This is a genomic window from Nostoc sp. (assembly GCF_036917375.1).
GTDB lineage: Bacteria > Cyanobacteriota > Cyanobacteriia > Cyanobacteriales > Nostocaceae > Nostoc.
Map to the genome: position 1 here is coordinate 1 of NZ_JBALDN010000007.1, position 115343 is coordinate 115343.

Consider the following 115343-nt stretch of genomic DNA (forward strand, 5'->3'; position numbering starts at 1 on the left):
CAATAAGAAATCTTTGAGATGCACCACACGCTCATTTTCATTCTTGGACAATGCTTAATTTACACGACTTTCAGCCTTAACTGAACCGTATTGAACTATAGCGTTCGCTCATCTCCACGCTTGGCACTCATTGCGTCTAACGTAGTAAAACCATCATTTTCACTAACTGCACGGCGAAGCGCCTCTGAATCAATAGCGTCTTCTATAGCTTCAAGCAATTTCAAATCATCAAGACTGATAATCGCTACAGCAGGTTTACCATGACGCTCAATCACAATACGCTCACGCTTATACTCAGCACGACTAATAAGCTCTTGAAAATTTGCACGAGCTTCTGTTGCACTTATACGAGTCATAGTGCTTTACAAAATTAATAAATGACAGTAAAAATGTAAATTTTGTACAATTTGCTAAAAATCTACAAAATTTACGTTCTGTACTAATATTATTACACCACAATTGAAAAAAGAATGATTTTTTACCTTTTTACAAAATGACTCTTTACAAGAGAAGTAGAAGTCGGAATTGACTGCTACATCTAGTAACTTAGTTGCAAAGTCTAATCTACTTACAAAAGCTCAACTTTACCGCGATCGCACTCTCAACAAGGGCCTCGATCGCGGTAAACTTTCGGTAAAAAATTCTTTTTACCGACAAGTTTTGTATAGGGATTTTAGCCAGTTGCCCTCGCCCGACAAGCGTGCTATATCAATTCTTATAGCCACTACAGCACTCTCATAACTGGCCCTTGCCAGGACAATGGAACGACGATGAATTCACAAGGATCTAAGTCGAAGGTTGAACTACAAGATCGAGAGATGTCTCCTTTGAACAACCCCAAGGATTGGTCATGGCCATTCTGGGCTGCTGTCCCACTTTACCCCTACGGCAGGCGGCGGACACTTCGTCAGGAAATAGTTCAGGACACTATCTGGACATTCGATCAGCTTCACGGCATTCTCTACACCATCGTGCCGATTCGTATGACTATCGTCAAGCTCGCTGCCGGAGGACTTCTGGTCTATGCACCCGTTGCTCCCACAACTGAGTGTGTTCGCTTGGTTAATGAGTTGGTAGCAAAGCACGGTGAAGTTAAGTACATCATACTGCCAACCAGTTCTGGTCTGGAGCATAAAGTCTTCGTTGGCCCCTTTGCTCGTCGCTTTCCTCAAGCACAAGTCTTTGTTGCCCCGCACCAGTGGAGTTTTCCGTTCAACCTGCCGCTTAGTTGGCTAGGCTTTCCCCAAAAACGAACTCAAGAACTCCCAGAGGACTCAAGCCTTGCTCCCTTTGCTCTGGAGTTTGACTATGCAATATTGGACATCGACTTGGGACGAGGTTCTTTTGCAGAAGTTGCATTGTTTCACAAGCGATCGCACACTCTGCTTGTAACTGATTCTATCCTTTCTGTGCCATTTGACCCACCAGAAATCCTCCAATTAGATCCTTATCCTTTACTGTTTCATGCCAGGGACAATGCCTGGGAGATAATCGAGGACAATGAAGACAACCGCCGCAAGGGATGGCAACGCATTTCACTGTTTGCGCTTTACTTCCGTCCAAGTGCCTTAGAAGTTGCTTCAATCGGACAGATGTTTCGTGATGCTCTCAAAGCACCACAGCGATCGCTAAAAACGTACTTTGGTTTATTTCCTTTTCGCTGGCAAGAAAACTGGAAGCAAGCATTCGACGCTCTACGAGGTCAGGGACGACCATTTGTCGCACCGATTTTGCAAATCCTGATTTTTCCTCAAGCACCAAGACAAGTCCTCAACTGGGCTGATACAGTTGCAAGTTGGGATTTTCAGCAGATTATTTCCTGTCACTTTGAATCGCTAATTAAAGCAAATCCGCGTCAATTTCGCCAAGCATTTGCTTTTCTGGAAAAAAATCTTTCTTCTAGCGAAAGTCAGCTTTTATTGGAGGAAGACTTAAAATTCATTCAGGAACTTGAAGCGGGTCTAGTTAAACGCGGTATTGCAACGCCAGCTAAAGAGAAATTGTAATCAACTAGCTGAATTATCGCTCTTCTATTACTCTCGTTAAATAAAAATTCATAACCCTTGATTGTTAAGGCTTTGATAAATTTACGAGTAGGTTGGGTTGAGGAACGAAACCCAACACGAAAAATCTTTGGTTTTGTTGGGTTTCACTAAAGTTCAACCCAACCTACATTTTTTTCTTTCATCAGAGTCACAAAAGAGCGTTATTTAAAACCTCAGCGATCGCCTGAGAAATCGGTAAGCCAGGACAGCGTTCCAGCCAGAAGAACTCGCCAACTGGGTTAACTTCAAGGAATACATGACGACCATCAGGAGTCAAAATAATATCAAGCGCCCCATAGTTTAAACCAAATTCTGCCATGAGTTTGAGCAATTTCTCTTCGACATCTTCGGGCAAAGTGTATGATTCCCAAGCGTCGAGTAAGGCGATTCCCTGTTTGCGCCAGTCGTAACGTGCCTTATCTAAAGCTTGAGAATCAACCGCAGCCGTTAGCACGCGCTTACCTACAATTATTGTCCGCAATTCCAATGCCTTGGGAATCTTCTCCTGAAATGTCATTGGGCAGAAACGTAAGCCATCAAGGTTGTCTAGATCCTCTGATGAAATTGGATTTGTAAACACAACTTTTTCTCGCCCTCGTTCATCATAAATAGCAAAAGAAGAGAGCATTTTGGTAATCATTCCCTGCTGACACTCTTGGGCAAATTGCTTCACTGCTATGGGATTATTTGTAGTCAGAGTGCGAGGCGTATCTAGACCGATATCTCTTGCTATTTCTAATTGCAGTTGCTTATTTTCGGCTCGGCGAATATTTGGCAGAGGGTCAAGATGAAACCCCCTGATACTAGCAATCATTCCCTCAATGCTGACGCGAGATTCTTTCAGTGAGGCTTCTCTAAGTTGCCTATCCATCGAGTTGGGAATTTTTGACCCAATTGCAATGCGCCGATACCAAACTGCTGATACTTCATTTAAATCTAATGTCTGATCATCGACACTCAGAATCACTCGCTTAGTACGACCATAGTAAATATCTAACTGCATTTCTGTGGGAAATCGGTCTGTGTCAAAACGAAATGCTTTCTTTCCTTGGGCTTCAATTGCCTGAATAACTAGAGGAATACTTTCGTTATCTTGGCTGTGAGTAATGATTAAAACAGTCATTTACAAATAGGGAGAATGAAGTACGCTACAGATAAATATAGGGGTTATCAGTTGGTTGGGAATTTTTAAGTAAGAGCATTTTACTTCGGGCTTGTTGAAAGTAGTGCAGATGCGATCGCTAGAGCAATTGGATAGTCTAAATCTCTCTCCAGCATTCCCCACTCTCCTGTCGGATTAATTTCTAAAAAAACATATTCTCCTGATGGCGTTTTAATCAAATCAAATGCTCCAAAAATCAGTCCAAACTTAGCCATAAAGGCATCTAAACAACGGATTAATTTATTAGGTAATTGCTCTGGTTGCCAGGTAATAATCTTATTTGTCTCACGTCGCCAATCCTGGGTAGATGCTGCATACTCAGACGCATCTAGCGCCCCGACAAAGAGATTGCCATTCACATACACTGCTCGTAGTTCTTGCTGTTTAGGAATTTGTTCTTGAAACATAACTGGACAATAGCGCAGTGTTTCAGCATCAAGTAAGTCTTCTTCTTTAACGACGCTGGTATACATGAAAAAAGAGGAGGCTTGCATCCCAGAAGAAAGAGGTCTGAGCAGCTTGACAATCATTTTTCCCTTAACTTGGTGGAAAAATTCTCGTGCTTCTTGAGGATTGTTGGTGACGAGAGTCCGAGGTATGACAAGACCTACTTCCGATGCAATCCGCAGTTGGCGTAACTTGTTTTCAGCTGCACTTATCCGGCGTAAATCATCCACCCACTTAGCATCTCTCAGGCTGTCCCAAAAGCCATCTAAGACTGCGAGCGATTCATTAGAACAGACTGCTTGAAATTGTGGAGCCAATTCTTTACCGAGATCGGGTTGCCAAATACGCCGCATCCATACTGCTTGCACTTGCTCGGTGTTGAGGGAGCGATCGCTATATTGCAGTGTATGATTGCTACCAGAGTTACTTAAATTAGCCTGGAGTTGGAGTGCGATCGGAAACTTATCAGTATCAAGACGAAATGGCTGTGCGCCTAGTTTTGATACTGCTTCTGCAACTCTATCTATTGTAAAGTAATCACCACTATGGGTGATTAATAAAACTACATCACGATCGAGGTGCATAAAATATTTTTATTAGTTTTTGCATTTTCACTATTGTTAACTGTTGAGAAAGCAAAATTTTAAACAAGTGAACTTAATTTTAATGAGAAGCCAACCCCTAAATGAAGTTGGCACTAACTGTATTTTTATACTGACAATAGTTTTAAAACCGCATCTTTGGTGTAATCACAAGTATGCAGCTATACAGGTTTACACGGTGAACTGTCATCATCGCCATCTGAAGGATACTTCTGAGTAACAGCGTCATCACTATCAGAAGGATACTTCTTAGTTACTGCGCCATCTTCTTGATCGGATGGAAACTTCAGAGTTGTTACTACAATTTCATCCTTATTCTTGTTTGTGGCATTATTACATTTACCACCGATAATCGCTTTTGAGTCTTCATCAGAAAGGTCTTCAAGGCTTTGCCCTTCCAAGAATCGAGCAAAGAATGGTACTGCTTGTGAATTCAACTTTTCTGGTTTGTTTTCAGACACAATCTTTCTCCTATAAAAACTGAACTTAAATATCTCCTGTATTGTATGACATATTACATACTAATACTTTGCCAAAATAAGAGTTTATACATCAACTCAACCTCGGAAATTGGCGAGGTTTGACTTACCAAAATAAGTATTAATTTATTATTTAACAAATATTTACTTTTGTGTAATTATGCTTGTATAAAGTCAAAAATATAATAATTTTTCTTACAGTAAGTATGGACGGAGCGCAATTGTGAAACAGTACTAGCTATTCACTTCAAAATAATTCAAAATATTCTCTTTGCTCCCAGTTAGTCACCTGCTTTAAATAGTCTTCTGGTAGCCGATCGCCGACGGACTGCAAAAAGCGATTAATTTCACTCTGTTTCATCTTAATGATGAAATTAATGAACTGCTGCCCCATTTTTTGAGAAAAAAGTTCGCTTTGGCTCAAATATGAAATCGCCTCTGGCAAACTTTTGGGTAAGGTGGGACTTTCTGTAGCGTAAGGTTCATCTGTTGGGGAGCCAGGGTCAAGTTTACGATCTACACCATCTAGCCCAGAAATCAATTGCGATGCCATATACAGATAAGGATTGGCTGCTGGTTCTCCAACTCGGTTTTCAATGTGGGTAGTGGGGTCATCATAACCGCCTTGTAATCTAATCATTGCCCCTCGGTTTTCCAATCCCCATCCGGCACGGTCAGGTGCTAGAGAATAAGGCCTAAATCTTTTGTAGCCGTTAATTGTCGGGGTTGTGAACACAGAAGCGGGATTGGCGTGTTTCAGAAGACCACCAACGAAATGTTTACCTAAATCTGACATTAGGGTTTTAGAGTTTGCAGACATGAAAGCGTTCTCGCCTGTGGTTCGGTCTACAAGGGATTGGTGCAAATGCCAGCCATTGGAAGAAGAACCTTGCAATCCTGGACGACACATAAATGATGCGATGTAACCTTGTTGACGGCAGATTTGCTTGGTCGCCATTCGGAATATCATCATTGTATCCGCAGCTTGTGATGCCGGAATCGGGTCAAAGGTAAATTCAAATTGACCCGCACCTCCTTCGTTTTCTACACTTCTTAAAGGCAATCCCATTTCAACTAAGTTTTCTGCCAGAATACGCAGCAAGTCGTGAATTTCTGGATTGTGCGATTCTAAAAGGTATTGGAAACTATGCTCTACAGCGCTAACTTTGGCAGGTTCACCAGGTTTTCCAGAAGTACCAACATTAGCGATCGCTAACATCGGATCTTCTAACTTTGCCAGATACCACTCAACCTCTAAACCGACAATATGCTCCAATCCTCTTTGATGTAACTCTACCAATGATTGGCGCAAAATACCGCGACTGGAAAAGGGCATTACCTGACCATTTTGAAAGTACTCGTCACAGAGAATAAAGCCAGTACGTTTTGCCCAAGGCAGAATTTTGAAGGTATCAGGGTCAGGAACAGCCACAAGATTTGGCGCACCTGTCATCAAAGGCATATCTAAACTACCGCCAGGAACAAACGGGTTAAATACTATTGCACCACCAGTATCAAACAGGAATGTCCCTGTGCTGATTTGCATACCGTTTTCTAAGGCGCTGAAAAATGTCTGGGGTAAGAGCGATTTGCTGCGAACAATCCCATGCTGGTCTGACCAAGCGGTACGAATCAACAATAGATCCCGTTCTTTGACAACAGCCTCGATCTTTTCAGATGCTTCTTTTTGGATTGCTGTCCACAGGTGATGACGCTCAATAAATCCAGGTCTTTTCATTTGGATTGCCTAATCATGTTCAACTGCTTGTGCGGTGAGTTTGAAATCAGCCTTCATGAGGCGTTTCCATTCTTGGTGATAACCGCGAATTGCTAACTCATCTGTTACAGGCCCGGTGATGACACCATCAACATCAACATGATGGCGATCGCTAATGCCAAAACCGCGATTCATTGCCACCCACTCGATTTCTGGAATACTTAACCCGCGCTGACATTCAGCAAAGTTGATCGTATCGTCAGGAATGCCAAAACTGGGAAAATCTTCCTGAGTTCTCATTCGCAAAACATTTACTTCATCTGGTACTTCAGCGATGGTGGTAGCATATATTGTCAGTTGAGTGCGATCGACAGCTAGCGGTTCAATCACTTCGATTTGATTGCCAAAAACTAGCAGATTGGGAAAAATAGTTAAATTCATCTGCGAACCAATGGACAAATCTAACCAATAATCTGCCCGATCGCCCCACTTTTCTCGAATCTCGGCTTCATAAGCTTCTCGTCCTGGCTGGGGTCGTTGTTGTTGCCAGAAAGCACCAGCTCGTTTTTCGTAACTGGGGCGCTGATCGATGAACATGTGCCCATGACCAAGGTACTGCACATACATCGGCCCTTCATCAGGATTGTGGGCAAAATATTGCATGTCTTTTTCGGTTTCTAAGCGATTGGCCACAGCCAGCAGAGAACGGTGTGAAAAGGGGACATGATAACCATCAGCGGCATTATCGTAGGTAAACTTCCAGTTACCTTGATAAATCATTTTATGTGCGCTACTTTGTACGGTGATTTGAGCGTTGGGAAAACGGTCAATCCACTGATCCAATAAATCTTTGGCTCGTCCGAGATAGGTGATTAAATCTGGTGCTTCAGAATTCAAAGTCCCAAAGATAAAACCACGATAGCTTTCTACCCAAGGAATTTGTCCCAGGTTAAATTCTGGACGATGGAAGTCAGGAGCATAACCCTTTGCCCAAGGAACTCCTGTGAGTTTGCCTGTGTTGCTATAAGTCCAGCCATGATAAGGACAAGTAAAAGTTTTCGCACAACCACGAGTTTCACGGCAAACTGTCGATCCTCTATGGGTACAGCGATTGAACAAAGCGCGAATTTTATCTTGGCGATCGCGCAGGATAATAATTGGACGATGCCCCAGATTAGATGTCTTAAAATCGTTGGGGTTGGGTATTTCGCTTTCATGAGCAAGGTAAACCCAGGTTCCGCCAAAAATCCGAATCATTTCCTCCTGGAAAATTCTCACATCCGTATAAACACAACGGTGGACTCGTTCTGGCTGAATTAGATAATCCCAGTCATAGTCTTGTTTGAATTCGCTGTTTCCATGTAGCATGGTTAGCTTTTCTCAAAAGAAATTTGACAAATAGACCTGTATGATATTGCTAACTTTAAGCTAATACGTCTCTAAATTAGACATTTTTTTGTTACAGCAGTTTTCATGTATTTGAGTCGTCAGGACACAAGGTCTTGCGCCCCTACCCCGCCGGATTTCTCACAAGTTAGCGATCGCCTACGAGGGGCAAGTACGTCATCGCAATTCTTAACAATCGCTCTAATCAAAGTAAGAAACTCAAGTTTTCATGACCTCGATCTGCATCAATTAAATTCACCTGCTTGAGAGCTATTTTCCATTTGCCATACTGCTGGTGCAACCTGTGTAAGTACCAACCAGCAAAGGTTTGCGTCCGTCCTTGGCGAAATTCGTGAATGAGAAAGTTGGAACGAATTTTGACTTCTTCTTCCTTTGCACACGAAAATATTTCAATATTACTAATTATTCGGCTAGTACGCGATCGCGGTGTTTGAGCATAAGCAAAACCACACTGCAACCAAAAGACCTTATCTTCTAAGCGTCTGTGGTCATCGAAAGCAATGGATACTTCTTTTCTAGGGTCTCCACCACCTGGAATAGTAGGAATCCAATAAAGGCATTTGTTAGTAAATAACCCCAACCAATCATCAAATTTACCATCATCCAGTAACCGTGCTTCCAGAAACAGCAATGCTTTGCACTCTAACTCAATTGATTGATTAACTGCTTTTCCTTCATTTTCCCACTCTGGAAGTCTTTTAATTAATTCATAATAAAATTCCCGATCCACGTAATAGGAATCTTGTGAACTTTTGGGATTTTCTTTATTATATGAATTCATGTCAGTGTGTACGTTGTTGACAAAGCCAGAGATTGCATCATCGCCGTGCCCGTATCGATGATGTCCCCGTTCTTATTGTAGATATCGACCGGGTTGTATCCTTGGTTGGTTTCTATACAGCACTTCCGGCAGCTATGATTGAAAAGGGCAAGAAGAAAAACTGTACTGTATTGCATAATAGCTGTCAGCGCTTTAACCCAAGTTTTTCTAGTCCTCTTCTAGAGGACTTTCACCATTAGACAGGGAATTCTATTCCCTGGCGGCCTGTATTACATAATAGCTGGAAGTGCTGTATCAGTGATTGTGTAGTTGCCAGCACCAGTTTTATGGAGAGTTTGGAAAAAGCAAGTTTAGAGTCTAAAAGACTGATTTTGCAAACGATTTCGTTGAAACATACAGAAGATGTATTTCGAGAATTTACAAGCGAAATTACCATCTTTATGTATCCGAAACCAGCCCAAAGTCTCAGTCAAACCGAAAAGATAATTAGAGAGATGATTCTACAACGAGAAAATCACACTGACCTAGTGTTGGTAATTCTCAAAAAGGATAGTTTAGAGTTTTTAGGAATTTGCGAGGTTGGTGCTATTGATACTCAGACACCGGAGTTAGGAATTTGGCTCAAGAAATCCGCTCATGGTCATGGTTTTGGTAGAGAGGCAATTGATGCACTAAAAGACTGGGTGGATAAAAATTTGGAATACAATTATCTTTCCTACCCTGTTGATAAAAGAAATATCCCCAGCCAGAAAATTGCAGAAAGTCTTGAGGGTAAAGTATTTCGGGAGTTTCAACAGATTAACAAGAGTGGCGATATTTTGGATGAGGTTGAATACAGAATTTATAAATAAACGGCATCTCCTGCCAAATGCGCAAAAAATACTTTTTAAATGATTAAAATTATCGCATTTCGCCAAATTCCTTGATATCGCCCAGACTTAGAGTAATCTATACTACTCTCTAGATAAGGGATTGTACCACTGATCCTTTGGCAAGAGCAGTTTATCTGACTCAGGTGGCCCCCATGTATTTGGTTCATACTTATGAACAGGTGTGACGTTATCGAGAATTGGCTGGACAATCCGCCATTCCTCTTCTACGGTATCTTCGCGTACAAATAAGGTGGGATCGCCCCGCATAGCATCACCCAAAAGACGCTCATAGGGTTCCATCTCGTCGCCACCTCCATAGAAGGCCAGGAGTTCAACCGCAGAGCCGATCATATCTTCTCCAGGGATTTTAGTGCGAGCGCCCAATCCCACAATTACCTCTGGATCTAGTAAAAAACGAACATAATTAGCGTTTTCTTTTCCTCCCTCCTGGAACACATCTAAAGGCGGACACTTGAGCTTGACCATCACCTCAGTAGTTTTAACAGGCAATTTCTTTCCAGCCCGGATGTAGATGGGAACTCCTGACCACCGCCACGTATTAATAAATAACCGCACGGCAACAAATGTTTCTACTTGAGAGTCAGGCGAAACGCCTTCTTCGTTGCGGTAATCAGAAAATTGACCCCGAATAATATCATCGGGTTGCAGTGAAGGTATAGCTTTGAGAATACGCTCTTTTTCATCCCGGATGGAATCGGTAGCCGTACTAGCGGGAGCATCCATGCACACTGAAGCCAATACTTGCAGCATGTGGTTTTCCACCACATCCCGAATTGCACCAGTCTCCTCATAGAAGCGCCCCCTTCCTTGAATGCCAAAGTCCTCTGCCATCACAATCTGGATACTTTCAACATAATTGCGATTCCAGATAGGTTCGAGAAGAGAGTTGGCAAACCGAAAATAGAGTAAATTCAGCAGTGGTTCTTTGCCCAGGTAATGGTCGATGCGATAGATGGATGATTCGGGAAAAACTGATGCCAGAATTTGATTTAACTCACGTGCTGATTTCAAATCCCGTCCAAATGGTTTTTCAATTACCACCCGCGCATTTTTAGCACACCCTGATTCGCCCAATCCTGACACTACTTGTGCAAACAGGCTGGGTGGAATTGCCAAATAGTACAAGGGATGAGTGGCATCACCAAGGGCTTGACGTAATTTTTCGTAAGTTTCTGGTTTGTTATAGTCACCAGCAACGTATTGGAGTAGTCCAGAAAGTTTCTCAAATGCGGCTCGATCTATACCACCATGATGTTCTAGGCTATCACGGGCCCTTTCTCTAAGTTGATCCGTCGTCCAAGGTCGTCCGGCAACCCCAATCACTGGGACATTAAGATTACCCCGTCGTACCATTGCCTGAAGGCTGGGGAAGATTTTCTTGTAGGCCAAGTCACCTGTTGCCCCAAAAAATACCAGTGCGTCTGAATCAGGAGTTCCCATGACTAACCTCTTTAGGAATTAGCTTTTTTATGATGCCCGCCAAACTGATAACGTATGGCTGACAAAAATTTGTTGTCAAAGTCTGCTTCGCCGCGTAAAGCGGACAAAGAGCGCTGCACTTAACACCGCATCAATTGCTGCGATCGCACTCCAGCGACCTTCGCCAGAATTCTCTTGCTTGTATTGAAGTCTGACTGATGGATAAATGACAGGGGTTTAAGACCCTCACTACGAAAGTTGTAACTTTTGAATCGTGGCTTCTGGATTTTTTTCAATTGGTATCAGAATTATACTCAGGGATTTCCGAAAAATAAATCATACCAATTTGGGATTTTAGATGAAAAATCCTTGCAACTCTCAGATATGCATAGAATGTATACTCAAAAACCTGAAGAATAAATAAAATTCCGGTGGATAGAAGAGACAGCCAATAGAGTATGCGACATTACGATGAGAAATTTCTCAGAAAAGACAATTGATTTGATTTGGGCGATCGAAGAATTTCTAGAGCAAATGTTGTCAGAATTAATCAGATAGTAATTGATTTTTCTTAAAAATCAGAGTTGGCAGTAATTAAATAATGGATTTATTTGACCAGCATCTTGCAAAAATAACTGAAGAAGAAGCACCCCTAGCGGCTCGGATGCGTCCAAGAACACTTGATGAATTTGTTGGACAAGATCATATTATCGGACAAGGAAGGCTACTGCGGCGTGCTATTAGCTTGGATCAACTGTCTTCCTTAATCTTTTCTGGACCACCAGGAACTGGCAAGACTACTTTAGCCCGTGTTATTGCCAACACTACCCGCGCTCACTTCATCGCTATCAATGCTGTACTTTCGGGAGTCAAAGAAATTCGAGCGGCAATTGAAATAGCCCAACAACAGCGCAAGTTCCATAACCAACGAACTATTCTTTTTGTCGATGAAGTCCATCGTTTTAATAAGTCTCAGCAAGATGCTCTATTGCCTTGGGTAGAGAATGGTACAATCATTCTCATTGGTGCTACCACCGAAAATCCTTTTTTTGAAGTCAATAAAGCACTTGTCAGCCGTTCGCGGATTTTTCAACTTCAACAATTAGGTGACAAAGATTTATACAAAATTGTTGAGCAAACACTAGCTGATTCGGAACGCGGTTATGGCAACTTAACAGTACAAATTGACGCAGATGCTTTAGATCATTTAGTTAATGTTGCTAACGGTGATGCTCGTTCATTATTAAATGCTTTGCAACTGGCTGTAGAGACTACACCTCCCGATGGTACAGGTGTTATTCATATTCCCCTAGCAGTTGCAGAAGAATCAATTCAGCAGCGTGCTGTTTTATACGACAAAGAAGGGGACGCCCATTTTGATACCATCAGTGCTTTTATCAAGAGCTTACGAGGTTCTGACCCAGATGCAGCACTCTACTGGCTGGCTAAAATGGTTTATGCAGGTGAAGACCCCCGTTTTATCTTCCGTCGGATGTTAATTCTGGCCAGCGAAGATGTCGGATTAGCCGATCCACAAGCAGTTGTTGTCACCAATGCCTGTGCCGAAGCATTCGATCGCGTGGGAATGCCGGAAGGACGTTATCATTTGGCGCAGGCTGTACTTTATTTAGCGACTGCACCAAAATCCAATAGCCTTATGGGCTTTTTTGATGCTTTAGCCGCAGTAGAAAATGAAAATGTTGCAGAAGTTCCCACTCATCTTAAAGATGCCAATCGGGATAAAAAAGGTTTTGGACATGGAGCAGGTTATCTCTATCCTCACGCTTATCGAGATCATTGGGTAGCACAGCAATATTTACCCTCTAGCTTGCAAGGTCAATTGTTTTACCAACCATCAACCCAAGGTTATGAACACCAAATCGCTACACAAGTGGCACGTCGTCGGGAAGCTCAACTTGCTGCAATAGTAGAAGGTATTGGTGTTGCACCAATGGAAATCATGACTTATGGAACTGTTGACCGCGCAGATGAACGCTGGTTGCAACGCACACTTTCTCAGGTAAGTACACAATTAGCATCTGTGCGCGATCGCATTTTCACTTTCGCTCAATTACAACGTCATCATTTAGTATTAGATTTAAATGCCGCTACTGGTTTACTTACTTGGGAAGCAATCCGACAAGTTCCAGAAGGTGGGGTTTATGCCTGTGTTCGCGATCGCTCTGATGCCAATGCTTTAATTGAACAAGCTGCGGCACTTCCTGAAACAATGCGACCAATAGTTTTTACTGCATCTGTTGCACAGATACCTGCTATGCTGGCATCTCTTGCACCAAATGTACAGTTTGACTCTATTATCGGGCGCAATATACTAGCCTCAGAATCAGATAAGGGACTTGCTGCTCAAATTTTAGGTCAATTGCTCCCGCACTCAGTCAAACTTATTTTAGCTGAGACAGTACCTCGTCATACCCAAAGATTTTACCGCTTACTGCCCAGCCAAAATCTCGACGCCCAATTGTATGAGCGATTAGTTTTAGCGGAAGAAGCTATTTATACAGATACTTCTGACCCCATGCTTAACTGGGATGCTGACGATTTGCGTCAGGCTTTTGCTTCAAATAGACACTACGTACAAGTGGTTCTTGAACAGTATTTGACACCAATGCACATCTCTGACAATTTTCTCAAGCGTTTATTTACTGCTAATGTTAATCGACCAAGTTATGCCGATCGTCTGGCGGCAAATTTGACAACTGAGGAAATACACACTATTAAAAATTTGTTTATTCGTTACTTACTCAACCAAACCGTTAATTGGTCAAGCAGTGTGGCATTTTTAAATATTAGCGGATGAACATTTTCTGGCTATCAAATCACAGTTGTTGGTAGCCGCAAGTGAATTGCTTCTCTTCTCTACGAGAGGCTACGCTTAGGGCGTAGCTATGCCGCAGGCTTTACGAGACGCTCCGCAAACATTCCGCTTTGCGCAATGACATTGTGTAATTAATTCTGTCTGACTACTTATTAATTATTTTCTATTGGACAATTGATTGCTCCTTGAGGAGAATGACCTTGTAAGGCTTGTAAAATATTTTGAGATGCTTCTATAGCAATGTCATATCGTAAATCATCCACCGCAGATCCTAAATGGGGAGTAAAAAAAGTTTGGTCTTGTTTCTCTAGCAGAGATGGAGGAATTTTCGACGGGCGATCGCTACGGGCCCAATCTTCTAGTTCAAATACATCAGCGGCATAACCTGCTAAATGTCCAGAGGCTAAAGCATCGCTCACCGCTTGTTCATCAACTACTGAGCCACGACACGGATTGATTAAGAAACTCCCTGGTTTCATCCGTGCTAAAGATGTCTCATTTATCAAATGAAAGGTTTCTGGTTGCAGAGGAACCATTAGCACAACAAAATCACTGGTTGCCAATAGCGTATCTAGAGAAACCCGTGACAAGCACCAAGCTGCGGCTTTTTCCTTGGGTAAAGGCATCGCATCGGTGTAAATCAAGTTCATTTCAAAACTAGAAAGCCGTTGAGCCAGAGCTTGCCCCAGGCTCCCCATACCAACAATTCCCAATGTTCGGTTTGCTAATCCCATACCGTATAGATGCGGTCGCCAACCGGCAAACGTACCTTGACGAATCAAGCGATCGCCTGGCAACATCTGACAGGCTAACCCGATAATCAATCCAATCGTCAACTCAGCTGTTGGCACAGCCAATAAGCTAGGTACGATTGTGAACCAAATACCTTGACGAGTACAGGCATCAACATCAAAGTTATCGTAACCTTTCAATGCTCCGGCGATAATCTTCAATTTTGGACAAGCTTTCAGAAACGCCTCATCGATTCGATCTGGCATAAAAACCATCAAAGCTTCTGCATTCTGCGCCAACTTGAGAATTTCTTCACGCGGTAAAGTCTCTCTAGTTGGATTTGCAATTACCTCACAATACTGACTTAAGTTTGTAATAATTTCAGGGTGAACCCAGTGGGTAATTACAACTTTAGGTTTCATCAGCAACCTCCTAGACTAAACGTTTCCTAAGATAACTACTAAAACTATCAACCAGAATGACCATAAGCAAAATAACTAACAGCACTGCTGAAACTTCCCAGTCATCGATCGGGCGAAGTGCGCCAATTAGCTCAAATCCCATACCACCAGCCCCAACTGCTCCCATAATCGTGGAGGCACGAAAGAGTCAATATACTTCTTGGCATTTGTCGGAAAAAGGGGAAGGTGGTGTTCCCTCTGGGGATAAGGGGCGGGGGAAAAGGTTCTGCAAAAGTCCCTTCCCCTTTAACCTTTACCCTTTTCCCCCTCTTGCAAAAAGCACTTTTGCAAGAGGTCTAATATACTGGCATAACGAGATAAAATAAGTTTACTTTTGTAGAGAAGTGGACATCTGTGGAAGCTCTGGAGACTCATTTATCCCATTTACAAGCAACAGTAGCCAAGCTAGAGGGATTAGGGCGTATTTTCTCACTCTAATTGTAAGTCGGAAAATTTTATGAAACTCTACTATGTAACTTTAAACAATACAGATGAAGCACGTCAAATTGGTCGAGCATTACTGGAATGTAAGTTAGCAGTTTGTGTTAATTGGTTCCCAATTACTTGTGCTTATAGTTGGCAAGGAGAAATTACTGAAGAACCAGAAGTTGTTTTAATCATCAAAACGCAAGATGGTTATGCTTTAGAAATTGAAAAACTTATTCAAGAGCATATTACTTATACTAATTTCATCGCCGAAATTTCTCCGACAGCAGTTAATCAGGGTTTTGCCAATTGGTTGAATGCAGAAGTTTCACCGCGCTAACAATATAAATTACCTAATACCATTTCTCCCTCTGCTCCCGTTCGACTACGCTCACGGCAAGTCGGCTCTTCTGCTTACACAGCGATAGGATATTTTTTTAGTTGGAAGTCCCTTATACCTCAAAAGCCTTATTCTAACTATTTTACTGGAGGTCAAAAATGGCAGTTCTCAAACTAGAAAATGGAACTCTCTACACCGATTTAATTCACATTGCTCAGGAATTAGCGCCCCTGAATATTCAAATTAATCGTCAGACGGTAGGAGATAACCCCAGACTCCAACATTTGTTGGCACAGGATAGTCTCAACGAAGATGAAAAAGAACAAGTACTCAAAGCAATAGATAGTTACTTTGAACAACTACAACAGACAGCCGGCTATAAATCTCGTGATTTGGTTGTCCTTCATCAAGGGATTCCTAACCTTGATGAGTCAATGGCAAAGTTTGACCAAATTCATACCCATGCAGATCATGAAGTCCGCTACATCATTGATGGAGAAGCGATTTTTGGCTTTGTACGTTCTGATGGTAGTCAAGTAGAACTGACAGTACAACCAGAAGAATATATCAACATCCCAGCCGGAACCGAACATTGGTTTTATCTTACCCCAGCAAAGCGAGTGAAAGCAGTACGCTATTTCATCACTACAGAAGGTTGGATACCCCAATATACAGGCAGAGAAATTCGCACCCGCCAACCCCTAGTCAGTTGAGAAGGCAGAAGGCAGAAAGTAATCCCCATAAATAAATTTAGGGGCTTTAAACCCGCTTTACAGAGGGCAAAATATATTTTCTGCCTTCTGCCTTTCTTTGCTCAATTCTAAATTATCAAACATTACGAATTACAAATCAGTATGAAGCGGATTGTTTTTTGTGACTTTGATGGCACTATTACAGTTGACGAAACTTTTGTCGCGGTTCTGAAAAAGTTTGCACCAGTACTTTCTGCAAAACTACTGCCTGAAATGTATGCAAAAAGGCTGACACTGCGAGAGGGAGTCAAGGAAATTCTGCAATCAATTCCATCTGCAAGTTATCCAGAAATTCTGGAATTTACTAAACCTCAATTGATACGTCCTGGGTTTATAGAGTTATTGGATTTTCTGGAGTTTCAGGGAGTTTCATTAATAGTAATTTCTGGGGGACTACGGGGAATGGTAGAGGTTGTTTTAGATAAGATATTGCATAGAATAGAGAAAATTTATGCTGTAGATGTCGATATTAGCAGTGCTTATTTAAAAGTAAATTCTGAATACGAAGGAGATACAGAACTGATCGCTAAGGTGCAAGTTATGGATCGGTACTCAGCCGATGAAAAGATCGCTATTGGTGACTCCATTACCGACTTAAATATGGGATTGCAAGCTTCTGTTGTCTTTGCACGCTCTCCCTTAGCAGAATATTTAGATGAACACCAAAAACCCTATATTCCTTGGAATGATTTTTTCCAAATCCGCGATTATTTAGCCAAATCATGGAGTTAAACCCAACATTACCAGATCCTCGTTTGCAACTAATTGCCACTGCTCGGTATTTTTACCAACAAGGTTGGATGGTAGGAACTGCCGGCAACCTCTCGGCTCGATTAGCTGATGGCAGTTTTTGGATTACAGCTAGTGGTAAATCTAAGGGTGAGTTATTACTCAACGATTTTGTTCTGATTGCTCCAGATGGCAAAATAGAAGGATCAGCCACCCAGGTGATACCTTCAGCTGAAACAGCTATTCATCAACTAGTTTACCGCCTGTTTCCACAATCACTTGCTTGTTATCATATACATTCTATTGAGAGCAATTTGGTTTCTCGTTTGGTTGAAGGTGATAGTTTACTTTTACCACCCCTAGAAATGCTCAAAGGTTTGGGAGTTTGGCAAGAAAACCCCTGTTGTATGATGCCAATTTTTGCTAATCATCTCCAAGTTGCCCTGATTGTTGGTGATATTGAACAACGCTTTGCCGTCACTCCACCGCAAATATCCGCATTACTAATTCGGGATCATGGTTTGACAGTTTGGGCTTGTTCTCTTGAAGCTGCTCGTAATTATATTGAGTTATTAGACTACATTTTTCGCTACATGGTTGCCGCCGTTCGCTTAGGCATAAATATCTGAAATCCTACTTGATGGCAAAGTTAGACGGGTCTTGATCTCGTCGATGCTTAGTGGGAATGGGGGCTGGCTGCCCATCACCTGCAAGGGCTGCGGTTTTCTCCAGGGATTCCCTCAATCGCTTGGCTGCGTAGATAGACATATCTCGTGGTACATTAATGCGATCGCGCAAATATCGGAGAGCGACATCAGATCCCGATGGAGGTACACAGTCTTCCCCTGTCATCATGTGTGTTAAAGCACAACGTAACGCTTGATCGAACAATTTATCATCTAAGGGGTTGACTCGGATAATATTGATCCGGTGGTCGATAGTTCGTTTAAGAGCTTCCATGCGTGAGTTTTCCGGCTCTGGATAAGTAACATCTGGTAGCCCGAACCAGGGGCCGTTATCCACCCGCGCTTTATTGAGAAGCATCTGGGTTTCGCCGTTTTCCCAACAGCCTCCCATCTGAGGCGGTAAATCATGCGCGTGGGTATGAAAGTCACTCTGGGTACCGCAGTAGGTCGGTCGGCTTTCCATTGCCGCAAACCATGCACTCAAACGAGGGTTTTCCTCCCGCAGTGAGTAGCCTTTGTAGTAGTAAAGGCTCGCATTCATCCGTTCGAGATATGGCGTAAAAATGACATCGACGATGCCGAAGCTATCGAGAAAATAAGGGCTTGGGGTGGAACCTAGAGCTTCCTCTACCCTAGCCACCACTGCGATAAATTGTTCTCGGTTGCGTTGTTCTTGTTGAGAGGAACCGGCTTTAGAACACAGCCAAACGCACCAGGCTCTAAATAAAAGTCGTTCTAATTGACGTAGAGGAAGCACCGTGCGGTCTTCCATCCCTTGGTTCAATGGAGCAAATACCTTTTCCAAAGCGATCAAAATGTCATCGCTTTCCTTAATAATCCGTCCATCTAGTTCGATCGCGGGGAGCATTCCTGATGGTACCTTACGTTTGTACCAACTTTCTTTCTCCCCATAGCAGAACATTGTCACTTTTTCGATGCGGTAGGGGATCTGTTTTTCCTCTAGCCATAACCAAACTTTTTGACAGTAAGGACACCAAGCGTGGTTATCGCGGTACAGCGTTACCCGCACATCAGATTCCGGCTGACCAAACAAGCGCAACCTGGCTCTAGCATTGGTGAGACCATTAACGGTATCTATTTGATAGTCCGTGAGGGTTTCTAGTTCTTCCCAGCTTAAGGGTGCGGTAGTCATAGGGGGAGTTGCGTAGGGCAATACTTAGGACAATTCTATACTCTACAATATTTTCAATTACACCAAGGCTTAATTTAACCGATAGGTTCGCCCATCAATTCTTTCCATTTCTCTTTTAAGAAAAAGTTGAAGTGACGATACCACGTTCAAAGGTTCTGGCAATTTGGCATAACTTATCTCTGAATTGCCGTTTAAATGAGATATCAACAGAACAGACGCAAATCGCCAGTTGTTGACCCAACGCTGTAGACGAACTCAACAGACCACCCACAGCGCTCGGTCATCGCTTCTCTACAACTGGCTATTAATGTACTAGAAAATACATAGTAAATGTGCAATGGCAATGCCTGCGGCCGTAAACTACGTTCTTTTCCTACTTAAATTTTGCTGAATTTTTGAGAGGAAAGTTCATCAGACACTTTTTTTAGGTCTGGTTCAACTACTGTCAAATGTTGCTCCAAAATTGCCAAATTCCGAATGTTGGACTTATAGAAAGCATCAAACAAATCACCCACTAAAGGCACAGTACCAACGACTGTTTCCAAACCTACATTAAAAATCATTTTGGCTAAGTCTTGACGCGGGATGCCAAACCGAGTAGCTAAAAATATAATGTAAGCTGAAAACGCTGTACTGATTAAATCACCAGCACCTGGAACTAGACCAATGATTGGGTCTATGCCAATGCGAAAACCTGTCAAAGGGATACGTATTGATGTATCCATCAGACGGCTGAGTTTGCGGATGCGATTTAGAGTAGCAAGGCGTTTGGCAGCGTCCATAATTGACCATATTTACACTACTTTTAAATTGCACTATTTTTAGTTTTTTGTCTTGTACCGTTAGAAATAACAAGTATGAATAAAAATCCTGAATACTGCCTAAAAAAGCATTATAACTAATTAACCAGATATGATATAAGACGTTTTCTCGATAAGTTTGCATACTCTCTAATATCTCTGCCGCCCAGTCATCTTTACCCCGCGTACCAATGCATAGATATATTGCAAATCTAGGAAGGTGAGGGCGTGTTCGTGTATTCGTAGGTGCAGGTAAGCAGAAAGTTCCTGCCAGCGCAAACCGACACTTACTGCTTTGATAGCCGTTTGCAATTGAATCGAGTACAGACCTTCTTAGAGGCACGGCAATGCCGTGTTTTTACCCGCTGACTTTACTCCAAACATATTTTTGGCAGACTTCGCAAGCAGCTTTTGCTTCCTCGGTTTGCGGATTGGTGAAGATGGGATGGTAACGCAACCTGTCACAACAGACTTGCAACCATCCACGCCAACCACCCCGCCACAACCGCACCGTGCCGTCTTTACCACCACTGACAATCGTCTGCCCATCGCCGCTGATGGCGACAGAATAGACAGAACCTTCATGACCACGCAAAGGTTCAGCTAAGGACTGACCTTGCAGGTTCCACAATCTCACTGTGCTGTCTTTACCAACACTGACAATCGTCTGCCCATCGCCGCTGATGGCGACAGAATAGACATAACGTTCATGACCACGCAAAGGTTCAGCTAAGGACTGACCTTGCAGGTTCCACAACCTCACTGTGCTGTCACTACCACCACTGACAATTGTCTGCCCATCGCTGCTGATAGCGACAGAATAGACATAACGTTCATGACCACGCAAAGGTTCAGCTAAGGGAAGACCTTGCAGGTTCCACAACCGCACTGTGTTGTCACTACCGCCACTGACAATCGTCTGCCCATCGCCGCTGATTTCCACAGAATGAATAGAACCTTCATGACCACGCAAAGGTTCAACTAAGGACTGACCTTTGCGGTTCCACAACCTCACTGTGCCGTCACGACCGCCACTGACAATCGTCTGCCCGTTGCCGCTGATAGCGACAGAATGGATAGAACCTTCATGACCACGCAAAGGTTCAGCTAAGGACTGACCTTGCAAATTCCATAACTGCACTGTGCCGTCACGCCCGCCACTGACAATCGTCTGCCCATCGCTGCTAATGGCCACAGAATTGACAATACCCTGATGATCGCGCAAAGGTTCAGCTAAGGGAAGACCTTGGCGGTTCCGCAACCGCACTGTGCCGTCACGACCGCCACTGATAATCGTCTGCCCATCGCTGCTGATGGTCACAGAAGTAACCCAACCCTCATGATTACGGAATGATTCGGCTAAGGGAAGACCTTGCAGGTTCCACAACTGCACTATACCGTCACGACCACCACTGACAATCGTCTGCCCATCGCTGCTGATGGCTACAGAACTGACATCATCTTCATGACCACGCAAAGGTTCAGCTAAGGGAAGACCTTGGCGGTTCCACAATCTCACTGTGCCGTCACGACCGCCACTGACAATTGTCTGCCCATCGCCGCTGATGGCTACAGAAGTGACAAAATTGCTATGACCACGCAATGGTTCAGCTAAGGACTGACCTTGGCGGTTCCACAACCGCACTGTACCGTCACGACCGCCACTGACAATTGTCTGCCCATTGCTACTAATGGCGACAGAATAGACAACACGTTCATGATCGCCTAATGGTTCAGGTAAGGACTGACCTTGGTGGTTCCACAACCGTACTGTGCCGTCACGACCGCCACTGACAATCGTCTGCCCATCGCCGCTGATGGCTACAGAAGTGACAACACGTTCATGACCACACAATGGTTCAGGTAAGGACTGACCTTGGCGGTTCCACAATCGTACTGTCCTGTCTTCACCACCACTGACAATCGTCTGCCCATCGTCACTTATGGCCACAGAAGTGACAACATTGCTATGACCATGCAAAGGTTCAGCTAAGGGAAGACCTTGCAGGTTCCACAACCTTACTGTACCGTCACTACCGCCACTGACAATCGTCTGCCCATCGCTGCTGATGGCCACAGAACTGACATCACCTATATGACCAAGCAAAGGTTCAGCTAAAGACTGACCTTGGCGGTTCCACAACCGCACTGTGCCGTCACGACCGCCACTGACAATCGTCTGCCCATTGCTACTAATGGCGACAGACCTGACATAATACTCATGACCATGAAAGGGAATGGAGACTATTGCTTTATTTGTCACTTTATTCAAGCTGTTCTGAACTGGTGCAAGAATCTGCTGAGGTAGTTTATCCAGATTCTCACCCATAGCTTGAATTGCCAAAACTAGACTATCTAGGGGTTGGAAAGGCAATAAATTCTCTACCCCCGTAACTTTCTCTCGTAATCGTGTTTCAGTGAGGGCTTTTTCTAATGTGGCAATCTGATGCTGTTCATAAGCATCACTGCATTGATAAAAATTCTTTGCTTGAGGTGATGATAAAAACTCTAGCTTTTCCCAATTTTCGCGCACCTCTGCCAGCAATCCTCCCTGCATTAAGTATTGTATATTCTCGCCTCTGTTCACCCACTCGCGTAAAGCATCTCCTAACCTCTCACTCAACCGTCGCAAATCTCGGTCTTGTTGTCGCCATTGGGCAAACCTCTGCCAACCTTCAATTAAGGCTTCATGGGCTAAATCAATCCACGCTTTTCCTTGTTCATCTTTCCCAGCTACCAGCAAACGTCCTTTCACCAATCCTTCATCTAGCAATTCGCTTAATGCTTGCTGCTGTTCTTGGTCATTACCAGCAATGGTTAACAGTTCAGTTTTTGGTTGGCGCTGTCGTGTATCCTTTTCTTCTTCTCCCGTTCGCACTAATCGCAAGAAAATTTGCTCAATCCAGTCCTTCTCCTGTTCATTTCGTTCTTGAGTCGGGCAATCCTGCTGATAATCTTCGTAAAGATAAACATTTTCTGCATGAAAATTTAGCGCCCCTGTCAATCCTTGGAAGTTTTCATACTGTTCTAAGGTGAGTTGATGCTTTTGTTGGTCGCGTTTTTCCCAGAGTCTAGTTAAAGCAAACTCCATTAACGGCAAATATCCCGGTTCTTTACCAACATCTTCTAAAATTTTCAGTAATAGTCCTTCTTCAACACTATGACCTTGAAGTTTAGCTGGTTCGGTTATTGTCTCTTTTAAATCAACTCCAGTTATACGCGGCATCAAAACAAGCTGATTTTCAATCAATTTATTTAAAGACGGATAATCTGAACATGGTTCGAGAAAATCCGATCGTATGGTAATCACAACTTTCAACCGCGAATCGGTCATCTCTACTACCTGAGTCAGCAATTCAATAAATCTCTGCTTTTGTTCAGCAACAGAGACAGTAAATAATTCCTCAAACTGGTCTACTACCAATAAAAATTTGTCTGCACCTGTGAGATGCTTCAGAATTACAGGTAAAGGATTCGGTTCATTAGTAATCAACTGCCAAAGCAATCTTTCTTTTTTCGCCCCTGGAAAAAATACTTTTAGAACTGCTCTTAATTCCTGCAAAGGGTGAAATCCTGGTTTGATTGGCGGTAAAATTTGCCAGACTCTATCATCTAATTCTGGAATTAAACCCGCCTGAACCACAGAAGATTTACCACTCCCGGAAGCGCCAATAATCGGGACAAAGGGCTTTTGTGACAGTTTTCCCAGAATCTTCCTTACAACCTGCTTGCGCCCAAAGAAAAACTGTTTTTGTTCCGCTTCAAAGGCTTTTAAACCTTGGTAAGGACATTCTTCCTTTACCTCAAAGGTTTGAGCTTGTGTTTGAATGTTGTGGTTAATTAGAGTAATGGAACGCCCCCAACCCATGCGGATTGGTTCTTGTCCACTACCTTTGAGTTCTGTAGCAAGTATATCGAAGAGGCGATCGCCTGTCACCTGTCCGCGATCGTTAGTGTTCTCTGGTGACAAACCAGCCAGCAAAGCTGTTGTAAAAATACTGTGTTGTTCGCTTTTTTTGGCATAAGCTTGTTGAAAACCTCTGCAAGCAGCAATAAAGTAGTAATCGCGCTGTGAAATAAAGGCAGTCAAAGTTTTCTCGATGAGATTGCGTTCTAAAAATTCACCGCTATGACAGCAATCTAACAGCACTACTAGACTACTCAAGTCAGAGTCTCTAATTAAATTGTTGAGGCTTAAAAGACTAATCCCGCCTGTTTGTTCAATAATTTGCTTGCCTTGAGTGACAATTGTCAAGTCAGAAGTTGCTAGATACGCTTGTTGTGTTCCTAAGCTGTCAAAGACGGTGATGCCATGCCCTGTAAAGTAAATTAGGGCTTCGTTTTTAACTGCTTGTTGTTGCAAAAGTGTTTTTAAAGCTTCAGCCAACTTAGTTGTACTAACTTTCCCTTTGAGAACAACGATATCTTCAAAATCACCATGCGTTTTTAGTACCTGCGCGAGTGCTTCGGCATCCGTAGCTGGTTTTGTGAGATTGGAAAGCTGATTTGTATAATCTGTAATGCCAACAACAAGGGCGTAACGAGCCATCTATACGTATTTAAATTGTCTGTTACAGAATAAGATAACTTAAATACACCTAAACTCTGAGGGCTTGATGTCGAACATAGAACGTTTAGTCTTTGAAGAAGACGGGGAAATCTATACAATTCTGTTCGAGTCAAAGGAAACGCCAAATATACCAGAAGTTGTCACACCGGAGGTTGATGAGGAGAAAGAATCCTACGGCTTTCGGGAAGAGGCATTTGTCAAGATTGAGGAAGTTCACCATCAAATTCGAGCTTATACGAAATATGCCATTGGCGCTTTTAAAAATTTAGGTGCTGCTGAAGTCGAAGAGGTGACTCTGAAGTTTGGCTTAAAGATAGGCGGGAAAACTGGTATCCCCTTCGTGACTGAAGGTTCGGCGGAGAGTAATTTTGAAATTGAGGTGAAGTGTAAGTTTCCTGAAAATAAGCAAAATTCCAGCACTTAAGGTTTTGCTTTGCCAAGGATAAGCTTTATACCTTCAACTCTGCTATGAATTATGAAAGCGGTGTTTCCTGCGGGTTACGCCTACACCTTTCACTTACCATAATTCAGCCTTGAATCTCGGATGTTGCTGTTCAAAGCACGAAGTTCCGAGTTAAAAGGGAGAGCAATTGCCCTCCACTTACCATCATTCACCTTTGGATCTCGGACGTTGCTGTTCATAGCTTCAAATTTCGTGTTCTTATCTCAAACTTCCATGTTCTGAGGTTAAAACTTCGAGTTCAGAACTCGGAACGCCGAGCAATTTACTCCAACATCCGAGTTCTGAGCCTCAACATTGCAGCTTAGAAGTGCAATTGCCGAGCTATTTTCTACAACGCTGCGGCTTGAGGCTTGGATTTCCGAGATTTACGGGCGAACCTTTGCCCCATTTCCTCAACTACTCCATCTAAACCCGCGCCTTGTCCACTAGCTTTGGCATAGTTATACACCTGCAACGCGGCTGCATAAGCTTCACTACCCACTGCTATAGATGTATCATCCAGCAATTCTTGTAATTGTGACAAAGACAGCAATACTGGATACAAAGCTTCAAATAATTGTACGTCTTTTCGCATCTCATTAAGGTCAAACGATCGCGGCAAAAACTCTGGGTTCTGTGTCGCTACCTCCAATGCTTTGCTAACAAAGGCGCGGCTTTTATCTCCCATCTTGGGTAAAGCTTTCCGCTCCTCGTTACTTAAATCAATCAAAAATGGTAGTTTCTCTTTAATTGTAGCGATCGCTTGTAACACAGCATCTCTATCTGATTGCGCTAGGGTTGCACTAATTGAGGTTGTGGACATAGAAACTAGTCTCCAGTATGTTGCTTAATCTTAGAGTGCCCACATATACCAGTTAAATTTCAATAACACCAATAAAAATTCCAAAGACAAAAGGTGAGCTTTGTCAAAGTGCGGGTTACGCCTAAGGCTTTAGCTCACCATAATTTATACTAATTTGAAAAAGGAATGCGACAAATAGACCATTTGTAGAGACGCGATTCATCGCGTCTTTATCCAAAGATGTATTGCTACTGCCCTGATAGCCGTTTGCAATTGAGTTTAATACAAACCTTCTGAGAGGCACAGCAATGCCGTGTTTTTAACTGCTGACTTTACTCCATACATATTTTTGGCAGGTTTCGCAGGCGGCTTTTGCTTCCTCTGTTTGCGGATTAGTGAAGACGGGATGGTAACGTAACCTGTCACAACAAACTTGCAACCATGCACGCCAGTCACCGCGCCACAACCGTACAGTACTATCTTCACCGCCGCTAACAATCGTCTGCCCATCGGCGCTAATAGCCACAGAATAAACCCAACCCTCATGACCGCGTAAAGGTTCAGCCAAGGGAAGACCTTGCAGGTTCCACAACCGCACAGTGCCGTCATCACCGCCACTAACAATCGTTTGCCCATCGCCGCTAATGGCGACAGAATAAACCCAACCTTTATGACCGCGCAAAGGTTCAGCTAAGGCAAGACCTTGCAAATTCCACAACCGCACAGCGCCATCAGTACCACCACTAACAATCGTCTGCCCATCAGCGCTAATGGCAACAGAATTGACAAAACCCTGATGACCGCGCAAAGGTTCAGTTAAGGGAAGACCTTGGCGATTCCACAACCTTACCGTGCCGTCATCACCGCCACTAACAATCGTCTGCCCATCGGCACTGATGGCGACAGAATTGACATAACCCTCATGACCGCGCAAAGGTTCAGCTAAGGCAAGACCTTGCAGATTCCACAATCTTACAGTACCGTCACTACCACCGCTGACAATCGTTTGCCCATCGGTACTGATAGCGACAGAATAGACCCAACCCTCATGACCGCGCAAAGGTTCAGTTAAGGGAAGACCTTGGTGGTTCCACAACCGCACCATGCCGTCAGTACGGCCACTGACAATCGTCTGACCATCAGCACTGATGGCGACAGAATAAACCCAACCCTTATGACCGCGCAAAGGTTTCGCTGAGGGAAGACCTTGGTGGTTCCAAAACCGCACCGTGCCGTCAGTACTACCACTAACAATTGTCTGATCGTGAGTGCTGATAGCAACAGACCTAACATTGCCTTCATGACCACGCAAAGGTTCAGCTAAGGCAAGACCTTGGCGATTCCACAACCGCACAGTGCCGCCATCACTGCCACTGACAATCGTCTGCCCATCGGTGCTGATGGCGACAGACCTCAGATTACCCTCATGACCACGCAAAGGTTCAGCTAAGGAAAGACCTTGGCGATTCCACAACCGCACCGTACCATCAGCACCGCCACTGACAATGTTTTGTCCATTGGCGCTGATGGCTACAGACCTGATATTCCCCTCATGACCATACAAAGGTTCAGCCAAGAGAAGACCTTGGTAATTCCACAACCGCACCATACCATCGGCACCACCACTGGCAATCGTCTGCCCATCGGCACTGATAGCGACAGAAGAGACATCATTTTTATCCCCACGCAATGGTTTAGCTAAGGGAAGACCTTGGCGGTTACACAACCGCACCATACCGTCGGCACCGCCACTGACAATCGTCTGCCCATCGGCACTGATGGCGACAGAATTGACATTACCCTGATGACCACGCAAAGGTTCAACTAAGGGAAGACCTTGGCGGTTCCACAACCGCACAGTGCCGTCAGCACCGCCACTGACAATCGTCTGCCCATCAGCACTGATGGCGACAGAATTGACATTACCCTGATGACCGCGCAAAGGTTCAACTAAGGGAAAACCTTGGTAGTTCCACAACCGCACAGTGCCATCGGCACCGCCACTGACAATCGTCTGCCCATCAGCACTGATAGCAACAGAATTGACATTACCTTCATGTCCACGCAAAGGTTCAGCTAAGAGAAGACCTTGCAGGTTCCACAACCGTACAGTGCCGTCAGTACCACTACTAACAATCGTCTGCCCATCGGCGCTGATAGCGACAGAAGAGACATTACCTTCATGACCACAGAAGGGAATCGAGACTCTTGCTTTATTCACCACCCGATTCAAACTGTTCTGAACTGATGCAAGAATCTGCTGGGGTAGCTTTTCTTGATTCTCCCCCATAGCTTGAATTGCCAAAACTAGACTATCTAGGGGTTGTAAGGGCAATAAATCGTCTACTCTAGCCGCTTTTTCTCGTAACTGGGATTCAGTAAGCGCCCTTTCCATCTCGGCAATCCGGTCTTTGTCGTCGGCATCGCTGTGCTGGTAAAAATCCTCATCTTGTTGGGGTGATTGCAAATCGGGCTGCAATTGTTGCCAGCTATCTCTCACTTGGGCCAGCAATCCCTTTTGGATTAAATATTTGTCATCCGGCCTTTCATTCAACCATTCCCGTCGGGTATTTTCTAATGTCTCGCTCAACGGTCGCAAGTCTCGGTCTTGTTGTCGCCATAGGGCAAACTGCTGCCAACTTTCAATTAAAGCTTCATGGGCTAAATCAATCCAGACTTCTCCTTTTTCATCTTTCTCAGAAACTAATAAGCGTCCCTTAACCAATCCTGCTTCACCATCTAGCAACTCACTAAGTTGTTGCTGTTGATTGGCATCATTACCTGCAATATTTAATAATGTGGCTTTTGGTTGGCGCTGTCGGGCATCCTTTTCTCCCTCTCCTAGTCGCACTAACCGTAGAAAAATCTGCTTCATCCATTCCTTTTCTTGCTGACTGCGTTCTTGAATTGGGTATTCTTTCTCATAATCTTGATAGTGATAAACATTTTCCGCATGGAGATTTAACACCGCAGTTAATCCTCCCAACTTCTCATACTCTTCTTGGGTAAGTTGATGTTTCTTTTGCTCGCGTTTCTCCCAGAATTTAGTTAAGGCAAACTCTAACAATGGCAAATTCCCTGGTTCTTGTTGAAGATTTTGGAGAATTTTTAATGCTCCTGCTTCTTCAACACCATGAACCTGAAGCTGGGTAGGTTTGGCGATTGTCTCCTTGAAATCAACTCCAGTTAAAGGCGGTATAACAACTACTGGGGTTTGAATCAGGTGAGTCAGAGAAGGATTATCTAAACAGGATTCAAGAAAATCACCCCGCATAGTAATTACAACTGCTAACCGCGAATCATGAATTTCTACTACCCCAGTCAGTAGTTCAATAAATCTCTGCCGTTCTTCTTTATCTATACAAACTGTAAATACTTCCCCAAACTCATCTACCACCAGCAAAAATTTTTCTGTGCTAGTTAAAGCCTCTGCATCATCAATAGGTTTAGTCAGGCTGCCAAAACTGTTGCCATTTTGAGCAATTTCAACGACAAGGGCGTATTGTGTCATCTTGTTTTATTAAAACTATTGAGAAAATTACCTCTGTGCTTTAAAATACCCAAATTAACGAGTTATTTACCCACTAGAGTTAAAAACTCTAGATTTAAAGTTCAAGTAGCAGTTGAGTAACACGCAGTAAAAGCACAATGTTAAAGTCTTAGTGACTGGGATAAGCTCTATACCTTATAGTTCAGTAGTAATTACGGCAGCAATGTCTAAGGGCAAGCTACGACCAGTTAGAAAATTTCAGCTTAAGTTGACACCAATGCAATACTTCTCGGTTAAAGGGAAAAGGAAAAGACAAAACCTTTAACCCTTACCCCTTAACCTTTTCCCAAAACCCGATTCAGAATAAAAAATGCGCAAAGGGAGAAGTATTGGATACCAATGGGCATTACCGTGCCACTACCTTGAGAAAAATCTCACATCGCGCTAGTCTTCATTCACGTAACTGCACGCTGTAACATTAGGCGATGACAAATCAACTCTCTCTAAAAATTCCTTCTTGCACTTGGAGCCGTCCCATCGGCTTAGGTTGGGATAAACCTTATACAGTCCGCTATGCAAGTAATATTGATGATGGCCCTTGGCATGGTATGCCTTTAGGCGGCTTTGGTGCAGGTTGCATCGGTCGTTCTTCACGGGGAGACTTTAACTTGTGGCACATCGACGGCGGTGAGCATACCTTCAAAAACGTTCCCGCTTGTCAATTCAGTGTGTTTGAATCCAATAGCACATCTTCCCAAACCTACGCTTTGTCTACCCAAGCGCCCGATGATGGCACTCTCAAAGCTTGGCAATGGTATCCGACATCTCCCGACACAGAGGGAACGGGCGATTATCACGCGCTATATCCACGTAGCTGGTTTGTGTATAAAAATGTGCTTCAAGCACAGTTGACTTGTGAGCAATTTTCCCCGGTCTGGGCAGGTAATTACCAAGAAACTAGCTACCCTGTGGCAATATTCCTCTGGAATGCCCACAACCCGACAGATGCACCGATTACTCTCAGCATTATGCTCACCTGGCAAAATATGGTGGGCTGGTTTACAAACGCTCTCAAATCTCCCGAAGTGCGCGTGCGCGATGATGGGAGTCCGGTTTACGAATACCAACCACGTTGGGGCGAAAGTCAAGGAAACTACAACCAGATAGTTGAAAATACACAACAGTTTGGCTGTGTTTTAAGTCGGGTTGGTAGTGATGCTTTGCAAGAAGGTGACGGAACTTGGTGTATTGCGACGCTGAAACATCCGCAGGTGGAAGTATTTCATCATAGCCGCTGGAATCCTGAAGGAACAGGTGATGAGGTATGGGAAAGCTTTACCCAAGATGGCTCTTTGCCCAATTATGTTGATACTACTCCAGCAACAGAGAATACACAAATCGGGGCTGCAATCGCAATCCGTTTCACTCTCCAACCAGGCGAAACTCTCGAAATCCCCTTTGTCGTCGCTTGGGATTTGCCGATTACAGAATTTGCGGCTGGAGTTAACTATTACCGCAGATATACAGATTTTTTTAGTAAAAATGGAAACAACGCTTGGGCGATCGCATCTACTGCATTACAAGAATACCAAAACTGGCGATCGCAAATTCAAAGTTGGCAAAAACCCATTCTCGACCGAGAAGATTTACCCAACTGGTTTAAAATGGCTCTATTTAATGAGCTTTATGACCTCACTAGCGGCGGTACTCTTTGGAGTGCTGCATCAGAACTTGACCCCATCGGTCAGTTTGCGGTGCTAGAGTGCTTAGATTACCGTTGGTATGAAAGTCTTGATGTACGGTTGTATGGCTCTTTTGCCCTGCTGATGCTATTTCCAGAATTAGAAAAGTCGGTGATTCGGGCATTTGCACGGGCGATTCCTCAAGGTGATGATACTCCCCGAATCATTGGCTATTACATGACAATTAAGGCCGAAGGCCCGATTGCAGTTCGCAAAGTTGCAGGTGCAACACCCCACGATTTAGGCGCACCCAACGAACACGTCTGGCAGAAAACCAACTACACCAGCTATCAAGACTGTAATTTATGGAAAGATTTAGGTAGTGATTTCGTTTTGCAAGTATACCGTGATTTTTTACTCACGGGTGCTGATGATGTAGAATTCTTAGCAGATTGCTGGAATGCGATCGTTCAAACCCTCGACTACCTGAAAACTTTTGACCTCGATGGCGATGGGATTCCTGAAAATTCTGGCGCCCCCGATCAAACTTTTGATGATTGGCGATTACAAGGTGTCAGCGCCTATTGTGGTGGGTTGTGGTTGGCGGCGTTAGAAGCTGCGATCGCAATTAGCGATATTTTATTAACTTACCAGACAGGTGACACAACAGAGTTGGCAGCGCAAAAATCCACTTATGAAACTTGGTTACAACAATCTCTTCCTATTTACCAAGAAAAACTCTGGAATGGGGAATATTACCGACTGGATAGTAAAAGTGGTTCCGATGTGGTAATGGCAGATCAATTGTGCGGACAATTCTACGCTCGTCTGCTGGACTTACCTGATATTGTACCGAGCGATCGCGCCCTCTCTGCCCTGAAAACAGTTTATGAAGCTTGCTTTTTGAAATTCTGTAATGGTGAATTTGGTGCTGCTAATGGTGTTCGTCGTGATGGTTCACCAGAAAATCCCCAAGCTACTCACCCCCTAGAAGTTTGGACGGGGATAAACTTTGGGCTGGCGGCTTTTCTCGTGCAGATGGGAATGAAAGATGAAGCGTTGAGGTTGACGCAAGCTGTGGTGCAGCAAATTTATGAAAATGGTCTGCAATTTCGCACGCCAGAAGCTATCACCGCAACTGGTACTTTCCGCGCTAGCACTTACCTGCGACCAATGGCGATTTGGGGGATTTACTTAGTTATTAATTGATTGACTATCAAAGCCGTTCTCGTTCTGATACAACACACGTAGATGTCATGGGTGTCAACTTAAGCTGAAATTTTCTGACTGTATAAGTTTTGCCCCCAGTCCCTCTCCCAAAATCAGCAAAAGGAAGCAAATTCTCCAGTTCCCCTTCTCCCAATATGGGAGAAGGAGTTAGGGGATGAGGGCATAGAACCCTTACTCTTAACTAACTTCTACCTTAAGTTGACACCTATGACAGATGTGCGTCCCTACCCAATACTTGTCTGGTTTTGGGGGAAAGGGACTTATGTTAAAGGGGAAAAAACCTTAGATATCGAGCCTTCCAATCCTTTTCCCCTTACCTTTTTCCCTTTAACCGAGCATTATTGCGTCCCTACCAAATTTAACCGGGAGCAATGCGATTTTGTTAGACGACCCAAAAAAAGTGCGATCGCTAATAAACTTCTTCAGTACAAAAAGATATTGGCTACATAATAGTTAGTATTAATACTTACAATATCCGAATAATGAAGAGCGTCTGTAACATCAGTTTGGAGTGCTATTTTTTGTGGGTACAAAAAAAGGTAGAATTCCCTTTTAGCAATAGTTTTGAGATAGGAAACGCCTACCTTGATGAAAAAAGATATATATGCAACTTTAGATTTAACCAAATCCTTAGAAGATTTTAAAGTTGAGATTACGAAACTTTTAGAATTAACTAATGTTCGAGAATGGGATGGGCGAATTGTCAAAGAAAGAGAACAAAAAATTAGAGATGCAGCCCTGATTTTAGCTGGTCAATCTATCGCCTTGTTTTTATATAATCTTTCCCAATCTCAAGAAGCTCTCGATACAGCAATAACTCAAACTCAAGGCTGGTGGCATCCCCAAACGCAAAGGCATGGTTTCAGAAAAAGACAAATATTAACAGTTGGAAATGTTCTAGTGACTTTAATTTTACCTTATGTAGTAACAATCACTGAAAAAAATGATAAAAATAAATCCGAGAGCCAAGGCTTCTGTCCATTTTTAAAATGGTTGGGTATGTCAGAAGGCTTAACACCATTAGCCTGGTCAACTATTGCCCAATATGGTGCAATTGCTGGTTCCTTTGAAGCTGCATGTACAATCCTAATTGATTGGGGAATTAATATTAGTTTCAAACGAATAGAAAGACTAACATATAAATTTGGTCAAATTGGCATCAATTTACGTCAATCTAAAATATTAAATCGGCAACTGGGAAATTTACCTGAAGGTAATCTTCTCAAAGACCAGCGAGTTGTCATCGCTGTAGATGGCGGTCGGAGTAGAGTCCGAATTAATAAAAAGGGAAGAAAAAATTCCAAAACAAAGCGACATGGATTTATTGGTCAATGGATTGAGCCAAAATTGTTAACAATTTATGTTGTTGACGGGCAAGGTAAAAAAGTGAAGAACTCGGAAATTCCTATTACTAATGATGGTACTTATGATGGATACAAGGCGCTTTTACAGATTTTAGAAGTGCATTTAGTTGATTTAGGAATTAGTCAGGCAAACCAAGTCTTATTAATTGGGGACGGCGCGGAGTGGATCTGGATACATATTCCCCCACTTTTGACACGATTAGGATGCCCACCTGAAACTTATCAACTCTTCGATTTTTATCATGTTACTGAAAATTTAAAAGTATTTGCAGACGCAGCTTTTAATGAAGAATTACAGTCTAAACAATGGTTTATAAAAGCTAGAAAGAGTTTAAAAAAAGGTAATGCTAAATCTTTAATCAGCCAGATGGATGAGTTGATTGCTCTAGCTACTGGAGAACGGTGTAAGATTATGGTAGGCAAGCGTAATTATCTTTTAGATGCTTATCGGAAAGGACGTTTAAATTACGATAAAGCAATACAGAAAAAATTACCTATTGGTAGTGGTGCAATTGAGAGTTTAATCCGCCAAGTTGTCAATTTAAGAATCAAGGGTAACAGTAAATTTTGGTTGCAAAAAAATGCAGAAATTATGTTGCATCTGCGTTGTCAATGGATAGCTGGAAGTTGGGATATTTTTTGTGGCTCTATCTTTAACTCCTTTATTAAACCTCAAACTGTTTGATAAGTTTTATACTTTACTTCTCATTTTCAGGTATTAACTGCTGTAATTAATACTAAGTATAAAATACTGATTGTAGTTGGAAATAATTGTCAAATGACTTGCTAGTAGTCTTTTTGAAATATCTCAAAAAGATAAATCCTTGTGTAAAATAATATATTTTATGTAAATAAAATCACTTACCACTTAGATTTGATTTTTAGCGATCGCACTTTTTTTGAGTCGTCTAACAAAATCGCATTGCTCCCAATTTAACCTGCCTTCATCTGGAAAAGCAAAATCTAGATTTGCGATTTTATTTTCCGAGTATTTCCGGAAACGAAGGAAAATTTCAGTAATGGTAAGAGTTGAAGCATTGAGAATTTAAGACTAATGTTTCAAATAAATGCAAATATTACTAGCTTTAGCTATAAATATTGCTGATAGTCCCTAGATTACGTTCACAATCAAAAGCTAGGTTATGACGTGCCTATTACTTTACTCAACAGCAAAGTTCATCAGATTATAGCGCTTCGTGTTTGGCAATGATTAGCCAACACTGGTACATACGCTTAAACCCCTACAGCTTGCGTAACTTAACGCCACTAAATTTATTTTACAGGTGCATTTCACCAGCCTTTATTAGAAGCAGTCCAAACTTGCAGGATGTGAAGCGTTATCAGTGAGGACTAGTTTTAATTAAGGTGGACTAATACTATAACCCTTGGATAGCTCGTTGTCAAGTAATTCATTGTGTAGTTGTCTGGAGAGATAAAGGCGATCGCATATTTATTTTTGATGTACCACTATTTAGCCTAATTGCTACTACATTTGTAATCTCAATTTTTTAAATCTGTTAGATATTCAGACATTAGAGAAATTACTGCTAAATCAACTTCATAATCTTCTGTGTTAATTAGCTTTATCTCTATTCTCAAATTCTCTAATCTTGTCCAAACTTAGCCTACTAATGCTTTTGAATAAAAGTATTCATTTGCGGATATTTTTATTGACTCCGCTAACGAGTATTAGAATTATCTATATATATTATTAACCAGGACTTTTATTTAAAGCCTGGGCTATTTTATGATTACTATTCAAGCATTATAAAATATTCACTGTCGGTTTACAGCAATTTTATTTAGATACGCTAAAGCTGTAGCTTTTGCCAACCAATAAAGACAAGACTAATAAGTATTATTCTCTAATCGAACTTATTTAACAATAGGTTCAATACTATGGCTGGCAATGGTTTGATTACCGATTTACTAATATTTTTATCGAGTTGTTTTACATTCTAGTTAATGGTACTATTTTCTAGTGACTCGATAATAATAAAGGTTTTAAAATGATATCGGGTGAGGGGTATCACCCCTCAAGAATTAGCCAAAGGGGACAAAACTAAAAGCTGCACAATCCACAAGTAAGTATCTGAATAGATTCAGTAAATTTGACCTATAAATATACTAAATTAGCAGATGACATTAACGACAAAAAATAGTATAAATACGAATGGTCTAGTACCGCTCAAAGATAAATATATTTTTTCTGTTAGTCTAAAAAAATATGCAAACTTCCCGGAAATTGCCTAATTCAACAGTAGTAAGAAATATAAGCGTGTGAACCAAGAACATTTATTTACTTATGGATTTTTATCTCTTCTAAACATCTAACACCGCTCTAGTGCTGATAATTTGCCACAAGCAATTCAACCTTTTCAAAAAGGCTAGTACAGTCTGTACGCCTCAATTGAAGCACCAACAATCACAACAAAAGAAAATAGTTTACTTCATCCAGGATAACTAAACACTATGATGAATCAAGACATTGCTGGTATTAGTAGTAACTTAGATAAGACAGTGAAAGCTCAACAATTTGACAAAGTAGTTGAGGCAATTCTTGCTGGAAAGTATTCCTGGGCATGTGTTTTAATGCTGCGATTTGGTGGTTATAATCCTCTCCATTACATTCCATATCGCACCTACAATCGATTGCTCAAAGAAAACTCTCAAGCAGATAGGACAAAACAACAGCAAACTGAAAATCTAAAAATGCTGAAACACGTTCATGATTCTCGGTCTGAGAATAATGTGTCATCAAGCTGCTTAAGCAAAATTAAAGACATAGCTTATCTAGAAGTAGCTAGAAAGCAAAAAGCATAAATCCTTGGTGAGAGTTTAAACCAGAGATTGACATAGTAAATTAACGAACATCAATCAAGCAAATTGCCATTAAAACCAGAAAATGTTCAAGACGTTTCCTTGAAATCCTGTGGATTCAATTAAAAAGTATTTGGAATCAATAGATTCTGCTCTGAAGTTGATTGATTTTCTGAAAGCCTGCGATGCTAATTTAAAATTTATAGCATGGCAGGTTTACTATCGCAGTCATTAATTTTATAAATTTGGCAAAAATCTGCCAAAATGGCAAATATATACTAATGATATTGGTAAACTAATAACAACTACAACTTCAACCAAAATAGAGGTGATTTAGCAAGCAAGTTAATTTAAAAAATAAAATCAACGATTAGTTCTAACTATGAAATAAATCAAACTGATTACAAAAGTAGTCAGCATTTCATGGAGTAAATAACTCCTAGACCAAGACCAATAATTCAACCGTTGCTACTGGTGGTTCTTTTTCTGAGGAAGTTTAAGCAAAAATAATTTGAGGAGGTGGATTCCCCCAAGCCAAATTTTACACAGCTTTCACTGACTGCAGACGGTGCGAGTAATGCCGATCAAACTTTCTATCCTGTGGTTGGTGTTGCTTTAGTTAATAAAGCAAACGCTTAACATCAATTCCAGGAACGGAAATAGAAAAGTTACGGTGAAATTGTTGTCCTTGGCTGATAGAACTAGTAGCTTATACGCTTCTCTTTCGACTATTGTAATCCTAGTCCTCCCAACCGGGATTATCTTTGGTTTCTAAACTTCAATTTATATAACACTACTGGAAGCTCAAAACTTGAATAGCTTCCAGTTTTTTATCTGTATATAAAAAGAAATAAGGTAGGCAATTTGCCCACCTTATTTTTTGTGGATAATAGATATCTGGTGAAATTAATCTCGAACCCTTCTAGAGACGTAGTACCGCTACGTCTCTACATTCCTTTTCACTTCCATGTTTAATAATTGGTTAATTCAAAAAGGAATTAAACCTTAGCTAATTCTGGAGTAGGACTCTTGCTGTTGCGAATTGCTGTAATAGCCTCAGCATAATCTTTAGCATTAAACACAGCTGAACCGGCAACGATCGCATTGGCTCCCGCTTCCAAAACTTGCCAGGTATTATTTGCCTTCAGTCCCCCATCCACTTCAATCCACGGGTCAAGACCACGTTCATCACACATTTGGCGTAGCTTGCGGATTTTGGGTAATACACCAGGGATAAAGCTTTGACCACCAAAACCAGGGTTAACGCTCATAATTAGTACTAAATCGCACAAATCTAGAACATATTCAATTAGTTCTAGAGGGGTACCAGGATTAAGTACAACACCAGCTTTTTTACCAAGCTCTTTAATTTGCCCCAAGGTGCGGTGTAGGTGTGGGGAAGCGTTATGCTCGCAGTGTACGGAGATAATATCAGCACCAGCCTTAGCAAATCCTTCTACGTACTTTTCTGGCTCCACAATCATCAAATGGACATCCAGAGGCTTGGTTGTAATCGGACGAATCGCCTCGACAATCAGAGGGCCTATCGTAATATTAGGTACAAAACGACCGTCCATGACATCAACATGAATCCAATCCGCTCCAGCTGCATCTACGGCACGAATTTCGTCACCCAAGCGACTAAAATCGGCTGATAGGATAGATGGAGAAATTACAATGGGCTTTTGAGATAGGTTTTGGGTCATGGCTAGTGGGTTTTTAAGCGTCCTCGTCTGTACGCATTGTAACAAAACATTGAACAAGACTCATAATTTTGATCCCGGTCTTTTGGGGAGTGGGGAGGCAGGGGAGCATACTTCGACTACGCTCAGTAACCGGGGGAGCAGAGGAGGCAGAGGAGGCAGAGGAGGCAGGGGAGGCAGAGGAGGATGAGGGAGAAAAGGCAAATAACTAATGCCCAATGACCAATTACAAATGACTAATAACTAATGACTAAAAAACTAACCTGGATAATTTGGGGATTAACTGCTTCTTGTCTGAGTGCGCCGGTAATTGCTTCAGCTTTAGAATCTGCACTAGGAACTAATGGCATTGATGCTCTGAAGCTACACAAACCTCCTTATAATTTAATCGGTCGCAAGATTGCTATTGGTCAAGTGGAAATTGGTCGGCCGGGAATGTTTGGGTGGGATAAGGCGGTGTCTAAAAATCGTGCCATATCTTTAGCAGCGGTTTTCTTACGCAATGGCCCAGCTAAGTCTAATAGCGGTGTTGACCCCCACGCCTACAATGTTGCTGGTGTGATGGTCAGTCAAGACAAAGCTTTGCCAGGAGTTGCGCCGGGAGCGCGATTGTATTCATCGGCGGTGGGTTCGACTAAAAACATGGGTCAGCCAGAGGAGTGCTTATCGGCACAGCACATAGCGCTCCAAAATGGTGGCGATGTCCGTGCGATTAACTTTAGTTTTGGGGAACCTCTGAGCCGCGATCCTCGACCGGAAGCTACTTTAAACGGCAATGCTTTACTAACTTTATGTGTTGACTGGTCTAGTCGCGTTCATGATGTTTTGTATGCGATCGCTGGCAACCAGGGCAAAGGTGGTATTCCTATTCCTACAGATAATTTTAACGGAATAAACGTGGCTTTTTCATCCCGCCGAGGGGGAGTTTTTAACAAAGTAGACGTGGCTAATCTGGCGGGTGTTAACCAAGGGGTGAATGGAAGACTAGCTGGAAGGGAATTTGACCTTGATGGGCGTCGCGCTATCAGTTTAGTTGCTCCTGGTAATAATATTCCTTTGCTTAATCCAGATGGCAAATTGAATAAGGTTACAGGTACAAGTTTTGCAACACCTCAAGTTACAGCTACCGTTGCTCTGTTGCAGGAACTTGCAGACCGACAAATGCGGACAAAACAACCCCACTGGAGCATTGATTCTCGGCGTCATCAAGTGATGAAAGCTGTATTGCTAAATTCAGCAGACAAACTTTTAGATAGTGGCGATGGCTTAAAGTTGGGAATGACTCGGACGCTAATTGATAAGCAAAATCAAAACTGGCTAGATTCTGATGCTTATAAAGATCCAAAGATTCCCTTGGATGCCCAAATGGGAGCAGGTCATTTGAACGCATTTCGCGCTTATCAGCAATTTAGTGCTGGTCAGTGGCAAGCATCAGCTGCGGTGCCTGCTATTGGTTGGGATTATCGCACAGTTGATGTTGGAGCATCTGTTGACTATATATTAGCAAAACCCTTAAAGCAGGGAAGTTTTGTTGCTGTCACCCTGAGTTGGGATCGATTGGTAGAACTCAACGATAAAAATAAAAACCAGCAATATGATGTAGGCGAAAATTTTCGCGATCGCGGCTTAAATAATCTCGACCTATACTTAGTAAAAGCTGATGCTCAAAATTCGGAAGCTGGTGCTGTTTGCTCCTCAATCAGCCAAATTGATAGTGTAGAACATATTTTCTGCCCCGTTACTGCGACTGGCAATTACAAAATCCGCGTCCAGTTTCGTAAAAAGCTGAATGAAGCGACTCAACCCTACAGTTTAGCTTGGTGGAGTGTACCTATTAATTGAAATAGAGTAGCACAAATATCTGTGTAAAATTACAGCGTTTTTCTCGTTCCTATACAGAGCATGGGAACGAGATTTCCTGCCTCTAAGAAACGTTATTCGATCTCTAAAAACCTCACAGAAGTGGTTATTTTATGATTGCGTAGCTTACAATACGTTTATACGTAAAGATAAAAATTCTTAGAAATCAAAATTTTTATAACTCGTCTGTATAGCCGTCTCAATAAGGAATTAGCACTTCCACAAGTTGTGTTTAATTACTCTGAGCTACTAATTTGCTGTTACGAAAACTGTAACAGTCCCATTTTTCTATTGGAGTAAATGCAATAGTTAATCATTGACACAGTATCTGCGTCAACTCTGAGCACAAATCGGGAATCTTTGGCAAGTGAGGTAGCAGAATGAATCGCCATAAATTGAGTGATGCAAAAGAAAATTTCCTACAAAGACGTTACGGTGTGAGTCTAGGTAGACGTTATGCTCTGGCCGCTGCAAGTGTCGTTTTATTCAGTGTATTAGGGTGTTCTCAAGTCGATAGTAATAAAAGTGCCGTTGCCCAATCTAGTTTACCTCAGCCAGAAACTCCATTGCAAAAAAAAACAGCCAAAACTGATACAAAAATCGTTGAGTCTAGCAATAAGTTTGGCTTCAAACTATTTTCAGAAGTACTGAAAAACGATCGGGGTGAGAAGAATATTTTTATCTCACCTTCGAGTGTTGCGATCGCTCTTGCTATGACTTACAACGGCGCTAGCGGCTCGACTCAACAAGCAATGGCAAAAACCCTGGAATTACAAGGGATGAATCTACCAGAAATCAACTCTTCTTATGCGGCGGTATTAAAACAGCTTTTAGACAATTCGGATACGAAATTGCAATTGAAAATTGCTAACTCCCTTTGGGCAAATCAAGATGTTAGCTTTGCGCCAGACTTTCTCAAGAGAACCCAGGACTTCTATCAAGCCAAAGTCAGCAATTTAAACTTTCAAGATGCCGCCGCATCTAGTATTATCAATAACTGGGTCAAAGAAAATACTAACGGTAAAATCACTAAAATAGTTGAAAAAATTGAACCAAATCAGGTATTATTTCTGATTAATGCTATATATTTTAAAGGTAATTGGACTAACGAGTTTGACAAGAAAGAAACTGCTCCATACCCTTTTTACATCACATCTGGCAGGCAAAAGCAACACCCAATGATGTCACAGGAGGGTGATTATAGATACTATGAAAGTGAAAAATTTCAGGCAGTTAGTTTACCTTATGGGAAAGATGGTAAGATAAGTTTTTATATATTCTTACCCAAAAAGAATTCTAACCTCAAAGCGTTTTATCAAAACTTGAATGTTGAGAACTGGGAAAAATGGATGACTCAGTTCAACAATCAAAAAGGGTTTATTCGCCTACCCCGCTTCAAAACAGATTACGATATTACACTCAATGATGCTTTAAAAAGTTTAGGTATGGGGGAGGCTTTCAGCAACAAGGCCAATTTTTCTGGCATGGGTAAAAATTTTGCCATTAGCCAAGTTAAGCATAAAACTTTTGTCGAAGTGAACGAAGAAGGCACTGAAGCGGCTGCGGCTACTTCAGTGAGAATAGTAACAACATCTGCGAGAGAAGAACCAGAACCGTTCCGAATGATTGTCGATCGCCCCTTCTTCTGTGCCATCAGGGATAATCAGACAGGAAACATTTTGTTTATGGGTTCAATTATCGAACCACAATGAGGATGTAGGAGGAATTGAAGACTTCATCTTTTTAAAAGATAACTTCCACAAAACAAAATCTTCAGTGAATATAAATGATTAATTTACATTCACTGTATGTGCGGATAGGAATTTTTATAAATCATTATCCATAAAGGGAACTATGGATGGTGAAAATCTTTTTAGTGATGGGGAAAATTCTAACCTCGCGGCATAATCATCTATTTGTGATAGTTCCAGTTCAATTGTTTGCTGCTCTTTTTCATCAAAAAGCACCTGAATTTGATAACTTGTCCAGAATTGTTCACCTAGTTCATCTTCTAAATCAAAAGGCTGTTCTTCATCACCCCATATATTCGACCAAAGGACTATTTGATTAGCCCGAAAATGGTTTTGACCTTTTATATCTCCAACTACAAAATATACTTCGACATTTAAATCAAGTCCCAAATCATCGACTTCTGCCTCTGCTATCTGACAGCTAACCACAATTAAACTATCTGGGTTAATATCTACTACCTGCTGTTGGCGTTGTAATAATTCTTGAAATACAAAATTGGGTAATAATTTTGAACTCTCCTCAAGGAGATTTTTTTGAGTTTCTGGAGAGTAACGAGTTTTTAATTCTTGCGCGATTAAATTTAAAATATCTTCACTAGCTAAATTGACAACTATCTGTTTATTTGCAGAATTAAGGAAACATCCTTGATTAAGATTAATGTGTTTTTTAATTGGCATAGTTATTTAAAATCCTTTGAATGCGAACGGATAATTCACAAATCAAGCTCAAACAAAGATAAGGAATAAATATTACTTTAGCTTCTGTTCTATATCTTTAGCAAGACAACAAAACCATGACTAAAGTCACAGATCAAACATACACAAGATAAACAATAATTGTTAAATTAGTAATGATTTGCAATAATTGTCCAGTTAAAAGGTTCGATTTCTATCGGGGCTTGTGACTGATTTTTCTTACTCTTTCAGCAACATCGTTTTTTTATGTGTAGATTAATTGGCTATCTTGGTAACGCCATCCTCTTAGATGAGTTGCTGTATAAACAAGAGCATTCGCTCTACAAACAAAGTTACAGTCCTTTGGAATTAAAATCAGGAGTAGTTTGTGGAGACGGAGTAGGTGTAGGCTGGTACGACGAAGTGGGTAAACCCTTTATTTACCGAAATACTATCCCGCTGTGGAACGAGCCGAATCTGGAAGAGTTGAGTAACTATGTACAATCCAGTTGTACTGTAGGCTATGTCCGATTAGCTGGAACAGGTGAATCCCTCGACATTAGCAATTGTCAGCCATTTCGTAGTGGGAAACTTTTGTTTGTGCATAATGGCGAGATATCAAACTTTCAACAAACTCTTTGTAGACCAATACGCGAGAGCCTTTCTGATTCTACTTACCGCCTGATTAAAGGTACGACTGACTCTGAACACATCTTCGCCCTCCTAGTGGAAATGTGGCAGTCGTCTCCAAACAGCACTCTGTTGTCAGCATTAAACGCCACACTTAAAAAATTGACTAAGTTGGCATCAGAACACGACACCAGCTTTAGTGCCAATGTAATTGTCAGTGATGGTCAAGCAGTTGCAGCAATTCGCTATGCTTATCGCACACAAGCACCTACTCTTTATTGGTCTTACGATCAACTCAAGCAGCCAAACCAAGTTATTGTTGCTTCTGAGCCTTTATCCAATCACCAAAATTGGACTGCTTTTGATGAGCAAAGTGCGCTATTTGTTGAAGCCCAATCATTACAGCCAACAATTAGCTTGTTGGAGAGATTTGTTCCCATTGGGATTTAAATAAGCATTGCGATTTTGTGGAAATTGAGCTTTTCTCTCTAAAGTTGGTGCGATATGAGACTTGCATTGCTGTTACTTGTGCCAAAAGGCAACAGTTGCAGGCAAATCAGAGAGACAACATAAATTATCCGTCCTTTCAACTCCTTTGGGAGCTAGCGTCACCGATAGCGAACGCGAGTGCGTCTTGTAGAGAAGCGTTAGCGAGTCATCGGTGACGCAATCATTATTACTTTATGGCTTCCTTGTACTCTGTCCACCACTATACCCACGGAAGCTGGAGCGATCGCATACTTACTTATAATTGTGCCGAGTACGAGTATAGGGAGAAACAGATATTTCCTAAAACCTCAACGCGAGCAATGCCCTGTTGCGTTATTCAATCCAATTTCAATTACCCTGAATGACCAAAATAGTTTTATGATTCTCTACGAAAGCTTATTTGAAATTATTTTAGGTTTACTACCAAAATATTCTCAAGCTCATTCTAAAACATGGTGTAAATCACCTTTAGGTGATTCGTGCAATGCTGGTTTTAAACCTTCTTCCAAGGTCAAATAAAGTACAGGGAGATGTAAAAGTATGGCTGAACACTCATTTCATGACCAACTGAGTTTAGAGGAACAAACTGAAAAACTCGGCAAGCAAGCAGTAAGCTTAGGTTTGATTCCCAGCTTTGTGGTGCATTACTTTCCCGATACCTGGGTATTTTATATACCCAATGAAACTCAATCGGAACCGCTGACACCAGAAGAGGCATACTTTCGTTTAAAGCAACTGGTTAAACAGTAGATATTTTGACGACGAATATTTGAAGATAACGGCTAGACACTGCAATTGTTAAGTAACAGTAGTTATGGCGAAACCAGCAATTTTAACCGTCGATGACGATCCAGAAGTATTGCAAGCGGTGTCACGAGACTTACGTCATCAGTATGGCGATCGCTTCCGTATTGTCCGGGCAGATTCAGGGATCGCGGCTCTGGATGTGGTGCAGCAACTAAAATTGCGGAATGAATCAGTTGCTCTATTTCTCGTGGATCAACGTATGCCCCAAATGGGAGGCGTGGAGTTTTTGGAACGAGCAAAAAGCATCTTTCCCAATGCGAAGCGTGCCTTATTGACGGCCTATGCAGATACGGATGCTGCCATTAAATCGATTAATAGTGCCAGACTTGATTATTACTTACTCAAGCCTTGGAATCCACCAGAAGAGAGACTATATCCGGTTTTAGATGATTTGCTAGATGACTGGCTAGCTGGATTCCGTCCACCCTTTGAAGGTATTCGAGTCATTGGTAATCGCTGGTCGCCTTTTTCACATCAGGTGAAAGATTTCCTGGCACGTAACCAGGTTCCATTTAAGTGGTTAGATATTGAACTGGAACCGGATGCAGAAAAATTAGTAGAATACGCCCAAGCTGATGGCAGACAGCAATTGCCATTGGTGCTGTTTCCCGATGGTTCTCGGTTAATTCAACCATCTAACTTAGAGATTGCTGCCAAAATTGGACTGCAAACTCAGGCAGAGCGTCCCTTTTATGACTTAGCGATCGTGGGTGCTGGCCCTGCGGGACTGGCAGCCGCCGTTTATGGCGCTTCTGAGGGATTGAGTACTGTCTTAATTGAGCGGGAAGCGCCAGGAGGCCAAGCAGGTACGAGTTCGCGAATTGAGAACTATTTGGGGTTTCCTGTTGGCTTGAGTGGTAGTGATTTAGCAAGGCGGGGAGTTACTCAGGCGCGGCGATTTGGGGTAGAAATTCTTACTCCTCAAGTAGTAACTGGGGTTCGACTGGAAGATCCTTATCGGATTCTGCAATTGGCAGATGGTAGCGAGATTAGTTGTCATGCACTTTTAGTTGCAACCGGCGTTTCCTACCGTTGGCTAAAAGTTCCAGGAGCAGAGAAGCTCACAGGAGCAGGAATTTATTACGGTGCTGCCATGACTGAGGCGATCGCCTGCGCCAACGAAGAGGTTTACTTGGTAGGCGGGGCAAACTCTGCTGGACAAGCAGCAATGCATTTTGCTAAGTATGCCAGCAAAGTGATCATGTTAGTGCGGGGTGAGTCACTAGCATCAAGTATGTCTCAATATTTGATTGACCAAATTGCCGCAACTGAAAATATCAAAGTTTGCACGGGTTGCAGCGTCGTGGAAGTGAAGGGAGAGGAACACTTAGAAGCAATTGCGATCGCCCATGCTAAAACTGGACAAACCGAAACTGTGCCAGCGCGATCGCTATTTATTTTCATCGGTGCTAGCCCCAAAACTGATTGGCTCGATGGCGTTATTCAACGCGATGCTCAGGGGTTTATCATCACAGGGCCAGACTTAGCGCATAATGGCAAATCTCCTCGTGGTTGGTCTTTAGAACGCTCTCCTTTCTTATTAGAAACCAACATTCCCGGAATCTTCGCAGCCGGAGATGTCCGCTACGGCTCAATTAAACGGGTGGCATCCGGTGTCGGAGAAGGTTCGATCGCCATTCAATTCGTTCACCGCTACCTAAGTAATGTTTAGCTAAAGCAGCCAATACTAAGCTGTATAAAATCTGCAAACCCCCTCCCCTGTCACCTTCGGTCACTGAGCGTAGCCGAAGTGCTGCCCCCTTCATTTACTTGCGTTGATCCCAATCACCCCGATGATGATTAAGGAGATCGACACAAGTTTGATGAATGTGGCAGATTCCCGAAACCAAATAATCCCAATAAAAGCTACTAGAATAGTTCCTAATCCAGCCCAGACAGAATAGGCGACACTTACTTCAAGTCTCTTGAGGGCAAAGGTCAAAAAAGTAAAACAAAGTCCATAGAAGACAAATATTAATACTGAAGGAACTATTTTAGTAAATCCCTCCGATAATTTCATGCAAGTTGTGCCTGAAACTTCAAAAAGGATTGCAATTATAAGGTAAATCCAACTTGTTAACATATTTTTTGTAAGTGGTTTGCTAAGAGCAACTCGCCCTAAAAATAGAATAAACAGTCCTGAAGTAACTCATTAAAAATTTTTACCAGTGTAATATCAATTCTCCATGAAGATGCTTTGGAGGGAAGGCGTAGCCAGGAGATAAATATATGCAGCTTCACAAAGAAACGGTATAAGTGTTCCAACATTTAAAAGCAAATGTGCAGTAGTATAATTGAGGCTATTCCGAGGCTTTATGGCGATGAAATTGCTCAAGTATTAGGGCAACATCTGCTGTAGTGTGATTGTGTTTTTGTCCTACTAATGGTATAAGAGATGACGGCTCAATTTGAATACAGCACTCTTGCCGATCCACAGGATATTCAGCAGCTAATATATATCCTTGAGCAGTGTTTCATCAGCGGATTTGGTGGCGAGGAAGCTTATATCAATCTCATTGGCGTAGAAAATTTCCGTATTATTCGGGGATTTGGGCAATTAGTTGGTGGATTGGCAACTCTGGATATGGGTCAGTGGTGGGGTGGTGTGCGCGTACCAATGACAGGAATTGCCGCAGTGGGTATTGCTCCAGAATATCGCGGTTCGGGAGCTGCGATCGCTCTCATGCAGCAGACGCTCAAGGAACTTTATGCTAGAGGTATACCGCTCTCTGCTCTTTATCCAGCTGTGCAAACTCTGTATCGAAAAGTCGGGTATGAGCAAGGAGGTAGCTGGTGTAATTGGGAAGTTGCTACTAGGAATATCCAAGTGCGAGAGCAATCCCTACCTTTGCAACCCATAGTGAATATCAATCATCAAGTCTTTCATCAACTATATCAGCAGCAGGCGAAACTAACGCATGGATATTTAGACCGACATCCCGCAATCTGGGAGCGGTTAATTCAACCAGATGAGAAGGAAACATTTTACGCATATTTTATCGGTACAAAAGAGAAACCTGAAGGCTACATCCTTTTCAGTCAACATTCAAAAGAGGATGGCGCAATTTTGCGAATCAAAGATTGGGTAATTCTCACAACTGCTGCTGCACACTCATTCTGGTCTTTTCTTGCCAGTCATCGCTCTCAAATTGAATACGTGCGATGGAGGAGTTCTGTAACCGATTCTTTGACATTGCTGCTACCAGAGCAAACTGCCAAGCTTAAGAATACGATGCGTTGGATGCTGCGGGTAGTAGATGTAGTCAAAGCGCTGGAGATGCGGGGTTATCCTTCGGGAATTGAAGCTGAATTGCACTTAGATATTCAAGATAATTTGCTAGATGCAAACAATGGTAAATTCATTCTTTCTGTTGCCAATGGACGCGGTGAAGTTACAAGAGGTGGAAAGGGTGAGTTGCAGTTAGATATCCGAGAATTAGCACCACTATATACAAGCTTGTTCGCTCCCTACCATTTGCAAATAGCCGGAAAACTGCATGGGACAGAAACTGCTATTTCAGCAGCTACGCAAATATTTGCAGGTAGTTCTCCTTGGATGGCTGATTTCTTTTAATGTGAGATGACAGCAAACCTCTCATTTTGAAAAGTTCAAGGCAGGGAGAGGTTCGTCAAATTCACGTTAAAAAAGGTGAATAGGGGCACGGCAGTGCCTATTAGTGTCAACTTAAGCTCAAATGCGTGTCCCACAGGCGTTTTACCCCCCTTAATCCCCCCTTGTCAAGGGGGGAAACAAGAGAATCCCGTTCCCTCCCCTTGTAAAGGGGAGGGTTAGGGTGGGGTAACGCTGATGCTGATGGGAAGCCAGTTATTAGTTGACACGTATGGACAGTGCCGCCCCGACGCGAAATATATATATGTATTAGGGTTTTACTTTCTCTCTCTATACAAAATATAAATAGGAAACATAATTAATCCTTCGCTCGTCCTTCCGCTAGATTAACAATTTCTGTTGTTGTCAACTCACACACAAATAAAACTGTCAGCGATTTACTTTTAATAAGTAATGATGATTTATCGTGCTTATCTAATCCCAATCCTCATCTAGTAAAAATAACTCAACGGGATTTATGACTTTTTCTCCGGAAGTTCAGCACAGTCATCAGAAAACAATCTAAGTAAACCTGATTAGTCGCTTCTAACTTGCACACCCACATTCACAACATGAAATCACATCTACTGGCGATTGGTTTAAGCAGTTTGGTTCTAGTTGCAGGACAAGCAAAAGCCTCACAATTACAGTCTTGGTACTATGATTCTAGCCAAAACCAATTAGACCTAACTACCACTTCGGGAATAGAACCAAAAGCCTTTTTATTAGATAATCCAAATCGATTAGTGATTGACTTACCCGGAACTAATTTTAATTCCGATACTGTCAAACGAAGTTTTGGTAAGGCGGTCAAAGAAATTCGCCTCGGCAAACCAGACTCTCAAACCACTCGTTTTGTCGTCGAGTTAGCTCCGGGTTATGATGTTACTTCCCAAAATATATCAGTTAAAGGAGATTCCCGTTCTCATTGGAGTTTCAAATTCAATTCATTTAATCGGCAAAGTAATCCCATTGTTGGGGAAAATAGAGAAGATATTGCCATCAAATCCACAGATGCATCGACATTTGCTGGAGTTGTTAATCTTGGTCAAGAGATGGCTGGTATCACTTCTCAAATTCGCACTTTGTTAGCAAGTTATAAAACATTAAATCCAGGAATATTTTTCTTAGATTTAGATACAGGAAACTATATAGATATTAATGGCGAAAAAAGATTTGCTGCTGCCAGTACAATCAAATTCCCCTTATTAGTGGCTCTTTTCCAAGAAATAGACGCTGGTAGAATTAAACTTACCGATAAATTAGTGATGCGGCGCGATTTAAAGGTTGGCGAATCTGGAACTATGCAATACAAACCCATCGGCACTAAATTCAGCGTCCTAGAAACTGCTACCTTAATGATGACAATCAGCGATAATACCGCCACAAATCTGATTCTCGATCGCTTGGGTGGGGCCGCAAAAGTTAGTCAACGTTTTCGTAGTTGGGGATTGCAAAATACAGCACTTCGGAATCTACTTCCAGACATCGGTGGCACAAATACAACTAGTTCTAAAGATTTAGTCAGATTGGCGGCGTTAGTTTCTAATAATCGTTTGTTATCCGCAAGTAGCCGCGATCGAGTTTTAGGCATTATGCGCCATGTCAAAACCAATAGTTTATTACCAGCTGGTATCGGCCAAGGAGCGACCATCGCCCATAAAACTGGTACATTGAGATTTATCATTGGTGATGCGGGTATTATTCAAATGCCCAACGGCAAAAGCTATTTAGCAGGTGTTTTGGTGCAAAGACCAAACTACGATCCCAAAGCTGGAGATTTTGTCCGTGAAGTTTCCAGAAGAGTCTATAATTACCTAGACAATACCAAAGTTAGCAATATAGAACCCAAATTTGGCGATGCCTCCGGTGGTCACTGAGCGCAGCCGTTCGCGGAGCGTCTCGTAGAGAAGTGCGGGCTACGCCTACGCATTCGTTAGTCAAGCGATCGTAACTTACTAGTAGTCTGCTAAGGTAACTTTGCGTTGTGGTCAGCAGAGGAGCGGAGGGGCAGAGGGGAAAGACTTACTGCAAGTTTCTCCCCTGCTCCCCTGCCTGTCTCCACGTAGAAATTTTGGGTTGGTGAACTACTAGTCCACCACATCAATAATGAGTGCTGAGTGCTGAGTGCTGAGTATTGAGTAGGATGAATAAGTTTGTAGTAAGGACTTTAGTTCTTGGTTTGAGGGCTAAAGCCCTTACTACGAACTCCGCAATTGCACCAAATTGCAAAAATAGGGACGTACATTTGTATATCCCTACATATCTATCTGCATTCAGGTATTTCGTCGTGAAATGAGATTAACTAAGGAAATTTGGTGTACCACCGTTACCACTCCTACCAACAGCAGGAATTTCCACTGTGTCATCTGTAGCTTTACCAGTGCCGTCATTGACAACGTAATTAGTGTTACCCACATGTCCATTAGGGATAAACAATTGTGGATGGTCAAAGGGCGCTTTATCAAACCGAACTCGGTCATCAGTCAGTCCTTTTAAAAAGGCGACCAAATCCTGTTTTTCTACTGGTGAAAGATTTAGCGGTGGAAGTACTCCAAAATCACCACCACGATTGTAAAAATCAACCACTTGCTCTAGAGTTGCCTGACCTCCATTGTGGAAGTAGGGAGCAGTTAGTTCGACATTGCGAAGTCCCGGTGCTTTGAAAGCTCCGTTTGCAAACACAGGTTCACTGGAATTCAACGGTGGATTGAGGGTTGGGGGATTTTCGCCCAGGAGATCCTTAAATTTACCCAACTGAGCCAATCGTGCTTCTGAAAGCGGATTACGTTGACCGTTACTCTGCAAACCGTCATAACCACCCAAACCGGGGTCGTCTGTGGCAGGTCTGACACCGATATTGAAGAAACCAGTGTCTTCTGGGGAGTTTGGCGGGAACGGCGCACGCTTGATTCGTCCCTCTTTAGCCACGCTGCTGACTGAAGCAGCTGTTAATTCTAGTCCAGTGTGGCAACCAATACACAGACCTTTGCCCTCAAACAGTCCTTTCCCTCGTTGCTGCTGCGCGGTTAAAGCGCTGGTGTTTCCTTCCAAGTAGCGATCGTAGGGCGTATCATTAGCAATGAGTGTAGACTCATACAACTGAATTGCCAGCCCAAAGAATAATGAGAAGTTGTACTCTAGCAATGTATACTCATTAGTCTGCAAAGAGCGATCGGGCCTCTTGATAATAGTCCGTTTACCGTCAGAGTCAACTTGAATGAGTCGATTAGAATTCCACCACTCTGGCTTGAAGGCCTCTTGAATCATCTGCTCGTAGGTTCTATCTTTAAGTCCAGGTTTAGGCGATCTACTATCTTTACCTAAAACGCTGTCTTGTGGATGCACAATCTGTTTACCTAGCGGTCTCAGAGCTAATAACTTTTTCGCAAGTTTTCGGGGGAGCTTTTTACCCTTACCAACGCTGAGAGGTGTTATGTCAATTCGCCCGAACTGACTACCATCCCCGAACTTATCACCAATTTCTTGAAAAGTGCGACCATCTGCGGATGACTCAAAGGAACTAAGTGGCGGGCCGACAGCTTGAGATGCCAAAGACGAGTTCTTGAGGCTGACTTTCACAAATTCTACCCTAATTGGGTTTATAGCCTTGACGACAGCGGCATTAGGATCTCTTAAACCGAAGGGATTCACCCCATTAAAGATGTCTTGTGCTCTTCCATCCCAAAAGTTACGAAAGTTGAATGCAGCATTAATCACGGTTGGCGTGTTACGCGGCTCAACGCGCCGCACATTTATACCTCCCACCTTAAATACCGGATCTGGCTCGGTTGTAACTTTGTCTTCTGCATTCCCAGGTGTGACATCCACAAACTTCGTATTGAAGATCCCCTGAGAAGAACTGACATCGTTACGGTCAGATACAACAGTCTTAGGATCGTTTGGGTTTGACAGCTTGTGGAAGGGAAAATCTCCTGGTTTGAGCTGATAGTTTGGTAGTCCGCCGACATTAAAAACTGAATCTGGATTCTCTGTACCATCGGCGTTGACCCGCAAAAGCCCAGGAGCAATCTGATTTTTGGATCTGTTGTCAGCTCCAGCATGGAAGTGACAACTAGCACAGGAGGTCTTTCCATCGCTCCCAACCTGCATATCCCAAAAAAGAGTCTTTCCTAATTTGATTGCAGCCGTTTTGTCTTTTACGAAGTCTCCAAGATTGTCAGGTTCTGGAACCGATACGCTCTTAAGCGAAACTGGAGGCGGGCCCGTAACCTTTGCTGATACAGTATTTCCAGCTATTACTGCTGCCAGAATAATGGCAGCAATTGTTGTAGTTCTTGAAAATCTCGATCTCAAGTAATTGGGTTTGCCATATCTGAATCTCCACTCTTGCCGCTTTATTTTTGTCATCAAAGATTTGAGCAAAAATCGACCTCTTGAGGTCAGCAATAAGTAACTTGATAAGGCAGTCGTAAAGATTACTAAGCTGATTATGGGTGTAATCCCCATAGTTGTTTTATAAAGTAACACCGAGATAAAGTATACATTTATGAGGAAGTTTGAAATATAAGATTCATGTAAAATGAACACGCAAATTACAAATTTTACGTGAACACAAAAAAACCTTCTTCGGGCTACGAATTATAAATTAAGTTGGACAAATTAGTTATTTTATATTGAATTTGCATTAACTAAACTATTAATATATTTTGTCGATAAGAGTTTGATAAAATGTTCAGATATTTAAATTAGATATAACTTGCTTATCAGTCCTAATTTTTGGATATTTTAATGTTAATACATCAGAGTTCTGGTCGGTGGCGCTTAGGGCTAGCATTATCGCTATTGACGGTCTTATTATGGGGAATTTTACCTATTGCTCTTGCAATAATTCTACAAGTACTAGATGTCTATACCGTAATTTGGTTTCGTTTTTTGGTATCATTTGTATTGCTTGCTGTGTATTTAGGAATACGGGGTAAATTACCAAAGTTAGAAGAATTGCGCTCTGCTTCTGGAAAGTTATTAGCGATCGCGACAATATTTTTAGGGATTAATTATTTTTCGTTTATCCAAGGTTTAGCATTAACATCGCCTGCTAACGCTGAAGTTCTCATTCAATTATCTAGCCTTTTATTAGGTTTTGGAGGGTTAGTAATTTTTAAAGAACGTTATCGGCTGTCTCAATGGATTGGCGTTAGTGTCATGATTTGTGGTTATCTTTTATTTTTTCGCGAGCAACTAACGAATTTAATTACAGCACATGGCACATATATACTAGGTAGTGTTTTAATTGCACTAGGATCGACAGCTTGGGCTATTTATGCTTTGGCACAAAAGCAGTTATTACAATCTTTATCTTCTACCAGCATCATGTTGATTATTTATGGGGGCTGTGCTTTATTATTCACTCCTCTAGCAAAAGTTAAATCACTTTTTATACTTGATACTTTCCATTTAGGAATGTTGATTTTTTGTGCCTTGAATACCTTAATCGCTTACAGTGCTTTTTCTGAATCATTACAACATTGGGAAGCATCACGAGTAAGTGCAGTATTAGCCTTAGCTCCCATTGTGACATTAATAGCAGTCACAGTTGTATCAGTTATTGCACCTTCTTGGACACCACCAGAACACTTCACCTTCATAGCAATATTTGGAGCGGGTTTAGTAGTTACAGGTTCAATAGCGATCGCTTTGGGAAAAGCTGATTAATCACCATATTTTTCAGGATTTTCACTGGATTTTTCATCTAGTGAATTCGTGCCAGATTCAAAGCTACAACATAAATACTGAGGCAGACTATTTTTTATTTGTTATGATTTAATAGTGAAGGCAAGCTACTGAAGTCAGATGGATACTTTACGCATCTGTGTGACTCTGTAGTATTTAATTGTTGACTTGATAGCCGAAAAATCCTTGAAGAATTCAAAAATCAGAATTCAGGAGTCAGAATAAATTACTAGGTAATTGGGAATCACTACTTTATTTGACTACTAAATCTAAAATTTGGTGGAGATTTTAAACCCATTTATACCGATTATTTTAAGCAAGCTACATTCGCAAGTCATAGATAATTCATCCTGAATTATCACTACTGACTCCTAAATTCTGTTTTGAGAAAATTGAGGCTAATAACTTTAAGTAAACCAAGCAGGGCGCCCGAATAACTACCAAAGCCAACACCCGATAAAACCAGACCACCGAAACAGTTGAGCGATGAATAGTTTGTTTGGTAATTGGGCCAGCACCCTCAGAAAAAATTCTCTATTGCTGGTTCTTTCAATGGTGCTGCCAACATTTGGAATTAGTAATTCTGTCTTGGCGGCAGAGCGGATTTATGCATCTTATTCAGCTTTGGAGCTTTCCATTTCAGTCAGGACTTTAGAGAACTACGCCAAAACAGGTGTAATTAACGAAGACTTAGCAGCCTATCAGCGATATCTGCCTTTAGAACAGCTTCAAGAATTGCGGCGGATTTTGCTTAATCGTGTAAAAGTTAGTCCAGTAGTAGTTTCGCAACTTCTCTACACACCACAAGGAGAATTTTTACTGCATCGATTGGCGCAAGTGATTATAAATAAATCTTCTCAACCAGAACCAGGATTTGGTGCTTTGCGTTCGGCGCTAATTTTAGCCTCTGGTGAATCGGGAGGCTTGACACTTTTAAATGTGTTGCGTAAATATCCCACCAGCAGCATTCGCCTTGATGTCGCCGAGACTTTTGAAATAGCTACGGAATTGGAGAAACTTGTTAACCAAACCCATCAGGCGATCGCAGCTGTTTCCCAAAAGTCTAAAATAGAAGCTGAGAGCATTTCTCAACCAAATTTCTCGCAATTGCCCGATTTAAAGGTTCCGGGAAAATTTAAATCGCAAAAATACACCCTGAAGTTTTTCGACTCAACCCGCAATCGACTTTTATTGACTGATGTTTACATTCCCAATGTCCAGAAGACTGCACCAGTAATTGTCATTTCTCACGGTTTGGGTTTAGACAGCAGTAACTTTCAATATTTAGCCACTCATTTAGCTTCTTACGGATTTGCCGTCGTTGTTCCCAATCACCCTGGTAGTGACGCGAAACAATTGCGTTCTCTGCTCAATGGACGCGCTATTGAAGTAGCAGAACCAAGTGAATTTCAAGACCGACCAATGGACATAACATATATACTGAATCAATTGCAAAAAGGTAATCAATCTGATTCACGGTTTAAAGGTCGCTTAAATCTGCAACAAGTCGGAGTATTTGGTCAATCTTTGGGAGGCTACACAGCCTTGGCCCTGGCAGGCGCTAAAATCAACTTTGAGCAGCTAAAACAAGACTGTCAACCAGCAGCACTCCAAAAAACCTGGAATATGTCTTTACTGCTCCAGTGTCGCGCTTTAGAATTGAGCATTAGTAAGTCTGGCAAAGATTATAACCTGCGGGATGAAAGAGTAAAAGCTGCGATCGCAGTTAATCCCATTACTAGTTCGATTTTTGGCAAAGCTGGCTTAAGTCAAATTAAAACTCCAGTAATGATTGTCAGCAGTAGTGATGATACAGTTGCACCAGCTTTATCCGAGCAAATTTTACCTTTCTCCTGGTTGGCAAATTCCCAAAAGTATCTCGTCATGCTTGTAGGTGGCACACACTTCTCTACCATTGGCAATGCAAACCCTGCAAATCAACAAGTAGCATTACCTGCCGATATGATTGGCGATGCTTCTCAAGCACGTCGTTACATGAATGTTTTGAGTTTACCTTTCTTCCAAACATACATTGCAGGCAAGCCGCAATACACACCGTACCTCAACGCCGCTTACACTCAAAGCATTTCTAGTAAGTCTCTTGGTTTGAGTCTCGTCAAATCATTCAATACAGCCGAGTTAGCACAATTATTGGATATTAAAGGAGCCAAACTCGTAAAAAAAAAGTTCCCAACACCATAGTCAGCTTCGGATTTTGGATGTTGGATATTGGTGTTGCATTGCTGCATGTAATGATTTTTATTTGATTTGAACAGTTAGCCCTCAAGTTATTGGTAGGGGCAGAGTTTTGAATCTGTCTGTAGAGTGATAGAAGCACTGAAGACAAGACTTTATGCTACAAATCTACTAAAAATTGAGGTAAGCCAATGAAACCAATCAAGGTAGCGGTTGTTGGTGACTATCACCCAGTGTTTCCACCTCAAGCCACATTGGGCGTAGCGCTCCGTCATGCCGCAGCAGTTCTTGACTTAGAAGTTACAGAAACATGGATACCAACAGAAACTCTTGCCAAGCCTAATGCAAATGCAATGTTGCAGGATTTTGATGGCATCTTTGGCGGGCCAGGAGATGTTCGGGAGTTGGAAGGAACGCTCCAAGGAATTCGCTTCGCTCGTGAAAATGACAAGCCCTATTTTGGAACATGTGCTGGATTTCAGTATGCGGTTATTGAGTTTGCCCGCAACGTATTATGGATTGCAGATGCTACCAGTGCTGAATTCGATCCATCTGCTGCTCGATTAATTCTGACTCCACTTGCGTGTAACATTGCAGGAAAGAAGATGACTGTCAATATTCAACCCAACAGTCTTGCTCGCGATCTCTACAGCAACAACGCAGCAGTTGAGGAATACTTCTGCCACTTTGGAATCAATCCGATGTATCGTGATGCTCTGATTGAGGCAGGTATGCAGATTTCTGGCACAGACCAAAATGGTGAACCTCGGATCTTGGAGTTACCAACTCATCCCTTCTTTCTAGCAAGTTTGTTTGTGCCGCAAACTTCGTCAACTCCTTCTAAACCTCATCCACTCATCAGTGGTTTTCTTGCAGCTTGCGCTAAGTTGCTAGTGAAAACGGGCTAACAATGTGATGGAGACTTGTCAGGTATATTACGATAGTCAAGCTTTTCACCGTATTTAAGACGGCAGTGACTATTCTGCTCAGTAAAATGCAAGAAATAATTGTGTAAATCATAACTAATTATACGGTTATGATATTACAGCTTCTATAACGTACCGAAAACCATCTTCTAATTATTTGCCCTTACCTACTTATTGTAAAAACCGTAACAAGCCCAATTGATATACGATCGCATTCATACTTCTCGACCTATACTTTAAAGAAATATGACATTTAATTACGCTATTTTAAAAACTAGCTTTACATAAGTTCAGTTATGAGCCAGCCGGAATATACTACAGCCCAAGCTACTGCCCTGACTAACCACGATCGCAAACCTATTCACATACCTGGCTCTATTCAACCTCATGGCATTCTCCTGGCACTCAGTACTCAGTTAGAGATACTGCAAGTTAGCAACAATACCCAAGCGTATTTGTACAAAGCTCCAGAAGATTTGCTCGGTAAACCTTTGAGCTATTTACTTGAACCTCAGCCAGTGGAAATTGTCAAGCAGTGCTTAGTAAAAAAGATTGGCAGCGCTAATGTTTTCAAAGTATTAATAAATACTTTATATGGAGAAATATACTTTGATGCTATTGCTCATCGTACAGAAGAAGCTGTGATTCTGGAGCTAGAACCAACTGACTCGGAATTTGAGGTGAGTTTCTTAAACTTTCATAGTTTGGCGAGTGAAGCGATCGCTAAAATGCAAAGGACATCCAATCTGGGAGAATTTTTACATTCAGTAGCTGAAGAAGTCCAAAAAATCATCGGTTTCGATCGGGTGATGGTCTATCAATTTGACGAGTCAGAAGCGGGTTCTGTTGTTGCAGAAGTTAAACGGGAAGATTTATCACCTTACTTAGGACTCCACTATCCCGCTACAGATATTCCAGCGCAGGCTAGGGAGTTATACACGCGCTGCTTTCTGCGATTTCTCCCCGATTTGACTGCCGAACCTGTCAAACTAGTTCCAACGGAAAATCCGACAACACATCAGCATCTTGACTTAAGCTACTGTCTGCTACGAAGTTTTGATTGGTGTTGTACTGAATATCATCAAAATATGGGAGTGAAGGCTCTTTTGGTGATTTCAATTATTCAAGAACAGAAGCTTTGGGGATTAATATCTTGTCACCATCAAACACCAAAGTATATTTCTTACGAAGTCCGCAAGATGTGCGAATTTTTGGGACAGATTGCGTCTTTAGAATTAGCGCACAAAATTAGTTACTCGGAATGGGATTATAAAGTAAAACTCAAATCGCTACAGTCTGAGTTTCTAGAATCTATTTCCCAAGCAGACAATTTTATCGATGCCTTAATTAAACCGGAAATTCGCTTGCTCGATCTTGTTAGTGCTTCAGGAGCGGCGGTTTGTCTAGATAATGAAATTACTCTTGTAGGAACAACACCGAATATTGATGAAGTTCGGGCACTCATTGAATGGGCGAATACCCAAGTTAGTGACAACCTATTTTCTACTAATTCTCTGCCGAAGCTTTACTCAGAGGCACTGATATTTAAAGATACTGCTAGTGGCTTGTTGCTACTGCGGATTTCTAAAGTCCGGCGTTATTACATCCTTTGGTTTCGCCCGGAAGTTATCCAAACAGTACACTGGGCAGGAAATCCGCAAGAATCCATGCAAGCGCAGGCAGATGGTAGCTATACCCTATCTCCACGAAAATCTTTTGAACAATGGCAAGAAACGGTTAGATTAACTTCTCTACCCTGGAAACCTTGCGAACTAGACAGTGCGATCGCTTTGAATAATGCGATCGTTGGTATTGTACTCTCGAAAGCGGATGAATTAGCTAAAATCAACCTAGAGTTAGAGCGCAGTAACCAAGAACTAGCATCCTTTGCCTACGCCGCTTCCCATGACCTCAAGGAACCTTTGCGAGGCATTTATAACTTTTCAACAGTGCTGCTAGAAGACTATGCCCAAGTATTAGATGATGACGGCATTGAGTGCTTGCAAACAGTAGTATCCTTGTCTGTACGCATGGAAACTCTGATTAATGCTCTATTGCGACTCTCGCAGTTAGGACAAGCACAACTGCGTTTGCAAGCAACTGACCTCAACGAATTACTCAACCAAGTAATTGACATTTTTCGTGCTAGTCGTCAAGACTCTGGGCTTGTAGATATCCGCATTCCTCGGCCTTTACCAACAGTTTTGTGCGATCGAGTTCTGGTTAATGAAGTCTTCAGTAATCTGCTTGGTAATGCGTTCAAATACAACGATAAAGCGGAGCAATGGGTTGAGATTGGCTACATTTCTCAAGAAGAGGGGCAGGGAGCAGGGAGCAGGGGAGCAGGGGAGCAGGGGAGCATTTCCCCTCTGCCCCTCTGCCCCTCTGCCCCTCTGCCTCTTCTCCATGCCCAGTGCCCAATATTTTATATCCGCGATAACGGCATTGGAATTCCACAACATCATCTAGAAACTATCTTTAGATTATTTAAGCGGCTTCATTCGCAGGAAAAATACGGTGGAGGAGCCGGTGCGGGACTAGCTATTGTCAAGAAGATTGTTGAGCTTCATAACGGTAAAATTTGGGTGAAATCTACTATAGGCGTTGGCTCAATTTTTTATTTTACGTTGGAATAGTTTAAGATAATGACTAAATATATATTTTTGTTAAGCTCTTTTAAGACTACGAATGACAAAAAAACTTCATGAACCGCTGCTCGTTGTTGAGGACAGCAATGAAGATTTTCGGATGCTGCAACGTCTGATGCGGCGTATGTCCGTCCAGAATCCCATACACCGTTGTACTAATGGAGATGAGGTTTTAGAGTTTCTCTATCAACAGGGAAACTATGCCTACGCTAAGGACGAAGACCTACCCAACTCAAAAGTAGCATTACGACCCTCTGTAATCTTGCTCGATCTCAATTTGCCAGGTATTGATGGGCGTGACATTTTAGATCGGCTCAAGCAGGATAACAGTTTCAAAGGAATTCCCATCGTTGTTTTTACCACATCATCTAACCCCAAGGATATTGAATTGTGCTACCAAAAGGGCGCAAATGGATATCTGGTAAAACCGATGGATGCTCAGGAACTAAAAAAGACGATCCAGGCATTTGTGGATTACTGGCTTGAAGCCAATACGCCGCCTGTGTTGGATTAAGTTATTTATTTTTTGTCAATCTAGCAGTAGGGGAAAACCGATAATAAAGGAGACGGCTCAGAGGAGACAGAGACATTTCCCTCTTTGAGTCACTGTGTGTGTTTGTCTCTGTTATATTCCTTTTCCCCATTTTCCTGTTTTTGACTATTTGGTGTTTCTTTAGGATTACTAAAGAATTTAGATTTTATTTACACTTATTTTATATTATTTTTAGAATTATGCAAGAAAACACAATCTGGATAAAAGGGATCTATATGGCTCCCTGATCCTCATAACCTTATGTTGGACACATGGACGCTACTTATCATCGATGATTGTGCCGCAGATCGGAAAATCTATCGTCGATATCTTTTGAAAGATCCGCACCAGTCCTACCAGATTTTGGAGGCAGACTGTGCAGAAGAAGGACTTGCTTTGTGCCAAAAAGTACGCTGCGATGTGATTCTGCTGGATTTTTGCCTACCTGATATGAGCGGGTTAGAACTTTTTGATCGCATTCAGCAGGAGATATTTAAGACTTCTGTCCCCGTAATTATGTTGACAGGGCGCGGTGATGAAGAAATCGCTGTGCAGGTAATGAAACGAGGTGCTTTAGATTACTTAGTCAAGCAAAATCTTACACAAGATGTGCTGCAACTAGCAGTCCGCAACGCCATTAAGCAATCGTGCTTGCAAGCCCAACTGCTCAAAACTCAGGAGAGACAACGCCTAATTGCCACGACTGCTTTACGAATTCGCCAGTCTCTTAATCTAGAGCAGATTTTGAATACGGCTGTAGCTGAGGTTCAGCAACTTCTAAAGTGCGATCGCGTGATGGTTTATCAGTTTGCCCCAGATACAGATGGTAAGATAGTCGCCTCATCAGTTGAGTCATACAGCACTGTGGCATTGTGCGATCGCGTTGGGGCTGGGATTGGGGAGCAGAGGAGCAGGGGAGCAGGAGAGCAGAGGAGTAGGGAGGAAGTTGCAGTAGGTCTTTCTCCTGTGCCCCTCTGCCCCTCCGCCCCTCTGCCTTTTGTGCCTAATTCCCCATCTCCAATCCCTTATATCTATGAGCTTGGCTTGTGTAATTGTGTCAACCTAAAAGAGCAATTTAATACTAAGGCAAATCTGGTAGTTCCGATTAATCTGAGCAACAATGGAAACCCAACACCCAAGCTTTGGGGTTTATTGATTGCTCACCATAATTCCGGGGAGCGACAGTGGCAAACTGATGATGCAGAAATGCTCAATGAAGTATCAGTACAACTAGCGATCGCTATTCAACAAGCGGAATTGTTAGCCCAAACTCAAGCAGCCCTTGCCAAAGAAAAGCAACTCAATGTATTTAAATCCCAAATAATTACAACGGTTTCCCATGAGTATCGAACGCCGCTAACTTCAATTCTGGCTGCGGCATCAACTTTGGTAAAACATAGCCAGCAACTAGATGAGTCCAAACAAGAGCGGTTCTTGGGAATCATTGAACAGAAAGCCAGGTATATGTCCAAACTCGTGGATAATATGCTTCTGGTTAACCAATTGGAACTGGAAAAACCCAAGTTTCAACCAATCTCAGTCGATTTACTACAATTTTTTTCCGATCTATTAGAACAAGAGCGAGAAACAGTAGGCGATCGCCACGAATTGATTTTTAAAATTACTGGTAATCATCATGGATTTTGGGGCGATCGCGGACTTTTGCAACAAATTTTTATTAACTTAATGTCCAATGCAATTAAGTACTCTCCAGATGGAGGTAGTGTAGAATTTCACCTGATCGGCAAAGAATCAGAAGCGATTTTTTACATTCAAGACTGTGGAATTGGTATCCCAATGGCAGATCGAGAAAATTTGTTTCAATCCTTCAGTCGTGGAAGTAACGTTGACACAATTCCTGGTACAGGCTTAGGACTCGCGATCGCTAAAGCTTGTGTCGAGTTACATAGTGGCAATATTACTTTGTCAAGTGAAGTGGGGCAAGGAACTAAAGTTACAGTTAGCTTACCGAAGATATGTCCAACTGGTCAACTATCCTCATCATCCATTTGATTTAGATAATTTTCAAAAGCATATTTTCAGGAGGCAGGAGGAACCCACGTTTTAAAACGTGGGATTGATCTTGGACGCAATGCAAGTCGCGCTATTCGTCTTGATATAATTCTTGTTTTAAAGTGGGCTTTATACCCTGCAAATGCGAGTTTTTATTCATACTTCTTTCCTCCTGCCTCCTGCCCGGTTGTTGAGTTTCGACTACGCTCAACTGCCGCGTAGTCGAAACACTGCCTCCTGCCTCCTGCCTCCTTTATAATTATTGCTCTTGAATTTCTATCTTGCTAATCAACCATTCTTTGATTGTTTTCCCGCAAGGCTCAGAACTTTGGCAATCACTGACATTCTCTAGAGAATAAGACATTTTTACTTTTTTGTTGACGTATTTATCTGGTTCGCAAACCTCAAAGACTGCACCGACACCTTCATATACTTTGCCATTTTCATCGACAACAGTAACGTAGCATTTCAAGTCTCCGTTTTGCATATCTTTGATAGTACCAGAACTGGGATTATCGTTTTTAATTTCTTTGGATTGATTGTTTTTAGGAGATGTTTTTTCAGTTGATGCTGACTTAATAGTTTTTTTGCTGTTATCTAGTTTTACTTGATTCACAGAAATAGATTCAGAATTAACTTGCGTAGCTGTTGCAGTATTTGCTGGATTAACTTTATTTTGTTGAGAAGCACTATTGTCTGAGTTACTACAACCCACAATCAACATAGAGCAAAAAAACAAAGTAGTAGTGAAGATTGATTTTTTCATTTGATTTATGTTCCTAAAACCTCTTGATAGTTGTTTGGCTAAAAGCGCTATAGATAAAATCTTTGATTGATAATCAAAAATTTGATTAAGTTTTCTATGATATTTCTTGATTATTACAGTTTTATGTCTTGTAAGTTATAAATGACATCGTGATATTTGCGGAAAATACTCGGCATTATCTGCACTTTTTGGATATTATTCGGTAAAGTGCTTAGAGAATGTCTTGATACTGATAAAATAATGCTTAATAGAAGAAAAATGCAGAATTCAGAATTCAGAATCAAAACGCTCTCTACGACTCGCTATCCGCTTTTTCGATCAGAATGAATTCTGACTCCTGACTCCTGAATTCTGTTTCGATAAACTTTAATTGCTAAATATTAATGCTTTGAGGATTAAATAAGTATTTAATATAGTTTAGAAGCTGTAAGTATTGATTTTGTGTTATTTCAAGGTTTTCTCAACTTAAACAAACCATTTGACTGGACTTCCCACGACTGCGTAGCGCGGGTGCGAAAATTGTTGCGCCTCAAACGTGTAGGACATGCGGGAACCTTAGATCCAGCAGCAACAGGGGTTTTACCGATCGCACTTGGTAAAGCTACAAGATTATTGCAATATCTGCCAGAAAATAAAGCTTACAAGGCTACCATTCGTCTGGGTGTGCGGACTACAACCGATGATTTAGAAGGTGAAATCATTAGTTCTCAAGCTTGTGCTGGATTGAGTTTGGCAGAGGTGAAAACTGCACTGGCACAATTTGAAGGCAAGATTGAGCAAATCCCACCGAGTTATAGTGCAATTCAAGTGGATGGGAAACGTCTCTACGACTTAGCACGTAAAGGTGAAATAGTGGAAGTTCCAGTGCGGACAGTAGAAATTTTTCAGATAGATATTTTGGATTGGAGAGAAGGAGATTTTCCCGAATTGGATGTGGCGATCGCCTGTGGATCTGGTACATATATTAGAGCGATCGCTCGTGACTTAGGTGCAATCTTAGAAACTGGCGGCACTCTGGCGGCTTTGATCCGTACTCAAAGCAGTGGTTTCGATTTAACAGATAGTCTCACTTTCACCGACTTAGAAGCTAAATTGCAAGGCGGGACATTTCAACCTCTTGCTCCTGATGCAGCGTTACAACATTTGTCGTCTGTAACTTTACCAGCAATATCTGCTCAAAAATGGTGTCAAGGTCAGCGAGTTTCTCTAAATTCTGAAGTTAATGAGATAGTAAGAGTTTATCAAGAAGAGACTCGCTTTTTAGGTGTTGGACAATTACAAGATGAAGTGTTAATTCCGCAAATGGTTTTTGAGGCGATTTCTTAAAACTGTTGTTCTAAGTAAGTGGCTGTGAATAATTAAATTACATAACATAGTTTGATTTATTCTAGTCCACTTACTTATTTACTTACTTTTTCTCTTTAAAACGAGGCATTAAACCAAATAACTCGTATTTGGTACGATCGCAAAGAAAGCATACTCATACCAAGCAGTCCAGATGAAACTGCGAATCCATCGCTGGCGCTTGTCGGAACTCAATTCATATTCAAACGCCCCACGAGATACATCAATGGAAGATAGATGAGAGTTGCAACCGCAACCATGCTGATAAGTAAAACCGTATTTGGAGGCGATACTTTGCACCTTCATTTGAATAGCAAAGACCTTACCTGCATGAAGTATGGCATCCCAAGCGCGTTTATGCTCAATATCGCGTCGATCGAATCGCAAGGCACGTTCTTCAAAAACATGATCGCGGTAAATTGGAGCTAAATGCACGTGATAAAAACTTGCTGGTAGTTCATAACCAAATTCATTGAATAAATCTATGCCGATGCGAGCCACTTTTACTTCATCAGCGTAATCGATTCCTTTTGACTCCACATCGCAAAGAATTTCTGCAAAGTTCGGATAGCTGTGTTTGAGGAAGTCTTGCCCAAAAAACTCTAAGGTTTCCCATGCCAGTTGTGCAAATAACTGGGAAAATGAGGGTATTAGGTGAGCTAATTGGGGGCGATCGCTAAATAAATCAACATCACCACGTTCTAATTTATACAAAAATAGCTGTGCCATCTCAACATAGCTTTGGGGTTGGGAAAGTCCGACACTCGTGGTTCCTCTAGCAATGTCTTGCCATATAGAAGGTAGTTGAGAAACATGAACCGCATTTTCTCCAGCAATGACTGCAACAGGAGGACATTCGAGAAGTTGCATCGACAATCTCCTTTAATACTTTAATGTGTAATTTACCTTAAGCCATCGCTAAATCTATCTTCTGAACACAATAAAAAATGTTTGACAGACTGTCTTTTGACAGCAATCGCAATTTTATTCATAATTTATGGTTGGGCATTCTTTATTTTAGGATAATTCGTACTTCATAATTCATAATTCAATTACCAACTTCAAGCATTCTTTTTACCCACCTGCTATTTTCCTATATATTTTCTCACCCTTAATTAACTCTTCATAGTACTGCTCATAAGAGGTGAACCTAATAGATTCTTGTCTTCCTAAACCTAAGATGCCAAAGGTACAAAGGCTATTATAAAATAGTTCGTGTACGCGTTTCTGAAGTGCCTGATTAAAATATATGAGGACATTACGACAAAGAATCACATTGAACTCATTAAAAGAGCTATCAGTGGCTAAATTGTGCTGGGCAAAAACCACATTTTCTCTTAGAGACGCTCGAAAAATAGCATTGTCATAAGCTGCTGTATAATATTCTGAGAAAGATTTCTTGCCCCCTGCTTTTAAATACAGGTGAGTATATTCCTGCATCATTTTCAACGAGAAAATCCCACTTTTAGCATTTTGTAATACCTTCTCATTCGTATCAGTGGCATATATGCGGCAACGGTGATAAAGTCCTTCTTCTTGCAGTAAAATTGCCATTGAATAAACTTCTTCACCAGTTGAACATCCAGCGTGCCAGATGCGAATAAACGGATAGGTTTGTAAGAAGGGAATAACCTGATTTCTGAAGGTATTATAAAAGCTAGGATCGCGAAACATTGATGTTACATTCACCGTCAGGGCCAACAAAAATCTTTCTAAATAGGCGCGGTTGTGGAGTAATCGCTCCTGCAATGCAGAAATATTTCCTATCCCTTCTAATTGCATGAAGCCCTGAATACGGCGCTTGAGCGATGAAAGAGCATAATTGCGAAAATCATAACCGTAGTACTGATACACACCTTCCAAGAGCAGGTGTATTTCTATGTCCTCCAAGATCGGTTTGGGCAGAGGCATAATATTCATAATTCATAAGTTTCAATTTAACCAAGTGGCTTTTATTACTAAAACAGCGATCGCAATTATTGAAATTCCAGCTAGCCATCTAACCTGATAACGCAGATTTTTTATCTCTTGGCTCAGGCTTTCTCTCTGTGGGATAGAATATGGTTCTAGTTGTACAACTTCAATAGCTACTTGTTCAGGTGTCTTTTGGGTATTTTCAAACGAGACTTGCGTGTGTAGCCAATTAGTAATCAGTTGCGGACAGTTCTTTTTAAACCAATTTAAAGCTAAGATTCTAAAAACTGGTTTAGACACTCGGGCAATTAATTTCATCACCCTGTTTAACGGTTTCAGGCGAAGCTTTTGATTAATCAAATTGACTGAACCAACATCATAAAGACAATCCAGAATTAGTTTTACAGTGGCTTCTTCACTGTTAATCAAGTTTTGCAGTAAAAGCAGAACATCACGCATACGCTCTGCTTCCGTATACTTTTCTGCCAAGTTTTCTGGAGAATTTACTGAAGGATTTACAGTTGGATTTAGGGTGTTTTGTCTTACTATCGTCATATTGGTAACTTACCAGCCATAATAATGTCAGTACACCTATCTATCGAGAGAAAGATTTTTTATCTAGAGAGAGAACCTAAAAGCCAAAATTTTTTCGTGAGAAACATGACTATATCGTGTTTGGAAAAAATCTGTTTGTCTAGTTCTAATAAATCTTTTATCTACTTCTGGGTAAATAATTTTTTATTTAGATGCTAAGACTTCAATTTCCGAAATCACCCGTTCTAATTCCTCAATTATTACAGTGCTTTCAGTCTTTTTAAAGGCATCTACAAGCGCCCGATAATACCAAAGAGTACCTTCTTTACGCCCATGAAAACGTTCCCAAAGTGAGTCGCCCAAAATGCGATAATCTTTGAGAATAGATTGGGCGTTGTAAAGTTTATCGGCTAATGACACAAGCAGTACTGATGGGGAAGCAGTAGGAATATGAGCAATGTACGCTTCTTTACGCTGTCGCCAGGGGGGTTTTGGAGTTGTATCAGCGTCCGTACAACCATCTACAATTGCCGTTACATTGTCACCAAAGCGACGGCGAATTTCTTCTCGTGTTGCAGCGCCACCTTGATCTTCAATCGCATCGTGTAAGAGAGCTGCGATCGCTTCATCTTCATTTGCCCCGTATTCTAAAGCAATACTGGTGACACCTAATAAATGGGCAACATAAGGAACACCTGAACCTTTACGAACTTGGTTGGCGTGTAGTTGGGTGGCGTAGATAAGGGCTGCGGTAAAACGTTCTGAGAGCATTGTATAAAAAAATTCCAGCAGTCAGAAGAACTCAACCGAAATATTGGGTTTGTGTCAATTTTATAACAAATCGCTCCAAGTGCAGAGGTAATAAAGGATCAAAAGGGTACCAAGGTAAATTTGAAATTTGAAATTAGATAGACAACATTTAAATCTATATTCCATCGCCAGATAGATAAAACTCTGCTGTTAGTTTATTAGATTTACTCAAAGATGCACTTTTCAAACAACCTCTAAGAGTTAACTTACATAATGTTCAGACAATCCTGGATGAGAAAAACAGATTTTCGATGATCGGGTGATGGGAAAGTTGCACTAAATTCCAGCGCAAAATTAGTCAAGTCAACCCACTAAAAGTAGAAATAGGCAAGCTATCTTACAAGCTGAAGTCTGATGTTAGAAAAATTTCTTCAGCCGAAAAATGTAACGTTCATAAATTCAGGATACTAATAATGGAAACTACAGAAACAACGCAAACAGGTTCAACACCTTTTCCAAATATTCCACCAGTTATTGAAAGTAACGACAGTGAGTATCGTGATACCGGTGTACCCAGTACAGTTGCGATCGCCGGACATCCCCTACACCCCTTGAGTGTAATCTTTCCCATAGCATTTTTAGCTGCTGCCTTGGGAAGTGACATTGGTTATTGGTTAACTAGCGATTTCTTTTGGGCTAGGGCTTCGCTATGGTTAATCGGACTTGGATTAGCTGGAGGCATCCTTGCATCTGCGATCGGTCTGAGCGACTTTGTGAAAATTGAACGAGTCCGCAAGCGCGCCGCTGGTTGGACGCATTTAATACTTAACGTTTCTATACTAGTTTTATCACTCGTTAACTTTCTCCTACGCTTGGGTGACGCTGAATCCCGAATATTACCTTGGGGACTGTTAATCTCGCTTGTTGTCGGTACGCTGACCAGTGCTTCTGGTTGGTTCGGCGCTGAACTCTCCTATCGCCACAAAATTGGTGTAGTGGGTGGAGGTAGCAGAAGATATCCTTAAAGGATGTGTAAGGCAGTGTTTCGACTACGCTCAACAATCAGACAGGAGGCAGAAAGCAAGTGGTAACAGAGCGTAGTCGTTGCCGCAGCCTCTTGTAGAGAAGTCAGGCAGAAAATAGGAAAAACGCAGCACTTAACAAGATAGTTGCCTGAAGCTAGAAATCCAGTGACAGATTATTATTTACAGCTTCCGCTAATGAAAATTTAGTAGTTATAGCTTGTATTTAGATACAGTTTTGATACATTTTGTGGGATGCAGATAAGTCCGTTCTAAAGTTTTTCTTTCATCAAAAGTTGGGAGGATATTTCCCGTGCCCAGTAAGCTTTTGAACCCATATTACAATAAAAAATATAGCTTGTTTAAATAATAACTGTATACTTTATCTATGTGGTGAAAAAAATACATCCTGTTAAATATTAACTATTTATATACACAAGCTTATAAAAATTGCAATTATACAAAAGGGTGAAATTGCAATATAAAATTTCATACTAAATTAAGTTTAAAAAAATGCGCGAGCGGTAACTTTCAGACTTTAAAGTGTTTTAATAAAGTTATTACCGAAAGTTTAGAGAAGCAAAAACATGAAAGGTTTCAGGAAGTTATCTTCAATAGCAGTATTGCTATTTGCCTTTGTGTCTCCGCCCTCATTAGCTGAAGCGAAAGATATTTCTCTAAGTAATGTTCTGAATGAACAGAGCGTTGCACCAGATGCTAACCTGGTTGGAAATAAAACCGGAGAGCTTTTGATTGCCCAACGGCGGTCAAGAAGATACTATAGACGACGGCAGATAATTCAACGCCGACAGCCCTTTGGAAGACGGCAGATAATCCGACGACAGCAGTTAAGACAACGACAGATAATCAGACGACGGCAGCGCTTCGGACAAGAGGAGATTATCCAACGACGGCAGCCCTTTGGAAGACGGCAGATAATCCGACGAGGCTATTAGAGATATGAGTGAAGATGACGTAGGCATAATACCCTTCCCCTAACAGAGCCGCTACGCATAGCTTGCTTCCATGAAGTGGTACGGGAAGCCTCTGGCTATATGAATTTTGCCTACTAAGAAATTAGTTTCTAAAGATGTCTATTAATGACTGGTGATACAAATAAGCCAGTTGTTAATAGGAATCTGGTGAAAAAGAATGTAGAGACGCAGCACTGCTAAATCTCTACAAGGGTTTTGAATAATATCATGTTCGGGTAATTAGTTGTGATTCCCATAGTCATTGCACCCCACCCCCAACTCCTCCCCGCCGGCGGGGTGAGGTTCTTGGGGTTTAGTAAGTAATCAAGCGGACATGACATAACACATATTTAATTTCACCAGATTTCTAATGGTTAGTAGTTGTTCTATTAACCATTAACTATGGTGGCTCACTTCAGCTTGGATTAATCGCTGGTATCACCTTAAAATTGGCGATTTTCCAAGGTTGTATCATCAAGATTTGTTGCTGAGATGAAAATTCAGTACTGGCGGAACGCTCTAATAAATCCACTGGATTTTCTAGATTCAATCCTAAATCACTTTGCAAAGATAACTCGGCTGTTTCTCCGTGAGATTCATAACATCGCAGAATTAACTGCTGTGGATCGTCTTCAGATGGCTTTAAGGCCATCAAGATTAAATTTTCAGCTGATAAATCTAGGAAACTTACTCCTTCAATAGTGCTGGTAGCGGTAGTGGAGGGTTTAGCCAGTGGCCAATTGAATATCACTTGCAACGGTATATTCAATTCATAGCCACGCCGTACTGTATGGGCTGATTCCCAACTATCAGCATGAGGATACAAGGTATATTTGAACTCGTGAAAACCTCGGTCAGCTTTTGAGTCTGGCCAATTAGAACTACGTAGCAGTGTTAGGCGGAGTTGATTTGGTTTGCTGTCATAACCGTATTTACAATCATTGAGCAAACTGACACCATAACGATTTGGAATTGCGGTATCTGTCTGTGTTTCTTCTGCTGTTAAATCAGCCCAACGCAAAGCAGGAACTTCCCACTTTGCTTGTTCTGCGGGGGTTTGCGGTTTAGTTGGGCGGCGAATCGCGCCACAGGGAATTTCATAAGTAGCAAAGTCGGCTTCAATATTTAGAGGAAAAGCAGCTTTCACTAATACATGATTTTCTTGCCAATTGACAGTTGTAGCAATGTTTAGCAGAGGTGAACCAGCTTGCAGAATATAGTCTTGGCAAAATTCCGATTCACCCAACTGACGCACCACGCGCACACGACTTTGGACTGGGCCTTGTTCTAACCACTGAACAGATTGAAGATTTGTTGAAGGTAAGGGATGTTGAGCATAATTGGGGTCTATATTCCAAGCATCCCAATATTGCCCACTGTCTTTAAAAGCTTGCAGTTGATTCCCCGCCCCACTCAAAACTTCTCGCTGATAAGTTTTGTCAAAAACACTTGATAAATCTCCGGTGTCAGGATCTATAACAACTCGCAAGAATTCATTTTCTAAAATCCAGTCTGGGAAAAGTGCGGGAGATGAGGGAGAGACGCGATTCATCTCATCTGAACTGGGGAGTGAAGGGGAAAGCCAAAATATGCGGTAGCCGACAGGTGGAATTTCGGTGGCGAGAAATAGTAGGGTTGATGGTTCAGATAATTGGGAGACAAGCTGGTTTCCAGAAGCATCGTAAATCTGCCATTCCTGGGTAGTTGTTGGTGGCGTGGGTAAGACTACAGAGATTACCTCAGAACGTTGCCAATTGAGAGAATTAAAAACAAAAATAGGCAGACTATCGGGTTTTGGTGGTTCTGATAGGGTAATGTGAGATGCGATCGCTAAAAGTGATTCCTGTAATATTTTCGTTCCCACTTGTTCCACTTGCTGCCATTGGGGCAAGGCATCTGTGTAAACTTGGGTAATTGCAGAACCAGGTAAAATATCGTGAAACTGTTGAAATAAAACTAATTTCCAAGCTGCTTCAATCTCTGCTTTCGGATATGTCACACCACAGCTTACAGTTGCCAAGGTAGCAAATAGTTCAGCTTGATATAATAAATTTTCACAACGACGATTCCAGCGTTTTTGATCTCCGTGGGTAGTGTAGCAACCGCGATGGAATTCTAAGTATAGTTCGTCATTCCAAGTAGGAAATAAGGGAGAATCATCACTACTACCTCCCGTCTCCTGCCTCCTGCCTCCTTTACTGATTTGCTGTAAATACTTTTCAGCCGTCGTAAATTCTAAGTCTGGAAACAAAGGTGACTTTTGCCAGCGTTGAGCGGTTTCTAACATATCACGGGTGGGCCCGCCGCCGTGGTCGCCGACACCTGGAAGCCAGAGGGATTCTGGTAAACTAGTTTGCGTTTGCCACTCAAGAGCGTAGGATGCCATTTTAACTGGGTCTATAGCTTCACCGATGGGTGCAGACATCAAACTAAAGACTTTGCTACCGTCAGGCGATCGCCACCAAAAAGCCCCATAATCAAATTTAGTAGTATCATTCCACCGCAACTTCTGCGTCACAAAATACTCAATTCCGGCATTAGCGAAAAACTGCGGTAAAGTTGCACAGAAACCAAAAGAATCTGGAACCCATTCCACAGTTGAAAGCTTGCCAAATTTCTCCTGGATGTAGCGCTGGCCATATAGTAGCTGACGGACTATTGATTCACCAGCAATTAGGTTGAGTTCCGGTTCCACCCACATTCCGCCGACAACTTCCCAACGTCCCGCGGCTACCTGTGCTTGAATTGCCCTAAATAAATCCGGGCGATGTTCTTCAATCCAAGCATAAAGTGCGGGACTTGAATGACAGAAAATTAACTCAGGAAAATCTGCTTGCAACTTCAGAACCGACTCAAAAGTATTTTGCGCCGCATTCCAAGTTTCACTTACAGGCCATAACCATGCTAAATCTAAGTGAGCATGACCCAACAGGAAAATTTTAGATTTTTGATCCCCCCAACCCCCCTTCAAAAGGGGGGCTAAGATGTCGGATTGAATTAAATTTTGGCGTAGAGATAAAAACGACTTTACTAACTCTCCCTTCTCTTCCTTCGCGTCCTTAGCGCCTTCGCGGTTCGTAATCTCCCTCACCATCGCCGCCAAAACATCTAACTTCTCCGGCGCAAATTTTTCTAAATAAAGTTGCACCACAGCTAACTCATCAGCCACAAAACCCGGATCGGGATTATTATCAACATAAGACTCATAAACTAGGAGCGATCGCACTAAAGCACCATCACAATGTCCCGGACTCACTAATCGCAAAGCCACAGTGAATTCTTCCCCTGCTGTCACCCCCTGACTGAGAAGCACTCTCGGCGAACAATCAAATAAATCACCCTCCAGCACTAACTCGCCATTTACATAAATCTCAGCAGAATCCGCCCACCAAACCAGCGCCAGCCGCAAAGATAACCCAGCTAAGGGATAACCGTGTAAATCTTGGGGAACCACCAATCTTTGCACTAGCCATAGCACTTTTTTCCCGCCCGTCCAAGCAATATGTTCTTTGGCATTCAACTGGGCAAGTTGCCAATGAGACAAATCAGCAGCTACAACATCAGTAATAACTAAGTCAGATTCCTGATACAGCCACGTAGACTGGATATTAACTTGACAAAAAGAGCGTAGTTGCTCAATTGCTTGAGAGATAAATTTGGTCTGGGATTGAGAGACAGTCGGGGTCATATATTCGCTAATATGAGGTGTTGGTCGTTTTTATTGTTTGGCGCGAGTCTCACAACTTAACAAGACTTGAACTAAAAAATTACTACTATGTCTTCTGGTTCCTCTGGTCGTTATCAAAGCAGACTATTTAACTTTGTCCACCAGCAATCTCGGCGGGTGACACAACAGTGGGAACATACCTTCCGGCATTTGCAAGTCGCCACTAAGTGGGGTGTCGAGGTACTACTTTACCCAGTGTATCTACTGTTTCAGTCATCTGAATCATCTGGGAAAACGCTACATACTAAAGAACCACAAACTAGATTAAAGTTACAACCAAATGATACCGATTTCCAGCCTGAAACTCTACCCAATGCTGATAGCCCCATTCAAAATGTACTAGAGGCAGTTAATTACCTGTCATCAGATGAACCCGCCTCCACTCCTACGAAAGCATCTGAACATTTCAATCCCTTGGCTTTATTGGGAGTTTTTCGCCTGAAATTAGTTGAAAATAACTCTAATCTTACTCAATCATCAAATATTACGGCTAATCAAGCTGTCAGTCTCACCCCTTCACAAGTAGACAATGCCCTTCAACAGCGTCTTCCAATAGTGCGAGGAATTGCCACAAATTTGATGAATCGAAATTTAGTACTTGTTACTGCCGACAATGAAATTCTAGATATTTTAACATCCGAACAACAGACAAAATTAGAAGACCGAATTATTAACGAAGTTGCTAATTACTGGCAGTGTTGGCGTTTGATTGTAGCTAAAAAAGAAACGCAACTATTACCACAAATTGACCGATTATTAGCAAAACTCACTGACGCTAATCCAGCTAAAATTCCAGTTTTAACCGAGGGTATACCAAAAGATTTACTCAATACAGATAAATTATTAGCATTTCTAGATATAGCCATTGCTAAGTTGGAATCGAATGCTTTAGTTCCAGTGCAAGAACGCAGTCAGGAAGTTATTCAAGTTGCCCAAACACAGTTAAACATATTTCTTTATGGCAAAGAGCAATTAGCTGCCAAAGGAGAAATTGCCCCTAATGCTGATGGTTTAGAAACTCATTCACAGAATTTTCAGGCTTTGATTGAGGCAGCGCTTAATTACTTTTTTGGTGTTGGTAATAGAAAAACACTTGAGACAACAATTAGTAATGAGAGATTGCCAAATAAACTCTTCTCGTCACCCCTTAGAAAAGCCTTATCCAAAAATACTCCGCGAGAGAAGCAGGATTTAACAGACGATCCTTGGTTAACATGGAATGATTTATTCGGTGACAGCGAAAGCGTTGCTGACAAGCCAGTTACACTTTCTAGGGGGATAAATCCTGCTTTAGCCCCAAGTTTATCAATAGGGCATTTTCCACAAAAGAATTTGAGTGTAAAACAACCTAAAGTCGGATCTGGTTTGGTACAAAGAAAAGAACCAAGTCGTAATCTTACCTCAAGTCGAAAAACATCTGGAAAAGTCGCCTCTGTAAAACAAACTCAAACCCACATTTCCCAAACTAAAAGCGAGAGTCGTAAAGGGGAAATTTTGCAACAGCAATTTCACCAAAGCAGTCAAGTTGAGGCACAGCCCGACTGGATAGAAACTACAGCAACTTCAACTGGCTATGAAAAGCACCCCTTAGAGCAACTTCTGGAATGGCTTGATTATGTTATGGTCTGGCTAGAAGAGAGATTTGTAAAGATTTTTCAGTCGTTGCGGCAGCTATGGCAGGGGAAATAATACTAATTCGTAATTCGTAATTCGTAATTAATACTTATCAAATTTAATTTTGGTTTGCAGGTTTATATCTGTAGTCTTATGTTGGAGAATTGGTATCATCTGGCAGAGATTTTTTAAGAACCTATTATACAGCGTATTTCAGTTCAATGAACGTATACGGGTAGGGGCACAACATGTTGTGCCCCTACTGTATTTACAATTTTTCAATTCAAGGATAATTTTGATTATCTATAATGTTATTGGTGGTTGTCTAAGTGAAAATTATTGTTTACTGTAAATACTTCAATTTCAAAAATCCATTAGATAAACCAAAAATTGAGACGTTTGTGGTAAATCTGCCTCAAATCCCGAAGATAGGTGAAACAATTGTAGTCGAAAGAATTTCACCCCAAAAGCAGTTTGTAATTATCTTTGAATACATTGTGACAGCAGTGCAATTTAATGCATCTAAAGAATCGGTTGATACAGCAGATGCCCAAGTAAATGCATTTTTAAACCACTGTTGGGAGGGAACATCAAATTTCAAAGTTACAAACTTTTTAGAAAAATAATCTCTCACCACAATATATGATTGAGTAAATAACGTAACAGCTTTAATCCGGTTGGTTCAGAGTAATCGGTTGGCAAAAGAGCCAGCATCGCATTTTGCAATTTTTCCAAAGCGATGTCTACTTCCTGGCGATTTGGTCTGGTTGTTTGGGGAAAGTGTAACGGTTCGCCTACCCGAATTGTTAACTCTTTTCCCAAATAAAGATCGTGAGTTCCAATCAGCGCAACTGGAATAATCGGTACACCAGCCCGCAAGGCATAAATTACAGTCCCGCGCTTCAAAGGGAGATGCAATTGAGCTTCAGCAGTTCCTAGTCTTCCTTCAGGAAAGAGAATCATTCCATCCCCACGAGTCAAAATTGCCAGAATAATCCGGTCTATTTGTCGCAGTGTATGCATGTCTTCCCCTGTGGGTACTGTCTGTTTAATTGCTGCGGCTAGCTCAACTAAATCTTGTCTTCCTGCTTTAGCCGCTTCTATAACAGCAATTTCTTCTTTCCACACCCGTTCTAAAGGAATCACGCCTCCTGCAAAATTCAGGATAAAGCGCTTCCACCATTTGTTATAGAGAGTACGAGCATCGCCCAGGATGTAATAGTAAGGTTGGGTGGGGAGTTCAGCTAAAAGGAGTAAGGGATCGATGTGGTGAAGATGGTTGACTGCTAGAATTCCAGCTTTCTGAGGTATCCTTTCGAGGTGTTCGACCCTTACTTTGAAAAAGGAATGGATGAGCGATCGCATCACAAAGCGACGCAACCCAGAGTTGGCTCTAGGTTCGGAATCCCCTTGACTAATGGCTTCCAGACGATTGAGAGTTTTTTCGATAATCTGGCGAACAGCGCGATCGCTAGCCGCGGCTACACCCTCTTTTACTCGCTTAATTGCTGCGGTACTCAAGGGTGGCAAAGTTTCTGATTGTTTTCTGTTTTCCTGCTGATGGCTAGATTTTGAGTCGGTATGAACTTCGGAAGTTGCCCCATCAGCTAAGTCTTCTTGAACTGACTCGCTAGAAGAACTTTTGATAATACCCTCTTTGAATTCATAAAATAATCATAATTCTTGAGGTTATATCATTAACTAACCCACGGTTAGAAGTTGTGGAATTATTTTCAGGATATTTTAACTACATAAAGGTCACTCAATTAGTTGACTTTTTAATAGCTTGTTGGGAAAATACGTAAAAAATTAACCAGATGATTGACCATAGCGATCGCCTAGCTTCTCATAAAGAAGGCAGATTCCAGGGTGTTGGAGGACTTGAACTGTATTACCAAAGCTGGCATCCAGAGGGTAAATTCCGGGCAATATTAGCCATTGTGCATGGACTCGGAGGGCACAGCGATCGCTACAGTAATATAATTGAGCATTTGATACCCAAGCAATACGCTGTCTACGCCTTAGACTTGCGCGGTCATGGACGATCGCCAGGTCAGCAAGGCTATATCAACGCTTGGAGTGAGTTTCGTGAAGACTTGGGAGCCTTTTTACAGTTAATTCAGACTCAGAATCCTGAATGTCCAGTTTTTCTCTTGGGTCACAGCTTAGGCGCGGTGATTGTCTTAGATTACATTCTGCGCTATCCCCAACAAGCATCATTATTGCAGGGTGCGATCGCTCTTGCACCAACCTTGGGGAAAGTTGGGGTTTCACCGATTCGGGTACTTTTAGGAAAAATGCTCTCACGGGTGTGGCCGCGTTTTACACTGAATACAGGCATTGACATCAGTGCTGGTTCACGAGATCCGCAGGTTTTAGCCGCGATCGCTCAGGATACACTGCGACATACCCTTGGTACTGCTCGTCTAGCTACAGAATTTTTTGCAACAGTTGATTGGATTAATGCTCATGCAGGTGATTGGCAATTACCATTATTGATTCTCCACGGTGGCGCAGACCGAGTAGCTTTACCTGTGGGAAGCGACATCTTTTATCAACTGGTAAATTATACAGATAAGCTGAGAATTGAGTATCCAGAAGCCTATCACGAAATTCAGCGTGACCTCAATTATCGAGAGGTAATGGCTGATTTGGAAGATTGGTTAGAGCAACATCTACCATCTGAGGTGGTGCAGTTAGCACGGGGAAGCGCTGAGTTAGAGTTTCCTAGTTCTTAGTATTCTGACTATGACCCAAAGTCTGCTGCAAACTCGTCAGCTAATTTATCTGCAATTACTTCAAACTCTTGTTAGTCATACCTTGATATATCTGGTAGGCGATTTTATCTACTACATTACCAGAGCGATCGCATATTAAAATGCAGAGTCAGTTATTTACATTATCTGAAAAATATGTTGCTGAGGATACAGAGTTTTTGCCAACCAAAATAGGTTCTCCCTTTACTCCTCCACGGGTAAGAGTACAAATTTTATAAAGGTTTTCACACTCAAAGATTGCCATAACTAACTCTTTCCCCGTTTGATAAGAGGATGGTAAAGGTTTACCTACCTCGCATTCCATATCAATTTCGCGATCGCGCCACTGTAACTTCCAAATACGCTTTTCGGTTATTGGTGCTTTGACAGACTGAGCGATCGCACTATACACTTGCTCTGCTTTGATATCATCCCTAGCTGCTGGCACAAAAAACTTCATAGGTTTTGGTTACAAGTAACGTGAGTTTCACTAGTAGCTCGCTTTCGTGACTTGGCGGGGTCAAGGGTAAGGGGGAAGGGGGAAAGGGTTTAAATCCCTTACCCTTTCTCCTTTCCCCTTTTCCCAGTCCTCACTTAGCATTTTTGGGTTGGCAGACTACTAGCACAAGCGTAACGCAGTTACCAAGGCAATCTGCTCCCATCCCATGAGAAAAACTGTCCACTATCGCCTTCTTGAAGCTGTTCGATGACAGCCAATAATTGGGTAACGGTGCGTTCCACTGAAAATAATTTTTCCGCAGGTACATTTCTTTGGAAAGGACGAGAAAGGCGGGTATCAGTTGTACCAGGATGCAATGTTACGATTAATGCTTTCGGACAACTTCTTTTATATTCAATTGCCGCAGTTCGCATCAACATATTGAGTGCTGCTTTAGAAGCTCGATAGCCGTACCATCCACCAAGTTGGTTATCGCTAATACTGCCCAATTTAGCAGAAATAGTGGCGAATACGCTGCGTTCTCCATGACGAAACAAAGGCAATAAATGTTTAGCCAATAAGACAGCACCAATACTATTTATCTGAAAGTAGCGCAGCAAATTTTCTGAATTGATCTGTTTTAAGCTTTTTTCAGGTTGCAAAGTATCTTCATGTAATAGTCCTACACAGTTGACTACCAAATGCAGTTTGTCAACTTGAGTATGTATTTTTTGAACAGCTTCAGTAATCTGTAACTCGTCAGTAATATCCATCTCCAAACAAATTAATCGCTCAGGACATTCATCTGCAAGAGCTATTAACTCTGAGGCCGATTTTGGTTGACGAGAAGTTGCATAAATTTTAGCTATTCTGCCATCTTGTAGCAATTTTTTCACAAAACTCAAACCAATACCTTGGCTGGCTCCCACAATCAAAGCATTGACAGGATTAATTTCATCGATAAAAGACATTAGAGCAAAGCGCCACCACAACTAGAACCACACCCAGCAGTACAACCATAGCAATAAGCAGCAGTTTGTACCTCATTAATCAGGTCTAAATTGCCAGCTTCTAACAATTTGGCAACTGTCAAAGTTTCACCATTGCGAGTTTTTGCGGGTAAATTCATCATTTGGTTAAAGTCACAATCATATACATTGCCCAGATAGTCAATTGAAAGTTCATCGCGACACATTAAATATTCAACTGTGCTGGGATTAAAATGCGACTCTAAAAACTGCAAATAGCTAGCGTACAATTTTTTCCGTTCTAAATGCATTTTGGTTCTACCAACTGGTAAGTTGGTAAAGGTGAAGAGGTTATTAAACACAATATTAAAATGTTCTTGTAAGAACATTTTGTAATCTCGTTCTAGGTTACTCTGTTCGGGAGCTAAAGAAAATTTTTCATCGGTGGGTAACTGAGGATTAAAAACCAAGTCCAAAATTAAGTTTTGGTCTTTACCATAGCCGAGTTGGTTAAGCCACTGCAAAGCTTTGACTGAACTATCAAAAACACCAGTACCGCGCATTTTATCAACATTATCTGCTAGGTAACAGGGTAGAGAAGCCACAACTCTTACTTGGTGTTTAGCAAAGTATTCTGGTAAATCATCAAATCCATCTTCAAAATAAATGGTCAAATTAGACCGGACAATCACTTGTTTACCAGTTGCTTTTGCTGCTTCTACCAGTGGCTTAAATCCATAATTCATTTCAGGTGCGCCACCAGTCAAATCCACAATTTTAATTTCGGGAAATTTATGGATTAGTGAAATCAATTGTTCGCAAATTTCAGGAGAAAGTTCTTCTGTACGTTTTGGCCCGGCTTCGACATGACAGTGTGTACAGGCAAGATTACAACGCTTACCTAGATTAACTTGTAAAACAGTGATTCCTTTTTTTGTCAAAGGTGAACTGAGTTTATTTTTAAAGGCTGTGACTGCTGTATCTCTGATAATTTTTGGTTGAGTTTGCATTAGTTACTACTCCTAAAAAATTACACAACAATATTCAATTTTTTTAACCTTGCAATAATCTGTAGGTTATTGCACTAATAATCGCAGCAGTTGGTAAAGTTAAAATCCACGATAGTAAAATCTGATAAAAAACACGAGTATTAGTTTTAGATTTTTTGTTAATTAATCCAACCCCAAAAATAGAACCAACTGAAACGTGAGTAGTAGAAACTGGCAGCCCAAACCGAGTAGCTGCAATGACCAGAACCCCAGTTACTATATTTGCTGATAAGCCTTGAGTATGATTCATTGAGGTAATCTTTTCACTCATGGTTATTGCAACTTTTTGAGAGTTGAGTAAACCGCCAAGCGCCATTGCGATCGCTATGGTAATCATTCCTCCCTGAATCGAGAAATACTCAATAATTAGGATGAGTGAAACAATCTTAGGAGTATCATTTAATCCTCTAGCAAAGCTGACAATTCCAGCACTGAAAAAATGACAACCATCAATCATTTTTTGGTTGACTGGTAGATGCCATTTTGAATTAATATAGCCAGATAAGCTGTAAATTCCTGCTCCCAAGGGAATAGCAATGATTGGACTGAGTAATAAAGGCAAAATAAAGGAAGTTCCTAAAGCTGCAAAATTAACTTGTAGTCCAATCGCAACTAATCCAGCGCCAACCAGCGCACCAGTTAAACTGTGAGTTGTGGAAATGGGAAACCCCATGAGGGTGGCAATGAGTACAGTCAATCCAGTAGCGATCGCGACTGCAAGATGAAACTCTGGAGAATTAGCGATCGCATCAGGTAATAATCCTTTTCCAGAAAAGTTTTTAATTAATGCTCCTGCTAAAAAAGTCGCAGTTATTGCACCAGCAAAAGTTGTAAAAGTTGCCCATAAAATTGCTGTTTGATAACTGCTAGTTCGGCTACCAAACAGCGTCGCTACACCTTTAAAATTATCATTTGCTCCATTTGAATATGCTAAAAAAAGCGTAGCTAAAAATAGACTAATTAACAACATTTTGGAGTTTATAAAGAAGAAGTCAGAATTCAGAATTCAAAATGTAATTAGTGAAATATTCAAATTGTGCATTTATTACCCAATCGCACAGAATTATTCTGTTAGCGGTAGCGGGGCGTTTAGTCCATTCTGAGTCTGAATTCTTTCTGAACAAATTAACAGCAGCCACCACCGATATAGTGCCAGGTTGAATCGGTAACAATTATTTCTGCTGGCTTGTTAGCAGCAAGTTTAGCAGCAGTTTTATCACACACCGCAGCCGGCACACCTAGCTGAAGTATATGACCTGCCAAATCGTCAAAGAAGGGTTCAGAACCAGCATAAATTGCTGTTTTTCCAGTGAAAATGCAAGCACCATCTTCTGGAATTACAACTTTAAATGAGACAGAATCCAGACTTTCTAAAAGTAGATTTTCTTCTAAATTATAAGTCTGAGAATCTAGTAGGCGATAAGGACGACGGGCACGAATTTCAACTTGACCAAAACCAGCATTTATAATCCTTTCAGTATACTCTTGATATGTGAGCGCGCCTGATAAACACATGGCTCTCAGCCGCTCATCTTCTTGAAGATGTGCTGGAATCGGACGAGTCGCAATTGGATCGCTCATCTGCAAGCGTCCACCTGGTTTTAACACTCGATATGCTTCTTTTAAAGCACGAGTTAAATCTTCTGGTTCAAAGATGTTGAAAAGACAATTTTGTGCCACAATATCGACGCTAGCATCAGCAACAGGTAAGTTAAAAGCATCACCTTCGCAAATGTCTACAAAGCTGGTGTTAAACCAGGGGTTTTCTTGAGCAGCAATTTCCAAATTACGTGCAGCTGCTTCCCGCATGGCCCCAACCGGTTCAACGGCAATTACAGCACTTGCATAACGGGAAAAATAAGCGAATTGCAACGCTTCTAAGCCGCCACCAACGCCGACGTACAGCACAGTAGGTTGGTTTCCTAGTTCGGTGGGGTGAACAGTGGTGCCACAACCATAATTCATTTCCTGCATTGACAAAGGAATTTTCAATCCTGGTAGTTGCAGGGGCGTACTTTGTACACAACAAAGTCCAACTTGCGGGGTTTGGGCAACTTCGCGGTAGAACTGCGCTGCTGTTTCTAGATAGGTCATGCCACTTTGAGTTTTGGATTTTGGATGATGATAGCTTTGTGCATCCTAATATAATTAACTCTAAGTTGGATGAGTTTTTGTGGAGATTGCCAAAAACGCCAAAGTTTGCTATATTGAAGCCTTTTGCTTTTGGGCAATAGGCACTGAGGGAATAAGGAAGAATTATTGAAAAGTCTTTCGCTTGTCTCCCCTCAATTTTCAATACCCAATTCAATCATGCAATGTGTAGCCAACACCAATCACAGTTTGAATGAGACATTTTTCGTTATTGGCTTCAAGTTTCAGGCGCAAGTAGTTAATGTAAGGTTCAATGATGTTGGTATCGCCCATGAAGTCATAACCCCAGACTTCCTCTAAAATGCGATCGCAGCTAATTATCTGTCGCGGATGGGCCAGCAAATATTCTAGTAAATCAAATTCCTTAGCAGTTAACTCAATAAACCGCCGATCTCGGTACACTTCCCGCGTGCGACGATTTAAACTTAAGTCTTCAAATTCTAAAACATCTGCGTACTCTACTTGATTGCTTCTGCGAAGGCGAGCGCTGACTCTGGCTAATAATTCATCAACGCTGAAGGGTTTAACGAGGTAATCATCAGCACCAGCTTCTAAACCTGCAATGCGATCGCTCACTTCATCTTTGACGGTTAATAAAATTATCGGCACTTTCTCAGATATGCTCCGCAAGCGGCTGCAAATTTCCAACCCCGACAAACCAGGCAACATCCAGTCTAAAATTACTAAATCTAGATGCAACTCCCTGGCTGCGGTGAGTGCAGTTAATCCATCGTAGGCAATACTGACTTGATAGCCTTCATAATTCAATTCCAATTCGATAAATCGTGCCAGTTTGACCTCATCTTCAATCAGTAAGATGTGCGTCATGATGATCTTAATAATTTCAGCAGGATACGGGAAGCAACAATAGTGCCAGCTATTTAATAGCCAAACATCTAATTAGGTGTACGTTAGCTTAGTATAAACCTGAGTAAGTAACAACCGTAAATCTGCAATTACCGATCGCTGCTCGATCGAAGAAGAATTCAACTGCCTATCAGCAATAAGCTGTGATATCTTCACCACATTCATCGGCGAGATAACAGAGCGCTCTAAAACGCAAACCAACCACTTCTTCGTATAGAGGATTTAATTTACACATAGGTGGAATATGCAATAGCTTCCGACCAAACAGCGTGATGTCTCGCTCAAAGGGACATTGAGCAGGAATAGCTTTGCATAGCAAATGAGCCAATTTGGAGTTATGAATTTCTATTGTTTCCAACCACTCGCGGACTGGGTGCAGTAGGTCGTTGTGTGAGTGAACTTGAATAAAGCTTGTCATAATTTTTTACCTTGATAATTTCAAACTAGATTGAGTTTTTTGTATTTGAACCTCTATAAATAAATACAGTTAGGTTTTGTGGTTTTATGCACTTATTACTTTTTCTTTAGTTCTCTACAGAGGTAGAAAGAGTAGTGTTAACTACACATTCAAGTACTACAGTTCCCGATAATTTGTCCTGACTTTTCACTTCATATTGAAAAACCCATCCAAAACTGAACCTCCTAACCCAATACTGCTCGGTAAAAGGGAAAAGGGTAAGGGGAAAAGGATTGGAAGGCTCGATATATAAGCTTTTTTCCCCTTTCCCCCAAAACCCGACAAGTATCTCCCTAACCTTTCTCTAGTAGAGAAGCTCAATTTTCAGGGCAAAAAGTAGACAGGACAACGCTTTTGGGCAAATTGGCACTATTTGACAAACATTTCGGCTCAATCCCTGGACGATGCAGAATTTTTCAGCTTACTGATAGTACTTTATGTTTATATTTAGTCTACGTATTTGCCAATCAATTTAATATCAAGCTAATATAAGTAAAGGTTTTTAAGTGCAATTACTGATGTGGCGTAGCACATTAATATAATTGATGCAAGCGAAAATCTTGTGAAGATGGCTGCGGAAATATACTGAATCATTTAACAAAATTTATTATTTGCCTTCTCATGTCTCAGAAAATATACGGTCACAATCATTAACTAATTATAGATATCCTTTATTAGAGCTAATTCCCTCTCAAAGTTAAGAAACTTGGTATCAGTTACTAAAACTATGACGAGTAGTTGGGCTGCTAGTCACCCTTCTCTTTCAAAGACGGGAACGCGTGACGATTCTAACGGCGCTAACGCAGCGATCGCAAAGCGTCTCATTAACGCAGCCTCTGTCTCCGACACGCTGTTCGCGAACGTAGAGAAAAGAAGATAGCCAGTAGAGAGCAAATGTTACCGTTCTACAGCACTGGCTCACCGTTTTTACCACTTTAGTCAGTAGCTACTTTTTCAACTAGGAAAGTAAAAAATGGAATGGGCTATTTACAAAAAGAATACAGGCAGTTTTGTAACAGCAGTCGCAATTATGACTGGTGTTGGCATCATCTCATATCTTAGTTTGCTTCAGTATAAAGAAAACGCTCAATGGGTAACACATACACGCGAAGTGCTTGAAAAGACAAAAGAAGTCATGTCAGAGATTAAAGATGTAGAGACTGGACAACGAGGCTATCTTCTCACGGGCAAAGAACGGTATCTGGAACCCTATCACGCTGCAACTGGCGAGATTGCTCAGAAACTTAAGACTCTACGCCAATTGACTGCGGATAACCCGAATCAACAGCAGCGGCTCGATCGCCTTGAACCCCTGATAACTAGAAAACTGGTTTTGATTGAACAGACGATTAACGCTAGGAGCAAAAACTTAGAGTCCGCGTTGCAAATAGTTCAGACAGATCAAGGTCAGCAGATTATGGAGGAGATCCGAATGCTGACTACAGCTATGGAGAACGAAGAGAATGAGTTGTTGAAACAGCGGTCAATGGAGGCGAACGCCAGCGCTCATCAAACAACTTTGCTGACTATTTTTGGCAGCATTATCGCTTCTGCGATCGTTGGTTTAGCGGCCACGATTACCAATCAGGAACTTGTCAAACGCAAGCAGATGGAAAATTCTCTGCAAAAGGCTCGCGATGAATTAGAAATAGAGGTTAACAAACGGACTGCCGAACTGAGAAACACTAACGAAGAATTGCAAACTGAAATTAATGAGCGTAAAAAGGCAGAGTCAGAGATTCTGCGTCTGAACGTCCAGCTTGAGCAGCGAGTTGCAGAACGCACAGCACAACTCGAAGCCACTAACAAAGAGATGGAAGCATTTAGTTATTCTGTGTCTCACGACCTGCGGGCCCCCTTGCGGAGTATCGATGGTTTTAGTCAAGCACTCCTAGAAGATTATGCTGACAAGTTGGACGCACTAGGTCAAAACTACCTCCAACGAGTGCGTGCAGCCACCCAGCGAATGGCACAACTGATCGACGATTTACTGAATCTGTCACGATTAACGCGTAGTGAGATGCGTTACGAAAAGGTCGATCTCAGCGCACTGGTGGAGGCGATCGCTACAGACTTGCACAAAACCCAACCAGAACGCCAAGTGGAGTTTGTCATTATGCCGGGATTGGTTGCTAATGGTGATGCTCATCTGTTGCGGATCGTGCTAGAAAACCTGCTAGGTAATGCCTGGAAGTTTACAGGAAAACATCAAAAAGCACGGATAGAATTTGGGCTTTTACAGCAAAATGATACCGATGTGTATTTTGTCCGTGATGATGGCACAGGCTTCGATATGGCCTATGTTGAGAAACTCTTCGGTGCTTTTCAGCGCCTACACGCCATGACTGAGTTTGAAGGTACTGGTATCGGACTAGCTACTGTGCAGCGCATTATTCACCGTCATGGCGGCCGTGTTTGGGCTGAAAGTGCAGTCGAGCAAGGCGCAACATTTTACTTCACCCTTTAACTAGAGGAATAGAGCATGATTTTACTTGTAGAAGACAATCCTGATGATGAAGCGCTAACCCTACGCGCACTTAAGAAAAACAATATTCTGAACGAGGTCGTAGTAGCGCGCGATGGGGTAGAAGCCCTAGATTATCTCTTTGGTAAAGGTGTATACGCCGATCGCGATATGAGCGTTATGCCGAATCTCATCCTTTTGGATTTAAAGTTGCCTAAAATGGATGGTCTAGAAGTTTTGCGACACCTACGAACCGACGACAGGACAAAAATCCTTCCCGTCGTCATTCTCACCTCCTCCAAAGAGGAGCAAGACTTAATCAATGGTTACAGCTTGGGAGCCAACAGCTATGTTCGCAAACCAGTAGACTTTTCCCAATTCAGTGAAGCAGTGCGACAACTAGGGTTGTACTGGTTTGTCTTAAACGAATCACCGCCGAGAATCTAGTTTAGATGGTTATGGGTACACCTCTACGCGTATTACTTGTTGAGGATTCAGAAGACGACGCTTTGTTGATACTGCGCGAACTGCAACGTGGAGGCTATGAAGTAACCTTTGAACGAATTGATACACCCACAGCCATGAAAGCTGCGATCGCAGAGCAAACATGGGATATCGCGATCTGCGATTATTCTATGCCCACCTTTAGCGCCCCGGCTGCACTGAAGCAGGTTAAGGAAAGTGGACTTGACTTGCCATTTATTATCGTCTCAGGCACGATTGGTGAAGATACCGCAGTAGCCGCCATGAAAGCTGGTGCCCATGACTACATCATCAAAGGCAATCTAGCGCGACTTACCCCTGCTGTTGCCCGCGAGTTGCGCGAGGCACTGGTGAGGCGGGAGCGTAAACAAGCAGAGGAGCAGATTAAAGCATCGCTTCAAGAAAAAGAAGTGCTATTGAAAGAAATTCATCACCGGGTAAAAAATAATTTGCAGATTATTTCTAGTCTGCTCAACCTGCAAGCAGAGTATCTCAAGGACAATCAAGCCCTTGAGGTATTCAAAGATAGCCAGAACCGGATTGAATCAATGGCTCTAATCCACGAGAAACTATATCAATCTCAAGACTTGGCCAGAATTAATTTTGCCGACTATATCCAAGATTTAGTAACTAATTTATTTTATTCATACAACGTTAATTCCAGCGATATTACCTTGAAAATCAATGTTGAGGAGGTTTTTTTAGCCATTGATGCAGCTATTCCTTGCGGTTTGATTATCAACGAACTTATTTCAAATTCTCTAAAATATGCCTTTCCCCAAAGAGAACCGGGAGAAATTTGTATTGAATTTTGCTCCATAAAACCCAATTTATTTACACTTACTATCAGTGATAATGGTGTCGGTTTTGCCCAAGATTTTGACTTTCAAGCTACAGAATCATTAGGTTTACGATTAGTCAAAGGTCTAATACATCAACTACAAGGCAATATCAACTTTACCAGTAACAAGGGAGTAGAGTATAAAATTATATTCCCGACTAAAGATTTCTAACTTTATAAGTTAAACAAAATCATGAACCCAGTAAATATATTAGTTGTTGAAGATGAAATCATCGTGGCAATGGATATACAAAGTCGGCTCAGGAAATTTGGATACAGTGTTATGGGGCTTGCCGATTCGGGAGAGGAGGCAATTAGGAAAGCAGCAGATGATTCTCTTGATTTAGTTCTAATGGATATTCATCTTAAAGGAAAAATGGACGGTGTGGAGGCTGCTCAGATAATTCATAATCTTTTTAAGATTCCAGTAATATATCTGACTGCTAATGCAGATGACTCAACATTGAATCGAGCCAAGGTAACAGAGCCGTTTGGCTACATTCTCAAGCCTTTCAAAGAAAAAGAATTAAAGTTCACGATTGAAATTACCCTTTCTAAACATCGAACGGAAAAAAAATTAAAACAGAGCGAACAATGGCTAACTACTGTACTTAAAAGTATTGGAGATGCTGTGATTACTAGCGACGAAGCTGGAACTATCACTTTTATGAATCCAATTGCGGAGGTACTGACGGGTTGGAATTATGCAGATGCATTTGGTAAAGAAGCAACAGAAGTATTCAATATTGCTCACCAAAAAACTCGTATAGTAATTGAAAGCCCTGTAAAGCAAGTCCTTCAGTCGGGCGTTACTATGGGTCTACCAGAAGAGACGATACTTATTGCTAAAAACGGTACAGAAATACCAATTGATGATAGTGTTGCACCGATTAAAGATGACAACGGCAACATCACGGGTGCAGTTTTGGTCTTTCAGGATATCACCGAACGCAACCAAATTCTGGAGGCACTGGCGCGTCGCCAGCAAGAATTCAAAGCACTAGTTGAAAATGCACCTGATATTATTTCCAGATTTAACTCTCAATTGCGTTACGTTTACGTTAATCCAGCTATTGAAAAAGTTACAGGAATATCAGCCGAGACATTTATCGGCAAAACAAATGTAGAGTTAAGTCTACCAGAAGAATTTTGTCGTATATGCGATCGCAAGCTTAGGCAAGTTTTCCAAACTAAAGAAGAAACGGAGTTTGAATGCAGTTTAGCGATCGGCCAGCAAACAAAACATTACCATGCCCGTCTTGTCCCTGAACTAGCTAACGATGGTTCAGTATATTTTGTTTTAAGTATTGCTCGCAATATTACTGCTCTAAAACTTGCGGAGGCGCAATTAATTCATGATGCCTTTCATGATATCCTCACTGGTCTGCCAAACCGTGCCTTATTTATGGAACGGCTAGAACGGGCGCTCATGCAGGTAAAACGACGCGCGAACTATACATTCGCTGTTCTCTTTCTAGACCTAGATCGCTTCAAAGTTGTCAACGACAGTCTCGGTCACATGATTGGCGATCAACTACTAACTGCCCTTGCTCGGAGATTGGAAAATTGCCTGCGTACTGGAGACACAGTTGCTCGTCTAGGGGGAGATGAGTTTACAATTTTGCTCGACGATCTCCAAAATCCCAATGACGTAATCAGCGTAGTGGAGCGGATACACGAAACTCTGACATTTGGGTTCCAACTCAGTGGGTATGAGGTATTTACCACTGTCAGTATTGGCATCGCTCTGAGCAAGGGTAGTTATAACCGACCGGAGGAACTTTTGCGCGACGCTGACATTGCAATGTATCGCGCTAAAGCATTGGGTAAGGCACGCCATGAAATATTTGACTCAACCATGTACACCCAAGTAACCCAGCTATTAGAGTTAGAGATGGATCTACGACGGGCAGTTGAACGCCAGGAGTTTCAGGTTTACTATCAGCCAATTGTTTTATTAGAAACTTACAAAATTATTGGCTTCGAGGCTCTCGTTCGCTGGCAGCACCCGCAACATGGATTAGTATCTCCAGACAACTTTATTCCCCTGGCAGAAGAAACTGGGCTGATTATCCCTATTGGTTATTGGGTACTAGGCGAGGCTTGTCGGCAGATGCGTGCTTGGCAAGTACAATTTCCTACTGACCCACCTTTAACAATTAGTGTAAATCTTTCCACTAAGCAGTTTTCCCAACCTAGCCTAATTGAGAAAATTAACCAAATTATCCAAGAGACTGGTGTGGAAAGTGGCAGTTTAAAGCTGGAGATTACCGAAAGCGTACTTATGGAGAATGTTCAATTAGCAACTTTTATGCTCTTGCAGCTGCAACAGATGAATATCCAATTACACTTAGATGATTTTGGCATCGGCTATTCATCCTTGAGTTATCTACACCGCTTTCCTAGTAATGCCTTGAAGATCGATCGTTCCTTTATTGCTAAGATTGGTGCTGATGGAGAAAACTTAGAGATTGTTCAAGCGATCGCCGCTCTAGCACAGAGTCTAAATATAGATGTAATAGCAGAGGGCGTAGAAACACTAGAGCAACTGGCGCAACTTAGAGTTATGAAATGCAAATATGCACAGGGATATTTTTTCTCCAAACCCCTCGATCGCAAGTCGGTAGAAAGATTGATTTTATCTGGCATTGAACCTAGTTAGCTTAGTTTAATGAACCCGACAAGAACAACATATTACAACCAATTCAGAACCGCTATAGTTAATTTGTATTGTTAACCAAATTCTTGGAGGCGCAGCTAAACTTACTCTCAAAAAGCATCAAGCTTTAAGAAAGCTGCGAAAACTAATGACTGATGACTTTTTCAAAAACAAAAAGCTATTTTTTGACCTATGGGCATCAAGTTACGATTGGTTCTTTCCTTCAGTGTTTTATCGAGCCATTCACCAACGGTTGCTGGAGTACGTCGATTTACCAGAACCAGCAAATGTACTTGATATCGGCTGTGGTACTGGACGCTTGCTTGAGCGCCTTGCTACTCAGTTTCCCAATCTCCAAGCTACCGGATTGGATTTATCTGCTAATATGTTGCGAGTAGCAAGACAGAGCAATCGGCACCGTCCACGCTTGATTTATATTGAGGGCAAAGCTGAGTCTCTTCCCTTTGCTGATGGTCAATTTGATGCCGTTTTCAGTACTATCAGCTTCTTGCACTATTTAGAACCCAAACAGGTGGTTAGCGAGATAGCACGGGTACTTTCTCCTGGTGGACGCTTTTATTTAGTTGACATTACTTCCAAAAAAGAGACAGAACCTCAATTATTGTCAGTCTCTCCCCGTGGAATTAGACTCTACAGCCCTAATCAACGTCAACTTCTTGGCTCCTCTGCTGGGCTATTGTGTTTGAATCACCATTATTTACTAGGGGCTGTCTTACTAACGATTTTTGCTAAACCTCTAAGTTGAAATAGGAGATGGCGAGAGTAAAAGGCTGGAAACATCTCGATTTTGTATCAAGCTTTGTTGTGGATATCTTAAATTCCAAATTACGAATTAGTCTGACCTCGATATTCCATAAACACCACAGGAACTTTGAGCAGCCTTTTAGCTAACTGCGAGAATCTAAATTTCTCCTTGAGCGTAGATAAACCTATTGTCTTGGGAAATTGTGGCAAGTCTTCAAAAGATATTGGCACAAAGTCAAAGCGACTGTAAAACTGTACCAGCCGTTGACCTAAGCATTCCAGATAAAGTGGTTGCGTTGCTGTATTAATCAAATGCTGCGTTAGCAAACTACCCAAACCGCGACCTCTCCAAGCTGATGCAACGACCAAGCTACCAAGTTCTTGTGCCCCTGAGAAATTACGCAGCTGTCCGCAAGCTATCAGATTCTCATTGTATTCAATTACCCAAAATTGCTGCCAATTTAATTGGGTTGGATCGAGTTTCGCTGAAAATACCAGCAATCGAATCGACCACTGATCCCCAGAGGTTGCCTTGCGAAGGATACATCCAGATGGTAACGATAGATTGTTCTGGTTCATTAATTAGACTTTGATAGTTTGTATCACCATCATCACACCATATTATTCAGTCAGATTATTTGTCATTTCTTGGCAACTATCAATAAAGCAATTTTAAAAGCATCTCGGAGATAAAACCCCTTCCTTCTAGGTTCTCCATTAACGATAGCAAGGGTTCTAAGGTTAACAACTTCTATATTTATGGATTTTATCAGCAGACATGAGTAGTACAAAACAATACTTAGGATAGAGGGAGGAATCAGCCATAACCATATTCTAGATAGATGCACCCATACTCCTAATTTTTTAAGATAATCTCAAGGATAAATAATAAGGGATGTAATCATGGCTGAACAACAAAAATCTAACAATGAACAACCAGCGTCTACTGCTTCTGCTGACGGCGAAACCCCTACCGACGAAAGTATCCGCAAAACTGGTGATGCGCAAAAGAGTGATGCTAAATCCACTGCTACTCCAGAAGCTCCAGAAAACGATGGTGTCGCAGGTAGCCCCAATCAAGGAACTGAGTCACGTTAATTAATTTGAACTTTCCCAACTTTTAATCAGCTCGTGGGGTCTTTTGTTGTAACCCTAATACACTAAATTTAGAGTGGAAATGTGGTGTTACACTACATCTCCACTTGTTTTTTGTGTCAAAAACTTGCATTGTCTCTACGTTGGTGCGTTAGCGTAGCTTATCGCAGCTATGTTTATTCTCGTGTGGGTACTCGCGGTGAGAAATTTGTTCTCGTTGACTGTGATACTACCCTCAGTCTAGCTCTTAGTAATTTACATCTAGCGATCGCTCAGGATAATGGTCTCAATATTTTGAGCGAATTTTTGAGGTTTCCACCATCTTCATACTCGTCGAGAATTTTCTGGTACTAGCATTGGTCTAGCTATCTACAAAAAAATCGTTGAGCGGTATGATGGTCGCATCTGGGCTGAGTTGGAACCGGGACGGACATAGGAACAGTATTTTATTTTACCTTCAACGCAAATTAAGGTATCTTTAAATATATATTTAATAGCTGCTTATTAACATTCTAATGAGCGCATGGCTTCTAGCCCTATCTACAAAGTAGGAAATCAGGTAATTATCTAACAAATTGATATAACCCTGTACTATGCAAAAGCTCACAATTCACATTCTATTAGTAGAAGATAGTGCAAGTGATGCTCATCTGCTACGCCGGATCTTTTTAAATTCAGATCAAGAACAATGGCAGATGTTACATGTTGAACGGTTATCTGAGGCAATAGAAGCTAGCAGGGAAAATTCTACGTCTAACCTTGATAATTCTCAGATAGAAAGTCGAAAGCAACGCAGATTCGACCTAGTTTTATTAGACCTCAGCCTTCCAGACTCTATTGGACTGGACACGTTGAAAGAATTTATGGCAGCAGTACCTGATATCCCAGTTGTGGTATTAACAGGTGTTGATGATGAAGATTTAGCACTGCAAGCATTAGCAGAAGGAGCGCAAGACTATCTAGTTAAAGATAAAATTACTATACAACGGTTAGTGCGTGCCATTCGCTATGCTATTGAAAGAAGCGAAATTCTCAACCAACTACGCGAGAGTGAAGAACGCACCCGTCAAGCACTAGCAAAAGAACAGGAACTCAACGAGTTAAAGTCAAACTTTGTAGCAATGGTTTCTCACGAGTTCCGTACCCCTATGACTACGATTCGGACAGCTGTAGATATCCTTGAATACAACAACAATAAACTCACTGATATCCGCAGAACTAAATATTTCGCTCGAATACAAAATGCTATCAACCAGATGCTTAATCTCTTAGATGAGATATTGTTCTTGAGTAAAACGGAAGCAGCTAAACTCCAATACAAACCTACACTGTTAAATTTAGAAAATTTCTGTAGCGAACTCACAGATATTCTTCAACTTAATGCTGGTAGTAAGCACAGCATTATCTTTACTTTTCAAGGTGAATCGACCCAAGCCCAAATGGATGAAGACCTGCTAAATTGTATCTTAACTAATTTGATTTCCAATGCCATTAAATATTCTCCTGAAAGTGACACTATTTGGTTTGATTTGATTTGCAAAGATCGCCTCGCTATTTTCCAAATTAGAGATCGGGGAATGGGCATTCCTCTCAAAGATCAAACTCATCTATTTCAAACCTTTTATCGCGCCAGTAATGTGGGTGTAATTCAAGGAACAGGACTGGGACTTACTATAGTCAAAAAATGTGTAGAGTTACATGGTGGCCATATTCAATTAGAAAGTGAGCAGGGTGTTGGCACAACAGTAATTGTTACTTTACCACTACAATAGACCTCTGGCACAAATACAAAATAAAAATAACTTGAAAAGATGTTTGATTCCACAATTTATTTTTGATAATTTTTGCCAATAGGGTAGCTTAATCCGATTAAAGTTAATCCAACAACTGCACTTGTGAGCTTTTCACCTAACTGCTTATGTTCTGCACCTACCACTGGAGGAATTTTACTCTTACTACCTGCTAAAATTTGCAATCTACTTTGGCGTGTTTGCCAAGCAAAATTAACTACTGTACCAATTAGTGGAAACACGAATATAATTGCGATCGCTGGATGTAAAAGACCAAGAAAATCGGTTATTTGCATAGAACACCTTTCAATGAATCATTGAATTCATCACAAAGGATAATTGAAAGCATCCTACCATTACTTAAATTAGTTTAAGATTATAATTTATTTAATATTTATTTTAGTTATTTTTAGCTGATTTTAATCAAGAAATTATTTAAATATCTTATAAAAGATGATGATTTTAGCAAATATTTCCATATATCAAAAAAATATATGAAAATATTTTTTAATATCAAGTTATGCAAATAATAATTGAAACACAATTAAGCTCCTTCTCTATCTGATGCGAATTCATTTATATGAATTGCCCATAACTACAGCGTCTAGTTTTGGTTAAGTCCTAATTTTTTCAAAAAATACATCGCTACGTGGATTTTCTATTTTCCAGAGCAAGTAATTTTTGTCACCATATACTACAAAAGTTTTATAATTATAATTTGTTTCTATTTGCTTACGCCAGGTATCTGAAGGATTTAGTAAAAAAATATCAGTGAAACCATCAGGAATATTGGGAATAGAATGGTCTTTTACTAATTGGAACTGCACTTTTGGCTGTAAAAGATAGCTGAGAGAAAAGACATTACCATAATTAATACCAGAATCATTACTAATCAAAAGTGGATGATTAGTCTGATTAATAATTTTTGCAACTTGTGGATTACCATAGCTAATAACCTTACTCCACCAAGTTTCAGCCTGAGAACTCACTCCATAAGAAACTAGCCCACAAATAATCACGAGTCCCATAATTATTTGCCAGATTCTCCGGCGTACAAAACTCTTATTATGTAGCTGCGTAGCTAGTAGGTAACTAATAGCTAGTTGAATTCCTAAGTAAGAAATCAATAAATAACGCTCGGCAAGTGAGCGTATACCCCCAAAAAGTAAGTCTGGTAGCATTAAAGGTAATGCAGGAACCATAATTAGCGTGATAATAAACAACCAAATTTTATAGTTAGTTTTTCGACAAATAAAATAAATTGAATATCCAAAAAGAACTAAAAAAAATGGCGTAATTACATAGGTAAACGGATTTTCAAAGCCTAAGTCTAAATCAAGAAAAATCCGATTTAACTGTAAAAGCCAAGATTTAATTAAATCATCTAAGGGTAAATGTCTTTTTGTCCAGGCTGTTGAACTTTTTAATTGCAACAAGTTAACTATCACAACCTGTATCCAAGGTGCAAAAGCTAAAAACCCTGCTAAAGATGCTAATAAATAAGCTTTTACTGTTTTAGTAAACCTAAATTTTGCAGTGGCAATTACATAAATACCATGAGCGACTACAACAAATCCACTGAACAAAAATGTATAGAGACTAAGCACCAAAGTGACTGCATACATTCCCCAATTTAGTATACGTAGTAATCCATCTTGTGATTCCAATCGTAATGCTCGTAGTAATGAAGCGCTGCATAGTAATACAGTCACTATCCAGAGAATATATTCTCGTGCTTCTTGGGCGTATACTAAGTGAATAGGAGAGATTGCCATGAGTGCGATGGCTACGCCCGCCACAGGCATCGCAACCTCTGATACCGATGCCGATGATTTAAATAATTCTCTACACAGCCAATAAATACTCGGAAAAATCAACAAACTGATAAAGGCAGATAAACTTCTAATTACCGTTACCGAATTGCCAAAGATTCCCACCCAAAGGCGAGCGAGTATATAATACAGTGGTGCATGTTGTGGATCGTCTACTTCCAAAGATATAACTGTGTCACGTAAGCCTTTCTCCATATTAGGACTTTGGAATTTGGCAAAACTTTCTTTATTAATTAGGCGACCATTAAATATTTGCTGCTTGACTTCATTTGCCGTATAACCAGAAATCCGCAATGAAGTGAAAGTCTCATCGTGCCAGTAAACTTTGCGGTCAAGGTTAAAGAAACGAAAAAATATACCCACCATTAATAAAACTACAACAAGAAACCGCAACCTATTTGGAGCAAGTTGGAGCCGCATAACTAAATTTCACAATAACTTGTACAACAATTATCTACTTTAATGAAACAACTTGATGACTCTCAAAACTAGTTATTAAAAATATCTAACTAAACAGTGGTGGATTGCAATTATAGATAGTGAGTTAGTCAAGTAGCGGAGGTAGTAATTAAACTCAGTAGTTTTTTGTGCAATCTAAAAATTGTATATTTAGCTACAAAACTGCTTGTTTAGTGAAGTGACAGAAGTGGGTTTATGTACTCCAAGCAGGCTTATTTGTGCAACAAAGAACTTTTCAAGATTTGGCAGCTATGGAACAATTGTTTGCCTAGTTGATAGCTCGGCAGATAATTGATTATTAAGTGAGATATTACGTCGGCGCAAATTACGAGTTTTAGCGAATTTCCAAATTGAATAATAGTTATCACTATAAACAATATTTGTCTGGAATTTATATTTTTTTTCTATAGTTTTACCCCAAGCCTCTGAAGGATTAAGTAAAAACACATCAGTAAACCCATCAGGAATTTTCGGAATTTTTTGATTGTTCACTAACAGAAATCGCACTTTTGGTTCCAAAAGATAGCTTAAAGAAAAGACATGACCATAATTATTACCCAAAGCATCACTAATCAAAAGTGGACGATTACTCTGATTAATGATTTGGGCAACTTGGGGATTGCGATAATTCATACCCTTATTCCACCAAGTTTCTGCCTGGGAACTCACCTTAGAAGAAATTAAACCACAAATAATCACTAATGCCATGATTATGTGCCAAAAGTTCCGACGCGATCCGCTCCCATTGTATAGTTGCGTAGCTAGTAGATAAGCAACAGCTACTTGAATTCCTAAATAAGATGGGATTAAATATGGTTCGATAGACGATTGTATACTCCCAGTAATTAAATCTGGCAGTACTATGGGTAATGCTGGTACTACAATTAATGTGATGATAAAAGACCAGACTTTATAGTTAGTTGCTCGGCAAAGAAAATAAATTGAATATCCTACCAAAATTAAAAAGCTTAGTGCAATTAAATTGCCTAGAGAATTTTCTGAACTAAGGTCTATATCAAAAAAAATACGGCTTAACTGCATTGACAAAAATGGGAATACAGGTATTAAATCGGAATTTGTTGTTGTTTTGTCTGCTGAAATCAAAAATTGAAAAAAATCACCAATTACAACTGTTATCCAAGGCATGAAAGCTAAAAAACCTACTAGTGATGCGATCAGATAAGTTCTCACAGTTTCAGTAAACTGAAATTTGGCAGTTACGATCGCATAAATTCCGTGAGCAACTGCTACAAATGCACTCCAAAGAAATGTATAAAGACTAATGGCTAAGGTGACTGCATAAATACTCCAGATAGCGAATAAATCTGGTTTTTGTCGTTCTTTTGCTAGCTCATCTTCTAGCCGTATGGCTCGTAGCAGAGACGCGCTGGATAGTAAAATGGTGACTAACCAAAGAATATATTCTTGTGCTTCTTGGGCGTATACTAGGTGAATTGGAGAGATAGCCATAAGTGCGATGGCTACGTCCGCCGCAGGCATCGCAACACCAGGAACCGATAATGGCACATTAAATAATTCTCGGCATAACCAATAAACACAAGGAAAAACCAGCAAACTGATACAGGCTGATAAACTTCTAATCGCCGTCACCGAATTACCAAAGATTTCCAACCACAATCTGGCTATTATGTAATACAACGGTGGATGCTGAGAATCTTGTTTTGCTAAAGACATAATTGTGTCATTTAAGCTTTTTTCTGGATTTGCACCTTGAAACTGAGCAAAACTTTCTTTGCCAATCACACGATTATTAAAAAGTTGCTGTTTAGCTTCATTAATTGTGTAACCAGAAATTCGCAATGAGGCATAAGTTTCATCTTGCCAGAAAACTTTACCATCAAGATTACAAAAGCGAAACAATATACCCATTGTCAATAAGAAGATAGTTAAAAATCGCAACCAACTCGGAGCAAATTTGAGATGGCGCATAAGTGGTTTTCCTTAAAAGTTTTCTCAAATTATATAGCGATCGCTAGCAGCGATCGGGTATGGATGTTACCGCCGAAGGAGTAGAGACAAAAGAGCAGCTAGCATAGCATTTCTTAGGAAATTGAACTGTGAATATGGACAAGGATATTTTTTATCGCGTCCATTGGATAAGCTGGCAACAGTAGTATTAATCATGACAAATCCTCAGTGGTAAGAGTTTTTTGAGAGGATTTGGATAACGCCATCTGGTAAAGTCTGCAATATTAGATATAGTTAAAAAATCAATAGTTTTAAACTGGCGGTCAATAGCAGGAAGGCTGCATATTTTAGCTCCAATGTTTAAGTATGCCTGCAAAATTTTTGGAATCTCAACATTAAATGAATCTGGACAGTTTTGAGTCAGTTCTAGACAAAATTGTGAATTTGGATAAACCAAAATACTTGGATGCATCAAGTTATTCTGCCGAAAATAATTATAAGCCCAAGTAGCTTGCCCAGGACATTGTGTTAGTAATGATGCACAACCAAAGAAATATTGATTTTTACTCCAGATGAGATAATTTGCCAGCCCTTCCCAAAGTAGTAAAAGTGTCTGACTATTGCGATATTCTTTAGCTATACATGCACGCCCAACTTCCACTGATACCTGAAGCACAGAATTGGGAATTCCATTAAGATTAAATATATCAGTAGCATCAAAGCCTAGTCTTTGAGAAGCCATTATATAGGTCTGCATCCGATAAGTTCCAATTGTTTTACCTGTATGTTTGGAGATTAAAATTAAATGATGGCAAACTGCATCAAACTTATCTATATCCATCTGGGTAAAGTTAGAAGCAGAAAATCCTAAGCCTAATTCAAGATTAAAAACTTCAAAGCGCAACCGGAAAATTGATTCTAATTCTTCTTCTGTTGACGCTAGCCGTAGGATATATTTTTCAGTTTGAAGGACGGGAAAATCTTCAAGAGGGGGAGGATTCAGTGGGTAATTGATGTTGCGTCCAGAAACTTCCATCTATCTTCCTACTTAGATTTGCGAAATTATTCTACTAGGATTTAAGCACTATACAAAGAGGTCACATTATGCTTTAATGTGTCGAAGTGTAATTGAGACAGTTTTCGACAAAAGATCCTGTAGAGCAATACCCTTCGGTTAAGGATTTTTTGTACTGATTTTTGACCTGTAAAGACGCGTTAGCATAGCGGAGCGATCGCGCAACGTCTCCAAGAGTTGCTCAGTCCAATTTCGCGTCTCCACTAAGGATTTTAGGTTTCACTGAACAGTATTGTGGTCTAGAGAGCTTTTTTACTTTCTTAGATTAGGGTTATAGTGCTCTTATTATGGACATTAATTGCTAAAAAATCTGGCAATAAGATACAAAATTTTCTTTTGATATACGCTATAGATGTAATTCATAGCATTTGACACAAACCCTGATATACAGAAAAATTCAGAATTTAGGGGTAAAACACGCTTTATATTTGGGCAACAGACTTAGCTTATGTACCTCAGCAACTTGAAATCTGCTGTATGTTGTGACAAGCATTACTCTCAGTGAGGGAGTTATGTCAATTGGTCGACCGAGAGAACTTGCTATGGTTTTCAAAAGTTAAAGTATCACAATAAGCCTTATCAAAAAAAATTTTAGAATTTTCAGCTTCAAAACCAGTTCTGCCAGTTCTGAACTAATTTGCTAACTGCACATCAAAGGGCTATTCCTGCTTGCTAGAGTGTAAGTAGTTCACGTAAAATATAGTGCCATTGTTGCGGCAGTTCTCATGACCTCATCTGCGTCGTTTGACACATTAGAGTCTTTACAGGCGGATATCGCTGAATTGATCGTTCGTTTACCGACATTAAAAAATCGGCAATTTATTCAGCAAGCACTTACTACTATTGTTCGTCTAGCTGATACTGAAATTGAGCGTCTCGATTGGAAAATATTATCCGCTGCATTAGCAGATATGGAGCGCGGTTTCCAGCTTTTTTATGATTACCGACACGTTCGCAAAGTCACCATCTTTGGTTCTGCTCGTCTAGCGTCAGATAAACCAGAATATCAAATGGCCCTTGAGTTTGCTCGTGCTGTTTCTCAATTAGGATTTATGGTGATGACCGGTGGTGGTGGTGGAATCATGCAGGCAGGTCATGAAGGTGCTGGACGAGAAAATTCCTTTGGATTAAATATTCAGTTACCCTTTGAACAGCAAGCAAACCCTTTTATCGAGGGCGATCCTAAGCTAATTAACTTCAAATATTTCTTTACCCGCAAGTTGTTTCTTCTCAAAGAAAGTGATGCTGTAGCCTTGTTTCCGGGAGGCTTTGGCACTCAAGATGAAGCTTTTGAATGTATGACATTAAGCCAAACTGGTAAATTTGGGCCAGTACCTCTAGTTTTAATCGATCGCCCTGGTGGTGATTACTGGCGCTCTTGGAGCGAATATATTGATAAGCAATTAGTGCAAAACGGTCTTGTCAATCCTGAAGACCCCAGCCTTTACACGGTGACAGATAACCTAGATGTGGCTTGTGATGCTATCACCCGTTTTTATCAGGTTTATCATTCCAGTCGTTATGTAAGCGATAAGTTAGTCATCCGTCTGAAGACAGATATATCAGACGCTCTTTTAGAAAAACTTAATGCTGATTTTAGCGACATTATTATTCAAGGAAGAATTGAAAAAAGTCAGGCATTACCTCAAGAAGCACAAGACGAAACTGTTGGACTACCTCGCCTCATTTTGAACTTCAATCAACGCGATTTGGGGCGCTTGTATCAGATGATTGCCACAATTAACCGGATGGGTACTCCTTCATTAGAGGATGTAGCGCATCCAGAAAGAAAGTAGGTAAGCTAAAACACATCTAATTTGCATATTAAAGTTTTCTCGCTATTTTGTGGGACGGATAAGATGTCCGCCCTGATTATGCAACTTGAATGCTGATTAGTTTATCAACGGAAAAAAGGGAGAGAATTTTGAATACTTTCCCTTTCTTTGTTTCAAGGCTATAGAATTACCAGCGATCGCGCAGCGTAAAGCCTTTTCTTCTCAGGCTGTCTGCGACACCCTACGCGTAGCTTGCTTCTTTGCAGGAGTAGCGATCGCTCAGAGCGAGTCTTCATTCTGTCGGAGACGCTACCACAAGCTTCCCTTGCTTCTCCGTAGGAGTACAACTGTCATAGTCCGTCGTCGATATCCCCAACAGCGTAGTCTCTTCACAGATCAAAAATATTTTTATATTCATGCGGTTATCTTCATGAGCAATGGGCATTTTGGCATTGTCCAAGCAAGCCACGAAAACAATATAATTCACCCTACTTACAGATGAGAAAAACACCAGTTATTATGACTCAATACTGATTTTTGTAAAAAAGCTTGTATATTAGCACAGTAAACAACGCTTGAGATCCTAACAGAGGAATAAAAAATGCTGGAATTATTGGGTTCAGGTTTGGTGTCGCTTTGGCTGGAAATGGCTGGGGTACAAATCAAACCTCTAGATGCCTTAGATGCACTAACTTGGCAAAGTAGCCCTGGCTTGGTTCTTGCCCCCGATCCAAATCCAACTGGGGCGACTACGGTGCAGGAATATTTGAAAAAGCTCATCACATCTAAAGTGGTGGCGCAAAATCTGGCTGAAAGTCAGGGAATTTGGATGCAGTCGGGGCCGATGCTGATGGCAAATCACCAAGGTACGACACCTCTGCCGGCTGCTTCTTTAACTAAAATTGCCACTTCACTAGTTGCTTTGAAAACTTGGGGGCCAGATTACCAATTTGATACTTTGGTGAGTATCACTGGGCCAGTAGTAAATGGAGTTGTGCAGGGTGATTTGGTGGTTACAGGCCGTGGCGATCCTTTGTTTGTTTGGGAAGAAGCGATCGCTCTTGGCAATACACTCAATCAAATGGGCATCAAGCAAGTAAAGGGCAATTTGATTATTACTGGCAGTTTTGCCATGAATTTTCAACGTCAGCCAATGCTAGCTGGTCTGATGCTCAAGCAAACACTAAATCGGGCCACTTGGGGACGCCCTGCGATTTATACACACTCAATCATGCCCAAGGGAACGCCCAAGCCTCAAGTTGTCATTGCAGGTGCGGTGAAAGTTGAGGCGCAACCAAACCCCCAACAAACTTTGTTACTGCGTCATCGTTCATTGCCCTTGAAGCAACTACTCAAGGAAATGAACGTTTATAGTAACAACGATATGGCCGAGATGCTGGCAGAGTCAGTAGGGGGAGCAACTGTAGTCCAATCAACTGCTGCCAACCTGGCGAGGGTGCCACAAGCGGAAATCCAGTTAATCAATGGTTCTGGACTAGGGCCGGAAAATCGTATTTCCCCCAGGGCTGTGTGTGCCATGTTTATGGCTATTCAAGCTGAGGCATCTGCCCATCAACTGAATCTGGCTGACTTGTTCCCCATGTCTGGATTCGATCATCGGGGAACAGTACACACCAGACACATTCCCCTGGCGACTGTGATCAAAACTGGTACTCTCCGGGATGTGAGCGCCTTAGCGGGAGTGATGCCCACACGCGATCGCGGTTTGGTTTGGTTTGCTATTATCAACCGTGGGACAAATGTCTGGGGTTTGCGCACTGGACAAGATCAACTTTTGCAAAGTGTTGTTAAACAATTACAACTACCTCTCACCGTTCCTGTTAACCTCACTCCCCACTCAGCCATCAACTCTTTACCCCAGCTAGGTGCAACTAATCGGAATGAAATTTTATACAAAAGTTAGTTCATCCATAGTCTAGAGTTAAAAGAGAGAGCAGACTAGTCTTATGAGGAATCCAAAAGTTTTATTGATGGGTAAAAACCGAACTTGTAAAGGGTAAATGTCCATAATAGCTTTTGGGTTAAATTTTCTATTAAGTTGATTATAGGTAGTTCGTAAAATGCCCTAACCCCAGTAGGGAAAAGAGCAGGCGAAACCTGAAGTAAAAATAACTGTAAATAGATTTGTCACGACTAAGCAACAATTAAGCTTATAAATTAGGTTGTGATTATGCGATTTCCCAAATTATCTCGGTCTTTACGGCAACTCACTACTCATGTTTTAGCGATCGCGCTAGGAGTCGTGCTAGCGGTTAGCACATTGCAGGTGTTACCTTCCCAAGCCGAACCAGCACCCACAATAACTGCTCTTGATACTTCAAATCTAATTGCTCAACGGCAATCACCAGCTAGTGCTGCGATTGGTAGCACTAGCTTTGTCACAGCAGCAGTGAATCGTGTAGGTTCAGCAGTTGTCCGCATTGATACTGAGCGAACAATTACTCGCCGCGTCGATCCATTTATGGAAGACCCCTTTTTCCGTCGGTTTTTTGGTGACGGTTTCTCCCAACAAATGCCGCCGTCTGAGCAGTTACGCGGTTTAGGCTCAGGTTTCATTATTGACAAGAGCGGGTTAGTTATGACTAATGCTCATGTGGTCGATAAGGCCGATAAAGTAACAGTCCGACTCAAAGATGGCCGCACCTTTGAAGGGAAAGTTCAAGGTATTGATGAAGTTACAGATTTGGCAGTAGTCAAGATTAACGCTGGTAACGATTTACCAGTAGCGCCCTTGGGTTCTTCTACTAATGTACAAGTAGGAGACTGGGCGATCGCAGTTGGTAATCCTTTGGGATTCGATAACACCGTTACCTTGGGAATTGTCAGTACTCTCAAACGTTCCAGCGCCCAAGTCGGCATTAGTGACAAACGCTTAGACTTCATTCAAACAGACGCTGCTATTAACCCTGGTAACTCAGGCGGGCCCCTGTTAAATGGTCAAGGTGAAGTAATTGGTATCAACACAGCTATTCGCCCTGATGCAATGGGTATTGGATTTGCCATTCCTATTGATAAAGCTAAAGCGATCGCCGCGCAACTACAACGCGATGGCAAAGTTGCTCACCCCTATCTAGGTGTGCAAATGCTAACTTTGACACCCGATCTCGCCAAGCAAAATAACACCGATCCCAACTCTCCGATTCAGATACCAGAAATCAATGGTGTTTTTGTCATGCGAGTTGTCCCCAATTCTCCAGCCGCATCTGCGGGTATCCGGCGCGGGGATGTAATTTTGCAAATTGATGGTAAAGCTATTACCAGTGCCGAACAATTGCAGAATGTTGTGGAAGACAGTCGCCTTGGTCAAGTATTACAGGTGAAAGTGCAACGAGGTAGTAAGACAGAGCAGCTTTCAGTCCGCACAGCCGAGTTGCAAAATGCTTCGTAAAGGCGCACATCTATACTGCTACTGATGTTAACTTCAGCTGAAAGCCAGTATAGAAAAGCTTTCTATCCTTCCCAGCCTCTGGCTGGGAATGCTCTTTGTGAGGCTACGTCTAATTTCTGAGCGCCAGCAAGCCCTATTTCAACTAAAATATGGTTATTAAAGGGTGCGATCGCTCTAAGTCTAATGGTTGCTGGTTAAGCAAGCTTTTTTGCAGCTTATACCAACAAGTTTAATTCACTTACCAACAACTAATACTAGACCTTCATGGGCTAGTATGGCTTGAGGAAAAGCAGATTTAATGTCGACTTGCACCCGATCGAGAAAATCATCATGGTCATCTGGGTGATGATGAGAAATAGCTAGCCGTTTAACACCAGCACTCAGAGCTGCATTCACCGCAGCTTGCCAGAGTAAATCAGCAGAATCGTGGTTGTGAGACGTAGGGGGAGTGTAAGTGGCATTGGCAATCAGCAAGTCAACGCCTTGAATAAACTCTAAAATCCGCTCTCGCTCTACTTGATCGGCATTCTGGTGCAAATCCGTGATGTAGGCAACACTATACTCTTGCCAAGTAACTCGGTAGCCAACTGACCGCTGAGTTTGATTAATTAATGCAGTTGTAATGGTGACATCATCTAACTTCACGTCACTTTCTGGAGTCAGATTGTAAAATTGCAATTCTGACTGCATTACCTGTAAAGGGTAAGGAAAGTGCGGCTGGAGCATCTGATCGTACAGACATTGTTTGATTGAGGCTCCATTGGAGGCAGCTGTGCCGTAAATATGGAAGCAATTTTCCCCAATAAATGCAGGAGCAAAAAAGGGAAATCCTTGAATTCGGTTTGATTGGCAGTTGGTAAAAAATAAATGGGCTTCTAGTGGCTGTTGCTGTTCTTGCCAAGTTTTACCCAATATGCGTAAGCCAGTACCGCCATCAAAAATCAAGCGTTTCCCAGCTACATGTATTTCTACACAAGCGGTATTACCACCATAACGACTGGTATTGCTACTGGGAGTAGGAATTAAACCTCTAACACCCCAGAATTGCACGATAAACTCACCTGCTGGGCTACTGGGCAGGGTAGATGACTTTTCTCTTATGTAGCTCTGGGAATCCGACAACTCAAAATTTGACATTTTCCTTGAAATTAGACCTTAGTGAGCAGGTCATCGTAGCGCCGCACTTCCAACAGCCTGTTTTTTTCGTCCACAATGACTACCGTAGGAGAGTAACTTTTTAACTCTTCTGGAGTGAACTGCCCGTAAGTCATTATAATCAAGCGATCGCCAATAATGCCTAGACGTGCCGCACCTCCATTTAGCTCAATGATTCCTGAATGAGGTGGAGCGGGGATCGCATAGGTAATAAAGCGCTGACCGTTGGCACTATTAACTACTTGCACCTGCTCATAAGGTAAGATACCAGCTTTTTCCAAAAGGATTTCATCAATGCTGATACTACCCACGTAGTTGATATTCGCTCCCGTAAGGGTGCAGTTATGAATTTTTGCCAAAAGGAGAGTACGCTGCATTCTGGTTTGGGTTGGTGGCAGTTTTTGCGAACCGTAACAAGCAAAAGTGATTCAAGTGAGGAGTTAAGAATAAAAATTTATAACTCTTAACTCCTAACTCCTAACTCTTCTATTATCCTCTATAAGCTTTGACGGATTTTTCTACTAAAGCTGCAACCTTGTCCACATCTTGCCAACCGAGAATTTCAGTCACCTTTTTTTCCAAATTTTTATAACTACGGAAAAATTCAGCAATTTCATCTAAGCGGTGTGGTGCTACGTCTTTCAGGGATTTTACTTGAGTGTAGCGCGGATCTTTGTCAGGAACACAAAGGATTTTTTCATCGCGATCGCCACCGTCAATCATCTCCAAAAAGCCAATTGGTCGCGCAGCAATAATACAGCCGGGAAAGGTAGGCTCGTCAATTATGACCATACCATCTAGGGGATCGCCATCATCAGCCAAAGTATTAGGTACAAAGCCGTAGTCATAAGGATATTGTACTGAGGAATAAAGTACTCGGTCTAGAGCAAAAGCTTGTAGTTCCTTGTCGTATTCGTATTTATTTTTACTTCCGCCAGTAATTTCAATCAGAACGTTGATTAGACCCGGTTTCGGTTGGGCAGGAATGCGAGATAAGTCCACAAAAAACTCCTCTGATAACAGTGAATCACGGGGGCACTCAGTCAGCTTCGCTCCCCGTGTAGAATTTTAGGGCAATATGGATCTCTTCCCAAGGTATTTGTTCTATGGCATAGGGAAGAAGACAAGGCAATACGGTTCGGTTAAAGGGGAAAGGGAAAAGGGAAAAAATTTTGAATACATCCTTTCCCTTTACCCAGACCATAAGGAAAGTGAAAAATGCTTATCCGAACCGTATTGGAAGACAAGGGGACAAGGAGAAAGACTTGTTGTAAGTTCTAACTTTTGTCACCTTGTTCTCTCATTTCCCCAGTTCCCTTGAATTAGCTAAAAAATAGAAAAAGCGTTACGAGCAAACTTCGCAACGCTTTTTCCAAGAGGGTATTATGGATATCCTCTGCTCTTAATTGCTGTTAAGGGGATTTCTGTCTTAACTTTGTTAAAACAACTCAAATCTGGAGTCACACAATCCAGATTTAGCTTATTCTTGACGAACTACACCCACATCTACAGAGATTGTCTACAAAATCAGTGTTCTGCTTTTTGTATGTCTCCTCATGAGGAAATGCGACTGGGAAGCTCGATTAATCTTGATTTCTTTGTATGTTTTGGATCAGAGGTTGCTGGTTATTTTGAACATTAGTTGAAGAATAGTGGGCGATGACAAATACGGGTAGGGTAAGAGTCAACAGAGCGATCGCAGTTCCCACAATGTCTGCCAAACGTTGGGAATATGTAGCGGCATTGGCAGACTGGCTATTTGAATTCATACAAAATTGAAGTTCTTCGTAACACTGTATAGGTTGACTCTCTGAGTGAGAGTATTAATGCTATTTTAGCTATTTTTAAATTGTAAAATGTGTAGCATTCTACAATTTAAACCAGTTATACAACTGTCATAGTAGCCTTTTTATACATGGAATTCTTAATACAAAGTTACAAGTAAACGAATCATGTTTTATTTTGTAATTAATATTTTCAGATGTTTCCCTGTATGGTGTAACGGGTTGCATACGCAAAGCAAACTTTGACAGCATCATAAGTTACATTTTTTCGCTGATTAAAGATTAATTAGCAAAACATATTTGTCCGATACTTCATGATTATAACATCGTACAACGCCTTTGATAAGGTCATTTTACTGGAATTGCTAATTTGTGATACAGGACACAAAACCGCAATTGCACTGAATATCTTCCGTACTTTCGGTTGTTATATAGTAGTTATACTCAAAAATATTTGACACCAGAGAAGAAATAAGTAGTAATGATTTTTATAACCAATTATAACTACCGAATAAATACAGATACATCAACTGTATAAGGCAGAATGGATTCAGTGATATCACTAAAGAAATATTTAAGAATTTAAATTTTGAAATCTGTGTAATATCACAGCCATTTTGTCAATCTATATAAAGGTAGAGTAAATAAGTTTTAGAAGATGGACTAGAGGTGTAGTAAGTTATTACCAAACTTCCCCATATATGAACAAAATACCCAACCCCAATTTCCAAATCCTAAATCCGTATAACTTTTTGAATAAATCAAAATCTAAGACGAAAAATTGTATAACAAATTAATCAGCTAAAAAAACCGCCACTAAATATAATAGGGCGGTTTGGTTAAGCAATCGGAGGGTAATTACAGATTACTCTGCTAATAAATGAAATTACTGTAACGACGTTTGCACTAAATTTAGGATTGGCCATAAGAGGCAGAGAGAGGGGCTGAGGGGAAAGACTTACTGCTACTTCTCCCCTGCTCCCCTGCTTCTTCCTCACTCCCTTCCATAAACACTGATTGGTTCCTTGATAAATCGGGTGTAAAGATGCTTAAAGGTAGACTTAATGACGCGGGGCATACCAAAATCAATGGGCATTAACTTGTCTGGTAGCCGCCAATCTTCTATTTTTAATAAGTCAGGATTTAAATGCGGAAACTCTATGGCAGCAAGTTCTGGACAAACTCCTAGCCTTTGGGAAGCTGCAACTGTAGGTACTTGTTCAGGAGAAACATTGAGAATTTCCACCATTGCCCGATCTAAGGCAAATATATCTGATGCGGCTGCTAAAATGCCCAGTTGGCGAGGTTCCCCGTTGCTGGGGCCATTACCTTCATGACCGATGATGCCATCTAATATGGTTAAGTCAGGGTTAATCGCTCTGGCAGTTTCTACTAACATTTCACCAAATCTGTTCGCGTCTTTTCCTGCTTCCATGTGCCACCAAGCTTTCATTTTGCCGGGGACGCAACCAAATAAGTTTTTTACGCCCAGTGTTAATGTCAACTGGGCATGTGATTTCACTTTCGGTAGGTTAATCACTACGTCTGCTTCCATTGCTTCTTTAGACAGTCGTAGATGGTTAAAATTATCACTAATTGTTTGGTAACGCTGACCGTGAAAATCGATGATGGGAAGATTGAGTTCTTCTAAAATAGGCAGATAGCCATTTGCCACTGCTACGCCCTTGGCACTACCAAAAGCAGGACTATCGCCCAAAAATGGCTTACCGCCAACCTCAATTACCATTTGGGCAACTTCATAAACTAGTTCGGCACGGGTGATACATTCTTTACCAGGACGCGATCCTGTAAGTAGATTTGGTTTGAGTAAAACGCGACCGCCTTTTTTCACAAACGCTGCCATTCCTCCAAAAGGTTCCAGCAGCGTGACTAAGGATTCTCTTAAAGCCTCTCGTTCGTAAGATGTAGCCCGAATGAGACTAACAGCTGGTTTTTGAGTCTGCATGGTATAGGTAGGGGATAGAGGGAGTGGGAGTGGGAGTGGGGAGATGAGGAGACAAGGGGACAAGGGGAAAAGGGGACAAGGGGACAAGGAGACAAGGGGGACAAGGAGAATACCATGCCCAATGCCCAATTCCCCATAAACTATTATTCTGTTTTGAGCGGTAAGATACCACTCATTTGTTCTAGATTTAACACTGTGGCTAAATCTTTTTCACTCATTAATCCTCGTTCTAATACAATTTGCCGCAGAGATTTACCTGTTTCTAAAGATTCTTTGGCGACAGCTGCGGCATTTAAATAACCGATATGGGTATTTAGTGCGGTTACTAAAGCTAAACTGCCTTCGGCATAAGCTAAACAACGTTCCCGATTGGCAGTAATTCCCTCAATGCAGCGTTCGGTGAGTGCAGCGATGGTATTGCCGAGAATTTCGATACTGTGAATTAGGTTATAGGCAATTAGCGGCATCATCACATTTAATTCTAATTGTCCGGCTTGTGCGGCTAAAGCGATCGCACTATCGTAACCCATCACCTGAAAACACACCATTGATGTCATCTCTGCCATGACTGGGTTATATTTCCCTGGCATAATCGAGGAACCGGGTTGCACTGGAGGTAGTTGAATTTCTTTCAAGCCTGTTTTTGGCCCCGAATCCATCAGCCGTAAATCATGAGATATTTTGGCTAAATCCTGCGCTAAATTCCGCAACGCACCAGAAACATTCACAAATGGAGCCATACTTTGCATGGCTGCCATGAGATGGGGCGCAGGTTCTAATGGAGTATCAATCAATTCTGAAAGAACTTCTACCACACGGGCGCGATATAGAGGATGAGTATTTAATCCCGTACCGACTGCACTACCTCCTAAACCCAGCACCATCAAATCTCCAGAGGCTGTGTAAATCCGGTTTTGATGTTCTGTGAGAATTTGCGCCCATGCGCGAAAATTTTCGCCCAAACGCACGGGTACAGCGTCTTGTAAGTGGGTTCTGCCAGATTTGACAATATCTTGAAATTCTACAGCTTTGTTTTCTAAGGATGCGATCGCACCATCTATTGCTGGGTGTAATGTCTTAGATAATGCCAATAATCCACCAATGCGAATTGCAGTCGGAATCACATCATTGGTAGACTGCCCATAATTAACATGGTCATTCGGACTAACACGTTTGTAATTGCCCTTTTCTTCACCAAGTATTTCTAAGGCGCGATTTGCCAAAACTTCGTTGATATTCATGTGGTGGGATGTTCCAGCACCCGCCTGATAAACATCCACAACAAATTGATCGCGGAATTTTCCAGCTAAGATTTCATCAGTCGCTTGGACAATCGCCTGACTAATATCTTGGGGAATGCAATTTAGTTCTCCATTGACAATTGCTGTAGCTTTTTTAATTATTAAACCAGCATCTACGTAAGTATCTAAAGGCTTGATGCCGCTAATGGCGAAGTTTTCAATCGCCCGAAGCGTTTGAATTCCGTAATAAACGCTACTAGAAATTTGGCGATCGCCCATCGAATCGCGTTCGATGCGGAATTGAGAGTCTGTGTGTTCAGTCATAGTATTGTTTTAAGAGAGCTTCAGAAAACAGATTTTCCCACGCAGGCACACTCAGATACACTAATCTGCATATATTTTGCATATTTGCTTGGCTATTTGTTGCTTTACACTAATTAATTTTGAATTTTCAATGACTCTACCCAACTGGATTACCTTCTCTCGCCTTCTGGGTGTACCATTTCTGCTTTATGGCTTATACAACCCCACACCTCAAGCTAGATGGATATGTTTGGCGATTTTTATCATCGCTGCGTTAACTGATTGGTTAGATGGCTATTTGGCACGGAAACTCAACCAAATTAGTGAGTTGGGTAAATTTCTTGACCCTTTAGTGGATAAATTTTTGGTACTTGCGCCGTTGATGGTTTTTATTGAATTAGGAAAAGTCCCAGCTTGGGGAGTGTTTTTGATTTTAGCGCGAGAATTAGCGATCGCTGGTTGGCGGGTGAATCAAACAACAATTACCGGAGCGAATATTTGGGGTAAACTCAAAACTGTTAGTCAAATAGTCGCGATCGCACTTCTGATTGCACCACTACCTGAAGTGTGGCAAACTCCCTCTTTGATTGCCTTTTGGATTTCTGTTGCCTTGACTTTGATCTCTGGAGCAATTTATTTAATACCACAAAACCCAACTAGTGAAAATACACCGTTAGGTACAAAGTGAACTCAAAAAAAGCTGTATGGAACTGATGTTTATTATTTAAAATTCCCTGATTAAAACTTTGCCTAAATTCGTAGCAAATAGACTCAAAAAAACTTTGCGTTCCTCTGCGCTAGACTCTGCGCCCCTACCCTTCGGGAAGGCGTTCGCGTAGCGTCTCGTAGAGAAGCGCCTATGCGTTTAAACTTAAACCCTCAATCCGCACACAGATACTACTTTATTTCTCAAAATCATAGCTAGGTAATCCAGTAACATCAGTTTGGAGAGCAAACAAATCACCTGAGTAGAAACTTTTTTCTATCTCCGCTTGGCTGAGTCCAACTGAAGCGGTGGTAATGTAGAGTGTTTGCAAATCTTCGCCGCCAAAAGTGCAACTGGTTGGTAATTGCACTGGTAAATTTATCCGCAATATCTCCTCACCCTTAGGGTTGAAACGAATCACACACCAACCATCCCACATAGCTGACCAAATATTTCCTTGACTATCTATCGTCAACCCATCTGGGTAGAAAGATTCATGAGTTAAATCAACAAAAATCCGGCGATTAGTAATGCAACCTGTTACTAAGTCAAAGTCGTAAGCATATATCTTTTTGTGAGGAGAATCACTCAAATAAAAAGTTTTTTGATCGGGACTCCAACCCAGACCATTAGAGATCGTCAATCCTGTTTCAATGATATGTAATGAACCGTCACGATCGTAGCGATAGAGGCTAGCCTGGGGTTTTTCCAAAGAACACATTGAGCCGATCCAAAAGCGACCTTGAGGGTCACATTTGCCATCATTGAGACGGTTATCTGCAAAATTTCCTTCAATCTCCAAAATAGGAGTAACTTCACCTGTCTGGGTGTTGAGGAATGCCAGGTGATGACGCAGCGCCATAATTAATCTATCTTTACCTGCTGTTGCGATCGCACCTACTGCATCTCCCACATCAAAAAACAAGTCTTTCCCTGTAGCAGGATTGAACTGATGTACGCGATGGTTGTAGATATCAACCCAGTAAATTACGTTTTGGGTAGCATCCCAGATGGGGCCTTCACCTAAACGGGCCCTGGCTCCTAGAACATTGTGGAGTGGATATTGTCCCATAAGTAGTTAATTTAAATATTAAATAAAGTATACATCTTTACCCAATGTCAACTCAATCTCTACTATTAAGTTCTTGGTTTAACTTATAACAAATGGATTTTATGCGTTTTTTCATTCTTTTGATTCTAAATCATTTTGATAATAATAATTCGGGTTGAAATTTACTATAATTTTTTCTTCCAAATCATAATTACATTCCAGATATCTATCTTCATCCAAAAAATAAGCATTTTGTTTATAGCATTCAGTAACTATTAAAATAAAATCTTTAATACTTTGACAAATTATATATATAACATCATCTTTAGGAATCCATACAACTGATTGATTGTCTGGCAAAGTTCTGACGCAATAGTAATCACCTCCGCTACCGCGTAAAAAAGGAATCATATCTGGTTGCCATCCCCAACAGTCTGGATCTTTATGTACGCTATGCAAAAGATTTATAACACTATCTACTTTATCAATTTCGATTAAATCGTATCCAGGAAGTAAATCTGTAGGAAAATCAAAATTATTAGGACGTTCAAAACAACATCCTTTAACACATGAATATATAGCGATTAAACCTTCAGAAATTGGATGAGTTGTAATGCTATTCTGAATTTCATTATCGAGTAAACCTTCTTTTAAAACAGCAATGTATCCAGGTCTTTGATTTTCAATAATTTCTAGAAGATTTCTGAAATATTGTTGAATATTTTCGCGCTCATTCATTTTCAAAAATTTGTCTTTTGATTTTTGCCAAACTTTTATCGCGATCCGTTAACTTAAAATTAGTCGGTCAGGATTCCCCTTATGTACCAAACAGACCCGCCTCGTCCTCCAAAAGAAACCCTACCAACAATGTACGATCTTCCCAGTGAATACCCAGAGGACTCTGGTTTGCCTGACGAATTTCACCTTTTTCAGCCCCAACTTCTGCGCGAAACCTTCTGTCCACCTAACTATCCAGCAGAGGAGGTATTTGTTGCCAGTGACTTAAACCTTTACTATGACCTTCGCCATACACTATGGTACAAACGCCCAGACTGGTTTGCTGCTGTGGGAGTTTCGCGTCTCTACGAACAGCAAAACTTGCGTCTGAGTTATGTTATCTGGCAAGAAGGGGTCGCTCCTTTTGTAGTGGTAGAATTGCTTTCTCCCGGCACTGAAAAAGAAGACTTAGGACAAACTCTGCGGGAAATTAACCAACCGCCGACCAAATGGGAAGTTTATGAGCGGATTTTGCGAGTTCCTTACTACATTGTTTTTGATCGTTACACTGACAAACTCCAAGTATTCCAATTAGTTGCAGATCGTTACAACGAATTGGACTTGAGTACCCAACGGGTGTGGATGCCAGGTTTAGAACTGGGCTTAGGGCTTTGGCAAGGTTCTTACCAAGGAATTGAGCGGTTATGGCTACGTTGGTATGATGCAAGTGAGAATTGGCTTCCCACGCCCCTAGAAAAACTAGAGCGAGAAAGTCAACGTGCTAACAGATTAGCAGCACAACTGCGAGAGTTACGTGTTAACCCTGATGAGTTATGAAGATGCGAGGGGCATATCGCTGTCTACCCTTAAAAATTTTTACTTACAAAGCTTGTAAAATTTCCTCATCTACAGAGAAATCAACATCAGCTTTGTCCTTCGCATTAGCCAAATAATCATTTTCCAGAGAATCTTGTAACCCAGAAATCAAATCATATTCAGGATGCCAGTTTAATTCTGTTTGCGCTTTATTCACCGAAGCAAAGAAATGCTGCACTCGCATCGGAAAAGCTTTGCGTTTGCCGAAATCAAACTTTTTCGGGTCGTAATGGACAATTTTGATAGCATCAGGTGATTTACCAGCCGCAACAGCGCTAGCACGGGCTAAACCATCGAAAGTGACAAAGCGATCGCCTGAGATATTATAAATCTGCCCTATGGCTTGTTTATTGCCCAAAACTTGGGTCAAAGCTTTTGCCAAATCTTTGACATGACCTAGCTGTGTGATATGCAAGCCATTTCCGGGGATGGGAATGGGACGATCGCGTACAATTCTGTCAAAAAACCAGCCTTCTAACTCATTATAATTACGCGGCCCGTAAATATAAGTAGGACGAATAGAAGTAAAAGGTAATCCTAATTGAGTCAGGTAAGCTTCTGTTTCATGTTTACCTTTATGGCGACTTTTGGGATCTACCGGATCACCTTCTACATGGGGCAATTGATCGGATTTGAGATACACACCCGCAGAACTCATATACACAAAATGTTGCACTCGGTCTTGAAAAATTTCTGCTAGTGGTTGAGTATCAGTAAGTTCTCGCCCGTTATTGTCAAAAATGACATCAAAGTTTTCTTGTGATAATTTTGCTTTTAATTGAGTAGCATCTGTGCGATCGCCTATAATTTGTCCTACTCCCTGTAAAGAAGGTGCTGGACGATTCCCGCGATTGAACAGCACCACCTCGTGTCCTTGTTCCACTAGTAGTTGAGTCAAATAAACACCAATGAACCGAGTACCACCCATAATCAGAATTCGCATAAATTCACCCTTTCTATATCAGTTGTCATCAAGGGAGTAAGGACTTGGAACTAGGGAAACAAAAAGGACAAGGAGAATAACTCATCCCCAATGACAGCAGTTGCTCCACTTGGGGAGACCCCATCGCCCTTGGCGTCTCCCCTTCTCCCAAAGGGAGAGGCTAGCGCCAAGGGAGAAGACCGCACTGCCTCCCCAATGTCCAATGCCCCATTCCCAATCTGAGATTATCAGGTTGCCGCATGCATCTGGAACCTCTTAGAGAAAGATTCCGTCTTATGTGCTAATCTGGGGCGCTTCCCATTAATTAATCACAAGGGGAAACTTTTCAGTTAACGTCATCAAGTTAGCCTTTGTATTTTCCACTTATTCAAGTTAGCTGTGCCCTTGAAATATGCTCTGGTTCATGAGTGGCTGACACCCAAAGCCACAGGTGGTTCAGAACTCGTTGTCCGAGAAATCTTGAATCACATTGATGCTGATTTGTATGCTCTCATAGATTTTGAATCCAGCAATAGAGAAAGTTATTTATACAAGCGTCAAATTGGCAAGACGTTTCTCCAGAACTTTCCCTATGCCTGCAACGGTATACAAAAATACTTACCTTTGTGGCCTTTGGCAATTGAACAACTTGATTTGCGGCATTATGATGTCATTCTGTCTTCATCCCATGCTGTTGCCAAAGGAATCCTTACCACTCCCGAACAGATGCATATTTGCTACTGTCACAGCCCTATGCGCTATGCCTGGGACTTGACCTTTGATTATCTGCGCCACAGCAAACTGGGTAGTGGTTTACCTGGCTGGGTGACGCGATATTTATTACATCGTTTACGCCAGTGGGATGTATTGAGTGCCAATCGCGTTGATTATTTCATTGCCAACTCACAGCATA

The 115343-nt window shown here is 41.4% G+C and carries 94 protein-coding genes and 1 pseudogene (1 of these 95 running past the window's edge); 47 read left to right on the plus strand and 48 right to left on the minus strand.

Features of this window, described 5'->3' with window-relative positions; all coding sequences use genetic code 11:
• Nucleotides 1–95: 95 nt before the first annotated feature.
• Complete coding sequence (locus V7K45_RS02050; RefSeq protein ID WP_334999884.1) at nt 96–356, minus strand: type II toxin-antitoxin system Phd/YefM family antitoxin; 261 nt, start codon at nt 354–356, stop codon at nt 96–98.
• Between the two features lie 169 nt (nt 357–525).
• Here V7K45_RS02050 and V7K45_RS02055 point away from each other — a divergent pair, with 169 nt between their 5' ends.
• Together V7K45_RS02055 and V7K45_RS02060 are read left to right on the plus strand one after the other, a co-directional pair.
• Nucleotides 526–741, plus strand: a complete 216-nt coding sequence (locus V7K45_RS02055) for a hypothetical protein (RefSeq protein WP_334999886.1) — start codon at nt 526–528, stop codon at nt 739–741.
• A 29-nt stretch (nt 742–770) separates the two neighbouring features.
• Nucleotides 771–2006 (plus strand): DUF4336 domain-containing protein, encoded by a 1236-nt coding sequence (locus V7K45_RS02060; protein ID WP_334999888.1) that lies wholly within the window; start codon nt 771–773, stop codon nt 2004–2006.
• Between the two features lie 187 nt (nt 2007–2193).
• On the opposite strand, the gene V7K45_RS02065 is transcribed toward V7K45_RS02060, so the two are convergent.
• The 6 genes from V7K45_RS02065 to V7K45_RS02090 all read right to left on the minus strand — a co-directional run bounded on the left by V7K45_RS02065 (nt 2194) and on the right by V7K45_RS02090 (nt 8640).
• Nucleotides 2194–3168, minus strand: coding sequence for an MvdD family ATP-grasp ribosomal peptide maturase (locus tag V7K45_RS02065; RefSeq protein WP_334999890.1), 975 nt, complete (start codon nt 3166–3168; stop codon nt 2194–2196).
• Nucleotides 3169–3248: 80 nt separating this feature from the next.
• On the minus strand, nt 3249–4238 hold the full coding sequence (locus tag V7K45_RS02070; RefSeq protein WP_334999892.1) for an MvdC family ATP-grasp ribosomal peptide maturase: 990 nt from the start codon (nt 4236–4238) through the stop codon (nt 3249–3251).
• A gap of 179 nt (nt 4239–4417) precedes the next feature.
• A complete protein-coding gene (locus V7K45_RS02075) occupies nt 4418–4717 on the minus strand; it encodes a microviridin/marinostatin family tricyclic proteinase inhibitor (protein WP_334999894.1) in 300 nt (99 codons plus the stop codon).
• Between the two features lie 265 nt (nt 4718–4982).
• Nucleotides 4983–6473, minus strand: coding sequence for a glutamine synthetase family protein (locus V7K45_RS02080; RefSeq protein ID WP_334999896.1), 1491 nt, complete (start codon nt 6471–6473; stop codon nt 4983–4985).
• A gap of 9 nt (nt 6474–6482) precedes the next feature.
• Entirely contained in the window at nt 6483–7820 is a 1338-nt protein-coding gene (locus V7K45_RS02085; protein WP_334999898.1) for an aromatic ring-hydroxylating oxygenase subunit alpha, read from the minus strand.
• A gap of 223 nt (nt 7821–8043) precedes the next feature.
• Nucleotides 8044–8640, minus strand: a complete 597-nt coding sequence (locus V7K45_RS02090) for an aromatic-ring-hydroxylating dioxygenase subunit beta (RefSeq protein WP_334999900.1) — start codon at nt 8638–8640, stop codon at nt 8044–8046.
• Between the two features lie 326 nt (nt 8641–8966).
• Between V7K45_RS02090 and V7K45_RS02095 the strand changes: the two genes are divergently transcribed.
• Nucleotides 8967–9491, plus strand: coding sequence for a GNAT family N-acetyltransferase (locus V7K45_RS02095; protein WP_334999902.1), 525 nt, complete (start codon nt 8967–8969; stop codon nt 9489–9491).
• A 102-nt stretch (nt 9492–9593) separates the two neighbouring features.
• On the opposite strand, the gene zwf is transcribed toward V7K45_RS02095, so the two are convergent.
• Nucleotides 9594–10973 (minus strand): glucose-6-phosphate dehydrogenase, encoded by a 1380-nt coding sequence (gene zwf, locus V7K45_RS02100; protein WP_334999904.1) that lies wholly within the window; start codon nt 10971–10973, stop codon nt 9594–9596.
• Nucleotides 10974–11553: 580 nt separating this feature from the next.
• Between zwf and V7K45_RS02105 the strand changes: the two genes are divergently transcribed.
• A complete protein-coding gene (locus V7K45_RS02105) occupies nt 11554–13770 on the plus strand; it encodes an AAA family ATPase (RefSeq protein WP_334999906.1) in 2217 nt (738 codons plus the stop codon).
• Nucleotides 13771–13940: 170 nt separating this feature from the next.
• On the opposite strand, the gene V7K45_RS02110 is transcribed toward V7K45_RS02105, so the two are convergent.
• Together V7K45_RS02110 and V7K45_RS02115 are read right to left on the minus strand one after the other, a co-directional pair.
• The gene (locus V7K45_RS02110; RefSeq protein ID WP_334999908.1) at nt 13941–14942 is read right to left on the minus strand and encodes a phosphonate dehydrogenase; all 1002 of its coding nucleotides are present in this window, start codon (nt 14940–14942) and stop codon (nt 13941–13943) included.
• Nucleotides 14943–14952: 10 nt separating this feature from the next.
• Nucleotides 14953–15108 (minus strand): hypothetical protein, encoded by a 156-nt coding sequence (locus V7K45_RS02115; RefSeq protein WP_442941947.1) that lies wholly within the window; start codon nt 15106–15108, stop codon nt 14953–14955.
• 330 nt (nt 15109–15438) lie between these two features.
• Between V7K45_RS02115 and cutA the strand changes: the two genes are divergently transcribed.
• The 4 genes from cutA to mtnB all read left to right on the plus strand — a co-directional run bounded on the left by cutA (nt 15439) and on the right by mtnB (nt 17857).
• Nucleotides 15439–15747: a divalent-cation tolerance protein CutA gene (gene cutA / locus V7K45_RS02120; protein WP_334999910.1), complete on the plus strand. Its 309-nt coding sequence runs from the start codon at nt 15439–15441 to the stop codon at nt 15745–15747.
• Between the two features lie 158 nt (nt 15748–15905).
• On the plus strand, nt 15906–16460 hold the full coding sequence (locus V7K45_RS02125) for a 1,2-dihydroxy-3-keto-5-methylthiopentene dioxygenase (protein WP_334999912.1): 555 nt from the start codon (nt 15906–15908) through the stop codon (nt 16458–16460).
• 141 nt (nt 16461–16601) lie between these two features.
• Nucleotides 16602–17231 (plus strand): HAD-IB family phosphatase, encoded by a 630-nt coding sequence (locus V7K45_RS02130; RefSeq protein WP_334999914.1) that lies wholly within the window; start codon nt 16602–16604, stop codon nt 17229–17231.
• Nucleotides 17222–17857: a methylthioribulose 1-phosphate dehydratase gene (gene mtnB / locus V7K45_RS02135; protein WP_334999916.1), complete on the plus strand. Its 636-nt coding sequence runs from the start codon at nt 17222–17224 to the stop codon at nt 17855–17857. The genes V7K45_RS02130 and mtnB overlap by 10 nt, the downstream gene beginning before the upstream one ends.
• Nucleotides 17858–17861: 4 nt before the next feature.
• Here the strand turns inward: mtnB and V7K45_RS02140 are convergent, their stop codons facing one another.
• The 4 genes from V7K45_RS02140 to V7K45_RS02155 all read right to left on the minus strand — a co-directional run bounded on the left by V7K45_RS02140 (nt 17862) and on the right by V7K45_RS02155 (nt 24416).
• Entirely contained in the window at nt 17862–19067 is a 1206-nt protein-coding gene (locus V7K45_RS02140; RefSeq protein ID WP_334999918.1) for a glutathione S-transferase family protein, read from the minus strand.
• A 377-nt stretch (nt 19068–19444) separates the two neighbouring features.
• Nucleotides 19445–19849 carry a DUF4112 domain-containing protein gene (locus V7K45_RS02145; protein WP_334999920.1) on the minus strand — a complete coding sequence of 135 codons (405 nt, stop codon included), beginning with the start codon at nt 19847–19849 and terminating at the stop codon, nt 19445–19447.
• Nucleotides 19850–20017: 168 nt separating this feature from the next.
• Nucleotides 20018–20179, minus strand: a complete 162-nt coding sequence (locus tag V7K45_RS02150; RefSeq protein ID WP_334999922.1) for a hypothetical protein — start codon at nt 20177–20179, stop codon at nt 20018–20020.
• A 46-nt stretch (nt 20180–20225) separates the two neighbouring features.
• Nucleotides 20226–24416, minus strand: coding sequence for an nSTAND1 domain-containing NTPase (locus V7K45_RS02155; RefSeq protein ID WP_334999924.1), 4191 nt, complete (start codon nt 24414–24416; stop codon nt 20226–20228).
• A 67-nt stretch (nt 24417–24483) separates the two neighbouring features.
• Between V7K45_RS02155 and V7K45_RS02160 the strand changes: the two genes are divergently transcribed.
• Nucleotides 24484–24861, plus strand: a complete 378-nt coding sequence (locus tag V7K45_RS02160; protein WP_322668253.1) for a CU044_2847 family protein — start codon at nt 24484–24486, stop codon at nt 24859–24861.
• Nucleotides 24862–25228: 367 nt separating this feature from the next.
• On the opposite strand, the gene V7K45_RS02165 is transcribed toward V7K45_RS02160, so the two are convergent.
• Nucleotides 25229–25702, minus strand: a complete 474-nt coding sequence (locus tag V7K45_RS02165; RefSeq protein WP_334897143.1) for a hypothetical protein — start codon at nt 25700–25702, stop codon at nt 25229–25231.
• Between the two features lie 298 nt (nt 25703–26000).
• A complete protein-coding gene (locus tag V7K45_RS02170) occupies nt 26001–29192 on the minus strand; it encodes a WD40 repeat domain-containing protein (protein WP_334999926.1) in 3192 nt (1063 codons plus the stop codon).
• A 464-nt stretch (nt 29193–29656) separates the two neighbouring features.
• Here V7K45_RS02170 and V7K45_RS02175 point away from each other — a divergent pair, with 464 nt between their 5' ends.
• From V7K45_RS02175 to V7K45_RS02185, 4 genes are all read left to right on the plus strand, one after another.
• Entirely contained in the window at nt 29657–32062 is a 2406-nt protein-coding gene (locus V7K45_RS02175) for a GH116 family glycosyl hydrolase (protein ID WP_334999928.1), read from the plus strand.
• A 609-nt stretch (nt 32063–32671) separates the two neighbouring features.
• The gene (locus tag V7K45_RS02180; RefSeq protein ID WP_334999930.1) at nt 32672–34132 is read left to right on the plus strand and encodes an ISLre2 family transposase; all 1461 of its coding nucleotides are present in this window, start codon (nt 32672–32674) and stop codon (nt 34130–34132) included.
• A 515-nt stretch (nt 34133–34647) separates the two neighbouring features.
• Nucleotides 34648–34794: a hypothetical protein gene (locus tag V7K45_RS32880; RefSeq protein WP_442941948.1), complete on the plus strand. Its 147-nt coding sequence runs from the start codon at nt 34648–34650 to the stop codon at nt 34792–34794.
• 1125 nt (nt 34795–35919) lie between these two features.
• Nucleotides 35920–36270 (plus strand): HetP family heterocyst commitment protein, encoded by a 351-nt coding sequence (locus tag V7K45_RS02185; RefSeq protein ID WP_334999932.1) that lies wholly within the window; start codon nt 35920–35922, stop codon nt 36268–36270.
• Between the two features lie 995 nt (nt 36271–37265).
• Here the strand turns inward: V7K45_RS02185 and rpe are convergent.
• Nucleotides 37266–37973 (minus strand): ribulose-phosphate 3-epimerase, encoded by a 708-nt coding sequence (rpe, locus tag V7K45_RS02190; protein ID WP_094349276.1) that lies wholly within the window; start codon nt 37971–37973, stop codon nt 37266–37268.
• Nucleotides 37974–38216: 243 nt separating this feature from the next.
• Between rpe and V7K45_RS02195 the strand changes: the two genes are divergently transcribed.
• Nucleotides 38217–39812 carry a S8 family serine peptidase gene (locus V7K45_RS02195; RefSeq protein WP_334999934.1) on the plus strand — a complete coding sequence of 532 codons (1596 nt, stop codon included), beginning with the start codon at nt 38217–38219 and terminating at the stop codon, nt 39810–39812.
• Nucleotides 39813–40210: 398 nt separating this feature from the next.
• Nucleotides 40211–41542 (plus strand): serpin family protein, encoded by a 1332-nt coding sequence (locus V7K45_RS02200; protein ID WP_334999936.1) that lies wholly within the window; start codon nt 40211–40213, stop codon nt 41540–41542.
• 114 nt (nt 41543–41656) lie between these two features.
• Here the strand turns inward: V7K45_RS02200 and V7K45_RS02205 are convergent, their stop codons facing one another.
• Nucleotides 41657–42259: a hypothetical protein gene (locus V7K45_RS02205; protein WP_334999938.1), complete on the minus strand. Its 603-nt coding sequence runs from the start codon at nt 42257–42259 to the stop codon at nt 41657–41659.
• A gap of 264 nt (nt 42260–42523) precedes the next feature.
• Here V7K45_RS02205 and egtC point away from each other — a divergent pair, with 264 nt between their 5' ends.
• The 3 genes from egtC (at nt 42524) to V7K45_RS02220 (ending at nt 45854) form a co-directional block, all read left to right on the plus strand.
• Nucleotides 42524–43336, plus strand: coding sequence for an ergothioneine biosynthesis protein EgtC (egtC, locus tag V7K45_RS02210; RefSeq protein ID WP_334999940.1), 813 nt, complete (start codon nt 42524–42526; stop codon nt 43334–43336).
• 579 nt (nt 43337–43915) lie between these two features.
• Nucleotides 43916–44125, plus strand: coding sequence for a hypothetical protein (locus V7K45_RS02215; RefSeq protein WP_194044515.1), 210 nt, complete (start codon nt 43916–43918; stop codon nt 44123–44125).
• A gap of 64 nt (nt 44126–44189) precedes the next feature.
• Nucleotides 44190–45854: an FAD-dependent oxidoreductase gene (locus V7K45_RS02220; protein ID WP_334999942.1), complete on the plus strand. Its 1665-nt coding sequence runs from the start codon at nt 44190–44192 to the stop codon at nt 45852–45854.
• Nucleotides 45855–45944: 90 nt separating this feature from the next.
• Here V7K45_RS02220 and V7K45_RS02225 read toward each other — a convergent pair whose 3' ends face one another.
• Nucleotides 45945–46265, minus strand: coding sequence for a DMT family transporter (locus V7K45_RS02225; protein ID WP_334999944.1), 321 nt, complete (start codon nt 46263–46265; stop codon nt 45945–45947).
• A 312-nt stretch (nt 46266–46577) separates the two neighbouring features.
• Here V7K45_RS02225 and V7K45_RS02230 point away from each other — a divergent pair, with 312 nt between their 5' ends.
• Both V7K45_RS02230 and V7K45_RS02235 read left to right on the plus strand, forming a co-directional pair.
• Nucleotides 46578–47756: a GNAT family N-acetyltransferase gene (locus V7K45_RS02230; protein ID WP_334999946.1), complete on the plus strand. Its 1179-nt coding sequence runs from the start codon at nt 46578–46580 to the stop codon at nt 47754–47756.
• A 608-nt stretch (nt 47757–48364) separates the two neighbouring features.
• Nucleotides 48365–49672: a serine hydrolase gene (locus V7K45_RS02235; protein ID WP_334999948.1), complete on the plus strand. Its 1308-nt coding sequence runs from the start codon at nt 48365–48367 to the stop codon at nt 49670–49672.
• A gap of 421 nt (nt 49673–50093) precedes the next feature.
• On the opposite strand, the gene V7K45_RS02240 is transcribed toward V7K45_RS02235, so the two are convergent.
• Entirely contained in the window at nt 50094–52262 is a 2169-nt protein-coding gene (locus V7K45_RS02240) for a cytochrome-c peroxidase (protein ID WP_334999950.1), read from the minus strand.
• A gap of 282 nt (nt 52263–52544) precedes the next feature.
• Here V7K45_RS02240 and V7K45_RS02245 point away from each other — a divergent pair, with 282 nt between their 5' ends.
• The 6 genes from V7K45_RS02245 to V7K45_RS02270 all read left to right on the plus strand — a co-directional run bounded on the left by V7K45_RS02245 (nt 52545) and on the right by V7K45_RS02270 (nt 61801).
• Nucleotides 52545–53468, plus strand: a complete 924-nt coding sequence (locus V7K45_RS02245) for a DMT family transporter (RefSeq protein ID WP_334999952.1) — start codon at nt 52545–52547, stop codon at nt 53466–53468.
• Nucleotides 53469–53972: 504 nt separating this feature from the next.
• On the plus strand, nt 53973–55688 hold the full coding sequence (locus tag V7K45_RS02250) for an alpha/beta hydrolase (protein ID WP_334999953.1): 1716 nt from the start codon (nt 53973–53975) through the stop codon (nt 55686–55688).
• 185 nt (nt 55689–55873) lie between these two features.
• On the plus strand, nt 55874–56590 hold the full coding sequence (locus tag V7K45_RS02255) for a CTP synthase C-terminal region-related (seleno)protein (protein WP_334999955.1): 717 nt from the start codon (nt 55874–55876) through the stop codon (nt 56588–56590).
• Between the two features lie 314 nt (nt 56591–56904).
• Nucleotides 56905–59244: an ATP-binding protein gene (locus tag V7K45_RS02260; protein ID WP_334999957.1), complete on the plus strand. Its 2340-nt coding sequence runs from the start codon at nt 56905–56907 to the stop codon at nt 59242–59244.
• Between the two features lie 52 nt (nt 59245–59296).
• The gene (locus V7K45_RS02265; protein ID WP_334999959.1) at nt 59297–59770 is read left to right on the plus strand and encodes a response regulator; all 474 of its coding nucleotides are present in this window, start codon (nt 59297–59299) and stop codon (nt 59768–59770) included.
• 279 nt (nt 59771–60049) lie between these two features.
• Nucleotides 60050–61801 (plus strand): hybrid sensor histidine kinase/response regulator, encoded by a 1752-nt coding sequence (locus V7K45_RS02270; RefSeq protein WP_334999961.1) that lies wholly within the window; start codon nt 60050–60052, stop codon nt 61799–61801.
• Nucleotides 61802–62060: 259 nt separating this feature from the next.
• Here V7K45_RS02270 and V7K45_RS02275 read toward each other — a convergent pair whose 3' ends face one another.
• Entirely contained in the window at nt 62061–62567 is a 507-nt protein-coding gene (locus tag V7K45_RS02275) for a hypothetical protein (RefSeq protein ID WP_334999963.1), read from the minus strand.
• A 441-nt stretch (nt 62568–63008) separates the two neighbouring features.
• Here V7K45_RS02275 and truB point away from each other — a divergent pair, with 441 nt between their 5' ends.
• Nucleotides 63009–63893 carry a tRNA pseudouridine(55) synthase TruB gene (gene truB / locus V7K45_RS02280; RefSeq protein WP_334999965.1) on the plus strand — a complete coding sequence of 295 codons (885 nt, stop codon included), beginning with the start codon at nt 63009–63011 and terminating at the stop codon, nt 63891–63893.
• Nucleotides 63894–64001: 108 nt separating this feature from the next.
• Here truB and V7K45_RS02285 read toward each other — a convergent pair whose 3' ends face one another.
• The 4 genes from V7K45_RS02285 to V7K45_RS02300 all read right to left on the minus strand — a co-directional run bounded on the left by V7K45_RS02285 (nt 64002) and on the right by V7K45_RS02300 (nt 67130).
• Nucleotides 64002–64781 (minus strand): hypothetical protein, encoded by a 780-nt coding sequence (locus V7K45_RS02285; RefSeq protein ID WP_334999967.1) that lies wholly within the window; start codon nt 64779–64781, stop codon nt 64002–64004.
• A gap of 204 nt (nt 64782–64985) precedes the next feature.
• On the minus strand, nt 64986–65822 hold the full coding sequence (locus tag V7K45_RS02290) for a CheR family methyltransferase (protein ID WP_335000085.1): 837 nt from the start codon (nt 65820–65822) through the stop codon (nt 64986–64988).
• 21 nt (nt 65823–65843) lie between these two features.
• Entirely contained in the window at nt 65844–66380 is a 537-nt protein-coding gene (locus tag V7K45_RS02295) for a hypothetical protein (RefSeq protein ID WP_334999969.1), read from the minus strand.
• A 183-nt stretch (nt 66381–66563) separates the two neighbouring features.
• The gene (locus tag V7K45_RS02300; RefSeq protein ID WP_334999972.1) at nt 66564–67130 is read right to left on the minus strand and encodes an HD domain-containing protein; all 567 of its coding nucleotides are present in this window, start codon (nt 67128–67130) and stop codon (nt 66564–66566) included.
• A gap of 452 nt (nt 67131–67582) precedes the next feature.
• Between V7K45_RS02300 and V7K45_RS02305 the strand changes: the two genes are divergently transcribed.
• Nucleotides 67583–68134 (plus strand): DUF2231 domain-containing protein, encoded by a 552-nt coding sequence (locus tag V7K45_RS02305; RefSeq protein ID WP_334999974.1) that lies wholly within the window; start codon nt 67583–67585, stop codon nt 68132–68134.
• A gap of 584 nt (nt 68135–68718) precedes the next feature.
• Nucleotides 68719–69087, plus strand: coding sequence for a hypothetical protein (locus V7K45_RS02310; protein ID WP_334999975.1), 369 nt, complete (start codon nt 68719–68721; stop codon nt 69085–69087).
• A gap of 433 nt (nt 69088–69520) precedes the next feature.
• On the opposite strand, the gene V7K45_RS02315 is transcribed toward V7K45_RS02310, so the two are convergent.
• Nucleotides 69521–72793 (minus strand): alpha-mannosidase, encoded by a 3273-nt coding sequence (locus tag V7K45_RS02315; RefSeq protein ID WP_334999977.1) that lies wholly within the window; start codon nt 72791–72793, stop codon nt 69521–69523.
• Nucleotides 72794–72880: 87 nt separating this feature from the next.
• Between V7K45_RS02315 and V7K45_RS02320 the strand changes: the two genes are divergently transcribed.
• Together V7K45_RS02320 and V7K45_RS02325 are read left to right on the plus strand one after the other, a co-directional pair.
• A complete protein-coding gene (locus V7K45_RS02320; protein WP_334999979.1) occupies nt 72881–74521 on the plus strand; it encodes a hypothetical protein in 1641 nt (546 codons plus the stop codon).
• 254 nt (nt 74522–74775) lie between these two features.
• Nucleotides 74776–75072 carry a hypothetical protein gene (locus tag V7K45_RS02325; protein ID WP_334999981.1) on the plus strand — a complete coding sequence of 99 codons (297 nt, stop codon included), beginning with the start codon at nt 74776–74778 and terminating at the stop codon, nt 75070–75072.
• Nucleotides 75073–75076: 4 nt separating this feature from the next.
• On the opposite strand, the gene V7K45_RS02330 is transcribed toward V7K45_RS02325, so the two are convergent.
• On the minus strand, nt 75077–75967 hold the full coding sequence (locus tag V7K45_RS02330; RefSeq protein WP_335000087.1) for a lysophospholipid acyltransferase family protein: 891 nt from the start codon (nt 75965–75967) through the stop codon (nt 75077–75079).
• Between the two features lie 296 nt (nt 75968–76263).
• Here V7K45_RS02330 and V7K45_RS02335 point away from each other — a divergent pair, with 296 nt between their 5' ends.
• Together V7K45_RS02335 and V7K45_RS02340 are read left to right on the plus strand one after the other, a co-directional pair.
• Nucleotides 76264–77184 carry an alpha/beta hydrolase gene (locus V7K45_RS02335; RefSeq protein ID WP_334999982.1) on the plus strand — a complete coding sequence of 307 codons (921 nt, stop codon included), beginning with the start codon at nt 76264–76266 and terminating at the stop codon, nt 77182–77184.
• A gap of 10 nt (nt 77185–77194) precedes the next feature.
• Nucleotides 77195–77323, plus strand: coding sequence for a hypothetical protein (locus tag V7K45_RS02340; RefSeq protein ID WP_334999984.1), 129 nt, complete (start codon nt 77195–77197; stop codon nt 77321–77323).
• 9 nt (nt 77324–77332) lie between these two features.
• Here the strand turns inward: V7K45_RS02340 and V7K45_RS02345 are convergent, their stop codons facing one another.
• The 7 genes from V7K45_RS02345 to V7K45_RS02375 all read right to left on the minus strand — a co-directional run bounded on the left by V7K45_RS02345 (nt 77333) and on the right by V7K45_RS02375 (nt 83094).
• Nucleotides 77333–77662, minus strand: a complete 330-nt coding sequence (locus V7K45_RS02345; protein ID WP_334999986.1) for a hypothetical protein — start codon at nt 77660–77662, stop codon at nt 77333–77335.
• A gap of 179 nt (nt 77663–77841) precedes the next feature.
• The gene (locus V7K45_RS02350) at nt 77842–78612 is read right to left on the minus strand and encodes an SDR family NAD(P)-dependent oxidoreductase (protein ID WP_334999988.1); all 771 of its coding nucleotides are present in this window, start codon (nt 78610–78612) and stop codon (nt 77842–77844) included.
• Nucleotides 78612–79619 (minus strand): arsenosugar biosynthesis radical SAM (seleno)protein ArsS, encoded by a 1008-nt coding sequence (arsS, locus tag V7K45_RS02355; RefSeq protein ID WP_334999990.1) that lies wholly within the window; start codon nt 79617–79619, stop codon nt 78612–78614. The genes V7K45_RS02350 and arsS overlap by 1 nt, the downstream gene beginning before the upstream one ends.
• A 43-nt stretch (nt 79620–79662) precedes the next feature.
• The gene (locus V7K45_RS02360) at nt 79663–80628 is read right to left on the minus strand and encodes an inorganic phosphate transporter (protein WP_334999992.1); all 966 of its coding nucleotides are present in this window, start codon (nt 80626–80628) and stop codon (nt 79663–79665) included.
• Between the two features lie 155 nt (nt 80629–80783).
• Nucleotides 80784–81752: an arsenosugar biosynthesis arsenite methyltransferase ArsM gene (gene arsM / locus V7K45_RS02365; RefSeq protein ID WP_334999994.1), complete on the minus strand. Its 969-nt coding sequence runs from the start codon at nt 81750–81752 to the stop codon at nt 80784–80786.
• 210 nt (nt 81753–81962) lie between these two features.
• The gene (locus tag V7K45_RS02370; RefSeq protein ID WP_334999996.1) at nt 81963–82637 is read right to left on the minus strand and encodes a response regulator transcription factor; all 675 of its coding nucleotides are present in this window, start codon (nt 82635–82637) and stop codon (nt 81963–81965) included.
• 169 nt (nt 82638–82806) lie between these two features.
• On the minus strand, nt 82807–83094 hold the full coding sequence (locus V7K45_RS02375) for a Mo-dependent nitrogenase C-terminal domain-containing protein (protein ID WP_334999997.1): 288 nt from the start codon (nt 83092–83094) through the stop codon (nt 82807–82809).
• 1012 nt (nt 83095–84106) lie between these two features.
• Here V7K45_RS02375 and V7K45_RS02380 point away from each other — a divergent pair.
• The 5 genes from V7K45_RS02380 (at nt 84107) to V7K45_RS02400 (ending at nt 90346) form a co-directional block, all read left to right on the plus strand.
• Nucleotides 84107–85600 carry a sensor histidine kinase gene (locus tag V7K45_RS02380; protein ID WP_334999999.1) on the plus strand — a complete coding sequence of 498 codons (1494 nt, stop codon included), beginning with the start codon at nt 84107–84109 and terminating at the stop codon, nt 85598–85600.
• A 15-nt stretch (nt 85601–85615) separates the two neighbouring features.
• On the plus strand, nt 85616–86044 hold the full coding sequence (locus tag V7K45_RS02385; protein WP_335000001.1) for a response regulator: 429 nt from the start codon (nt 85616–85618) through the stop codon (nt 86042–86044).
• Nucleotides 86045–86055: 11 nt separating this feature from the next.
• Nucleotides 86056–87093, plus strand: a complete 1038-nt coding sequence (locus V7K45_RS02390) for a sensor histidine kinase (protein ID WP_335000003.1) — start codon at nt 86056–86058, stop codon at nt 87091–87093.
• A gap of 21 nt (nt 87094–87114) precedes the next feature.
• Nucleotides 87115–89583 (plus strand): GGDEF domain-containing response regulator, encoded by a 2469-nt coding sequence (locus V7K45_RS02395; protein ID WP_335000005.1) that lies wholly within the window; start codon nt 87115–87117, stop codon nt 89581–89583.
• 145 nt (nt 89584–89728) lie between these two features.
• Nucleotides 89729–90346, plus strand: coding sequence for a class I SAM-dependent methyltransferase (locus V7K45_RS02400; RefSeq protein WP_335000007.1), 618 nt, complete (start codon nt 89729–89731; stop codon nt 90344–90346).
• Between the two features lie 80 nt (nt 90347–90426).
• On the opposite strand, the gene V7K45_RS02405 is transcribed toward V7K45_RS02400, so the two are convergent.
• Nucleotides 90427–90924 carry a GNAT family N-acetyltransferase gene (locus V7K45_RS02405; RefSeq protein WP_335000009.1) on the minus strand — a complete coding sequence of 166 codons (498 nt, stop codon included), beginning with the start codon at nt 90922–90924 and terminating at the stop codon, nt 90427–90429.
• A 324-nt stretch (nt 90925–91248) separates the two neighbouring features.
• On the opposite strand from V7K45_RS02405, the gene V7K45_RS02410 reads away from it, so the two are divergent.
• From V7K45_RS02410 to V7K45_RS02420, 3 genes are all read left to right on the plus strand, one after another.
• Nucleotides 91249–91443: a hypothetical protein gene (locus V7K45_RS02410; protein ID WP_335000011.1), complete on the plus strand. Its 195-nt coding sequence runs from the start codon at nt 91249–91251 to the stop codon at nt 91441–91443.
• 81 nt (nt 91444–91524) lie between these two features.
• Nucleotides 91525–91794, plus strand: coding sequence for a hypothetical protein (locus V7K45_RS02415; RefSeq protein WP_335000013.1), 270 nt, complete (start codon nt 91525–91527; stop codon nt 91792–91794).
• Between the two features lie 239 nt (nt 91795–92033).
• Entirely contained in the window at nt 92034–93212 is a 1179-nt protein-coding gene (locus V7K45_RS02420) for a hybrid sensor histidine kinase/response regulator (RefSeq protein WP_335000015.1), read from the plus strand.
• Between the two features lie 10 nt (nt 93213–93222).
• Here V7K45_RS02420 and V7K45_RS02425 read toward each other — a convergent pair.
• From V7K45_RS02425 to V7K45_RS02440, 4 genes and pseudogenes are all read right to left on the minus strand, one after another.
• Nucleotides 93223–93526 (minus strand): annotated as a pseudogene (locus tag V7K45_RS02425) (DUF4079 domain-containing protein); the annotation flags it as partial.
• Nucleotides 93527–93844: 318 nt separating this feature from the next.
• Complete coding sequence (locus V7K45_RS02430) at nt 93845–95482, minus strand: glycosyltransferase family 39 protein (RefSeq protein ID WP_335000017.1); 1638 nt, start codon at nt 95480–95482, stop codon at nt 93845–93847.
• Between the two features lie 288 nt (nt 95483–95770).
• Entirely contained in the window at nt 95771–97471 is a 1701-nt protein-coding gene (locus tag V7K45_RS02435; protein WP_335000019.1) for a glycosyltransferase family 39 protein, read from the minus strand.
• A gap of 187 nt (nt 97472–97658) precedes the next feature.
• A complete protein-coding gene (locus V7K45_RS02440) occupies nt 97659–98486 on the minus strand; it encodes a GNAT family N-acetyltransferase (RefSeq protein ID WP_335000020.1) in 828 nt (275 codons plus the stop codon).
• Between the two features lie 764 nt (nt 98487–99250).
• On the opposite strand from V7K45_RS02440, the gene V7K45_RS02445 reads away from it, so the two are divergent.
• The 3 genes from V7K45_RS02445 (at nt 99251) to V7K45_RS02455 (ending at nt 103709) form a co-directional block, all read left to right on the plus strand.
• Entirely contained in the window at nt 99251–100321 is a 1071-nt protein-coding gene (locus V7K45_RS02445) for an LOG family protein (protein ID WP_335000022.1), read from the plus strand.
• 580 nt (nt 100322–100901) lie between these two features.
• On the plus strand, nt 100902–102224 hold the full coding sequence (locus tag V7K45_RS02450; RefSeq protein ID WP_335000024.1) for a D-alanyl-D-alanine carboxypeptidase: 1323 nt from the start codon (nt 100902–100904) through the stop codon (nt 102222–102224).
• Between the two features lie 267 nt (nt 102225–102491).
• Complete coding sequence (locus V7K45_RS02455; protein ID WP_335000026.1) at nt 102492–103709, plus strand: HhoA/HhoB/HtrA family serine endopeptidase; 1218 nt, start codon at nt 102492–102494, stop codon at nt 103707–103709.
• A gap of 234 nt (nt 103710–103943) precedes the next feature.
• Here V7K45_RS02455 and V7K45_RS02460 read toward each other — a convergent pair whose 3' ends face one another.
• The 6 genes from V7K45_RS02460 to V7K45_RS02485 all read right to left on the minus strand — a co-directional run bounded on the left by V7K45_RS02460 (nt 103944) and on the right by V7K45_RS02485 (nt 110179).
• Nucleotides 103944–104846: an MBL fold metallo-hydrolase gene (locus V7K45_RS02460; RefSeq protein ID WP_335000028.1), complete on the minus strand. Its 903-nt coding sequence runs from the start codon at nt 104844–104846 to the stop codon at nt 103944–103946.
• Nucleotides 104847–104857: 11 nt separating this feature from the next.
• Nucleotides 104858–105241, minus strand: coding sequence for an aspartate 1-decarboxylase (gene panD / locus V7K45_RS02465; RefSeq protein WP_335000030.1), 384 nt, complete (start codon nt 105239–105241; stop codon nt 104858–104860).
• A gap of 112 nt (nt 105242–105353) precedes the next feature.
• Nucleotides 105354–105866 (minus strand): inorganic diphosphatase, encoded by a 513-nt coding sequence (locus V7K45_RS02470; RefSeq protein WP_335000032.1) that lies wholly within the window; start codon nt 105864–105866, stop codon nt 105354–105356.
• Between the two features lie 581 nt (nt 105867–106447).
• Nucleotides 106448–106633: a hypothetical protein gene (locus V7K45_RS02475; RefSeq protein ID WP_335000034.1), complete on the minus strand. Its 186-nt coding sequence runs from the start codon at nt 106631–106633 to the stop codon at nt 106448–106450.
• Between the two features lie 1009 nt (nt 106634–107642).
• The gene (locus V7K45_RS02480; protein WP_335000036.1) at nt 107643–108614 is read right to left on the minus strand and encodes a DUF362 domain-containing protein; all 972 of its coding nucleotides are present in this window, start codon (nt 108612–108614) and stop codon (nt 107643–107645) included.
• A 143-nt stretch (nt 108615–108757) separates the two neighbouring features.
• Nucleotides 108758–110179, minus strand: a complete 1422-nt coding sequence (locus V7K45_RS02485) for an aspartate ammonia-lyase (protein WP_335000038.1) — start codon at nt 110177–110179, stop codon at nt 108758–108760.
• 130 nt (nt 110180–110309) lie between these two features.
• Between V7K45_RS02485 and pgsA the strand changes: the two genes are divergently transcribed.
• Nucleotides 110310–110846, plus strand: coding sequence for a CDP-diacylglycerol--glycerol-3-phosphate 3-phosphatidyltransferase (gene pgsA, locus V7K45_RS02490; RefSeq protein WP_335000042.1), 537 nt, complete (start codon nt 110310–110312; stop codon nt 110844–110846).
• 214 nt (nt 110847–111060) lie between these two features.
• On the opposite strand, the gene V7K45_RS02495 is transcribed toward pgsA, so the two are convergent.
• Together V7K45_RS02495 and V7K45_RS02500 are read right to left on the minus strand one after the other, a co-directional pair.
• Nucleotides 111061–111936, minus strand: coding sequence for an SMP-30/gluconolactonase/LRE family protein (locus V7K45_RS02495; RefSeq protein WP_335000044.1), 876 nt, complete (start codon nt 111934–111936; stop codon nt 111061–111063).
• Nucleotides 111937–112047: 111 nt separating this feature from the next.
• Complete coding sequence (locus V7K45_RS02500) at nt 112048–112653, minus strand: SMI1/KNR4 family protein (protein ID WP_335000046.1); 606 nt, start codon at nt 112651–112653, stop codon at nt 112048–112050.
• An 81-nt stretch (nt 112654–112734) separates the two neighbouring features.
• On the opposite strand from V7K45_RS02500, the gene V7K45_RS02505 reads away from it, so the two are divergent.
• Nucleotides 112735–113469, plus strand: a complete 735-nt coding sequence (locus V7K45_RS02505) for a Uma2 family endonuclease (RefSeq protein WP_335000048.1) — start codon at nt 112735–112737, stop codon at nt 113467–113469.
• 43 nt (nt 113470–113512) lie between these two features.
• Here the strand turns inward: V7K45_RS02505 and V7K45_RS02510 are convergent, their stop codons facing one another.
• Nucleotides 113513–114451, minus strand: coding sequence for an NAD-dependent epimerase/dehydratase family protein (locus V7K45_RS02510; protein ID WP_335000050.1), 939 nt, complete (start codon nt 114449–114451; stop codon nt 113513–113515).
• A gap of 378 nt (nt 114452–114829) precedes the next feature.
• On the opposite strand from V7K45_RS02510, the gene V7K45_RS02515 reads away from it, so the two are divergent.
• Nucleotides 114830–115343, plus strand: the start of a protein-coding gene (locus tag V7K45_RS02515; RefSeq protein WP_335000052.1) for a glycosyltransferase. Its footprint extends 629 nt past the window's final position; 514 of the gene's 1143 nt are visible here — the first part of the coding sequence; its start codon is at nt 114830–114832; the stop codon falls past the right edge of the window.

Excerpts from the sequence above, each read along its gene's own strand:
- V7K45_RS02350 (WP_334999988.1), bottom strand. The coding sequence starts at position 78,612 with ATGTCTTTTATCGATGAAATTAATCCTGTCAATGCTTTGATTGTGGGA.
- V7K45_RS02140 (WP_334999918.1), bottom strand. The coding sequence starts at position 19,067 with ATGACTACCGCACCCTTAAGCTGGGAAGAACTAGAAACCCTCACGGAC.
- V7K45_RS02310 (WP_334999975.1), top strand. The coding sequence starts at position 68,719 with ATGAAAGGTTTCAGGAAGTTATCTTCAATAGCAGTATTGCTATTTGCC.
- V7K45_RS02375 (WP_334999997.1), bottom strand. The coding sequence starts at position 83,094 with ATGACAAGCTTTATTCAAGTTCACTCACACAACGACCTACTGCACCCA.
- V7K45_RS02460 (WP_335000028.1), bottom strand. The coding sequence starts at position 104,846 with ATGTCAAATTTTGAGTTGTCGGATTCCCAGAGCTACATAAGAGAAAAG.
- V7K45_RS02145 (WP_334999920.1), bottom strand. The coding sequence starts at position 19,849 with ATGGACGCTGCCAAACGCCTTGCTACTCTAAATCGCATCCGCAAACTC.
- panD (WP_335000030.1), bottom strand. The coding sequence starts at position 105,241 with ATGCAGCGTACTCTCCTTTTGGCAAAAATTCATAACTGCACCCTTACG.
- V7K45_RS02380 (WP_334999999.1), top strand. The coding sequence starts at position 84,107 with ATGGAATGGGCTATTTACAAAAAGAATACAGGCAGTTTTGTAACAGCA.
- V7K45_RS02390 (WP_335000003.1), top strand. The coding sequence starts at position 86,056 with ATGGGTACACCTCTACGCGTATTACTTGTTGAGGATTCAGAAGACGAC.
- V7K45_RS02160 (WP_322668253.1), top strand. The coding sequence starts at position 24,484 with ATGTCGAACATAGAACGTTTAGTCTTTGAAGAAGACGGGGAAATCTAT.
- V7K45_RS02360 (WP_334999992.1), bottom strand. The coding sequence starts at position 80,628 with ATGTTGTTAATTAGTCTATTTTTAGCTACGCTTTTTTTAGCATATTCA.
- V7K45_RS02065 (WP_334999890.1), bottom strand. The coding sequence starts at position 3,168 with ATGACTGTTTTAATCATTACTCACAGCCAAGATAACGAAAGTATTCCT.
- V7K45_RS02500 (WP_335000046.1), bottom strand. The coding sequence starts at position 112,653 with ATGAATGAGCGCGAAAATATTCAACAATATTTCAGAAATCTTCTAGAA.
- V7K45_RS02155 (WP_334999924.1), bottom strand. The coding sequence starts at position 24,416 with ATGGCTCGTTACGCCCTTGTTGTTGGCATTACAGATTATACAAATCAG.
- V7K45_RS02240 (WP_334999950.1), bottom strand. The coding sequence starts at position 52,262 with ATGGGGATTACACCCATAATCAGCTTAGTAATCTTTACGACTGCCTTA.
- V7K45_RS02275 (WP_334999963.1), bottom strand. The coding sequence starts at position 62,567 with ATGAAAAAATCAATCTTCACTACTACTTTGTTTTTTTGCTCTATGTTG.
- V7K45_RS02215 (WP_194044515.1), top strand. The coding sequence starts at position 43,916 with ATGGCTGAACACTCATTTCATGACCAACTGAGTTTAGAGGAACAAACT.
- V7K45_RS02430 (WP_335000017.1), bottom strand. The coding sequence starts at position 95,482 with ATGCGGCTCCAACTTGCTCCAAATAGGTTGCGGTTTCTTGTTGTAGTT.
- V7K45_RS02270 (WP_334999961.1), top strand. The coding sequence starts at position 60,050 with ATGTTGGACACATGGACGCTACTTATCATCGATGATTGTGCCGCAGAT.
- V7K45_RS02130 (WP_334999914.1), top strand. The coding sequence starts at position 16,602 with ATGAAGCGGATTGTTTTTTGTGACTTTGATGGCACTATTACAGTTGAC.
- V7K45_RS02200 (WP_334999936.1), top strand. The coding sequence starts at position 40,211 with ATGAATCGCCATAAATTGAGTGATGCAAAAGAAAATTTCCTACAAAGA.
- V7K45_RS02485 (WP_335000038.1), bottom strand. The coding sequence starts at position 110,179 with ATGACTGAACACACAGACTCTCAATTCCGCATCGAACGCGATTCGATG.
- V7K45_RS02510 (WP_335000050.1), bottom strand. The coding sequence starts at position 114,451 with ATGCGAATTCTGATTATGGGTGGTACTCGGTTCATTGGTGTTTATTTG.
- V7K45_RS02180 (WP_334999930.1), top strand. The coding sequence starts at position 32,672 with ATGAAAAAAGATATATATGCAACTTTAGATTTAACCAAATCCTTAGAA.
- V7K45_RS02110 (WP_334999908.1), bottom strand. The coding sequence starts at position 14,942 with ATGAAACCTAAAGTTGTAATTACCCACTGGGTTCACCCTGAAATTATT.
- egtC (WP_334999940.1), top strand. The coding sequence starts at position 42,524 with ATGTGTAGATTAATTGGCTATCTTGGTAACGCCATCCTCTTAGATGAG.
- V7K45_RS02320 (WP_334999979.1), top strand. The coding sequence starts at position 72,881 with ATGTCTTCTGGTTCCTCTGGTCGTTATCAAAGCAGACTATTTAACTTT.
- V7K45_RS02225 (WP_334999944.1), bottom strand. The coding sequence starts at position 46,265 with ATGTTAACAAGTTGGATTTACCTTATAATTGCAATCCTTTTTGAAGTT.
- V7K45_RS02235 (WP_334999948.1), top strand. The coding sequence starts at position 48,365 with ATGAAATCACATCTACTGGCGATTGGTTTAAGCAGTTTGGTTCTAGTT.
- V7K45_RS02290 (WP_335000085.1), bottom strand. The coding sequence starts at position 65,822 with ATGCCTCTGCCCAAACCGATCTTGGAGGACATAGAAATACACCTGCTC.
- V7K45_RS02295 (WP_334999969.1), bottom strand. The coding sequence starts at position 66,380 with ATGACGATAGTAAGACAAAACACCCTAAATCCAACTGTAAATCCTTCA.
- V7K45_RS02050 (WP_334999884.1), bottom strand. The coding sequence starts at position 356 with ATGACTCGTATAAGTGCAACAGAAGCTCGTGCAAATTTTCAAGAGCTT.
- V7K45_RS02085 (WP_334999898.1), bottom strand. The coding sequence starts at position 7,820 with ATGCTACATGGAAACAGCGAATTCAAACAAGACTATGACTGGGATTAT.
- V7K45_RS02475 (WP_335000034.1), bottom strand. The coding sequence starts at position 106,633 with ATGAATTCAAATAGCCAGTCTGCCAATGCCGCTACATATTCCCAACGT.
- V7K45_RS02335 (WP_334999982.1), top strand. The coding sequence starts at position 76,264 with ATGATTGACCATAGCGATCGCCTAGCTTCTCATAAAGAAGGCAGATTC.
- V7K45_RS02410 (WP_335000011.1), top strand. The coding sequence starts at position 91,249 with ATGGCTGAACAACAAAAATCTAACAATGAACAACCAGCGTCTACTGCT.
- V7K45_RS02340 (WP_334999984.1), top strand. The coding sequence starts at position 77,195 with ATGACCCAAAGTCTGCTGCAAACTCGTCAGCTAATTTATCTGCAATTA.
- cutA (WP_334999910.1), top strand. The coding sequence starts at position 15,439 with ATGAAACTCTACTATGTAACTTTAAACAATACAGATGAAGCACGTCAA.
- V7K45_RS02095 (WP_334999902.1), top strand. The coding sequence starts at position 8,967 with ATGGAGAGTTTGGAAAAAGCAAGTTTAGAGTCTAAAAGACTGATTTTG.
- V7K45_RS02165 (WP_334897143.1), bottom strand. The coding sequence starts at position 25,702 with ATGTCCACAACCTCAATTAGTGCAACCCTAGCGCAATCAGATAGAGAT.
- pgsA (WP_335000042.1), top strand. The coding sequence starts at position 110,310 with ATGACTCTACCCAACTGGATTACCTTCTCTCGCCTTCTGGGTGTACCA.
- V7K45_RS02495 (WP_335000044.1), bottom strand. The coding sequence starts at position 111,936 with ATGGGACAATATCCACTCCACAATGTTCTAGGAGCCAGGGCCCGTTTA.
- V7K45_RS02315 (WP_334999977.1), bottom strand. The coding sequence starts at position 72,793 with ATGACCCCGACTGTCTCTCAATCCCAGACCAAATTTATCTCTCAAGCA.
- V7K45_RS02420 (WP_335000015.1), top strand. The coding sequence starts at position 92,034 with ATGCAAAAGCTCACAATTCACATTCTATTAGTAGAAGATAGTGCAAGT.
- V7K45_RS02260 (WP_334999957.1), top strand. The coding sequence starts at position 56,905 with ATGAGCCAGCCGGAATATACTACAGCCCAAGCTACTGCCCTGACTAAC.
- V7K45_RS02080 (WP_334999896.1), bottom strand. The coding sequence starts at position 6,473 with ATGAAAAGACCTGGATTTATTGAGCGTCATCACCTGTGGACAGCAATC.
- V7K45_RS02115 (WP_442941947.1), bottom strand. The coding sequence starts at position 15,108 with ATGGGAGCAGTTGGGGCTGGTGGTATGGGATTTGAGCTAATTGGCGCA.
- V7K45_RS02255 (WP_334999955.1), top strand. The coding sequence starts at position 55,874 with ATGAAACCAATCAAGGTAGCGGTTGTTGGTGACTATCACCCAGTGTTT.
- V7K45_RS02395 (WP_335000005.1), top strand. The coding sequence starts at position 87,115 with ATGAACCCAGTAAATATATTAGTTGTTGAAGATGAAATCATCGTGGCA.
- V7K45_RS02185 (WP_334999932.1), top strand. The coding sequence starts at position 35,920 with ATGATGAATCAAGACATTGCTGGTATTAGTAGTAACTTAGATAAGACA.
- V7K45_RS02070 (WP_334999892.1), bottom strand. The coding sequence starts at position 4,238 with ATGCACCTCGATCGTGATGTAGTTTTATTAATCACCCATAGTGGTGAT.
- mtnB (WP_334999916.1), top strand. The coding sequence starts at position 17,222 with ATGGAGTTAAACCCAACATTACCAGATCCTCGTTTGCAACTAATTGCC.
- V7K45_RS02125 (WP_334999912.1), top strand. The coding sequence starts at position 15,906 with ATGGCAGTTCTCAAACTAGAAAATGGAACTCTCTACACCGATTTAATT.
- V7K45_RS02370 (WP_334999996.1), bottom strand. The coding sequence starts at position 82,637 with ATGACGCACATCTTACTGATTGAAGATGAGGTCAAACTGGCACGATTT.
- V7K45_RS02245 (WP_334999952.1), top strand. The coding sequence starts at position 52,545 with ATGTTAATACATCAGAGTTCTGGTCGGTGGCGCTTAGGGCTAGCATTA.
- V7K45_RS02175 (WP_334999928.1), top strand. The coding sequence starts at position 29,657 with ATGACAAATCAACTCTCTCTAAAAATTCCTTCTTGCACTTGGAGCCGT.
- V7K45_RS02205 (WP_334999938.1), bottom strand. The coding sequence starts at position 42,259 with ATGCCAATTAAAAAACACATTAATCTTAATCAAGGATGTTTCCTTAAT.
- V7K45_RS02060 (WP_334999888.1), top strand. The coding sequence starts at position 771 with ATGAATTCACAAGGATCTAAGTCGAAGGTTGAACTACAAGATCGAGAG.
- V7K45_RS02305 (WP_334999974.1), top strand. The coding sequence starts at position 67,583 with ATGGAAACTACAGAAACAACGCAAACAGGTTCAACACCTTTTCCAAAT.
- V7K45_RS02105 (WP_334999906.1), top strand. The coding sequence starts at position 11,554 with ATGGATTTATTTGACCAGCATCTTGCAAAAATAACTGAAGAAGAAGCA.
- arsS (WP_334999990.1), bottom strand. The coding sequence starts at position 79,619 with ATGCAAACTCAACCAAAAATTATCAGAGATACAGCAGTCACAGCCTTT.
- V7K45_RS02445 (WP_335000022.1), top strand. The coding sequence starts at position 99,251 with ATGACCTCATCTGCGTCGTTTGACACATTAGAGTCTTTACAGGCGGAT.
- V7K45_RS02285 (WP_334999967.1), bottom strand. The coding sequence starts at position 64,781 with ATGCAACTTCTCGAATGTCCTCCTGTTGCAGTCATTGCTGGAGAAAAT.
- V7K45_RS02300 (WP_334999972.1), bottom strand. The coding sequence starts at position 67,130 with ATGCTCTCAGAACGTTTTACCGCAGCCCTTATCTACGCCACCCAACTA.
- V7K45_RS02195 (WP_334999934.1), top strand. The coding sequence starts at position 38,217 with ATGACTAAAAAACTAACCTGGATAATTTGGGGATTAACTGCTTCTTGT.
- zwf (WP_334999904.1), bottom strand. The coding sequence starts at position 10,973 with ATGGGAACTCCTGATTCAGACGCACTGGTATTTTTTGGGGCAACAGGT.
- V7K45_RS02170 (WP_334999926.1), bottom strand. The coding sequence starts at position 29,192 with ATGACACAATACGCCCTTGTCGTTGAAATTGCTCAAAATGGCAACAGT.
- V7K45_RS02505 (WP_335000048.1), top strand. The coding sequence starts at position 112,735 with ATGTACCAAACAGACCCGCCTCGTCCTCCAAAAGAAACCCTACCAACA.
- V7K45_RS02345 (WP_334999986.1), bottom strand. The coding sequence starts at position 77,662 with ATGAAGTTTTTTGTGCCAGCAGCTAGGGATGATATCAAAGCAGAGCAA.
- V7K45_RS02440 (WP_335000020.1), bottom strand. The coding sequence starts at position 98,486 with ATGGAAGTTTCTGGACGCAACATCAATTACCCACTGAATCCTCCCCCT.
- V7K45_RS02400 (WP_335000007.1), top strand. The coding sequence starts at position 89,729 with ATGACTGATGACTTTTTCAAAAACAAAAAGCTATTTTTTGACCTATGG.
- V7K45_RS02250 (WP_334999953.1), top strand. The coding sequence starts at position 53,973 with ATGAATAGTTTGTTTGGTAATTGGGCCAGCACCCTCAGAAAAAATTCT.
- V7K45_RS02230 (WP_334999946.1), top strand. The coding sequence starts at position 46,578 with ATGACGGCTCAATTTGAATACAGCACTCTTGCCGATCCACAGGATATT.
- V7K45_RS02220 (WP_334999942.1), top strand. The coding sequence starts at position 44,190 with ATGGCGAAACCAGCAATTTTAACCGTCGATGACGATCCAGAAGTATTG.
- V7K45_RS02480 (WP_335000036.1), bottom strand. The coding sequence starts at position 108,614 with ATGCAGACTCAAAAACCAGCTGTTAGTCTCATTCGGGCTACATCTTAC.
- rpe (WP_094349276.1), bottom strand. The coding sequence starts at position 37,973 with ATGACCCAAAACCTATCTCAAAAGCCCATTGTAATTTCTCCATCTATC.
- V7K45_RS02090 (WP_334999900.1), bottom strand. The coding sequence starts at position 8,640 with ATGAATTCATATAATAAAGAAAATCCCAAAAGTTCACAAGATTCCTAT.
- V7K45_RS02265 (WP_334999959.1), top strand. The coding sequence starts at position 59,297 with ATGACAAAAAAACTTCATGAACCGCTGCTCGTTGTTGAGGACAGCAAT.
- V7K45_RS02450 (WP_335000024.1), top strand. The coding sequence starts at position 100,902 with ATGCTGGAATTATTGGGTTCAGGTTTGGTGTCGCTTTGGCTGGAAATG.
- V7K45_RS02455 (WP_335000026.1), top strand. The coding sequence starts at position 102,492 with ATGCGATTTCCCAAATTATCTCGGTCTTTACGGCAACTCACTACTCAT.
- V7K45_RS02435 (WP_335000019.1), bottom strand. The coding sequence starts at position 97,471 with ATGCGCCATCTCAAATTTGCTCCGAGTTGGTTGCGATTTTTAACTATC.
- V7K45_RS02385 (WP_335000001.1), top strand. The coding sequence starts at position 85,616 with ATGATTTTACTTGTAGAAGACAATCCTGATGATGAAGCGCTAACCCTA.
- V7K45_RS02405 (WP_335000009.1), bottom strand. The coding sequence starts at position 90,924 with ATGAACCAGAACAATCTATCGTTACCATCTGGATGTATCCTTCGCAAG.
- arsM (WP_334999994.1), bottom strand. The coding sequence starts at position 81,752 with ATGACCTATCTAGAAACAGCAGCGCAGTTCTACCGCGAAGTTGCCCAA.